Raw genomic sequence first — 115,343 nt, forward strand, 5'->3', positions numbered from 1 at the left:
GGAGAACCCGGGATTCGCAGCGAATTTCGGGTTTTCGCGTTGCCTGCTTGTCTTCGATGAACACCACAGGAGCTTCCGCCATGAGTCTTCCCGGCCAGTCCGCCGCCGGCACATCCAGCACAGGCAACTCCGCCGCGCTCCCGACGCTGGACGGACTCCGCCGCGCCCTTGAACCGGACCAGACGTTCGCCCGGGTCCAGGCCGAGGCCGCCCGTGGCTTTGCCGTCCGCGGCCAGGATTACCAGATCAGTGCGCCCGCGGGCCTGCGCCCCGTGCTGCTGGCGGAGATGGCGGACGGCCTCGCCGCGGCCGCAGCAGCACAGTCCGTGGAGCCGGGCGTCGTGCTTGCCGTCACCGCCACCGGCCGTGAGGCGGAGGATCTGTCCGCAGCCCTGCGCGCCTACCTGCCTGCCGATTCGGTGGCCGAGTTTCCCAGCTGGGAGACCCTGCCGCACGAGCGGCTTTCGCCGCGTTCGGACACGGTGGGCCGCCGGCTGTCCGTGCTGCGCCGCCTGGCACACCCGGAAAGCTCGACGGCGGCCCGGCTGCGCGTCGTCGTCGCGCCCGTCCGCGCCGTGGTCCAGCCCGTGGTGGCCGGCCTCGGCGACCTGGTCCCCGTCACCCTCAAGGTTGGCCAGGACGTTCCGTTCAGCAGCGTGGTGAAGAGCCTGGCGGACGCCGCCTACGCCAGGGTGGACATGGTGACGCACCGCGGCGAGTTCGCTGTCCGCGGCGGCATCATCGACGTCTTCCCGCCCACGGAGGACCACCCCATCCGGGTGGAGTTCTTCGGCGACGAGGTGGACCAGATGCGCTGGTTCGCGGTGGCTGACCAGCGCTCGCTGTCCGCCCCCGGCATCCACCACCCCACCGAACTGCACGCCCCGCCGTGCCGTGAAATCCTGATCACCCCCTCGGTGATGTCCCGCGCGGCTACGCTGAAATCCCAGCTTCCGGCCGCCGCCGACATGCTGGAGAAGATCGCCGGCGGCATCGCGGTGGAAGGCATGGAATCGCTGGCACCTGTCCTGGTGGACGCGATGGTTCCCTTCGTGGACCAGTTGCCGGCCGATTCCATCGCCGTGGTGATCGAACCCGAGAAGGTGCGGACCCGTGCGCACGACCTCGCTGCCACCAACGAGGAGTTCCTTGAGGCGGCGTGGTCCACCGCGTCCGACGGCGGGGCCGCACCCCTGGATCTCAGCTCACAGGCGTCGGCCGCGCTGCATTCGGCGAGCTTCCGGTCGCTGGCCGAAACCCGCGGCTCAGCCCTGGCGCACGGGGTCTCCTGGTGGTCCATCACCTCGCTGGCCCAGGATGCGGAGCTGCTGCCTGAGATCGACGTCCTGAACCTGCACGCCCGGGAACCCCGCGGCTACCAGGGCGACGTTGCGGAGATGATGGACTTCATCGGCTCCCACGTCCGCGACCAGTGGCGGATCGTGGTGGCTACCGAGGGCCCGGGGCCCGCGCAGCGCCTGGCGGAACTCTTCCACGAAAACGACATCCCCTGCGCCCGGGTGGACAGCCTGGACCACGAGCCCCAGGCCGGCATCATCGAAGTGACCACCGCCGCCGTCGGCCGCGGCTTTGTCCTGGACGGGCTCAAACTTGGCCTGCTCACCGAGGCCGACCTGCTGGGCCGTACCTCTGCCGGGTCCACCAAGGACATGCGGCGGATGCCCTCCAAGCGGCGCAACGCCGTCGACCCCCTGCAGCTGGTGGCAGGGGACCACGTGGTCCACGAACAGCACGGCATCGGCCGGTTCGTGGAACTCATCCAGCGCAAGGTGGCCGGCGGCGGCGACGGCGTCCGGGAATACCTGGTGCTCGAATACGCGCCCGCCAAGCGCGGCGCCCCCGGCGACCGCTTGTTCGTCCCCACGGACCAGCTGGACCAGGTGACCCGCTACGTTGGCGGCGACGCCCCGGTCCTGAGCAAGATGGGCGGCGCGGACTGGGCCAGCACCAAGTCCAAGGCCCGCAAGGCCGTCAAGGAGATCGCCGGTGAACTGATCCGGCTGTACTCGGCCCGCATGGCCTCCCGTGGGCACGCCTTCGCCCCCGACACCCCCTGGCAGCGCGAGCTCGAGGAAGCCTTCCCGTACGTGGAGACGCCGGACCAGCTGACCACCATCAACGAGGTCAAGGCGGACATGGAGCGGGAAATCCCCATGGACCGGCTGGTGTCCGGCGACGTGGGCTACGGAAAGACCGAAATTGCGGTGCGTGCTGCGTTCAAAGCCGTGCAGGACGGCAAGCAGGTGGCGGTGCTGGTGCCCACCACCCTGCTGGCCCAGCAGCACTACGAGACCTTCACGGAGCGGTTCTCCGGTTTCCCCCTGCGCGTCAAGCCGCTGTCCCGGTTCCAGTCCGCCAAGGAGTCCAAGGAAACCGCCGAGGGCGTCAAGAGCGGCGCCGTGGACGTGGTGATCGGCACCCACCGGCTGCTGTCCAAGGACTTCGAGTTCAAGGACCTCGGCCTGGTGATCGTTGATGAGGAACAGCGGTTCGGCGTGGAACACAAGGAAGCGCTGAAGAAGATGCGCACCAACGTGGACGTCCTGGCCATGAGCGCCACCCCGATTCCCCGCACCCTGGAAATGTCCCTCACCGGCATCCGGGAAACCTCTACCCTGGCCACCCCGCCGGAGGAGCGGCACCCGGTGCTGACCTACGTTGGCCCGTACACGGACAAGCAGACCTCTGCCGCCATCCGCCGCGAGCTGATGCGCGAAGGGCAGGTGTTCCTGGTCCACAACCGGGTGTCCACCATCGAACGGACCGCGGCGAAGATCCGTGAACTGGTCCCGGAAGCACGGGTTGAGGTGGCACACGGCAAGATGTCCGAAAGCCGCCTGGAACAGATCATCGTGGACTTCTGGGAACGGCGCTTCGACGTCCTGGTGTGCACCACCATCATCGAGACCGGCCTGGACATCTCCAATGCAAACACGCTGATCGTGGACGGGGCGGACAAGTACGGCCTGTCCCAGCTGCACCAGCTCCGCGGCCGTGTAGGCCGAGGCCGTGAACGAGCCTACGCGTACTTCCTGTACCCCTCAGAGAAACCCCTGGGCGAGGTGGCGCTGGAACGGCTCAAAGCCGTCGCCGCACACAACGAGCTCGGTGCCGGCATGCAGCTGGCCATGAAGGACCTGGAGATCCGCGGTGCCGGCAACCTGCTGGGCGGGGAACAGTCCGGCCACATCCAGGGGGTGGGTTTCGACCTGTACATCCGCCTGGTGGGTGAGGCCGTGGCGGACTTCCGCGGCGAAGCCGAAGAGAAGGCCGCGGAGATGAAGATCGAGCTGCCGGTCAACGCGCACCTGCCGCACGACTACGTTCCCGGCGAACGGCTGCGCCTGGAGGCCTACCGCAAGCTCGCCGCAGCCCTCACCAACGAGGCCATCGACGAGGTCCAGGCCGAGCTGGTGGACCGCTATGGCGAGCTGCCGCTGCCCGCGCAGAACCTGGTGGGGGTGGCGCGGTTCCGTGTCGCCGCCCGTGAGGCCGGCCTGTCCGACGTGGCGCTGCAGGGCAACTTCATCAAGTTCTCCCCGGCATCGCTCCCGGAGTCCAAGACCATGCGGCTGAACCGGATGTACCCCGGGTCGCAGTCCAAGCCGGCCCTGGACGCCATCCTCATTCCCAAGCCCAAGACGGCACGGATCGGCGGCCGGGACCTTCAGGACGCCGAGATCCTGGAATGGGCCAACGGCGTCATCCGGAACATCTTTTCCGATGCCCCACTGGCGGTGAGTTAGCACTTGATGGGAGGACACCACGCCGCGTCGGGAGCCGCGGCGTGGGTAGCTGTTGCGTCCACCGGCCCGTACACGCTGGGCTGGTACCCGCTGGATCCCACCGGCATCTTGATCGGCGGCATGGCCACCGCGGGCACCGCACTGGTGTGCGACTGGGACCACCGGTCCAGCACGGTGGCCCATTCGCTGCCGCCGCTGTCCAACGTGATTGCGCGCGGCATTGAGAATGCCAGCGGCGGCCACCGGCAGGGCACGCACTCCATCCTCGGGGCGGCGTTCTTCGTGTTCCTGGCCGGCCTGGCATCGCAGGTCCACATGGACACGGGATGGGGGCGCCTCTCCGTGGGCGCCGGGCTGTTGTGCATGTTCCTGATCAACATCGCGGCGAAGGCACTGAAACTCTTTCCCAAGAGCGGTTTCATCTCCAACTGGATCTTCGCGCTGGTCATGGCCGGCCTGGTCACGGCCTACGCGCCGGAACAGTGGACCTGGCTGCCCACGTCGATGCTGATCGGGGTGGTGGTGCACATCGTCGGAGACCTCATCACCACCGGGGGAGTGCCGCTGCTGTGGCCGCTGGTGGTCCGGCCGCCGAAAATCCTCCGCCGGCTGCCCCTGCTGCGGAACATCTGGCGCTCCAACGGCGCCCTGTCCGTGCCCCTGCTGGGCCGGGCCGGTTCCAAGCGGGAATGGCTGGTGCTGATCCCGGTGAGCGCCTACGCCATGGTGGGGATGACCATGGCCGGCTGGGCCATTGCCCAGCACCACTGGGGCCGCGTGGCGGCAGCCGCAGGCGCGTGGATCAGGCTCTGGTTCTAGCCGGGGGCACCATTATCAACAGACGAAGAAGGGACCCCGGACAATGTCCGGGGTCCCTTCTTGTGCTGCTGTTCAGGCCTTTAGTGCTCGCCGGCCGAGTCGGAGCGGCCAAAGATGGTCTGCGGAAGCCAGAACGCCAGGGCGAAGAGGCCCAGGCAGACGGCCATGGGCCACGGGTTGCCCAGGGTGAGGAAGGACAGCGAGTAGATGGCGCCCAGGAACAAGGCGAAGCAGATCACGAACAGGACCACGCTGGTGGCGAGGTTGTTTTCGTTCTGCGGGGTCCGGACGGTTTCCTTGTTGGACGCCGTGTCCCTGCTGGACGCGTTGATCTGGCTGGACATGTGTTCCTCCTCGGCCCCGCGGGGCGTGATCTGTGGCGGCTTCCGGCCAGGGTCAGTAAGCGGCTGAACCCTGTTCACCCTTGACGATGGCAATTCCGGAGCTGGCACCAATTCGTGTTGCACCTGCTGCAATCATAGCCTGCGCATCGGCAAGGGACCGTACGCCACCGGAGGCCTTGACCCCCACCTCCGGGCCCACGGTCCTGCGCATCAGGGCCACGTCCTCAACGGTGGCGCCCCCGCCGTTGAACCCCGTGGAAGTCTTCACGAAGTCGGCTCCGGCCTCCACGGCAGCCTGGCACGCCAGCACCTTCTGCTCATCCGTCAGGAGGGCTGTTTCGATGATGACTTTCAGGATGGCGCCGCCCGCGTGCACGGTCTCGGCTACCGCGGCGATGTCCTCGACGAGGGCGCCCTTGTCGTTGGCCCGGGCGGCAGCAATGTTGATCACCATATCCACCTCCGCCGCGCCGTCCAGGACCGCGCCGCGGGCTTCGAACGACTTCACGTCCGTGGGAGTGGCCCCCAGGGGGAAGCCCACCACGGAGCACGTGAGGACGCCCGAGCCCCTGAGGGCGGTGGTGACGGTCTTGACCCAGAGGGGATTGACGCAGACCGACTTGAACCGGTACTCGGCCGCCTCGGCGCAGACCTTCAGCACGTCAGCTTCCGAGGCCTCGGGCTTGAGCAGCGTGTGGTCAATGTAGGAGGCGATGTCCGCGGGGCCGGCCGGGTGGGCGGTGCCTGCGTGAACGGTGGCTTCGTTGCTCATGATGGTCCTCTCGGAGGGCCTTGTGGGCCCGGCGTTGACTCGGTTTCGGGAACCATCTTGTCACAGCGGGCCGCACCGCAGCAGGCCCCACGCGGAGGCACCGGGAGCACCGGAAGCGCCCGGGACGCCCGCAGCGGGGCACGGCCGCTCAGGCCGCCTGCAGGGCCGGCGCTTCCGCTGCCGCCGTCAGCAGCTGGGTGGCGCAGGCGCCTGCCGCCGAAGCCGCTGCCACCAGCAGCCCCAGCCGCACGCCGTCGAACGCTGCCGCGTCCCCGATGGCCCAGATCCCCGGAACAGACGTGCGGTAGTCCCGGCTGATCACGATGCCACCCCCGGCTGCGGTCTGCAGGCCCGCGCTGGCGGCCAGGCCATCGCGGGAGACCCGTTCCTCAGCCAGGACAACCAGGTCACCGGTCATGCTGCTGCCATCCTCGAAGACCACGGCGGACGCGGCCACCCGGGAGGCGGAGGCACCGGATACGACCGCAGGGATGACGGCCGCAGGGCGGGCAGTGGTGCGGATGGGCCGCACACCCTTGGCCCGCAGAACCGCTTCGGCCTGTCCCGCCGCTGCTCCGGTGCCGACCAGGATCCCCACCGGGCGCCGCCCCAGCTCCCGCGCCACCTTCTGCACGCCCTTCGCGATGCGCGGTGCGTCATCGATGGTGGCATAGCTCAGGCACTGCGCGGCCCCGTCGACCGGGTTCGCCACGGGGGCGGAGCCGGTGGCGATGACCAGCTGGTCGTAGGCGAACTCCATGCCGTCAGCCGTTGCCACCGTGCGGTTGACCGCGTCGATGTGGCTGGCAGGCTGGCCAAAGCGTACGGAAACCTGGGGGAGCAGAGCCAGCTCCAGCAGTTCGCCGGGGGTGTCATCGCGGTTGCTCAGCACGGTGATGGTGCCGGCGAACCGGGCACGGTCCAGTTGCGCCACCAGGGCCTGCGCAGCGGGGCCGGCGCCGGCAATGACGATGCGGGTTGCGGTGGAGGTGGACGGTGAGGGTGCCGGAGCGGACATGTGCTGGCCCTTTCGCTGGCGGCCGGTAAGCGGCCGGAACTTCGTGATGGAAAACAGCGTAGGCGCGCGTCTTTTCCGGGGTGTTTCCCCTCAGTTGCTGTTTAACGGGCCCGTGTTCGCCAGTATTTACCGGCCGGTAACAGAACCCGTGACGCACCTCTCATTCGTCCGTCCGCCGACACAAAAGCCGCCGCGCCGGGCGCTGGGCGCCCGGCCGCGACCACCTAGACGCGGATCCGGTATCCGCGCTTGACTACGGTTTCGATCAGCTTGCCGTCCGGCAGCGAGGACCGCAGGCGGCTCACGGTCATGTCCAGCGCGTGGACGGAGCCGCGCAGTTCCAGCAGGTCGGACAGCGATTCGCGGGACAGGACCGCTCCGCCGGCGCCGAGCAGGGCACGCAGGAGCAGCAGGGGAGCCGGTGCCAGTTCCACCTGCTGGCCGTCGATGCGCAGGCTCCGGCCCCGAAGCTCGATGCTCCCGGAGCGGGTCTCCAGCCGCCGGACGTGGTTCAGTGCCAGGTGCTCGCACACCAGCCGGATGAGGGCGCCCATCCGGAACCGCTCCGGGATGAGCGGCGTGATCCCGGCGTCGAGGAGGGGCTGGGCCGTGACGGGACCCACCACGGCCGTGGTGACGTTCAGTTTCAGGCTCTCCACCAGCTGCTTGTAGAGCCCCATCTCATGGGCCGTGCTCCACATGGCGTCCACGGCGGGGGCGCTGGTGAAGGTCAGGACGTCCAGGTTGCCGGTGCAGGCGGCGTCGATCAGCCGCGGAAGCCTGTCCTCGCCGTCGGGCTTGACCCAGCGGTAGGGCGTGACTGTCAGGACCGTGGCGCCGGACATGCGCAGGCGCTCGATTTGCCGCACATCGGTGTAGCCGTGCAGCTGCATGGCAACGGTTTTGCCGCGGACGCCCTCGGTGAGCAGCATGTCCACCAGGGTGGAGGTGGTTTCGTCGCTGCTGATGCCGACGTCGGCAAGGCCCGCCGCGCGCACCGCACCGCGGGCTTTCGGTCCCCGGACGAACATGCGGCAGCTGCCCAGCGTCTCCAGCAGCTCGTCGCCGATCCCGAAGGAATCCGCTGCCTCGCACCAGCGGCGCATGCCATACGCGGTGGTGGCGATGCAGAGATCGGGTTTGGCCGCGATGATGGCCCGGGTGTCCTCGATGAGGCGCATGTCCTCCTGGACGGGGGCGATCTTCAGTGCGGGGGCGTGCAGCACTTCGGCGCCGCGCCGTTCCAGGGCCTCGATCAGGTCGCGGGACCGCCGGTCCGAGGTGACGCCGATGCGGAATCCCTCCAGCGGCGACTCCGCGGCGTCTGTGGATTCTTCAGCCTGCGGTGATTCGGCCGGTGCAAGTGCAGTCATGGGGGTCAATCCTTTCATGATCCCAGCAGCGAGGCCGCCAGCCGGTCCAGGTCGGCGGCGGCAGCGGCGTGCTGCTGGTTGGCTTCAGCCACCCGCACCACCTCACCGATCACCAGCACGGCCGGGTTGCTGCAGCCGGCCGCGGCAGAGGTGATGGTGCCCAGATCGGCGATGGTGGTGCGCTGGCCCGGCCGGTATCCGCGTTCCACCACGGCCATGGGCATGTCCGGGCGCATCCCGGCACGGCGGAGGCCGGCGGCGAGCTGGTGGAGGGTGCCGATGCCCATGAGCACCACGATGGTGCCGCCCAGGCCGGCCAGGTGGTGGTGCTCTTTTTCGGTCAGCGGGGCGTGCCCGGAAACCACCGTGAACATATGGCTGACTTCCCGGTGGGTGACCGGGATGCCAGCAGCGGCGGGCACCGAGATGGCGCTGGTCACGCCGGACACCACCTGGACCTGGACGCCAGCGGCCACGCATGCGGCTACTTCCTCGCCTCCGCGGCCGAATACGTAGGGGTCCCCGCCCTTGAGGCGGACCACATTGTTCCCGGCCAGTGCACTTTCCACCATCAGCTTTTCGATATCCGACTGGCTGACCTTGTGGTGCCCCGGCTTCTTCCCCACATCCACGAGTTCCGCGGACGTCAGCAGCGGCAGTTCCTGGTACGGAGCGAGGCGGTCATAAAACACCACGTCCGCATCGCGCAGCGCCCTGACGGCGGCCACGGTGAGGAGGTCGCTGGTGCCCGGCCCGCCCCCTACCAGGGTGACGTGCCCGGCGGCACCGGCGGCAGGTTCGGCAGCGACCGGGATGCCTGCGTCCCGGCAGCGGTCCAGGAGGCCGGCCCAGCCGGGCTGCCCGTCCTCGACGGCGGCCACCAGGAACAGTCCTTTCGGCAGCGGGGCGCCCTGGGCGGCATGCGGGCTGGTGAGGCGGTGGACGACGGCGCCCGCGGCTTTGTACCGCCGCACCGCCTGCCGCGCGGCAGCAGGGGTGCCGGTCACCAGGACGTCCCGGCCGGTGAGGTCGATACTGAGCTGCATGGTTATGCTTCGTTTCCAGGGGTGGTCGTGGCGGTGCGGACCGGGATGGAGGACCCTATCAGGACCTTTCCCTTTTCTTCGGGAGTGGCGGGGCGCATCTGGCCGCGCTCGTCCGGGACGAAGGTGATGGAATCGTCCTTTTGGTCGGGGGCGTTGACGAAGGAGCGGAACCGGCGCAGGCGCTCGGGGTCCTTCAGGGTGTCGGCCCATTCGTCGACGTAGGTGTCCACGTGCTTGGCCATGGCAGCCTCGAGCTCCGCGGCGATGCCCAGCGTGTCCTTGACCACCACGTCCTCCACGTGCTTGATGCCGCCGTCGAGCTCTTCCTGCCACCGGGCGGTGCGCTGCAGGCGGTCGGCGGTGCGGATGTAGTACATGAAGTAGCGGTCGATGTACTTGATCAGGGTCTCGTCGTCCAGGTCCTTGGCCAGCAGCTGTGCGTGCGCCGGCGTGGCTCCGCCATTGCCGCCCACGTAGAGGTTCCAGCCGTCGGCGGTGGCGATCACGCCCACGTCCTTGCCGCGCGCCTCGGCGCATTCGCGGGCGCAGCCGGAGACGCCCATCTTGAGCTTGTGCGGGCTCCGGAGGCCGCGGTACCGCAGCTCCAGCTGGATGGCCATGGCCACGGAGTCCTGGACGCCGAACCGGCACCAGGTGGAACCGACGCAGGACTTCACCGTGCGCAGGCTCTTGCCGTACGCCTGGCCGGACTCAAAGCCGGCGTCCACCAGTTCCTTCCAGATCTCCGGGAGCTGTTCGAGCCGGGCGCCGAACATGTCGATCCGCTGGCCGCCAGTGATCTTGGTGTACAGGCCGTACTTTTCGGCGACGGCGGCGATCACTCCGAGCTTCTTCGGGGTGATCTCGCCACCGGCGATGCGGGGGACCACCGAGTAGGTGCCGTCCTTTTGCATGTTGGCCAGGGCGCGGTCGTTGGTGTCCTGCAGGGTTCCGCGGCCGGCGTCCAGCACGTAGGCGCTGTTCTGGCTGGCCAGGATGTTGGCAATGGTGGGCTTGCAGATGTCGCAGCCCGCGCCGGTGCCGTACTTGGCCATGATCTCCTCGAAGGAGGTCAGCCCCAGGACACGGATGGCGTCGAAGAGTTCCTGCCGGGACAGTTCGATGTGCTCGCACAGGGCCTTGGAGACCTCGACGCCGGACTTGGTCAGCTCAGTTTCCAGCAGCTTCTTCAACATCGGCACGCAGGAACCGCACTGGGTGCCGGCACGGGTGCAGCCCTTCAGCTCGCCCAGCTCCTGGACGGGGGCGTTGCCCTCGCAGGCGCCGCAGCCGTTGATGGTGTCCCTGATGGTTCCCGCGGTGACGTTGTTGCAGGAGCAGAGGGTGGCGTCGTCCGGCAGTTCGGTTTCCGGAGCGTCCCCGCCGCCGGCCGCGCTGAGGAACGCGCCGGGCTCGGCGGGAAGTTCGCGGCCCAGGAGCGGGCGCAGGCTCATGTACGGGGAGGCGTCGCCCACGAAGATGCCGCCCAGGAGGGTCTTCGCGTCGTCGGTGGTCACGATCTTCTGGTACACGCCGCGGGCGGGGTCGGCGTAGACGATTTCGAGGGCATGTTCGGTGCGGGCGAAGGCATCGCCGAAGCTGGCAACGTCCACGCCTGAGAGCTTGAGTTTGGTGGCGGTGTCGAAACCCGGGAAGGTGGCGTCTCCGCCGTGGAGCCGGTCGGCCACAATCTCGGCCATGGTGTTGGCGGGGGCCACCAGGCCCAGGCACATGCCGCCGAAGTTGGCCACTTCGCCGATGGCCCAGATGCCCGGTACTTCGGTGGCGCAGTAATCGTTGATGACCACCCCGCCGCGGGGGCCCAGGCTGAAGAGCTGGTCTTCGCCCTCGGCGGCGCGGAAGAGTTCGTCGCGGGGTTTGACGCCGACGGCGACAATCACCAGGTCTGCCGGGATGACGCGTTCGTCAGCCATGAGCACTCCGGTGACCTGGCCGTCGTCGTCCGCCAAAATCTCGGAAGGGAACACACCGCCGTGGACCTCGAAGCCTTTCGCCTCGATGAGCCGGCCCAGGGCCTGGCCCGCACCCTCGTCCAGCTGGGTGTTCATCAGCCAGGGAGCCCCGTTGATGACGACGGGGGTGGCGCCGAGCTGCTCGGTGCCGGCGGCCGACTCAAGGCCCAGGAGTCCGCCGCCGATGGTCACCGCGTTGATCTTGCGGCCGAGCTTTGCGGTGAGTTTGGCGATGGCCTTGTTGATGGCCCACACGTCCTCAAGCGTCCGGTACACGTGGGCGTGCTCGGCACCGGGGATGGGCAGGCGCACAGCGTCCGAGCCCGTGGCCACCACCAGCTGGTCGTACTCGTAGCTGTGGCCGGCGGCGGTTTCCACGCTCTTTGTTTCCGGGTTGATCTTCACCACGCGCTCGCCGGTCTTCAGGACCAGCGAGCCGTGGTCCCACATGGAGGCGGTGCCCAGGGTGAGGTCCACCCCGGCATCGGTGAGGGCCTTGGAAAGTGCCACCCGGTCGTAGGGGAGGTGGGCTTCCTCGGTGAGGACCGTGACATGCCAGCCGTCGAGGCCGCGGGCATGCATGGCGTCCGCAAAACGGTGGGCCGCTGGGCCGCCGCCGGCGACGACGATGCGGCGCGGAGTCTCTGTGCTTGAAGTCTGTTCGGTCACTGTGGGCCTTTCGCATGGGCCGCAGACGGTGCTCTGCAGCTTGTGCATCCAGCCTAGGAAGGGGCAGTTTCGCCTCAGTTTCCCAATTGTTTCGTCAACTTAACTTCTGCATCACGAACGCATTTCCGCCCGCGTTAGGTCTCTTTTACGCGCCGGACACATTCACCGCACCCCTTTGAAACACCCGGACCCTAGCGTGGGACACGGCCGCAAAAGCTGCCAATGCAAGGGACAACAGGCACAGGGAAAGGAGCCGGACATGACGGCAACACTTGAACTTGGGGCGCTCGCCGCCGAATCAGACACCGCCGGGTTCGGGACCGGCTGGCACCGTGTCTGCATGGTGGATGACCTCGAACCGGCATGGGGCGAGGCCGCCCTGGTGGCAGGCCGCCAGGTGGCACTGTTCCGCACCGGCCCCAGCGAAGTCTTCGCCGTGGCGCATGAGGACCCCGCCACCGGAGCCCACGTCATGGCCCGCGGCATCCTCGGCTCCAAGGGCACCCGCCCCACGATCGCCTCGCCGCTGCACAAGGAGGTCTACGATCTGGAGACCGGTGAATGCTTCACCACTCCGGGCCTGCGGCTGGCAGCGTTCAGCACCCGTGTCAGGGACGGCTTCGTCGAGGTGGAGCTCTAGGATTTTCCGCAGGGTAGGGGCGCGCCGAAGAGGCGCGCCCCTTCCGTGGTTAAAGTCCCAGCGCCTCGCTCACGTCGTGGAGGACTTCATCCAGCGAGGCGCGTGCCGCCTGGCGTGCCGCCGGCAGTTCCGCGGCGGAGCCCACCTGGTGGATGACTTCCAGGTAGCACTTGAGTTTGGGCTCGGTGCCGCTGGGCCGGATGATCACGCGGGTCAGGTTCCGGGTGATGTAGAGCAGGCCCTCCGTGGGCGGCAACTGCGCGCTGCCTTCGGCCAGGTCCGTGAATACCTCCACCGCTGACTGCCCGAACGACTCCGGCGGCGAAACCCTGAGGCGGTTCATCATGGCGTCCAGCAGTCCCAGGTCCGCAACCCTGATGCTCAGCTGGTCGCTGGCATGCAGGCCGTGCTGGAGGTACAGCTCGTCCAGGGTGTCGAAGACCGTCTTGCCTGCGGCTTTGGCGGTGGCCGCGAGTTCGGCGATCAGGACCGCGGCGGAAATGCCGTCCTTGTCCTTCACCTGATCCGGCGCGACGCAGTATCCCAGCGCCTCCTCGTACCCGTAGACCAGCCCCGGGACCCGGGAAATCCACTTGAATCCGGTCAGCGTTTCCACATGGTCGAGTCCGGCGGCCGCGGCGATGCGGGCCAGCAGGCGGGAGGACACAATCGAATTGGCGAACACACGGCGGCCGTCAGCCTCCGCAAGGGAGTCGCCGTCCGCGAGCCGGGCCACCATGTGGGCGCCCAGCAGGGACCCCACTTCGTCCCCGCGGAGCATGCGCCACGCGCCGGTGTCGGGGTCCTTGGCCGCTACGGCAGCCCTATCGGCGTCGGGGTCATTGGCGATGACCAGGTCGGCGTCCAGCCGCGCCGCTGCCTCCAGGGCAAGGTCCAGTGCGCCGGGTTCCTCCGGGTTGGGGAAACTGACGGTGGGGAAATCGGGGTCCGGATCGGCCTGCTCGGCCACCACGGTGACATCCGTGAAACCTGCCGTCTTGAGTACTTCCAGCGCCGTCCCGCCGCCGACGCCGTGCAGCGGGGTCAGGACAATCCGGAGATCGCGGGCCGGAAAGCGCTCCGGCATGGCGAGTGCCGCCGTCGCCCGCTGGTACTCGGCGGCGATGGAGCCGTCCAGGACGGTCCATCCGTCCCCTGCCAGCGCTATGGACTCCAGCGGCCCCACGGCGCTGATGCGCGCGGCGATTTCGGCATCGTACGGCGCCACGATCTGGGCGCCGTCGCCCTCTGCCGTTACCGCGTGCCGCCCCAGGTACACCTTGTACCCGTTGTCCTGCGGCGGGTTGTGGCTGGCGGTGACCATGACGCCGCCGTCGCACTCCAGGGCGCGGACAGCGTAGGCCAGCAGGGGAGTGGGGAGGGCTGCCGGCAGCAGGAAGGTCTCGATGCCGGCCGCGGTGAAGATCGCCGCCGTTTCCGCGGCGAAAATATCCGAGTTGTAGCGGGCGTCATAGCCGACGACGGCGCGCGGCCGGGTGCCGGCCGCCGCCTTGGCCACGGCCTCCACCAGGAACGCCGCGAGTCCCGCTGCAGCCCGGCGGACCACCACCCGGTTCATCCGGTTTGGGCCGGGGCCCAGCGCGGCCCGCAGTCCCGCAGTGCCGAACTGCAGTGTGCCGCGGAAGCTGTCTTCCAGTTCCTGCCGGGCCGCGGGATCGCCATCCTCCACGAGGCGGACCAGCTCGAGGAGCGACGCCTTCGTTGCGGGATCCGGGTCTTGGGCAGCCCATTCGCGGGCTTCGGTGAGCAGGCGAAGTTCGGCATCGGAAGACGTCATGGGCATAACGCTATCGTCATTGCCCGCCCACGTGGCGCACCCCGGGCGCCTGACCCGTTAGAGCCGGGCGATGATGTCAGCCAGCAGCCTGGAAATGCGCGGGCCCGCTGCCTGGCCGGACTCGATGACTTCCTGGTGGCTGAGCGGCTGGGGGCTGATGCCTGCCGCAAGGTTGGTGACCAGCGAAATGCCGAACACCTCCATGCCGGCATGACGCCCTGCGATGGCCTCAAGCGCCGTCGACATCCCGATGAGGTCCGCACCGATCCGCTTGGCATACTGCACCTCCGCCGGGGTCTCATAGTGCGGGCCGGGGAACTGTGCGTACACGCCCTCGTCCAGGGTGGGGTCCACTTCCCGGGCCAGCCCGCGGATCCGCGGCGAATACAGGTCCGTCAGGTCCACGAACGTAGCGCCTTCCAGCGGGGAGGCGGCGGTGAGGTTGATGTGGTCCCGGATCAGTACCGGGGTGCCGGGGGCCCAGTCCTCGTTGAGGCCGCCGCAGCCGTTGGTGAGGACGAGGGTGCTGCATCCGGCAGCCGCAGCGGTCCGGATGCCGTGCACCACGGCGCGGACGCCCCTGCCCTCGTAGTAGTGGGTCCGTGCTCCCAGGACCAGGGCGCGCTTGCCGGACGTGGTCAGCACGGAGCGGATGGTGCCAACGTGGCCCTCCACGGCGGGGGCGTGGAAGCCGGGAACCTCCTCGGCGGACAGCGTGGCAGTGGTCTCGCCGATCAGGTCTGCGGCCTCGCCCCACCCGGAACCGAGAACCAGGGCCGTGTCATGGCGGTCCACTCCGGTTTCTTCCGCAATGTAGTCCGCGGCGGCGCGGGCGGCGGCGAACGGGTCCGTGTTCAGGAAGTCTGTTGTACTCACCAGTACAAGTTATCCTGCCGCCCATGTTGCCCCGGTCACGGCAGGCCCGGAAAGCACCCTGATTTCTTGGTGGTCGGGCCGTAAATGGGAGAGAATGGATGACTGTGACTACGCATCCAGATTTCAGTTCCCCCCGGATCGCAATCCTGGGAGGTGGTCCCGGCGGATACGAAGCTGCCATGGTGGCCGCCTCTTTGGGGGCGACCGTTACCGTCATCGAACGTGCCGGGCTCGGTGGATCCGCGGTGCTGACCGACGTAGTCCCCTCCAAGACCCTCATTGCCACGGCCGACCTCATGACCCGCGTCGCGGAAGCCGGCGAGCTGGGAGTGAAGTTCGACGTCGACGGCGGCGACTTCGTCCCGGTCATGCGCGCCGACCTCAAGCACATCAACGACCGCCTCCTTAACCTGGCCCGCAACCAGTCCCGGGACATCCGCGACGGCCTGGAGAAACAGGGCGTGCGCATCATCGAAGGCTCCGGCCGGCTCCTGGACAGCCACCGGATCGAAGTCCTGACCGTGGACGGCACCGAAACCGTCGAAGCCGACACCATCCTGCTGGCGGTAGGCGCGCACCCCCGCGAGCTGGAAACGGCCCGCCCGGACGGCGAACGGATCCTGAACTGGACGCAGATCTACAACCTCGACGAGTTGCCCGAGGAGCTCATTGTGGTGGGGTCCGGCGTCACCGGCGCCGAATTCGCGTCCGCCTACAACGGCCTGGGCTCCAAGGTCACCCTGGTCTCCAGCCGTGACCGCGTGCTGCCCGGCTCAGACGTTGACGCCGCAGTGGTCCTGGAGGAAGTCTTTGAACGCCGCGGTGTGCGGGTCCTGTCCCGCTCCCGTGCCCAGACCGTGGAACGCACGGACGATGGCGTGGTGGTCACCCTCTCCGACGGCACCAAGGTGACCGGCAGCCACTGCCTCCTGTGCCTTGGCTCCATCCCCAACACTGCGGGGATTGGCCTTGAGGAGGCCGGCGTGGCCGTGAGCGAAAGCGGCCACATCAAGGTCGACGGCGTCTCCCGGACCACGGCCCCGAACATTTACGCCGCCGGTGACTGCACCGGCGTCCTGCCGCTGGCCTCCGTGGCCGCCATGCAGGGCCGGATCGCGGTGGCGCACTTCATGGGCGACGGCGTCACCCCGCTCAAGCTCCACCAGGTGGCCTCCAACATCTTCACCTCACCGGAAATCGCGAACGTGGGCGTCTCCGAAGCCGAGATCGAGTCCGGCAAGTACCAGGCCGACGTCATCAAGCTCTCCCTGCGCAGCAACGCCCGCGCCAAGATGCGCAACGCCAAGGACGGGTTCGTGAAGATCTTCGCCCGGAAGGGCTCCGGCACGGTGATCGGCGGCGTGGTGGTCGGACCCAATGCCTCGGAGCTGATCTTCCCCATTTCCATCGCGGTCAAGCAGAAGCTGCACGTGGACGACGTCGCCAGCACGTTTACGGTGTACCCGTCGCTCACCGGATCCATCTCCGAGGCAGCCCGCCGCCTGCACGTCCACATGTAAGGCTTTCCCCGGGCAAGCGCGGGCTGGACCCCTCCGGGGCCCCTGCTTAGACTCGAACCAGGCGCGGCCGGGAATTTCCTTGAAGTTCCCGGCCGTTCCTGTACCAGCGTCGACGCAAGGAGAAGCTTATGGAACTGCAGGACATCAAGTGGAACGAGCAGGCGCGGGAAAAGATCCTGCTGGATGCTGACAAGGCACTGCAGGAGGCGGTCCGCGAGGCGGCGTCGTCCCTGTCCGGCTCGGGGAAGGACAAGGTGTACGAGTTCCTGTTTGAGAAGCTGAAGGACCAGTTCGTGGACTTCCAGCCCGGCCCGGACCTTACCAAGTATGCCGAGGCCGTAGCCGGCGGGGAGTTTGATTCAGCGGCAACGGCGTAGAAGCCGCTGCCGGCCCTGCTTACGTTGCGGGGCCGGCAGCGTCCTGCTTTCCCACGTGCGGTGTGAAAGCCCTGGCCAGGGTCGGTTGGGTTCCTAGAACGGGTACGGGGCGATGTCCGGGCGCATCGTGAGCCACTGGATCTCGGTGAACGACTCCATGTTGGCGTGGTGGCCGCCGATCCGCGAGCCGTTGCCGGAGTTCTTCGTTCCGCCGAACGGGGAGTTCGCTTCATCGGAGACGGTCTGTTCGTTGATGTGGACCTTCCCGGAGTCGAGCCGGTCGGCGATGGTCATGGCCAGCCCGACGTCGCCCAGGATCCCGATGGACAGGCCGTACTCATTGTCGTTGGCCAGCGCCACAGCCTCATCCACGGTGGAGAACTTCATCACCGGGGCCACCGGGCCGAAGATTTCGTCCTTCCAGGCAGGACTGTCAGTGTTCAGGTCAACCAGCACGGCGGGCTGGTAGAAGCGGCCGTCGTGGGTTCCCCCGGCGGCGAGCCGGGCGCCCGCCTGGACCGCGTCCTGGACGATCCCGTCCACCCGCTGCAGCTGGCGCTCGTCGATCACTGGACCCAGCGCCACGGTGCCGCTCTTGGGATCGCCAACGGGCAGGTGGGCCGCCTTCTCCGACAAGGCGGCAACGTAGTCGTCGTAGATGTCCTCATGCACGATGTGGCGTCCGGCAGCCATGCAGATCTGGCCCTGGTGCATGAACGAGCCGAACGCCGCCGCGGAGGCCGCCTTGGCCAGGTCGGCGCCGGGGAGCACGATGAGCGCATTGTTGCCGCCGAGTTCAAGGTGGGCGCGCTTGAGCAGCCGGCCCGCCGTTTCACCGATCTTCCGGCCGGCCGCCGTCGATCCCGTGAAGGCGATCACGCGGACCTCGGGGGCTTCGACGACGGCGGCTCCGATGTCCGCGCCGCCGGGCAGCAGGGAGAGCAGGCCCTGCGGAAGCCCGGCCTCCTCGAAGATGCGCACCACGGTCACGCCGCCGCAGACCGCGGTCCGCGGGTCCGGCTTGAGCAGCACGGCGTTACCCAATGCCAGGGCAGGGGCCACGGCGCGGATGGAAAGGATCAGCGGGAAGTTGAACGGCGCGATGACGGAGACGACGCCCACAGGACGGCGCCGGGCAAAGGACCAGCGGTTTTCGTTGGACGTGAGGACGTCCCCGGCTGGGAGTGAGGGCAGCGCCGAGGCGTCGTAGCATTCGTTGGCGGCGATATGCGTTTCCAGCCCTGCCTTGGGCGGAATTCCACCTGATTCGCGCACGATCCAGTCCTGGACCTCGGCTGCGTGCTCCTCCCAGAGCTGCCCGGCGCGGCGCAGTACCGCGGCCCTGTCCTCGGGGTTGCGGGCGGCCCATTCCTTCTGTGCCTTCGCGGCGGCGGTTGCTGCTTCGCGGACGTCCGTCACGGAAGCCACGCCGTAGCTGCCCAGCTGCTCACCGGTGGCCGGTTCCATGCTGGTGCCGGTACCGCCGCCGCCCGCCCGCCAGCCGTTGAGGTAGATCTTGCCTTCCCAGAGGGCGGAGTCGAGCAGGGACATAGGGTGGTCCTTTCGTTGGTCCGGACATCAGGCGTCCGGCCCGGAAGATGGGAGCGCGGGTCAGTCCCGTCCATCACATGCTGTGCGGACGCCGCCGTCAAGGGCATGGACAGGAAAAGGCAGCGGTATCCGTGCGGAAGCTTATGTCGAGGCCGGGAGCCTATTCCGGGCGGCCGGGTCCCGCCGTGCCAGCCGCGAGGCCACCAGGTAGGTAATGCCGGTTATCAGCGGAACCGCGCTGGCGGAGGCCAAGGAGGCCGCAGGCCCCGACCGGCCAAGAACCGTGATCAGCAGCGGCAGCGTGCCAATGGCAAACAGCAGCCAGCCGGCCGCGCCTGACCGTTTAAGTCCCAGGACAGCGGCCGGGAACGCCAGGGCGACGACGCCGATGGCCACCACCGGCCCGTTCGAATCCTGGAGGCTGCGGGCCGTCGCGGGATCGAGGGCGAACCACACGCAGACCGCGACGAGTAGCACGGCCAGCGCCGCCAGGAGGGGAGATGCTCCGGCCGGCCGGAACCAGGCGAGGGCCGCAAGGACCACCATGGGAGCAAACCAGGACAAGGTCATCATCAGCCCCGTCATGCCGCCGGGCTGATCCATGGCGTAGCCGCCAATGAAGGTCACGGCCGCCGCAGTGAAGACCGTCATGACCACCGCGCCCATCTTCACCAGTGCACGGGCCCGGCGCTGCGGATCCTTCTCCCGGACAAGGAGTACTCCGGCCACGGCGGCGAGCACCACCGCGGCGAAGGCCAGTACGAGAGGGAAGGACATGGGTGCCTCCTGCGGCCAGTGGAATCCTGTGACCATTCAAGCCCTGGGGAATCCCGGTGCCAAGGGGCCAAAGCCCCGCAGCTGCTATGCGGCGGCTGCCTGGAAGTGCCGTTCGATGAGACCCTTGATGTCCTCATGGCAGCCGCCGCACCCGGTTCCGGCGCGGGTGGCCCTGGAAACCTCGGCCACCGTGGAGCAGCCGTCAGAGGCCGCCGCCGTGATGGCCGCCCCGCTGACCCCCGCACACCGGCACACGGTGCCCGCGGGGTCGGCAGCCCCGGCCCCGGGCAGCTGGTCCGGTCCATCCAGGCGCAGGAGCAGCGACCGGTCGGCGGGCAGCTCGGCCCCCCGTTCAAAAAGTCCCACGAGTTCGGCCGCGGTCCGGGGCATGCCCACCGCCACCAGGCCTTCCAGCACACCGCCCCGGGTGGTCATCTTGACGTACCGGCCGTGCTCGGGATCGGCCCACTGCGACACCTGCAGGCGCGGCCTTCCGTTGACGGCCCCGGCCGTGAGGGCTTCCTCGTCCCACGGCTCGGCAGCGTTGTCCCCGGCCACGGCCATGTTCATGCCCCGGGCTTTCAGGACCACGACGCCGGGCTGTTCCGGCGGCAGCGCGGGCAGCACTTCGGCGTCCGCTTCTGCCCCTTCAGCTAACAGGGTGAGGTAACCGGCCAGCCATTCGGCCTGCCGCCAGCCCGGACCCACCAGCCCGGACGGTCCGGAGGCGTTCCGGCACGTGGCGCAGCCCGGGTCCGGGCAGCGGACTTCGGCGCAGTCGCCAATGGCAAAGATGTGCGGCTCGTGGTGCGCCCGCAGCCGGTGGTCCACCAGGATGCCGGTGCCGGTGGAGAGGCCGCAGCCTTCGGCCAGCTCCGTCCGGGGACGCACGCCGCAGGAGATGACCAGGAGGTCGCCGTCGATCGCTGATCCGTCGTCCAGCAGCAAAGCCGAAAACCCGCCGTCGGGCGCGTTGTGCTCAACGCCGGTGGACCGGGCGTTGCCGGCCACCCGGACGCCGCAGCGGCGCAGTCCGGCAGCCAGGACCGCCCCGCCGCCGCGGTCGATGCTGCGGCCCAGCGGGTGCGGGCCGTTGTGGACCACGGTGACCGTGGCGCCTTCCTCCGCGGCCGCCAGCGCCGTCTCCAGGCCCAGGACGCCGCCGCCCAGGACCACCACGCGCTTGCCGCCGTCCACCGCCTGCCGCAGGACTTCCGCGTCGCGCAGGTCCCGCAATGCCGTGACTCCGGCAGGCAGCACGGGGGAAGACGGGTCCGGATTGATGCCGGTGAGGTTGGGAATCACCGGCCGGGATCCCGTGGCAAACACCAGCCGGTCGTAGTGCACGGACGCGCCGTCGGACAGGGCCACCTGCTGCCGCGCCCGGTCCACGCGCTTAACCCGTACGCCCAGCCGGACATCCACTCCCTCGGCAACCAGCTCGGCGCTGTCGGCGAGGGCAAGGGCGTCAGCGGTGGTCCGGCCGACGCCGAGATCGGCCACCAGGACGCGGTTGTAGGCGGCCTCGGCTTCCTGGCCCACCACTGTGAGCCTGGCGTGTCCGCTGCGCACGGCGGGCAGGAGCTCGTCCACCAGCCGGGCGGCCACGGGGCCGAATCCCACAATGACAATCTGCTCGCTCATGAGGCCTCCGTCGTTTGAAGCATGCGGGCGGATTCGGGCGCGGCCACGGGCCGGACCCAAACGGTGTTGAACTTGAACTCGGGCATCCCGGAGACCGGATCCGTCGCCGCTTCCGTCAGCCGGTTGGCGCTCTCAGCCCCGGGAAAGTGGAAGGGCAGGAACACCGTTTCCGGGCGGATGGCGGTGCTGTGCTCGGCCCGGCACACCACTTCGCCGCGCCCGTTGGACACCGATACCAGCGTTCCGGCGGCGATGCCCATGGCGTCGGCCGCCGCCGGGTGGATCTGCATCTTGGCCTCCGGCTGGGCGGCGGCGAGCTCGGCGACCCGGCGGGTCTGGGCGCCGGACTGGTAGTGCTCCAGGAGGCGGCCGGTGATGAGGGTCATGGGTGTGCCGGCGGGGCCTGTTGCGTGCCCGGCGGCTTCAGCCGCGGGAGTCCGGCGGCGGCGCGGCGCCACCGGGACCATGACCGCCTTGCCGTCGGGGTGGGCGAAGCCGTCCCGGAACAGCCGGGGCGTTCCGGTGCTGCCGGCCGGGTACGGCCAGTGGGCGGCCTCGCCGCGGTCCAGCATGGCGTAGTCGATGCCGGAGTAGTCGGCCAGGCCGCCCGCGGAAGCCAGGCGGAGTTCCTCGAAGACGGTTTCCGGATCGTCGCTGTAGGTGGACGGGGCGTCCAGGCGCTCGGCCAGGCGGGCCATAATCCAGAGTTCGCTGCGGGCGCCGGCGGGAGGGGAGATGGCACGGCGGCGGCGCAGGACGCGGCCTTCCAGGTTGGTCAGGGTGCCTTCCTCCTCCGCCCACTGGAGCACGGGAAGGATCAGGTCCGCCTCCGCAGCGGTCTCGGACAGGAAGAAGTCGCAGACCACCAGGAAGTCCAGGCTCCGCAGCCCCTCGATCACGGCGTTGGCGTCAGGTGCCGCCACCGCGATGTTGGAGGCGTGGACAAAAAGGCACCGGACGCCGTCGGGCTGTCCCAGTGACTTCAGCAGCTGGACGGCGGGCAGGCCGGGGCCGGGGATGAGTTCCTCGGGGATGCCCCAGACCGCGGCGACGTGCGCGCGGGCGGCGGGGTCGGTGATCTTGCGGTAGCCGGGCAGCTGGTCGGCCTTCTGGCCGTGCTCGCGGCCGCCCTGGCCGTTGCCTTGGCCGGTGAGGGTGCCGTAGCCGCTGCGGGCGGAGCCGGGCAGGCCCAGCATGAGGCTGAGGTTGATGGCCGCGGTGGCGGTGTCCGTGCCGTCCACGTGCTGTTCCACGCCGCGGCCGGTGAGGATGTAGCTGCCGCCCCTGCGGGCACCTGCGGCAAGCATCCTGGCGGTTTCGCGGATCAGGTCCGCGGGGACGCCGGTGATGGACTGGACGCGTTCAGGCCAGAAGGCGTTCACGCTGCGGACGACGGCGTTGTAGCCCGAGGTGCGCTCCTGGAGGTAGGCGGTGTCCACCAGGTCCTCGTGGATGACCACGTGCGAAAGGCCCAGCAGCAGGGTGAGGTCGGTGCCGGGAAGGGGCTGGAGGTGGAGGCCGGCGCCGTCGGCCGTGAAGGCCGCGGTGGCGGAGCGGCGGGGATCCACCACAACCAGCCCGCCGGCGTCGCGGGCTCCCTGCAGGTGCTGGACGAACGGCGGCATGGTCTCGGCAACGTTGGATCCGAGCATCAGGATGGTGCTGGCGGTGTCCAGGGCCTCGAGCGGGAACGGCAGCCCGCGGTCCACGCCGAAGGCGCGCATCCCCGCTGCGGCCGCGGAGGACATGCAGAACCTGCCGTTGTAGTCGATCCGGGAGGTGCCCAGCGCCAGCCGGGCAAACTTGCCCAGCTGGTAGGCCTTTTCATTGGTGAGGCCGCCGCCGCCGAAGACGCCGACGGCGTCCGCACCGTACCGGGCGCGGGCGTCCTTGACTGCCGCAGCGGCGAGGTCCAGGGCCTGGTCCCAGCCGATGGGACGGTGGATCCCGTCAGCACCTCTGAGCAGGGGCTCGGTGATCCTGCCCGCGTGGTTCAGGAGCGTGGCCGAGGTCCAGCCCTTGCGGCACAGGCCGCCGCGGTTGGTGGGGAAGTCCCGGCCGGCCACGTCCAGGACGGGGGATGCCTTGGAGCCGGCAGGTGCAGGAGCGGGGCCTGGCCCCGGCTGCGAAGCCGGGGGCAGGTCCGCCGGGGACGTGAGCGTCATGGCGCACTGCAGGGCGCAGTAAGGGCAGTGCGTGTCGGCGCTTTTGGTCATGTTAGACGTTTCCCATCGCGTTCCGGCCGGCGTTGCGGATGTAGCAGGTCCAGCAGACCACCAGCATCAGGACGTAGGCGCCGACGAATCCGTAGAAGGCCGGGGTGTAGGAGCCGCTGGCGGTGCTGGAGGCATTGAGCACCTGGGGGATCACGAAGCCGCCGTAAGCGCCGATCGCGGAGATCAGGCCGAGGGCCGAGGACGCGAGCCGCTGGGTGGCCACCGGGTTTGCACCGTTCCGGGCAGCCCGGCTGGAGGTGGCGAAGATGACCGGAATCATCCGGTACGTGGCCCCGTTGCCGAAGCCGCTGGCAGTGAACAGCATCAGGAAGAGGACCAGGAAGAGCAGGAAGTTCTTCAGCGGCAGGGTCCAGATCATGGTCAGCGTGATCACGGCCATCGCGGCGAAGGCGGACACGGTCATCCGGGCCCCGCCCATGCGGTCCGCCATGCGGCCGCCGTAGGGACGGGCCAGCGAACCCACCAGGGGGCCGAGGAAGGCCAGGGACAGGGCCACGGTTCCCACTCCAATGGAGGAGAACGCGGGGAAGTAGTCCTTGATCAGCTTGGGGAATACACCGGCGAAGCCGATGAAGGAGCCGAAGGTGCCGATGTACAGCAGCGCCATGATCCACAGGTGCGGTTCCTTCAGTGCAGCGACCGAGCCGGCCACGTCACCCTTGGCGCTGGTGAGGTTGTTCATGTACTTGAAGGCGCCGAATGCGGCCAGCAGGATGAAGGGGACCCACATCCAGCCCGCCAGGGGAAGGTTGACGGTGCCCGCGGCAAGCAGGGTGATGACGATGGGAACGGCAAGCTGTGCGACGGCGGCCCCCAGGTTTCCGCCCGCGGCGTTCAGTCCCAGCGCCCAGCCTTTTTCCCTGGCCGGGTAGAAGAACGTGATGTTGGCCATCGAGCTGGCGAAGTTGCCGCCGCCGAAGCCGGCGAGGGCAGCCACCAGGAGCATGACACCGAACGGTGTGTCCGGGTTGGAGACGCAGAGGGCCAGCCCGGTGGAGGGGATCAGGAGCAGCAGGGCGGAGACGATGGTCCAGTTGCGGCCGCCGAAGCGGGGGACCATGAAGGTGTAGGGGATGCGGAGGGTGGCACCCACCAGGCTTGGCATGGAGATGAGCCAGAAGATTTCCGAGGTGGAGAAGGTGAAGCCTGCGGCGGGAAGCTGGACCACGACGATGGACCACAGCTGCCAGACGACGAAGCCGAGGAACTCGGCGAAGATGGACCAGTTCAGGTTGCGGCGGGCGATGGCCCGGCCTGCGGCCTCCCACTGTTCCTTGTTCTCGGCATCCCAGTTGGCGATCCAGCGGCCGGGGCGGAATTCAAGGGCGGGGGCGTCAGTAGTGCGGGTAGGGCCGGGCTGTGCGCTGGCGGATACGGCATCAACGGTGCGGTCAACAGTCACGGGTTACCTCCTTCGGGGGATGTTGTTCCTCCAAGGTAGGGACGGCGCGTTTCGCGGACAGTCGATGTTTGTTAACGCGCTGTGACTTTTGCCTATCCGGGCCCGCCATGCGGCGTGAGGCGGTGCCAGGGCCCGGAATATGAGATGCACAACACAGGTCCGCATTGTGGACGTTTCGTCCATTGACTGGACGCGGCGAAGTAAGATCGAACTCTAACTATTCGCGCCGGGAGGCAGCACTGCCTGCGCCCGGCCGATCTCACGAAAGCGTTTACCCATGTCATCCACCGATACCACCAAGGTGCCTGGTTCGCACCAGCCGGTGAACTCCCGCGGCCGCGTTATCGTGGCCAGCCTGATCGGCACCACTGTGGAGTTCTACGACTTCTACGTCTATGCCACGGCCGCCGTGCTCGTGTTCCCGAAGCTCTTCTTCCCGGGCGCGAACGAAACCACCCAGCTGCTGAGCTCCTTCGCCGTCTTCGGCGTGGCCTTCGTTGCCCGCCCCCTCGGCTCGATCGTCTTCGGGCACTTCGGCGACAAGTTCGGCCGCAAGGGAACCCTTGTGGCGTCGCTGCTGACCATGGGCATCGCAACCTTCCTCATCGGCTGCCTGCCCACGGCGCTGGTTCCGGGCTGGGAGTTCTGGGCGCCGGCCATGCTGGTGGTCCTGCGGTTCGCCCAGGGCCTGGCCCTCGGCGGCGAGTGGAGCGGCGCGGCACTGCTGGCCACGGAGAATGCCCCCGCCAACAAGCGCGCCATCTACGGCACCTTCCCGCAGCTCGGTGCCCCCATCGGCTTCATCATTGCCAACGTCATCTTCCTGGTGGCCAGCTACACCCTGACCCCGGAAGCTTTCCAGGCCTGGGGCTGGCGCGTCCCGTTCCTGCTCAGCGCCGTCATGGTGATCCTGGGCCTCTACGTCCGGCTCAAGCTGATCGAAACCCCGGCCTTCACCAAGGTGGTGGAATCGAACGAGGTAGCCAAGCTTCCGCTGGGCCGGGTCTTCAAGTCCAGCTGGCGCCAGCTGATCCTGGGCACCTTCATCATGCTGGCCACGTATGTGCTGTTCTACCTGATGACCACGTTCACGCTGACCTACGGCACCAAGCCCACTTTGGAGGGCGCCAAGGCCGCAGCCGAAAAGGCCGGCAAGCCCATGTCCGAAGCCGCTGCCGCCGCGTTCGTTCCGGGCCTTGGCTACAGCCGCAACGATTTCCTCTGGATGCTGATTGCCGGCGTCGTATTCTTTGGCATTTTCACCCTGGTCTCCGGACCGCTGGCCGAGAAGTACGGCCGCCGCAAGATGCTCATGGCCGTCACCGCCGGCATTTTCGTCTTCGGCCTGCTGTTTGTCCCGCTGTTCAGCGGCGGCTTCGTGGGCACCATGGGCCTGCTGATCCTCGGGTTCTCCCTCATGGGCCTCACCTTCGGCCCCATGGGTGCGCTGCTGCCGGAACTGTTCCCCACGAACGTCCGGTACACCGGCTCAGCCATCAGCTACAACTTCTCCAGCATCCTGGGTGCCGCGGTGGCCCCGTTCATCGCCGTCGCCCTGTGGGAAGCCGCCAAGGGCAGCCCGCTGCTGGTAGGCATCTACCTGACATCCATGGCTGTGCTGACCCTGATCGCGCTGTTCCTCACCCGTGAGACCCGCGACCTGGACTACGAGAACAACGTCGCCTGACGCTTCGTTTGCCCCAATGCCCGGCGCTGCCTTTCGGCACGCCGGGCATTGCCGTTTTCACCGCGCGTAGCGGGCCACGAAGTTCTTCAGCACGGCCATGGGCTCGGTGACGGTGAACCGCCGTGCAGCAGCCATGAGCTCCTCGGCGGATTCCGGTGGAAAGTACCCGGCGTCCCGGTAGATATCGATTCGCGTCACCAGCCCGTCTGCGTCCAGTTCGGGGTGGAACTGGGTGGCGTACAGGTTGGTCCTGATCCGGAACATGTGGACCGGGCAGGTGGCGGCCCGTGCCAGGAGGACGGCGTGCGGGGGCAGCGAGCTGACGGCCTCCTTGTGTCCGGTCAGCGCCGTGAACCGTTGGGGCATTCCCTGCAGGATGGGGTCCTGCAGGCCTTCGCGGGTCAGCTCCACTTCCACCGCGCCGAGGGGCTCGCCATAGGTCCGGTCGATCACGGCGCCCTGGTGGCTCCCGAGGGTGCCCACCCCGTAACAGGCGCCAAGGAACGGGAAGTCGCGGGCCACCAGCTGGTCCAGCAGTGCGGCCAGCTCCTGCTCTACCCGGTGCTGGACCGTGCTCTTGTGCTCCGGCGGGTCGCTGGACGTGAACGGGCTGCCGCCCACGATGACACCGGAGTACCTGGAGAGGTCCAGCGGGGGCAGGGGAGCGGCTTCGAGCCGGATCCGGTGCAGCTCCCGCTCCTCCAGCCCGCCGTACCTTAGGTATGCGGCGTACTCGTCCTCAGCGGCGGCGTCTTCCGCGCGGGAGGCCAGGAGCAGGAAAGGCAGCATGTGCTAAGTCTGCATCCTGCCGGCGCCGCCTGCCAGCATTCGAGCAGCGGTCACCGTGCCGGCAACGGGCCCCCGGGCACCCGCAGGCGCCCGCGGGGCAGCCGGCTCAGGTCGGAGGCTGCGTGAGCGAGCGGCGGGACTGTGGCCGGGCGGCGGGGTCCGCGTGCCGGTGCACCAGCTTCCAGTAGCCCTCCTCGCGGCGGAAGATGCTGGTCACGCGGAGCGCGAACTCCTCCGTGGCGGCGGCGCTGTCCAGCCGTGCCCGGAAGTGTTCGGTCTCCACCAGGTATGCGGTGTCGCGGGCCGTGTAGGAGGTGACGGTGTCGAAGCCCAGCATCTCGCCGTCGCGGAACTGCCGCGCGGCCTGGTCCAGCCGCGCCTCCACATGCGCCCAGCCGCGGGCTATGCCGCCGAACGGGTTGGCCAGGGTGACGTCATCCAGCCGGGAATACAGGTCCTTGATCGGCGCCGGGTTTCCCCGGGTGATTTCAGGGACCGCCTGGTGGTAGCGGTCCACTTCTTCCTGGAAACTTGGTGCGAGCATGGCTGCGTGTGCCGCTTTCTAGTCTTCGATGGTGGCGATAATGGCGCCCGCGGACACCGTTTCGCCCGCCGTTGCCGTCAGGCCCGTGATGGTGCCGGACCGGTGCGCGGTGAGGGGCTGTTCCATCTTCATGGCCTCGAGGACCACCACCAGGTCGCCTTCGGTGACCACGTCCCCGTGCGCCACGGCCACCTTCACGATGGTGCCCTGCATGGGGGAGGTCAGCGCGTTGCCGGTGGCCGCAGCCGGACCGGCGGAGCGGGAGCGCTTCTTGGACTTGCCCGGCTTGCCTGTGGCGGCCGAGGCCGTTCCCGGGGTGCCCAGGGATGCGGGGAGGACCACCTCGAGGCGCTTGCCGCCCACTTCCACCACCACGCGCTGGCGCTCCTCGGCGGAGCCCTCGCCGTCAACGGCAGTGTCCGGGGTCCAGGCCGGCAGGTTGTTGGTGAACTCGGTTTCGATCCAGCGCGTGTGGACCGTGAAGGGCCCCTCTGCGGGTGCGAAGGCTGGGTCCGTGACCACTGCGAGGTCGAACGGGATGACGGTGGGGATGCCCTCCACCACCATTTCCTCCAGCGCGCGGCGGGCGCGCTGCAGGGCCTGCGGGCGGCTGGCGCCGGTGATGATGAGCTTGGACAGCATGGAGTCGAAGTTCCCGCTGATGACGTCGCCCTGTTCCACGCCGGAATCGACGCGGACGCCGGGACCGGTGGGGTTCTTCAGGACGCGGAGCGTGCCGGGGGCAGGCAGGAAGTTGCGGCCCGGGTCCTCGCCGGTGATGCGGAACTCGATGGAGTGTCCGCGCACCTCGGGATCGCCGTAGCCCAGTTCCTCGCCGCGGGCCAGCCGGAACTGCTCGCGGACCAGGTCGATCCCGGTGACTTCCTCGGAGACGCAGTGCTCCACCTGCAGGCGGGTGTTGACCTCGAGGAAGGAAATGGTCCCGTCCTGGCCCACCAGGAATTCGCAGGTGCCGGCGCCCAGGTAGCCGGCCTCCTTCAGGATCGCCTTGGAGGATTCGTAGAGACGGCGGTTCTGGTCTTCGGTGAGGAAGGGTGCCGGAGCCTCCTCGACGAGTTTCTGGTTGCGCCGCTGGAGGGAGCAGTCGCGGGTGGACACCACCACCACGTTGCCGTGGGCGTCGGCCAGGCACTGGGTTTCCACGTGCCGGGGAGCGTCCAGGAAGCGCTCGATGAAGCATTCGCCGCGGCCGAAGGCGGCGGTTGCTTCGCGGACGGCGGATTCGTAGAGTTCGGGGATTTCCTCGCGGGTGCGGGCTACCTTGATGCCGCGGCCGCCGCCGCCGAAGGCCGCCTTGATGGCGACCGGCAGGCCGTGCCGGTCCACGAACTCCAGGACTTCCCCGGCGGATTCGACGGGGTCGGCGGTGCCGGGGACCAGGGGAGCGCCCACCTTTTCGGCGATGTGCCGGGCGCGGACCTTGTCGCCCAGGGCGGAGATGGCCTCGGGGGAAGGGCCGATCCAGGTGATGCCCGCGGCAATCACCTTGGCGGCGAACTCGGCATTCTCGGCCAGGAAGCCGTAGCCGGGGTGGATGGCGTCGGCGCCGGACTGGCGGGCGGCGTCAATGATCTTGTCCATGACCAGGTACGACTCGGCAGCGGTGGTCCCGCCCAGGGCGTAGGCCTCGTCAGCGAGCCGGACGTGCAGCGCATCGCGGTCCGGGTCAGCGTAGACGGCCACGGAGGCGATGCCTTCATCCCGGGCCGCCCGGATGATCCGCACGGCGATTTCGCCGCGGTTGGCGATCAGCACCTTTGTGAGGCTGGGCTGCGTGGTTCCTGCGGACTGCTCCAAATTTGCTGACAAGGCGTCTCCTTCTTTCCTTCAGGGAGCCTAGCGCGGTTTTGGAGGTTCCGCCGATATTACTTGCGGAATCCGCGTGTAAACCGGCCCGCCTTTGTAGGGAAGCTACAAGTGGTGCAGAAAAGGGAGTGCTTTACCGCGGCGGCCAGAGGTCCGTGATGCGAACGTTGGCAGCCGCGAGCAGGCCGCGCAGGGTGGAGATGGAGAGGCCGACGACGGCGTGCGGGTCGCCGTCCACCTTCCGGATGAAGGCCCCGCCCAGGCCGTCGATCGTGAAGGAGCCGGCGCAGTGCAGCGGCTCGCCGGTGGCGATATAGGCGTCGATTTCCTCCGGTGCCATGTCCAGGAAGGACACCTCGGCGGAGGCGACCGCCCCGAGCGTGGCGCCCGAACCGCGGGCGGCGCCGTCGTCGTCGTCCGTGTCCCTGCAGTCCACCAGCCAGTGCCCCGTGTGCAGCACCCCCGCGCTGCCGCTCATGCGGAGCATCCGTTCCCGCGCGACGTCGGCGGTGTACGGCTTGCCGTGCGCCTCGCCGTCGAACTCGAAAACGGAGTCACAGCCAAGGACCAGCGCGCCCTCCGCTTCCGGCAGCGCGGCGACGGCTTCGGCCTTGGCACGTGCCAGCAGCAGCGCGGTGTCGTGCGGGTCCGTGACGCCGTACTGCGCCTGGACGGCCGCTTCGTCGACGTCGGAGACCAGCACGGTATGCCGGATGCCGGCCTCCGCCAGGAGCTTGGTGCGGGCGGGGGACTGGGAGGCGAGGATCAGATGGAGCACGGTTTCAGCCTAGTGGACCAGCTCGCCCGGAGCCGGTGCGGCCTGGCCGCGGTTGAGCTTGGCGCCCTCCACGTCCACGTCCGGCAGGATCCGGTCCAGCCAGCGCGGCAGCCACCAGGACTTGGCGCCCAGCAGGTACATCACAGCCGGGACGATGGTCATCCGGACCACGAACGCGTCGAACAGGACGCCGAAGGCCATCGCGAAGCCCAGCGGCCGGACCATGGTGAGGTGGCTGAAGATGAAGCCGGAGAACACGCTGACCATGATGATCGCGGCGGCGGTGACCACGGCGGCCGCGTGCCGGAAGCCCACCCGCACCGCTTCCTTGGCGGACGATCCGTGCATGTAGGCCTCGCGCATGCCGGAGGCGATGAACACCTGGTAATCCATGGCCAGGCCGAACAGCACGCCGATCAGGATGATGGGCAGGAAGCTCAGCACGGCGCCCGGATTGGCAACATCGAAGACGTTCCCCAGCCAGCCCCACTGGTAGACGGCAACCACGGCGCCGAAGGCGGCCGACAGGGACAGCAGGAATCCGCCCGTGGCCAGCAGCGGGACCACGATGGAGCGGAACACCAGCAGGAGCAGGATCAGGGAAAGTCCGACGACGATCGCCAGGTAGGGCGGCAGGGCGTCACCGAGCTTGGTGGAGACGTCCACGTTGCCGGCGGTTTGGCCGGTCAGGCCCATGGCAACGTCGTAGTCGGCCTTGATCCCGGCGTTCAGGCCCCGGAGTTCGGAGACCACCTTGACCGTGCTGGCGCTGGCCGGGCCTTCCTTGGGGATGACCTGGAAGACGGCGGTCCGGCGGTCCTCGCTGAGCGCCACCGGCACAGCGGCCACCACATTGTCCACGGCCCGGAGCTTGTCCGCGATGTCGAACTGCAGCTTCTGCGCCTGGGCCGCGTCAAGGTTCGCGGGGAACTCGCCCACGGCCACGATCGGCCCGGTGACGCCTTCGCCGAAGCTGCGGGCGGTCAGGTCGTAGGCCTGGTAGGCCTCGGACTCCACAGGCTCGGAGCCACCATCGGGCAGGGCCAGCTGGAGCTGGGTGGCGGGCAGGGCCAGGGTGCCCAGCAGGACGATGCCGGCGGTCAGGGCAACCCAGGGGTGCTTGGTGACCAGGCCGCCCCACCCGTGGGTGCTTCGTTCGCGGTCGACGGCGATATCTGCGGCTTCGTGGCCCGGCTCGGCGTTGTGCGCCTCGGACTTGGCCCAGGCCCGCCTGGAGATGATGCGGCGGCCAATCAGGGACAGCATGGCGGGGGTCAGGGTGATGGCGACCAGTACCGCCACTGCGACGGTTCCCGCGGCGGCCAGGCCCATGACGGTGAGGAACGGCAGTCCCGGGACCACCAGGGCGGCAAGGGCGATGATCACGGTCAGGCCGGCGAAGACTACCGCGTTGCCGGAGGTTCCGTTGGCCCGGGCCACGGACTCCTCAGGGTCCATTCCGGCCAGGAGCTGCGTCCGGTGCCGGTTGACGATGAACAGCGAATAGTCGATGCCGACGGCGAGGCCCAGCATGAGGGCCAGCATGGGGGAGATGGAGCTCATGTCGAACAGGCCGGAGAGGGCGAAGGTGATGCCTACGCCCACGCCGACGCCGATGATGGCCATCAGCAGCGGCAGTCCGGCCGCGATCAGCGTCCCCAGCATGAGGATCAGGACCAGCGCCGCGACGGCGATGCCGACAATTTCCGCCGTGCCGAACAGGGCCGAGATGTCCTCGGTGATTTCCTTGCTGGCAAAGGCCTGGACGCCGGCGGAGGACGTCTCGTGGGCGATCTCCTGGACCTGCTTGCGCACCGCCGGGGCGAGCCCGTTGATGGAGGTGTTGAACTGCACCTGTGCCACCGCGGCCTTGTTGTCCTCCGAGACGAAGCGGATGGCGGAGGCCGCCTGGGCCTGGCGCTTGCCAAGTTCCAGCTTCGCCTTGTTGGCCTCCAGTTCCTGGGCGCCGGCGTCGAGCTTGGCCTGGCCGGCAGCCAGCGCTGCCTTTTGCTGGCCCAGCTGGGCCTCGACCACGGCTGCGGGCGCGCCGGCGGCGGTGAGTTGCTGCTCGGCTGCCGCCAGCTGTGCCTTGCCGGCCTCCAGCTGCGCCCGGGAGGCGTCCAGCTGTGCCTGGCCGGCCGCCAGTTGCTTTTCGCCGTCGGTGATGGCCTTGCCGGCCTGGTCCACCTGGGCCTGGGTGGCGAACGGATCCACCGTGCCGCGGACCTCGGGGATGGTCTGGAGTTTCTTCAGCGCATCCGTGACGGCCGCGCGGCTCTCAGCCGTGAACCCGCCGTCGGGGGCTTCGAAGACGATCGTGGCGCTTCCGCCCGAGGCTGCCGGCAAATCCTGCTTGAGCTTGTCCGCGATCCGCTGGGTCTCGGTACCCGGGATCTGGAAGTTGTTGGACAGCGTGCCATGGAAGGCCGCGGCGGAACCGCCAACGGCCACCAGCACGGCAAGCCAGAGGGAGATGACAAGCCAGCGCCGGCGGTAGGAGAACTTGCCGAGGCGGTAGAGGAGGAGTGCCATGCGGGAGGACCGATCTGATCAGGAGGAACGGGTGGCGGATGGGAAAGCAGTGGTGGTGAAGCCGGCGCCCAGCAGGGCCATGGCATCGATCAGCAGTTGGCGGAGTTCCGCCAGGGAGGCGGGTGACAGGTCCGGGCCGCGCCGGCTGAACCAGACCTCCATGGCGGCCTTTCCGCAGGAGATGATGGAGCCGGCGAGGGCGTGGACATACAGCTCGTCCCGCTCGCCGGGGGTGCCGGCGAGGCGTTCGCGGGCCACGGTGAAGACCTGGGCCCGGCAGTGGTCCCACGCCTCCAGTTCCGTGTGGGACATCAGCGGGCTCTGCTGGGTCAGCGTGAACAGTTCAGCCAGGGGCGCGATGGCCTTGGGGTCGGCCAGGGCCACCAGGGCGGCCTGGGCCGACTCAAGCATGGGCTCGTCCGCCGGGCGGAGGCGCAGTTGCTGGATGGCGTTGTCCAGGAAGCCGTGGACGATGGACGCCAGGGCGGCGTCGGTGCTGCTGAAGTAGTTGAAGAAAGTGCGCCGCGAAATGCCTGCGGCGTCGGCGATGTCCTCCACCGTGAAGTTGCCGGGGCCCTGGGAACGAAGGAGTCCCAGGGCGGCATCGGTGATGGCCTGGCGGGTGGCGGCCTTGTTCAGCTCGCGCCGGGAAGGGGCGGCGGATCCGGCGTCCTGCGACGCGTCGGGCGGTGAAAAGGGGCTGGGCACGGCCTTACACTACGTGCAAGTTTGCACTGCATGCAAGTTATCTGCGCGGGGGCTCGGGTGCGGGGGTGTCTCCGGATTCACAGGAGAACGAAAGGTTCCCAACAGCCTTTGCTGAACCTGGTCGCGGATGCTTGGAATGTCCCGCCACCAGGCGTATCACCAGCAGCCGTCAGGCGACGGCGAATCAGGAGACAAGAAATGACACGCACGAAGAAGATGACCCTGGGCCTGTCAGCCGCGGCGCTGGCGCTCGGTGCAGGACTCGGCGTGGCCGGCATGGCCTCTGCCACCACCACAACTCCCGCTCCCACGCCGAGTGCAAGTTCCAGCGCCTCCGCTGACGGCGGCACCGGCACCGGCTACGACGGCATGGGCAGGCATGGCGGCCGCGGCGGCCACGGCATGGAGCAGGCCTCCGCGCTGGCAGCGAAACTCGGTGTGGACGAAGCCAAGGTGACTGACGCGCTGAAGGCCTTCCGCGACGCCAACAAGCCCGCCACTCCGCCCGCCGACGGCCAGAAGCCGGACCCCGCCGCGCGCGAGGCCGCGCTCGCCAAGTCCCTGGCTGAGTCGTTGGGCATCGATGAGGCGAAGGTGACGGCCGCCCTCCAGGAGATCCGCAGCGAGGAGCAGTCCGAGCACGCCGCCGCGCTCAAGACGCGCCTGGACAAGGCCGTGGCCGATGGAAAGCTGACGCAGGCGGAAGCCGACGCCGTGACCAAGGCGGTCCAGAGCGGGGTGATTGGCGGGGGCGGTCGCTGACTGATGCCGGCCGCTGACTGCTGCCGGCCGGTGAATGGCCGGAGGCACAGCCCATGAAACAAAAAAGACGTCCCCGGGAGGTTTCCCGGGGACGTCTTTCATTGCTGCTGCGCGTTATGCCTTTGCATCCTGCAGTTCGCGGGGTGCGGTGTCGGCGCTGGTGCCGTCCGTGGCGGGGCCACCGGCGGCGGCATTGCTGCCTGTTTCTTCCTCAACAAAGGGCGTGCCGTTGCGGGGGGCGTTGTACAGCGACTCGTCCAGGATGCCCTGGCGCTTGGCCACGATGGTGGGGACCAGCGCCTGGCCCGCGACGTTGACCGCGGTGCGGCCCATGTCCAGGATGGGGTCGATGGCAAGGAGGAGTCCGACGCCGGCCAGCGGCAGTCCCAGCGTGGAGAGCGTCAGCGTGAGCATCACCACGGCGCCGGTGGTGCCGGCGGTTGCAGCGGAGCCGAGGACGGAGACCAGGGCGATCAGCAGGTACTGGCTGAAGTCCAGGTGGATGCCGAAGAACTGGGCCACGAAGATCGCCGAGACGGCGGGGTAGATGGCTGCGCAGCCGTCCATCTTGGTGGTGGCGCCCAGGGGCACGGCGAAGGAGGCGTAGGCGCGGGGGACGCCCAGGCTGCGCTCGGTCACGCGCTGGGTCAGCGGCAGCGTTCCCACCGAGGAACGGGACACGAAGGCCAGCTGCACGGCGGGCCATACGCCGGAGAAGTACTGCTTGATGGACAGGCCGTGGCTGCGGATCAGGATGGGGTAGACCACGAACAGCACCAGGACCAGGCCCGCGTAGATGGCAACGGTGAACTTGCCCAGCGAGCCGATGGTGTCCCAGCCGTAGACGGCGACGGCGTTGCCGATGAGGCCGATGGTGCCCAGCGGCGCGATGCGGATGATCCACCACAGCACCTTCTGGATCACGGCAAGGGCTGATGCGTTAAGGGTGAGGAACGGCTCTGCGGCTTTGCCCACCTTCAGCGCGGCGACGCCCACCGCGATGGCGATGACCAGGATCTGCAGGACGTTGAAGCTGACCGACGTGGTGACGGCGCCGGAATCGGCGACGGTGGAGCTGGCGCCCAGGCCGAGGAAGTTCTTGGGGAAGAGGCCTACGAGGAAGGCCCACCAGTCACCGGACTTGCCGGTGTACTTGGCGTCTCCGGCGATGCCGGTGTTGGCGCCGGGCTGCAGCAGCACGCCCAGTCCCATGCCGATCAGCACGGCGATCAGGGACGTGATGGCGAACCACAGGAGCGTGTTCCACGCCAGCCGGGCGGCATTGGATACCTGCCGCAGGTTGGAGATGGAACTGACGACGGCGGTGAAGATCAGCGGAACAACGGCGGTCTGCAGCAGTGACACATAGCTTGAGCCGATGGTCTGCAGCGTGGCGCCGAGGGCGTTGGGGTTGGTCTTGGTACTGCCGGTGTACTTTGCCAGCAGGCCGAGGCCAAGACCCACGATGAGGGCGGCGATGATCTGGAAGCCGAAGGAACCCGCCCACTTGGGGAGCTGGAATCCGGTCTTCCCTGCGGGGGAGGGGGTGCTTGTCTGAGTGCTCACCAGAACAAGCTAGACCTCCGCTAAATATCACGTCGAACCAACATTGAGAAATATTACGCGGCCGGGATGCGGGCCCCAGCCGGAAATCCCCGGAGAATCAGGGATAACGACGGCATTTGTTACTTATTCCCGGCAGGGGTGTGCTTAACGTCTCGTGGTTCGTGGTGTTTCCTGACCGTCAGGTAGAGCCGGTGGGCGGTGATCACGATGGCCAGCCATGCGGCACCCAGTGCCCAGGCCGCCAGCACATCGGTGAGCCAGTGATGGCCCAGGAAGACCCTGCTCAGGCCGATCGCGACGGCGAAGAGGGCTGCCGCCGCGGCGGTGAGGATGCGGGCGCGGTTCGAGTGGAGCCGCAGGATGATGAGGTACGCCACGATGCCTGCAATCACCACCGCGTTCAGTGAGTGTCCACTGGGAAACGATGCCGAGTGTTCGTAGGGCGGTACGGCGTCGCTGAGGTCCGGCCGCGTGCGTCCCACGAGGCGCTTGCCGGCGATGGTCATCAGCAGTGAACCCAGGCCCGCGGTGACGATCAGGATGACGGGGGTCCAGGAGCGGCGCCGCAACGCGAGCACCGCCATGATGGCGACGGCGAGGACCGGCATCCCGATGGTCCCGCCAACATCGGTGAAGGCCGTGACCGCCACATCCAGGGCAGGGGTACGGAGGTCCTTGCTGGCCGCCAATACCGGATGGTCAAGTCCGGCCACCCCGTCGGCGGCCACGACCGCTTCATAGACCTCGCTGAACGCGGCGGTCAGGGCGGCGGAAATGACCGCCCCCACCAGCAGCGTCAGGATCAGTGCGCCATGCGGGCCCAGTACCTGGCTGATGCGGTGGACCACTTCCACCAGGCGCCGGCCTGTCCGGGTGTCCCATCTGGTGAGGTCCTTGCCGCCGACGGTCGTGTCCTGGCGCAGTTCCCCACGCACCCCCGTCCCGGCCGGTGTCCCTTGGAGGTTGGTCAACGTCGTCTCCCTGTCCATACGGCGGTGCGCGCCACGGCAATTTAGTAAGTAAGCTTATGGATTGCCGTGGGCGCTGTCCACCGAATGCCGGGGGCGCGGTCCGCCGGCCAGGGATCCGGCCGGGGGATGGACTGTCAGCCCAGCAGCGCCCGGCGCAGGGTATCGAGCCCAACAGAGCCGATGTTGAGGGCCCTGGTGTGGAACTCCTTCAGGTCGAACCCGGGCCGTGACTCCAGCTCCGCACGGATCTGTTCCCAGAGCCGCTGGCCAACTTTGTAGGAGGGGGCCTGGCCCGGCCAGCCAAGGTAGCGGGTAAACTCGAAGTTGAGCTGGCCTTCGCTGATGGGGAGGTTTTCCTTGAGGAATCCGTAGCCCTTGTCCGGGGTCCAGGTGCCGGTTCCCCAGCGTTCGGGCATCTCGAGTTCGAGGTGCACGCCGATGTCGAAGACTACGCGGGCTGCCCGCATGCGCTGCATGTCCAGCATTCCCATGTGGTCGCCGGGATCGTTCAGGTAGCCCAGTTCCTGCATGAGCTTCTCGGCGTAGAGGGCCCAGCCCTCGCCGTGGCCGGAGGTCCAGCAGACGTTCCGGCGCCACTTGTTAAGCAGTTCGCGCCGGTAGGTGGCGGTGGCCACCTGGAGGTGGTGGCCGGGGACGCCCTCGTGGTACACGGTGGTGGTTTCGGCCCAGGTGGTGAAGGTGTCCTCGCCTGCGGGAACGGACCACCACATGCGGCCGGGCCGGCTGAAGTCGTCGGACGGGCCGGTGTAATAGATGCCGCCCTCGTCGGTGGGGGCGATGCGGCATTCAAGGGTTTTCATGACGTCGGGAATGTCGAAGTGCACCCCGGCCAGTTCGGCCACGGCTTTGTCGGAGAGGCCCTGCATCCATTGCCGCAGCGCCTCCGTGCCTTTCAGTTGCCGTGCGGGGTCGTTGTTGAGGATTTCCTTGGCTTCGGCAATGGTGGCGCCTGGCTTGATGGCGGCCGCGACCTGTTCCTGCTCCGCGATGAGGCGGTCGAGTTCCTGGACGCCCCACGCGTACGTTTCCTCCAGGTCCACCTCTGCGCCGAGGAAGGACCGGGAGGCCAGTGCGTAGCGGGCCCTGCCCACGGCATCCTTTTCGGGAGCAGCGGGGAGCAGTTCGGTGCGCAGGAATTCCGCCAGGCCGGCGTAGGCCCGGCGGGCGGCGGCAGCACCGGCGTCGAGCTTCTCCTGCAGGGCCGTGGGAAGCGGCCCCGCATCCGTGGCGGCACCCGCGGCCAGTTTTGCGAAGAAGCCGTCCCCGGCGGCGTACTTGCTGACCTGTTCGCTGACGATGCGCACTTGGCGGGCAGCGGCGACCTTGCCTGCATCTTTGGCCATGCGCAGGGACTCGGTGTAGCCGCTGATGGCCGCCGGCACGTTGTGTGCGCGCCCGGCGATGTGCTCCCAGTCCTGTTCGGTTCCGGTGGGCATGAGGTCGAAGATGGCGCGGATGTCCTGGGCCGGGGAGGCAATGTTGTTCAGGTCCGCATACTCCCACCCGGAGGCATGGATCAGCAGTTGCAGGCCCAACCGCTCCTGCATGGCGTCCAGGGTGACGGCGTCCACGTCGTCCTCCGGCTCCAGGCCTTCCAGCGCAACGAGGGCGTCCCGTGCCGCCTCGGCGAACCCGGCGATGCCGGCAGGGGAGAAGTCCTGGTATTCCGTCTCATGTCCCGGCAGGCCAAGGGTGGTGGCAAAGGTCGGATTGAGCCTGATCAGGGTGTCGGTGTAGTTGTCCGCGACATCGTCGATCCGGGTATGCGGGCGCGTGGCGGGTGCAGCGTCGGTAGTCACATCCCGAGCCTACCGGCCGCATGGACAGGATGTGGAAGCTGTCAGCCCTGGCTGCGTTTCCAGGCTCCCGGTCCGGGCGTGGGGGCAAGCCGCAGCTGCTGCCTCCGCACCCAGTGCCGCACGCTGGCGGTCCTGGCCGGCGCCGGGCTTTCCCCGCTGAGGGAAAGGACGACGGCGGCCAGCGCGGCCAGTTCCTCGGCGTTCGGCTGCCCTTTGACCACAGAGAGCAGGGGTGCGGCGACTGCCGCGTCCGGGGCTTCGGCGGGTTCAGGCGCCCCTGGGGTGCTGATCACAGCGGGATGTTCCCGTGCTTCTTGGCGGGGAGGCTGGCCCTCTTGTCCCGCAGGGCGCGCAGTCCCTTGATGATCTGGAGACGGGTGTCCGAGGGGGCGATGACAGCGTCCACGTAGCCCAGCTCGGCGGCCTGGTAGGGGTTGAGGAGTTCTTCCTCGTACTGCTGGATCACCTGGGCGCGGCGGGCCTCGACGTCGCCGCCGTCCTCGGCAACGGCTGCGAGGTCGCGGCGGTAGAGGATGTTCACCGCACCCTGCGCACCCATCACGCCGATCTGCGCCGTGGGCCACGCCAGGTTCAGGTCGGCACCGAGCTTCTTGGAGCCCATGACGATGTAGGCGCCCCCGTAGGCCTTGCGGGTGATGACGGTGAGCTTGGGGACGGTGGCCTCGGCGTAGGCGTAGAGAAGCTTCGCGCCGCGGCGGATGATGCCCTGGAACTCCTGGTCCTTGCCGGGCAGGAAGCCGGGGACATCCACCAGGGTGATGATGGGGATGTTGAAGGCGTCGCAGTGGCGCACGAAGCGGGCCGCCTTTTCCGATGCGGCGATGTCCAGGGTGCCGGCGAACTGGAGGGGCTGGTTGGCCACGATGCCTACAGTGTGGCCCTCCACCCGGCCATAGCCGATCATCACGTTGGGCGCGTACAGGGCCTGCATCTCCAGGAAGTGCCCGTCGTCCACGATCTGCTCCACCACTGCGCGCATGTCGTAGGGCTGGTTGGCTGAATCCGGAACCAGCGTGTCCAGGGCGAGGTCGTCGTCGTCGATCTCCAACTCCTGCTGGTGCCCCAGGACGGGTGCCTCTGCCAGGTTGTTCGACGGGAGGAAGTCCAGCAGTTCGCGCACGAACTCGATGGCATCTGTCTCGTCCGAGGCCAGGTAGGTGGAGGTTCCGGTGGTGGCGTTGTGCTGCCGGGCGCCGCCGAGGGTTTCCATGTCCACGTCCTCGCCGGTGACGGTCTTGATGACGTCCGGGCCGGTAATGAACATGTGTGAGGTCTTGTCCACCATCACCACGTAGTCGGTGAGCGCGGGGGAGTAGGCCGCGCCGCCGGCGGACGGGCCCATGATGAGCGAAATCTGCGGCACCACGCCGGATGCGTGGACGTTGTTGCGGAAGATGTCCGCGAACATGGCCAGCGAGGCCACGCCTTCCTGGATGCGGGCGCCGCCGCCGTCCAGGATGCCGACGACGGGGCAGCCGTTGCGGAGCGCGAACTCCTGGACCTTGACGATCTTTTCGCCGTTGACCTGGCTCAGCGATCCGCCGTAGACGGTGAAGTCCTGGCTGTAGACCGCCACCAGGCGTCCGTCCACGGTGCCGTAGCCGGAGACCAGGCCATCGCCCAGCGGCTTCTTCTTTTCCATGCCAAAGGCGGTGGAGCGGTGCACGGCCAGGGCGTCAAACTCAACAAACGAGTCCTCGTCCAGCAGCAGCGCGATGCGCTCGCGGGCGGTGTTCTTGCCGCGGGCGTGCTGCTTTTCGATGGCTTCGGGGCCGGAAGGCTGTTCGGCGCGCGCCTGGCGGTCGCGGAAATCGGCAATCTTTCCCGCTGTCGTTGTCAGATCGTGGCTCATCAAGTGTCTCCGGCTCTGTAGCAGGTCAGTTCTGTCGGCTGGCGGCCCGTGTTGTCCGGCGCTTTAAGTAGCATCCACACAAAAGACCAACCCTGCTGGCAAGTCTAGTGACGGTTTGGGCGCCGACGGCTGTAGGGAACCTACAATTTTCTGCGGGTCGAGCAACCCCTTCGCAATGTTACTCGCCGGTAACATAGTTGGGTTACAGTGTTCCCATGACTTCAAGCGACGATGCTTTGCATGCCTCCGAAAGCCCGTACCGGGCCGCCGGCTCCCTGGCGGGCCGGACCATCCTGCTGTCCGGCGGCAGCCGCGGGATCGGCCTGGCCATCGCCCTGAGGGCGGCCCGGGACGGCGCCAATATCGTCCTCCTTGCCAAGACGGGGGAGCCGCACCCCAAGCTTGCCGGAACGGTCTACACCGCAGCCCGGGAGCTGGAGGCGGCCGGAGGCCAGGCGTTGCCCCTGGTGGGCGACGTGCGCAGGGACGAGGACGTGGCAGGCGCCGTGGCCGCTGCCGTGGACCGGTTCGGCGGCATCGACGTCGTCATCAACAATGCTTCCGCCATTGACCTCTCCACCACGGACGCCGTGGACATGAAGAAGTACGACCTCATGCAGGACATCAACGTCCGCGGCACTTTCCTGCTGTCCAAGTTGGCGCTCCCGGCGCTGCGTGCCTCCGGACAGGGGCACATCCTGACGCTCTCGCCGCCGCTGAACCTCCACCCCTCCTGGGCTGGAAAGCACCTCGCCTACACCATGGCCAAATACGGGATGAGCCTGACCACCCTGGGCCTGGCCGAGGAACTGAAGGCTGACGGGATCAGGGTCAACTCACTGTGGCCATGCACCCTGATCGACACGGCGGCCATCCGCAACATGCCCCACGGCGACACCATGGTGCTGGCCGCCCGCGGCCCGCAGATCATGGCCGACGCCGCCCACGCCGTCCTGACCGGAAGCAACCTCGCCGCGGGCGCGCCGCCGTCGGGCAACTTCTACACGGATGAGCAGGTCCTCGGCGCCGCGGGCGTGACCGACTTCCGCCCCTACAGCCTGGGGGCACCGGAAGGCCGGCTGGTTCCCGACATCTTCCTCTAGCAGGCCCCCGGCGGTGCCCGGACGGTCTGTTCCGGGACGGCAGGTGGCTGGGAGGGACCCGGCGCGGCTCGGTAGGATCTAGCTATGGATGACGCACATGCACCGGGTTCCCCCCTGAACCGAGGGGACCTGGCCGACCAGCGTTTCCTCGCCGCCACGGGGATCCCCCGGATCGACGTCGTGGACTCCACCGGCTCCACCAACGCCGACCTCCTGCGCGGTGTCACGGTGGACCCTGGGGCCTGGCCGGACCTCTCCGTCCTGACGGCCGAGTACCAGACAGCCGCACGGGGACGCCTGGACAGGCGGTGGGAGGCGCCCCCGCTGAGCTCGGTGTCTGTCTCGGTGGTGCTGCGTCCGGTCAATGCGGAGGGCAGGCCCCTCCCCACCCAGAGCTACTCCTGGCTGTCCCTCATCGCAGCCCTGGCGCTGCGTGAAACGCTGCTGGAAACGGCGGGCCTCCCGGCCGAGCTCAAATGGCCCAACGATGTCCTGGTGCGCGGCAGGAAGATCGCCGGCATCCTGGCCCAGCTGGGCCCCATGGTGGACGGCAGCGTGCCCCCCGTGATCCTGGGGACCGGGCTGAACGTCACCCTGCGCGAAAGCGAACTTCCGGTTCCCACTGCCACGTCCGTGGCCATCGAAGGTGCCCGCACCACCGACCGCACCGCGCTGCTGAAAAGCTACCTGTCCCACTTCGCGGTCCTGTACCGCAGTTTCTGCAACGCCGACGGCGACCCGACGGCCGGCATGGCGGGGGGCCCTTCGCTGCACAAAAGAGTGGAGGCCGTCATGGTCACCCTGGGAAAGCAGGTACGCGCGCAGCTGCCCGGCGACCACGAAATCATTGGGCATGCCTCCCGGCTGGATGACTACGGCTCCCTGCTGGTGGTGGACCGGGACTCGCACGAGCACGTGGTCACCGCCGGGGACGTGGTGCACCTGCGGCCCTGGACATCCCCGGACGCGCCAAACCAGGGTGGGTATGCGTAAAACCCTCGTGCCAGGGGAGCAGGTCATCGTCACTACCCGTCCGCAGCCGAGGAAGCTTGCCGGAGCCGCCGTGGCCTTTGTCCTGGCGCCGGCACTTGCCGCCTTCGCCAGCGCCTGGGTCATCCGCGGCGGGGCCGCCCGCCTGGCGCCCGCCCTGGGCCGGCAGTGGACGCCCTGGCTCGTGACCGCCTGCGTCCTCGCCGCTGCAGCCGTATGGCTGGGCTACTGCCTGCCCCGCCTGCTGCGCTGGCAAGGCACCCGCTACACCCTGACCAGCCAGCGGATGGTGGCCCGGTATGGCCTGCTGAACCGGCGGGACCAGCAGGTGAACCTGGCGTCGGTGCGCAACCTGACGGTCCATGAATCGCTGCTGCAGCGACTGGTGCGCTCAGGGAATATATCCTTGGAAACCGGGTACCAGGGCGTGGTGACCTTTCGCGACGTGCCCGAGGTTGCCCGGTTCCGCGACTTTATCCTCGACGCCATCGGGGAACTGCCGGATGACAGCGTGGCCCGGCCGGGCGGCGCGGCGCATTACCCCGCCGGGGCTTTTCCGGAGGACATGAGAGAAGGTGGACGGGATGACCGATGAGGACCAGCAGGAACGCGTGGGCAGCATCGCACCTGCAGCCACCGCCGCACTCGACCCCGCCGCCGGAAGCGGTGACGTGAACGCCGTCCCTGCGGCGACACCGGAACCCGGCCCGGCTGACGGAGCGCCGGGGACCGACCGGCACCCGCCTACCGGCGCCATGTCCGCCGAACGGCTGGCCATGAAGGCCCTCGAAGCCCGCCTCCTGGGCGGGGAACGCAAGCTCCGCCGTCGTGAAGTTGCCGCGGGTGCGGGAGTCTCGCTGCTTTCTGCCCGTAAACTCTGGCGTGCCCTCGGCTTCCCGAATTTCGGTGACGAGGATGTCGCGTTCACGGAACGCGATCAGGCGGCCCTGTCCACCATTGTGGATCTGGTCCGCGCCGGCAAGCTTACCGAGGAAGCCGCTATCTCGGTGACCCGCTCCATCGGGCAGATGACGGACCGCATGGTGGTCTGGCAGATCGAGGCCCTGGTGGAGGACATGGTCCACGAGCAGGGGGTCACGGATGCCGTGGCCCGCAAGCGCCTGGTCAACGAACTGCCCGCGCTGGTGGACGCGCTCGAAGAGGTGCTGGTGTACTCCTGGCGCCGCCAGCTCAACGCCGGGGTCCAGCGGCTGGCCGTGCGCGCCGAGGCCGGACTGCAGGCCAGCGAGGAAGGCCGGGAAGGCGACGAGGACGACGCGCCGCTGCCCCTCGCGCGCGCGGTTGGCTTCGCTGACCTGGTCTCCTACACCAGCCTGTCCCGCCGGATGAACGAAAAGACACTGGCCCGGCTGGTCCAGCGCTTCGAGAACAAGTGCGCCGAGATCATTTCGGTGGGCGGCGGCCGGCTGGTCAAGACCGTGGGCGATGAAGTCCTGTACATCGCCGAAACCCCGGCGGCCGGTGCCGAGATTTCCCTGGCGCTCGCCGAGGCCTTCACCGAGGACGAGATCCTCCCCGAAGCCCGGGTGGCCATGGTGTGGGGCAGGATCCTGTCCCGCCTGGGCGACATCTACGGTCCCACTGTCAATCTCGCAGCGCGCCTCACCACGCTTGCCGATCCCGGAACGGTGCTGGTGGATTCCATGACCGCCTCGGCGCTGGAACATGACGAGCGGTTCGTCCTGATTCCCCAGGAGCCGGAAAACGTGCGCGGCTTCGGCGAGATCAATCCCGTCCGCCTCACGCGGGGCCGGGGCAAGGGCCTGGTCCTCGACTAGGAACCAGGTTTTGGCCGCCGCCAGGCCTGCTGAAAGAATTTGTCCATTTGTTGGCGTATAGCGGTATCGTTGTGGTGCCCGGGGTCCCGTGACGCCGGCTGCAGGCAAAGGGCCTAGATCTACCGGGGGATTTTCACTCATGAAACGTCGCGGACAAACGCGCGCCCAAAGCCCTGTCTCCGGCACGCCCCGGTGGAGCCGCCTGGCGCGCTCCCGGTGGTTCTCCGGTACTGCGTTTGGTGCTGTGGTTGCTGTGGTGGTGACGGGTGCTGTGTTGTATCCGGGGTTTAAGACCACTGAGGTGGAGTTGAATGACGGTGGTGTGTGGGTTGTTTCGAAGTCCCGGAATGCTGTGGGGCGGTTGAATTATCCGTCGCGGGTGTTGGATGGTGCGGTGACGCCTGCGTCTACCACCTTTGATGTCCTTCAGCATGCGGGCGAGGTGTTCGTTGATGATGAGACTGGGTCGACGTTGAACCAGGTGTCGCCGGCGAATATGCGCTTGGGTGGGGATAAGCAGTTGCCGGGCTCGGCTGATGTGAGTTTCGGGGCGCGGACCATTTCGGTGACGGATGCTGCTTCGGGCAAGGTGTGGGCGGTGTCGCCGTCGACGGTGAATGGTTTTGACCAGGAGGCGTCGGAGCCGGTGATGGTGGGTTCTGAGGGGATTGTGTCGGCGGTTGGTTCTGATGACCGGATTTATTCGGCGGATCCGAAGACCGGGGTTGTGACGGTGACGGGTGTTGATGCCAATGGTGCGGTGACGTCGTCGGAGTCCAGTACTCGGGATGGGCTCAAGGGTGCCGGGGATCTGCAGATGACCGTGGTGGGGGACCAGCCGGTGGTGTTGGATGCTGCTGCGGGGAGCTTGTTCCTGCCTGGTGGTAAGCGGTTGGCGTTGGAGGATGCGCGGGATGCGAAGTTGCAGCAGGCCGGGCCGGGCAGTGATGTTGTGGCGGTGGCGACGCGGAAGGCGTTGTTGAAGCAGCCGTTGGATGGTGGGACGGCCAAGACCGTGGGGTTCGACGGCGAGGGGGCTCCTGCTGCGCCGGTGCAGTTGGGCGGGTGTGTGCATGCGGCGTGGTCGGGTGCGAACAAGTACGTCCGGGATTGCGTCAATGATGCTGATGATAAGAATGTTGCGGTGCCCAAGGCGAGTGCGTCGCCGTCGTATGTTTTCCGGGTAAACCGGGACCTGGTGGTCCTCAATGATGTGAACTCGGGGAACGTGTGGTTGGTCAACCAGAACATGCAGCTGGTGAACAACTGGGACGACGTCATCCCACCGCAGCAGACCTCGGACGACGCCGACAAGGACTCCGCCGACGAAGTCCAGCAGACCGTGCTGCCGGACCGCACCAAGCCCAACAGCGCGCCCGTGGCCAAACCTGACCAGTTCGGCATCCGCGCCGGAAAGACAACCATCCTGCCCGTCCTGGACAACGACTCCGACCCCGACGGCGACGTCCTCACCGTCCGTCCCCCCGAAGGCGTGAAAACCGGCGCCGTCTCGCCCATCTACGGATCCACGGGCCTCCAGGTGGCCGTGCCCGCCGACAAGACCGGCAGCGAAACCTTCAAGTACACCGTGGACGACGGCCGCGGGCTGTCAGCGTCAGCGGACATCACCCTCAACATCATTCCGCCCGGCACCAACACCCCGCCGCGGCAAAAGCCCAACCGGAACACCACGCTGGTGGTCCAGTCAGGCAAAGCGGTCACCCAGAACATCCTTCCGGACTGGATTGATCCCGACGGCGATGACCTGTTCGCCGTCTCAGTGACCAGCACCGACCCGCTGGACCAGGCCCGGATCCGCCCCGACGGCCAGCTGACCTTCCAGGACTCCGGCACCGCCCCGGGCCGGAAAGTCCTCACCGTCACAGTCTCGGACGGACAGTCCACCGCCGAAGGCAAGGTCACCGTGGACGTCAGGAGCCCCGGGGCCCTGCCGCCCATCGCCAACGCCGACCATGTGGTGGCCGTGGCCGGCACCGATACCGTCATCACCCCGCTCAAGAACGATTCGGACCCGCAGGGCGGGGCACTGCGGCTGGCGCAGGCCACGCCGGATGCCGAGTCCACAGCCACCCTGAACCCGGACCAGCAGACGTTCACGTTCAATTGCCGGACCCTTGGCGCCCACTACGTCAGCTACCTGGTGACCAACGGCCCGGCCAGCGCCCAACAGCTGGTCCGCGTCGACGTGGTGCCGGGCACCGACCAGGGTGCGCCGGTCGCCGTCCGCGACACCGCGCTGCTTCCCACCGGCGGGGATGTCCTGGTTGACGTCCTGGGCAACGACTCGGATCCCTCCGGAGGAGTGCTGGTGGTGCAGTCCGTAACCGCCGACGCCGGCCTGCCGGTCAGCGTGGCAGTGCTGGACCACTCGGTGGTGAGGATCACCGACATCCGCGCCGAAGGCCAGCTGACGGTCCGGTACACCGTCTCCAACGGACGCTCGTCCGCCACCGGCGAGATCGCCGTGCTGATGGTTCCCGCTCCCGCCAAGCTCCAGGCACCCCAGGCCAAGCCGGACGAGGCCACGGTCAGGGCGAACGACGTCGTCACCATCCCCGTCCTGGCCAACGACGCCGACCCCAACGGCTCCAAGCTCACTCTGCTGCCGGAACTCGCCCAGCAGCCTGACGCCGCCGACGGCCGCATGTTCGTGGCGGGCGACCAGCTGCGGTTCGTGGCCGGCCCCGAAGCGAAGACCGTGTACGCCATTTACAAGGTCCAAAACGAATCCGGGCAGGTGGACTCGCAACAGGTCACCATTCGCATCCGTGCCCGGGACGATGACCGCAACACGCGGCCCGAGCCCCGCAACCTGACCGCCCGCGTGGTGGCCGGGATGACCGTCAAGGTGCCCGTGCCCCTGGACGGCATCGACGCCGACGGCGACTCCGTCCAGCTCATCGGCATCGACAAGGCACCGGCCATGGGAACCGCCGTGGTACGCGACGGCTACCTCGAGTTCACGGCCGCCGGCGACGCAGCCGGCACTGACAGCTTCACCTACCGGGTCCGGGACAGGATCGGTGCCGAGAACACCGGAACCGTCATTGTGGGCATTGCCCCGCCGGAGGCCAACAACCAGAAGCCCATCGCGGTGGACGACGCCGTGGATGTCCGGCCCGGCCGCAAGGTGGCCGTGGAGGCGCTGGCCAACGATTCGGACCCGGACGGCGATCCGCTCAGCCTGGTTTCCGACGGGTTCGAGGCCAAGCCGGACCTGCAGGTCGAGGCTACGGACGGCGCCAAGATACTGTTCACTGCGCCCGGCACCGCCGGCAACGAAAGCATCAGCTACCGCATCCAGGACGACAAGAAGGCTTCCGCCAGCGCCGTGATCCGGGTGCGGATCAGCCCGGACGCCGAACTCAAGCGCCCCGTGGCCAAGGACGACCGGGTGACGGTGGCCGAAACCCTCGGCAAGACCGCTGTTGACGTCCCCGTCCTGAAAAACGACTCCGATGCCGACGGCGTGGCCTCCGAGCTGAAGATCAGCCTCCCCGACGGCAACCCGAACGCCCGGACCGGCGACTCGGGCAACGTGGTGGTGACCCTCACCCCTGAAGACCAGCTGATTCCCTACACGGTCACGGACGTCGACGGCCTCACCTCCACCGCCCTGATGTGGATTCCCGGCCAAGGCGCGCAGTATCCCACCCTCGCCAAGACCGACCCGGTTGAAGTCATGTCCGGCAAAGACGTCACCCTGGACCTGTCCGAATACGTCCGCGTCCGCAACGGCCGCACCGCGAGGATCACCGTGGCCGACTCCGTGCGCGTCCAGGGCGGATCACCGGAGGGCGTCATCCAGTCCGACGGCAAGGCCCTGCGCTACACCGCGAAACCGGACTACGTGGGCCCCGGCTCCATCACCTTCGAAGTGACGGACGGCTCCGGACCCGACGACGGCGACGGCCTGAAATCCACGCTGGTGATCATGACCAAGGTGATCCCGGACCCCAACGCCAACCATCCGCCCACCTTCAGCGGTACCTCCGTGGATGTTCCCAAGGCCGAACAGGCAACGGTGGACCTCGCCGGGCTGGCCAAGGACGTGGACGAACGGGACAAGGACAACCTCCGCTTCGAACTGGATGGGACCCTTCCCGCCGGATTCAACGCAAAGGTCGACGGCGCCACCCTCGCCATCACCGCTGACGGTTCCCTGGGCATCGGCGTCACCGGAAACATCCAGGTGAAGGTCACCGACGGCAGGTCTCCCGCCGTGAGTGCCACCATCACCGCACGCCACGTTGCCTCCAACCGGCCCCTGCCGGTGGCTAACGATGATGCGGTGGACAAGGCCAACGCCGGGAAGACCGAACAGGTCAACGTCCTGGCCAACGACTTCAACCCCTTCCCGGACACGCCCCTGCGGATCGTTGGCGCCACGGTGGAGACGGGCTCCGCAGCCGGTCAGCCGTCCGTGTCGGGAGACAGCATCACCGTTACCCCGGCTGACGGGTACAAGGGAGTCATGGTGGTCCGCTACACCGTGGCCGACAAGACAGGCGACCTGTCCCGCCAGGTGGACGGCCGCCTGCGGCTCACCGTCCGGGGCAAACCCGACGCACCGTCCGCCCCCAGCGCTACCGACGTCCGCAGCCGCACCGCCGTGCTCAAGTGGGCCCCGCCGTCGGACAATGGAGCGCCCATCACCGGGTACACCGTCCGCTCAAACAACGGCTTCGAACAGAAGTGCCCCACCACCACCTGCACATTGAGCGGGCTCACCAACAACGTAAAGTACGTTTTCACGGTGCTCGCCACCAACGAGGTGGGGGACTCGCAGGCTTCGCCGCAGTCCAACGAAATCCGCCCTGACGAAAAGCCGTCACCGCCTGAAGCCCCCACGGTGAAGGCCGGGGACAAGACGATGGCGGTCACCTGGCCCGCGGCGAAGACCGAGGGCTCACCGGTGAAGCACTACAACCTGGAAATTTCGCCGCCGCCGGCCAGCGGGGTGGCCGTGAAGAACGAGGTCGCCGGGCTGAACTACACCTGGACCGGCCTCACCAACGGCGTGAAGTACAAGGTGCGTGCGCAGGCCGTCAACGAGCTTGGCGCCTCCGACTGGGGGACGTATTCTGCGGAGGACAATCCCGCCGGTGTCCCGGCGGCACCTGCAGCACCTTCGTCCGCCGTCGCATCATCCGTGGGGACCCAGAACCAGCTTCGGGTCACGTGGGCCGAACCCAACACCAACGGCGATCCGATCAGCACCTATTACGTCACCATGAGCGGTGGCAACGCCCCCGCCCAGACGCAGACCGTCCCCGGCAACGTCCGCACGGCGAACTTCACTGCCAACAACTCCGAGGCCGCCTACACGTTCACGGTGCAGGCTGAGAACAAGGCCGGCAAAGGCGCGGTCAGCCCGCCCTCCGCGCCCCGCCGCGCCACCGGCAAGCTCGCAACGGTCTCCGGCGTCACGGCCACGCCGGCGAACACCGGCGGAGCAGGACGCGCCGTGACCGTGGACTTCCGCAAACTGACCGCGGCGGAACGCAACGGTTCTGCCGAAAACGAGGTCAGCTACAGCTACAACGCCAGCAACGGCGCCCGCGGCCCCATCACGCCCGGCCAGACCATCGGCGGCTTTACCAACGGCAGCGCGGTCAGCATCACCGTCGTCGCCAACTCCACGGTGGCGCCCAGTTCGGACGCCAGCACCCCTGCCACCACCACACCGTACGGATCCCCGGGCACCCCCTCCGCGTCCGGCCAAAACGGCGGCGTGAACCAAAAGTCCGCCACCCTGAACTGGTCATCCCCGTCCACCAGCACCAATGACGTGGCGCAAACCAGGATCAGCATCAACAACGGCGGCTGGGAAAACGTTGCCCCCTCCGGCAGCAGGACGGTCAACACGGCAAACTTCGGTGACACCGTCACCATTGCGGTCCAGACCTTTAACTCCGTCGGCACCGGCAGCGCGGTGGTCACGGCCAGCGCCACTGCCGGCAAGCAGGGACTGTGGGAAACCCGGATCAAGACCTCCGACCCCAACTTCGTCAGGAGTTGCACCTTCACCCTGGGCGGCTCGAACTACCGGCCCAGTCCCTACTTCGACTGTGACGGCGTCAACGCGGACAGCCCGCCCTGGTTCTACAAGGCGGACCAGGACCGCATCATGGTGGCGTGCTACATCGACCAGAGCGACAACTGGTCCGGCAACGGAATCGTCCGCTGGTGGCGGGTTGAATCCGGTTCCGCGCGCAACGTTGGCCGGTACGTCATCGCCGGCCACACCACGCTTGCGGATCCCGCCGGCCTGGGGGCCCCACATTGCTGACAGGCAGGGCCCGGGTGGGCGGGCAGTTGTCCCCATCGCGGGGGTTGCGGCGGTTCGGTAGGCTTGCCGCGGGGAAAGAAAGCCTGCTGCCTGTCCTGCGACCGGGCCGCCATCTGGCTACACAATCTGAGGGAAAAGTAACGCTGTGACAACTCTGCTGGGGAAGCTTGGGCTGAAAAAGCGACATAGGAAGCTCGTCACTGGTACTGCGTTTGGTGCTGTGGTTGCTGTGGTGGTGACGGGTGCTGTGTTGTATCCGGGGTTCAAGACCACTGAGGTGGAGTTGAATGACGGTGGTGTGTGGGTTGTTTCGAAGTCCCGGAATGCTGTGGGGCGGTTGAATTATCCGTCGCGGGTGTTGGATGGTGCGGTGACGCCGGCGTCGACGACGTTTGATGTGTTGCAGCATGCCGGTGAGGTGTTTGTTGATGATGAGACTGGTTCGACGTTGAACCAGGTGTCGCCGGCGAATATGCGTTTGGGTGGGGATAAGCAGTTGCCGGGGGCGGCTGATGTGAGTTTTGGGGCGCGGACGATTTCGGTGACGGATGCTGCGTCGGGGAAGGTGTGGGCGGTGTCTCCGTCCACGGTGAATGGTTTTGATAAGGAAGCGTCCGAGCCGGTGATGGTTGGTTCGGCGGGTCTTGTGTCTGTGGTGGGTTCTGATGACCGGATTTATTCGGCGGATCCGAAGACCGGGGCTGTGACGGTGACGGGTGTTGACGCTGATGGTGGTGTGACGTCGTCGGAGTCCAGTACCTGGGATGGTCTTAAGGGTGCCGGGGATCTGCAGATGACCGTGGTGGGGGACCAGCCGGTGGTGTTGGATGCTGCTGCGGGGAGCTTGTTCCTGCCTGGTGGTAAGCGGTTGGCGTTGGAGGATGCCCGGGATGCGAAGTTGCAGCAGCCTGGGCCGGGCAGTGATGTTGTGGCGGTGGCGACGCGGAAGGCGTTGTTGAAGCAGCCTGTTGATGGTGGGACGGCGAAGACGGTGGGGTTCGACGGCGAGGGCGTCCCTGCTGCGCCGGTGCAGTTGGGCGGGTGCGTGCATGCGGCGTGGTCGGGTGCGAACAAGTACGTGCGGGATTGCGTCAATGATGCTGATGATAAGAATGTTGCGGTGCCGAAGGCGAGTGCGTCGCCGTCGTATGTTTTCCGGGTGAACCGGGACCTTGTGGTCCTCAATGATGTGAACTCGGGGAACGTGTGGTTGGTCAACCAGAACATGCAGCTGGTGAACAACTGGGACGACGTCATCCCACCCAAGAACCAGTCCGACGACCAGGACCAGGAGTCGGCGGACAACAACACCATCAACATCCTGCCGGACCGCACCAAACCCAACCGTCCGCCGGAAACCAAGCCCGACGTCGTCGGAGTCCGCCCGGGCCGCACCACCATCCTCAGCGTCCTGGACAACGACTCCGACCCCGACGGCGACGTCCTCACCGCAGCGGTGGGGGACGCCGGACCCAAATCGGGAACGCTGGAAAGCATCTACGGCGGCACCGCCTTCCAGATCACCGTCCCCGCAGACGCCAAGCCGGGCACCGAGACCTTCAACTACAGTGCCTCGGACGGCCGCGGCCTGTCCGCCACGGGCCAGGTCACGCTCAGCGTGGTGGGACCCGACGAAAACAAGCCGCCCAAGTTCAAGCGCGGCGAAGACACCACCATGCTGGTGGAACAGGGCAAGACCGTCAGCCAGAACATCCTCACCGACTGGATCGATCCCGACGGCGACGACCTGGTCCTGCTGGACGCCAAGGCCGACAACGACCAGGACCAGGTGAAGGTCCGGCGCGACGGGCTGCTTACCTTCCAGGATTCCGGCGCCACCGCCGGCAAGAAGAACGTCCAGGTCACCATCTGGGACGGCCGCGCCACCGTCACGGGCAAGGTGGTGGTTAATGTCCAGCCGCCCGGAGCCCTGGCACCCGTGGTCAACGCTGACCACGTCACCGCCGTGGTGGGCCAGGACCTGGTCATTTCCCCGTTGAAGAACGACGTCGACCCCAACGGAGGTGCCCTCCGCCTGGCCCAGGTGGAAGCCAACGGCCCGGCCGAACTTGGCCCCGTCACCGACGGCGGCACCTTCACGTTCCGCAGCAGCACCCCCGGCCCCGTCTACCTGACCTACATCGCCAGCAACGGCCCCCAAAGCAGCCAGGGCCTCATCCGGGTGGATGTGGAATCCGGCAACGACGGCGGCGACCCCGTGGCAGTCCATGACGTTGCCCTGATGCCCACCGGCGGCAGCGTGCTGCTGGACCCGCTGGCCAATGACTCCGACCCCTCCGGCGGTGTCCTGGTGCTGCAGTCCGTGAAGCTCCCGGACAATGCGACGGTGTCCGTCAGCGTGATCAACCACAGCGTCCTGCGCATCACGGACATCCTGGGGACCAAGGACCCCATCCTGTTCGAATACACCATGTCCAACGGAAAGAAGTCGGCCACCGGCTCAGTCTCCGTGGTGCCGGTCCCGGCACCGGCCGTGGTGGAAGCACCCCAGCCCAAGCCGGACGAGGTGAATGTCCGCGTCAATGACGTGGTCACCATCCCCGTCCTGGACAACGACACCCACCCGCAGGGGCAGGAACTGACCGTGGACCCGGTCCTGCCGCAGGCGGTTGATCCTGCCGACGGCAAGAGCTTCGTCTCCGAGAACACGCTCCGGTTCATTGCGGGCAGCCAGCCCAAGACCGTGCGCGCCATCTACAACGCGGTGGATCCGCAGGGCCAGAAGAGCGCCGCCGCCGTGACCATCCACATCCTTCCGCTCGAAGGCGCGGAGAACTCCCGGCCGCAGCCGCGGAACCTCACCGCCCGCGTGGTGGCTGCCGGTACCGTCCGTATTCCGGTTCCCCTGGACGGCATCGATCCGGACGGCGACTCCGTGCAGCTGACCGGCATCGACAGCACCCCCGCCATGGGAACCGCCACCGTCGGCAGCAACTTCATCGACTTCACTGCTGCCGGGGACGGCGCCGGCACCGACACGTTCCGCTACAAGGTGGTGGACCGCCAGGGCGCCGTGAACACGGGAACCGTCACGGTGGGTATCGCACCCCGCGGTGACATGAACCAAAAGCCCACTCCCGTGGACGACGAGGTCAGGGTGCGCCCGGGCCGCCAGATCGCCGTCGATGCCCTCGCCAACGACACCGATCCCGACGGCGACCGCATCCGTATCCTGACCGACGGCATCGAGGCCGACCCGGCCCTGCAGGCCACCGTCAGCAAGAACAGCGGCCGCATCATCCTCCTGGCCCCCAACGAGGCCGGAACCGTCAACGTGCGCTACACCATCGCGGACGACCGGGACGCCACCGCCCAGGCCACCATCCGCCTGGTGGTCGACAATGACGTGCCGCTGAAGGCGCCGATCGCCCGTGATGACAGGGTGACGTCCGCCCAGGCCATGGGGAAGACCGCCGTGGACGTTCCGGTCCTCAAGAACGACGAGGATCCCGACGGCGTCGGCGAGAACCTGAAGATCAGCACGGACGCCACCACGGCGCGGCCTGGCGGCAACGGCAACATCCTGGTCGACCTCACCGAGCAGCCACAGCTCATCCCGTACACCGTGGAAGACGTGGACGGCCAGCAGTCCACAGCCATCATCTGGGTGCCGGGCCTGGGCCAGCAGGTTCCCACCCTGGCCAAGGACGAAGTCATCGAGGTGGTCGCCGGCCAGTCCGTCGACGTCGACCTGAAGGAATGGGTCAAGGTCCGGGAGGGACGCTCACCCCGGCTGACCCAGGCGGACCGGATCAAGCTCATCGGTGCCGACGGCGGCGATCCGGTGACGCGCGACGGCACCGGCCTGAAGTACACGGCAGGTGCGGATTACGTAGGCCCCGGTTCACTGACCTTCGAGGTGACCGACGGATCCGGACCGGACGATCCTGCCGGACTCAAGTCCACCCTCAGCATCCGCACCAAGGTCCTCCCGGACCCGAACAAGAACAACCCGCCGGAACTGCTGGGCGCCAACGTGGATGTTCCCAAGGGCGACTCGGCCACCACGGACCTCGGCAAGCTCACGTCCGATCCGGACCAGGACGACGTCGAGAAGATGAAGTACGAAGTGGTGGGGGATTCCCCGGGCGGCTTCAACGCACGCATCGAAGGCAAAACGCTGAAAGTTTCGGCGGCTGATTCCACGGCAACCGGAACCCGCGCCGCCGTGCAGGTCAAGGCAACCGACCCCCGCGGGCTCCAGGCCACGGCCACGTACCAGCTTGCCGTGACCGCCTCCAACCGGCCCAAGCCGGTGGCGAACGACGACGTGCAGGACAACGCCGCCGCCGGCAAGCCGGTGACCATCAATGTGCTGGCCAACGACGCCAATCCGTTCCCGGAAACACCGCTGAAGATCATTGCCGCGAACACCGAAACGGGCAGCGGCAATGTGGGCGTCAACGGTGACTCTGTGACCGTCACGCCGGCGCCCGGTTTCACCGGAACCATGGTGGTGGCGTACACGGTGGAAGACAAGACGCAGGACAACTCCAGGCATGCCACCGCGCGTGTCCGGCTGACCGTCAAGGACAAGCCTGCAGCCCCCACCACGCCGCAGGCGCAGAGCGTGGGCGACCAGACCGCACTGCTCACCTGGTCCGCACCGGCCGACCGGGGCTCCGCCATCACCAAGTACACCGTCTACGGTGAGGGCGGGTTCCGGCAGGAGTGCCCGGCCAACACCTGCACCCTGAACGGCCTGACCAACAACACCACCTACCACTTCCAGGTGACGGCCACCAACGAGTTCGGCGATTCCGACCGCTCGCCGGCGTCCGCGGATGTGCGCCCGGACGTCAAACCGGATACGCCGCTGGCGCCGTCGCTGAAGTTCGGCGACAAGCAGCTGACGGTGAACTGGACTGCCCCGGCGAGCAAGGGCTCGCCGGTGAAGTCCTACGACCTGGAAATCTCGCCGGCTCCGGCCGGGCAGAACGCCCAGATCCAGGGACTGACATCAGTCAGCTACGTCTGGAAGGGCCTCCAGAACGGCGTCTCCTACAAGGTCCGGGTCCTGGCCCGCAACGATGCCAAGGACCCCTCCGAGTGGAGCCCGTATTCGGCGGCCGAGGTGCCGGCCGGCGTCCCCGCCACTCCGGCGGCGCCGAGCGTCGCCCAGGCGACGCCGGTAGGTTCGCAGAGCCAGCTGAGGGTGGTTTGGACCGCGCCCAACAACAACGGTGACGCGGTCTCGGCCTACACCCTGACCACGCTCCGGGGCGGTGCCGCGGTCTCCAGCCAGCAGGTGTCCGGCACCTCGCAGAACGTCAAAGTGGATAACTCGGAAACGAACTACACCTTTACGGTCTCGGCAACCAACAAGGCCGGAACGAGCGGCACGAGCGCGCAGTCCGCCGCAATCCGGGCAGCAGGCAAACCTGGCACTGTCAACGCTGGAACCGTCAAAGAGAACGGGACCAGCGGCCAGCTCGACGTTACGTTCACGCCCCTGACGGATGCGCAGCGCAACGGCTCCACGGCATCCGAGATTGCCTACTCATACAATGCCGACGGAAAGACCGGTGCCATCAAGGCCGGGGGAGGAACCATCGGTGGCATGACCAACGGCCGGGACATCACCGTGACCATCATTGCCACGTCCACCAAGAACAATATGTCCGGTGACGCCAAGGCCATCGGCACCGGGAACCCCTACGGTCCTGCCAATGCCCCCAGCATCAACGGCGGCACCTCGGCGAAGGGCGATGGCCAGGTGCACTGGACCTGGAATGACCCGGCGACGAACGGCAGGCCCCTCAGCTACTACGAGGTGAGCATGGATGGTGGCGGCTGGCAGAACGTCGGCAAGGCGAACAAGTTCGATACGGGCGCCGGCGGGTGGAGCGCGAGCCACAAACTGCGGGTCCGCGCCTACACCGTCACCAACGGGGCAATCGGCGGACCGGTCACCTCTACCTCCGGTCCGGACAACACCCCACCCCCGCCCACGGACTGGTACGTCACGGCAAGCCCGGTGCGCAGCTGCACGGAGCCCCGCCAGGGGACGGACAGCTACATTGCCGGCAATCCGTCCCAGTGCACCGGTGCCGGCAAGTGGCTCGATGCCGGTGCCCCATCCACGGCGGACCGCTACCAGGTCTGGTACAAGACCTCCAACAACCCGAGCGGCATCTGGTACCACCTAAATTCGGGGATGGCGTCGGGCAACTGGCTCCGCTGCGACACCTCCAATGTGGGCTGCAACCCGCCGAACGGCATGCCAAACCGCTAGCAATCTCCGGAAGCACAACTGTGGGCCCGGCTACCCGGGGCTCACAGAAAATTCGATCCATCAGAAGGAAGCACATCTCATGACCATGACCATTGAGCAGGCCGAGTGGTTTGCTGGCACGTTCGAAAAGCTGGTTGCCAACGTGGGCCAGGCGGTGCTGGGCAAGGAACACGTCATCCGGCTGACCTTCACCGCCATGCTGGCCGAGGGCCACGTCCTGTTCGAGGACGCCCCGGGTACGGGCAAAACCTCCCTTGCCCGCGCCCTGGCTGCCACCGTGCAGGGCTCCAACAACCGCATCCAGTTCACCCCGGACCTGCTGCCCTCCGACGTCACCGGTGTGACCATCTACGACCAGAAGACGCAGAAGTTCGAGTTCCACAAGGGCCCGATCTTCAACAACATCGTCCTGGCCGACGAAATCAACCGTGCCTCGCCCAAGACCCAGTCGGCGCTGCTGGAGGTCATGGAGGAATCCCGCGTGACCGTGGACGGCGTCACGTACTCGGCAGGGCGGCCCTTCATGGTGATGGCCACCCAGAACCCGATCGAGCAGGCAGGTACCTACCGCCTTCCCGAGGCGCAGCTTGACCGCTTCCTGATCAAGACCTCCATCGGCTACCCGGACCACGCGTCCACGGTCCGGCTCCTGGGCGGCAGCAACCTGAAGGACCGCTCCAAGGAGCTCTCCGCCGTCATCACCACCCAGGCCGTGGCGGACATGGCCGATCTCGCCGCAACGGCGCACGTGGACACTGCCGTGCTGGAATACATCTCCAGGCTGTGCGAGGAAACCCGCAACGCCCCGGAGACGCGCCTTGGCGTGTCAGTGCGTGGCGCCCTGGCCATGGTGCGTGCCGCCAAGGTCTGGGCCGCCGCGCAGGGCCGGAACTTCGTCCTGCCGGACGACATCAAGGAACTGGCATCCGTGGTGTGGACCCACCGGTTCGTGATGGACCCCGAAGCAGAGTTCTCCGGCGCCACCGCTGAGGCCGTGCTGACCCGGATCCTGGCCGACGTCGCCGCCCCGCAGCAGCGCACCAACGCCTGATCCGCCCGGCTGCGGCCGACCGCCGCAGCCACCGTCATTCCATTCCAGCGCAACAACGAAGGCACACCCCTATGTCCGACGGCACGTCCAGCGGTACCCCGTTGACCCGGCTCGCGGAGCGTTTCCAGCAACTCTTCCACCGGAACGGCCGCCCCACCCGGCTGCACCCTGCCGCGGTGTGGTCCGAGGCCAGCAGTACCGCACTCCAGGCCCTGACGCCCGCATGGCGGTCCGTCCGGGACATCTGGCTGAAGTACGCGTGGCCGGTGCTTTCCGTGGTCAGCATCCTGGGCTGGTCCGTCCTCGCCGCCGCGATCCTGCTCTGGACCACAGGACAGGCATTCGGCTGGCAGGAAGCCACGGCGGCGGCCATAGCCGCCTTCGCCATGTTCGTCATCGCAGTGGCCTTCATCCTGGGCCGGTCCTCGTACGGGGTGGTCCTGGACCTGGCCCGCACCCGGGTGGCGGTGGGGGACAGTGCCGTCGGCAGCATCGCCGTCTCCAACACCTCCGCGCGTCCCCTCCTGCCGGCCGCGCTGGAACTCCCGGTGGGCAGCACCACCGCCGTGTTCCACCTGCCCCGGATGAAGCCCGGCCAGGTGCACGAGGACCTGTTCACCATCCCCACCGCGCGCCGCGCCGTCATCGTGGTTGGACCGGTCCGCTCCGTGCGGGCGGACCCGCTGCACCTGCTGCGCCGCCAGGTCCTCTGGACTGAGCCGGAGGACCTCTTCGTCCACCCGCGGACCGTGGCCCTGGCCGGCTCCGCCGCAGGCTTCATCCGCGACCTCGAGGGCATGCCCACCACGGACCTCTCCAGCGCCGACGTCTCCTTCCACGCCCTGCGCGACTACGTGCCGGGCGATGACCGCAGGCACATCCACTGGAAGACCACCGCCCGCACCAACAAGCTGATGGTGCGCCAGTTCGAGGAAACGCGCCGCGCCCACCTGGCCATTTCGCTGTCCATCAACACCGAGGAATACGCTTCCGAGACCGAGTTTGAGATGGCCATCTCCGTGGCCGCCTCCATCGGCCGGCAGGCCATCCGCGAACAGCGTGAACTGGATGTCCTGACCCAGAAGGGCCCCCTGCGCTGCGAAACCGGCCGCAACATGCTGGACGACATGACCCGGATCGTCGGCGCCCCCATGCGCCGCACCGCCGTCGACCTCGCCCGGACCCTGGCCGACACCGTGCCCAACGCCTCCGTCGTCTTCTTCGTGGTGGGCAGCAACGTCACGGCAACCCAGCTTCGCTCCGCCGCCGCCTCCGTGCCGCCCGGTGTGCGCAGCCTGGCCGTCAGGGTGGAAGCCGGCGCGGCCCCCACCCGGGCCAACATCGCAGACCTTACTGTCCTGACCCTCGGCGACCTGGCCGACCTTGCCATCGTGCTGAGAAAGGCGGCAGCATGAGCACCGCACCGGGCCGATCCCGACAAACCCCTGCCCCCCGACAAACCCCTGCCCCGCAGACCCGCAGCCGCCGCAAGGTGGCCAACCAGGAGTCGGCGTTCGCGGACGGCCAGCCGCTATGGCACTTCCTGCTCGACGCCGGAGCCCTGGTGGTCCTGCTGGGCCTGGGACTGCTCGGCTTCGGCCTGAGCTTCGGCGGGGACCCGTACTACCTGCTGTCGGGTTTCGGCGGCATCATCCTGGGCCTGGCCATCGGTGCGGTCAACGCCCACCTGCGCCTGGGGCTGCTCATCACCACCGCGCTGGCCCTTGCCGCGTACCTGCTCTTTGGCACCTGGCTGGCGGTCCCTGATGCTGCCATCGCCGGCTTCGTCCCCACCCTGGATTCGCTGCGGACCCTGCTCCTCGGCGTCGTCTTCGCCTGGAAGGACATGCTCACGGTGGGCGTGCCCGTGGGAACTGCCGGCGGCGTGCTCATTGTCCCCTTCCTGAGCTCCCTGATCACGGCGCTCGTCGCGGCGCTGCTGACATGGCGCACCAAAAGCCCCTACCTGCCCCTCCTGCCCGTGCTGGTCCTGTTCGTCACGGGCATCGCCTTCAGCACCAACGCGGCGTTCCTGACCCTGGAACGCGGCATCGGCCTGACCGTGCTGGGCATCGCGTGGGCAACGTTCCGCCGGGACGCGCTCCGGCGGAACAACACCCGGCGGGTGTCCGTGAACAACCCGCAGACGGATACCGCCGCCGCACGGCGTGCCCGGATCCGCCGGCTGGGCATGGCTGCGGGAGTCATTGCCGCCAGCGTGGGAGTCACCGCAGTGGCCGCACCGCTGGTCAGCGCAGGAGAGGACCGGAAAGTCCTCCGCAACGTGGTGGTGCCCCCGTTCGACCCCAAGGACTACATCACGCCCCTGGCAAGCTTCCGGACATACGTGAAGGACAAGAAGGACGACACCCTGTTCGTGGTCAAGGGCCTCCCGAGGGACGGCCGGGTCCGGCTCGGCGCCCTGGATGCCTTCAACGGGACCAACTACAACATGGACCCCAATGGCTCCGGAAACTTCAGCAAGGTGGGCGATGCGAAATCCATCAACACCCTCGCCGACTCATCCGGTGTGGTGCCCACCAACGACTACTCGATCAGCATCAAGATCGAGGACTACCAGGGCTACTTTGTCCCCGGCGGACGAAAGACCACCGGCATCAGTTTTGACCAGTCCGGCTCCGCCGCCGCTGCGGGCCTCTACTTCAACCCCGGCTCCGACACTGCGGTGACCACCAGCGGGCTGTCCCGCGGCGACTCCTACAGCGTCCAGGTTTCCGATCCCGTCAAGCTCGAGCACGGGCAGTTGACGCAGTACGACTTCGCAAAGATTTCCCTCCCGGATGCACTGGAGGTGCCGCCGGTGGTGGGCTCCCAGGCCAACGACCTGTCCGCCGATGCGCCAACCGCCATCGACCGGGTGCGCCAGATCGAAGCCCACTTCCAAAAAACCGGGGCGTTCAGCAACGGTTTGGTCAGTGAAGGCCAGCTGCCCAGCGTCTCCGGCCACGGCTCGGCCCGCATCCGCAGCCTGCTGACGGCCAAGCAGATGCTGGGTGACGATGAGCAGTACGCGGTGGCCATGTCCCTGATGCTCCGCCACCTGGGCATCCCGTCCCGGGTAGTGATGGGTTTCTACCCTGAGCCGACCAGCCCGGAGAACGGTGCAGGCGAGGTGAAGATCACCGGCAAGGACGTCCACGCCTGGGTTGAGGTCGCCTTTGAACGGGTTGGCTGGGTCAGCTTCGATCCCACCCCGCCCAAGGACAACATCCCCATCCCGCCTGACCCCGAGAACAAGTCCAAGCCCAAGCCACAGGTGCTGCAGCCGCCGCCCCCGCCGCAGGAGCCGGCAGACCTGCCGCCGGACTCCTCACCGGACGCGCTGGATGCCGACCAGAAGAAGAACAACCCGTGGCTGTTCTGGGGTGCCCTCCTGGGCGCCCTGGGCGTCGTCGCGATCCCGCTGGTGATCCTGGCCCTGCCGCTGCTGCTGATCGCCCTGTTGAAGACACGACGGCGGAAGTCGCGTTTCCGCGACGGGCACGCCGCCCAGCGCGTGGGCGGAGGATGGAACGAGGTAGTGAGCCTGGCGACAGACCTGGGCGCCGCGGTCGACACGCGCTCGACGCGGCGGGAGAGTGCTGCCGTCCTGGCCGAAGCGTTCCCAGCCACCCAGGGAACCACCACCATGCTGGCGCGCCGGGCGGACGCCTCGATCTTCGGAGCGGGGGAGCCCACCGAGGAGGAGGTCCGCGAGTACTGGACCATCGTTGACGGGTCCCTCAAGGAGATGACCTCCTCCATCGGATTCTGGCGGCGCCAGCAGGCACGGTTCTCGCCGCGGTCGCTCCTTGCCGACGCCAGGACCGCGATGAACTCCGGCCAGGGCCTCAAGCTGCGCGGCGGCCGTGTGGCGCTCCCGGCGGTGGGCGGAATCCTGGCTGCGCGCCGCCGCCGGATTGCCGGCGGGAACCCTTCCACGGGCCGGGCGGAAACGCCCAACGCACCTTCATCGCCCCGGCCGGACGCACCGGCCCGGGACACGAACGAGCCAGACCAGCAAGGACCCCACCAGCAGTGATGCCCGACGCCGAACGCTGCCCGCGCTGCCAACAGCAGATCCGCGCGGGAGCCACCTTCTGCACCGCCTGCGGCGCGCCGCTGCCCAACCGGGCAGCGCGCCGCACCCGCACCCCGGACCCGCTGGAGCACCAAGACAGGAGTGACGCCAGGGAAGCGCGCCCCACGCATGCGCCCGGGATTCCCGGTACTATCCCGGTAGTAGAAAGGCCCCCGGCAGGTCAGCCGGCGGGCACAGCACATACGGGCAACGCGCGCAGGGGCACCCTGCATACGGGCACCGGGCCGGGCACGACCGGCGGTTCCACAAGGGTGGAAGCCGCTCCAGGGGGAGGAACGGGAATGGCAGTGAACCTTCAGCTTGTTCCGGCTGCGGCGGGCAAGCGGCTTGGCGCTGCCGTCATCGACTGGCTGCCCGGGGTGGCAGTGCTGGTGGTGACGTTCGCCATCGGATTTGCCGGGATCACCCGCACCAGGAGCGGCGGGTTCATCGTGTACGACACCTCTTCCCTGGTGCTGTTCGGCGGAATCGGCCTGGGCCTCACCCTGGCCTACCTGTTCGTCGTGCTCGGTCTGGAAGCCCGCAGCGGCAAAACGCCCGGCAACCTGGCCATGGGCATCCGCAGCGCGGACCAGGACGGCTACGCACCCGGTGCGGGCGCTGTGTTCCTGCGCGGCCTCATCACCGGGGCGGGCATCCTCCTGGCCCTGCTGGCGGCAGTGCTGGTAGTGGTCTTCAAATGGTTCGACGCCGCCCTGTTCATCCTCGGCCCGCTGCTCCTGGTGGGTGCTGCCTGGGCTGTGCTGGTGGTGGTTTCCAACCGTTGGGACAAGAACGGCGGCCTCCGGGGCTGGAATGACACCGCTGCCAAGACCCTCGTGTTCGACGTCAAGGCAGGCAGGGACCCCATCACCACCGGCGGCATCCAGGGTCCCTACAGCTTCGCGCCCCTGGACCTCCCGCCTGTGCAGCAGGTGCTCTCCCCGGTGGCCGGGGCCAAAGCGCCGCAAACCGCCGCACCGCAAACCGCCGCACCCCAAGCCGGCTCCCAGCCACCTGCTCCGGTACTGCAGTCTCCGCCACCTGCTGTCCCGGCCCCGTACAACCCAGCCCCCTACAACCCGGCCCCTGCGGCTCCGGCACCGCAGGTCAACGGACCGCAGGCGTCCGCGCCCCAAGCACCTGCGCCGTCGGCCACCATGCCTTCGCAGACCATGCCGTACACCTCGCCGGCGTCCTTCGCGCCGCCCGCGGCCGGTTCCCAGGGCGTTCCCCCGGGGCACCGGGTGCCTTCGCAGCATGTGGACGACGACGTCGAACGCACCCAGGTGCGTCCCGGCGCCGGAGGACCAGCCCAGGTGGCCGTCCTCCGCATCCGCCTGGACGACGGCCGCGACTTCCAGCTGGACCGCAGCGTCCTGGTGGGCCGGAACCCGGTGGGGCAATCGGGCGAACAGCACGCCCAGCTGCTGGCTGTAGACGACCCCGGGCGCTCCATCTCCAAGACGCACCTGCACCTGCTCACTGACGGTGCGGGCATCTGGGTGACGGACCGGCAGTCGACCAACGGAAGCGCCGTCACCACCCCGGACGGCCTGCGCACCCCCCTGGTGCCGGGCGTCCCCACGTTTGTTACCCCGGGATCCAGCGTGCACTTTGGAGACCGTACCTTTTACCTAGGACAGGCATGAACCAGCACCCCGCCAGTGTTTCCTCCACCATCCAGCCGGGGCCGGGCCTCAGCCTTACCTACGGCTACGGGACGGACAGGGGACTCCGCCGGGAGCTGAACGAGGATTCCTACATCGCCGCCGACCCGATCTTCGCCGTGGCTGACGGCATGGGCGGACACGAGGCCGGCGAAATCGCCAGCGGCCTGTGCGTGCGCGCCCTGGCAGAAATGCCCCAGGTCACCACGGGGGAGCGGAACATTACCGCGTCCCTCCTCCAGGAGTACCTGGTCCGTGCCGACGCCTCCATCCGGGAAGCCACAGGCGCCCGCGCCGGCACCACCCTGACGGGCGCTGTGGTGGTGGAGCAAATGGGCGTGCCGTACTGGCTGGTCATGAACATTGGCGATTCCCGCACCTACCGGCTCAGCCAGGGCCGGTTCGAGCAGATCAGCGTGGACCATTCCGAGGTCCAGGAGCTCGTGGACGCCGGCGAGATCACCGCACAGGAAGCCACCGTCCATCCCCGCCGCCACGTGGTCACCCGGGCCCTGGGCACCGGGGACGAGACGGAGGCGGACTACTGGCTCCTCCCCGTGGAGGAAGGCGACCGGGTGCTGGTCTGTTCGGACGGCCTCACCGGGGAATTGCCGGACGAGGAGATCCTCCGGATCCTCAGCACCGTGGCTGCGCCGCAGGACGCAGTGGACGCCCTGATCCAGGCTGCCCTGCGCAGCGGCGGCCGGGACAACGTGACGGCCATCGTGGTGGACGCCAGGAACGTAGCGAACGACGACGGCACCGGCACCACGGCACCCCGCCACACCCCGGCGGACGGGGACGAAGTGACGCTGCCGCGGCCGGCTGCGTCCGAAGCCGTCACGCAGCCCCTGCCGGCGCCCGTCGAAGCCGGCACCGACCAGGACGGAGAGCCCGGACGATGACCGGCGCCAGCTACATTCCCGGCACCTGGCTGGGCATCGTCCGGTCCGGGACCGCAGTCCTCCTGGGCCCGGAGACACCCGCCGGACTCGCAGGGGCCATTTGGGAGCTCCTGGCTTCGCAGCCCGAGCCGCACGAGGTCCTGGCAGCCGTCACCAGCAGTTCCGGTGGCTCCCTGACCCGCATCCCGTCCTTCGGCATCCTGGATTTCAACGGGTCCTTGCGGGTCTTCCTGCGCGGTGACCTCGACCTCACCGTGGAGCAGCCCGGCGGCCCGGTGGAGCTCGACGGCCGAGACGTGACCACCTGGAACGAGCGCAGGTTCGTCGTGCCCGGGACATGCCGGCTGGGTATCGCCAGCGGTGCCACGGCGGGGAAGGCCGCGGGACGCCCCGGCCGGCCGCTCGGTGAACAGCTGCTGGGTGAACAGCCGCTGCCTGAACTGCCGCTGGCTGAACTGCCGCTGGGGGAGGGTGTGGTGCTGCTCCAGACGCTGACCCTGTGCGCGCCGGCCGGCCCTGCCGCCGTCGGTGGTCCTGCCGCAGTGGACCGCGAAGAATCCCCGGGGAAACCGGCCAGTGTGGATGGCCCGTTCGCCGTCAGTTCTTCCGGCGAGGTGGACGGTCCAGCCGGCTTCGACCAGGCCCTTACCCCGGAAGCGCCAGCAGGTGGGGGCGAAACAGCCGACGATTCCCCCGTGGGGACCCCTAGTGGCATCCCGGCCGCAATCGCCGGAGACCCGCAGCAACCTGACGCGCTGCCGGATCCGGTACCCTCCGCGCACCACCTTGATCCGGAAGCCACCATTGCCCCCGGCGCGATCATCGACGCCGACGGAGAGCTCCTCGAAGCAACCGGCAACGAAGACCCGACCAGCCTTGGGGACCCAGGATCGGAGCTGCCCGGTTCCGGTGCCGCCGGGGCGGACTCAACCACCGCTGCGGCAGGCCACGGTGATGCGGGTCCCGCGGTGGAGATGACCACGTCCTACGACCACCTGTGGGACCGCACCGTCATGAGGAACATCGAAGACGCAGCCGTCCGCGAGGACCCCGACGCCGACTCCGGACATGTAGTGCCGCAGCAACAGCCGGCGCTGCCCGCAGCTGAACCGCTCCCTGCCCTGGGCGCGGGGGAGGATGCGGCGCCGGGTGGCTCGTCGGCCGAATCCGGAGCAGGACCGGCCGGAGCAGCAGATGCCGGACCAGCAGATGCCCGTTCAGATGCTTCCGCCGGACACGGTGACGGCTCGAACGGCACGGCTGCCACTCCGTCCCGTCCCGCTTCCTCCGGTGTCCTCATCGATTCCGTCCCCTGGCGCACTGCAGGGACGGCACCCGCACCGACGGAACCCGGCACCGGCAGCGACGCTCCCGCCCGGGAGTTCGCGCCGTTCCAGGGACCTCCGGCTGCCTATGAGCCCGGTCCGCCTGCCTTTGGGCCTGCCCCGGTCCATGAGCTGCCTGCCGATGCACCGCAAGCCCATAATCCGCCAGTCCATAATCCACAGGTCCAGCAGCCGGACACGGGCCAGGAACCCGCTGCCGGCTTCGATCCGGACCATGATGGCCAGACGGTCATGAAGAGCAGCGTCGCCGGATCAACGGCCGGCCCTGCCGCGGACGCACCTGCGGCCCGGCAGGATGCGGGCGGCGGCCCGCTGGTGCTGGCGCGCGTCTGCGCCCAGGGCCACGCCAATCCGCCCACCCGCGCCCAGTGCAGCGTCTGCGGGGCGGCCCTGTTGCCCGATGCGGTGCAGGTAGCGCGTCCCAGGCTGGGACGGATGCGGCTGTCCACCGGCGACCTGCTGGACCTCGACCAGTCCATGGTGATCGGCCGCCAGCCGTCGGTGTCCCGGGTGCAGGGCGGCGTGATGCCGCGCCTGGTGCAGGTGGCAAGCCCGGGCGGTGACATCTCGCGGTCCCATGTGGAGGTGCGGCTTGAGGGCTGGCACGTGATGCTCTGCGACCTTAAGGCCACCAACGGCACCGTCCTGGTCCGCGAAGGCCAACCGCCGCGCCGTCTCGCCCAGAACGAGATGGCCATCCTGCTCGACGGTGATATCGCTGAACTGGGCGACAACATCTCATTGCGTTTTGAGGAGATTCCTTGAGTTCCAAACGGCCTGTTGCGCCGCCGCCCCGCATTCCGGGGTTCACCTACATCAGCCTGCTCGGTTCGGGCGGCTTTTCCGACGTCTACCTCTACGAACAGGACAGGCCGCGTCGGAAAGTCGCCGTCAAGGTGCTGCTCTCGGACCTGAAGACCGAAGGCGCCCGGCGGCGCTTCGAGTCCGAGGCCAACCTCATGGCCCAGCTGTCCTCGCACCCGTACATCGTCACCATTTTCGAGGCGGAAGTGACGGACGACGGGCATTCCTACCTGGCCATGGAGTATTGCTCCCGGCCCAGCCTGGACGTGCGGTACCGGCGGCAGCGCTTCAGCGTTGATGAAGTCCTGGCCGTCGGCATCCAGGTGGCCTCCGCCGTCGAAACCGCGCACCGTGCCGGCATCGCCCACCGCGACATCAAGCCCGCCAACATCCTGGTGACGGACTACAACCGTCCCGCGCTGACCGACTTCGGGATCTCCGGCACCCTTGCCGGGGACTCCGACGACGACTCGGGCATGTCCATTCCCTGGTCCCCGCCGGAGCAGTTCCGCGACGGCAGTGTCGACGGCGTCATGGTGGACGTGTGGGCCCTCGGTGCTACCCTGTACACCCTGCTGGCCGGCCGCTCGCCCTTCGTCATGCCGGGGGCGGACAACTCGCAGCGGGAACTGATCAACCGGATCAGCAACTTGCCGCTGCCCCGGCTGGGCCGTCCGGACGTGCCGGAATCGCTGGAACTGGCCCTGGCCACCGCCATGGCCAAGTCGCCGCAGTCACGGTATTCCTCCGCGCACGCCTTCGCCCTGGCCCTCCAGCGGATCCAGGCTGAGCTCAACCTCTCCGTGACTCCCTTCGAAGTCCTCGAGGAACCCCAGCAGGAGGAAAGCCACCCGGACGACGGCACCGAGGAAACCCGCGTCCGCAGCATCGCCGCCATCGATCCCGAGCGCACCGGCAGCGCCCCCACCTTCCCGGCCCGCACCCGCCCCGGCTCACCCGGCGCCGGAACCGACGCCACGGGACGCCGCGGTGGTGCCCTCCCGCCGTCGTCCTTCACTCCCGCCGGCCCCGGCCAATGGCGGCAAGCCCCTGCCGTGCCCTCCATCCCGGCGGGCCCCGCCGGAGCGGCTGGCCCCGGAGCAGGCGCGGCCGACGGCGGCGGCCAGGGGGAGTGGGCACAGTCCACCGTCCTGCGCGGCAGCACAGGCGCGGCGAACTATGGTGCCCCGGTAAGGGACGACGCCGGGCCGGACACCTACACCGCCGACGCCACCGTGCACCGGCCCGTGAACGTGGACCAGCCCCAGGCGGAGCCGGCGGCAGACCATGGCAAGCGCAACCTCTGGCTCGCGCTGGCCGGCGGAACCCTCCTGGCCCTGGCGGCGGTGGTGGGCATCGTGGTGGCCAACACTGCGACCGGAACGCCCAAAGCAGTGGACACCCAGCAGGTCAGCAAGCCGCCGGCGGACGCCGTGGACAGCGGCACCGTCCCCAGTGTTGAAGGCCTCACGGCATCACGAAAGCCCGAAGATCCAAACACCATCATCTTCTCCTGGACCAACCCGCAGCCCAGGGAGGGCGACTCCTACAAATACCGCACCAAATCCGCCAAGGCGGACGGTCCCTACGAAACCACGAAGGTACCGAAGACCTTTGTTTCCGGGTTCGGCCCCACTCCCATTTGCCTGGAAGTGATCCTGGTGCGGGCCGACGGCAGCGCCTCGCCGGAAGGCCAGGACTCCATCGCCTGCCTGCAGGACTAGCCAGCTGATGATGCAAACACATTGCCCACTGAGGAGGCACAGATCATGGGGGATCTAGCAATAGATTTCTGTGGCGAATGGTATGAGCCATCGGATGAGGACATCTTCAATATCGGCCGCGAAGGCGACCTTGAAGTGGACGACAACCCGTACCTGCACCGGCAGTTCCTGCAGGTGGCCCGCTACGACGGCATTTGGTGGCTGAGCAACGTGGGCAGCATGCTGTCCGCCACCGTGGCTGACGCGTCCGGCGGCATGCAGGCCTGGCTGTCGCCCGGCGCCCGGATTCCGCTGGTGTTCAGCCACACCAACGTCATCTTCACGGCCGGCCCCACCACCTACGAGTTCGCCGTGCACCTGAAGACGCCATCCTTCCGGCAGGAAGCCCGGGAAGGCGCCAGCAGCGGCGACACCACCATCGGCCCCGTGGTCTTCACCGACGCCCAGAAGGCGCTGATCGTGGCCCTCGCCGAGCCCGTGCTCCGGCGCGAAGGCACCGGGTTCAGCACCATCCCGTCCTCGGCGGCCGCCGCCAAGACCCTGGGCTGGGCGCTGACTCGTTTCAACCGCAAACTGGACAACGTCTGCGACAAGCTGGACCGCGTGGGCGTGGTGGGACTGCGCGGAGGCGGCGGGAAACTGGCCACCAACCGTCGCGCCCGCCTGGTGGAGCACGCCGTCACCACCCACCTGGTGACACCCGATGACCTGTACCTGCTCGAAAAGATGAGGGGCGTGGACGAAGGATGAGGATCCGGCTGACACTCCGCCGCGAACCCGCCGACGCCAAGGACCTGGCCGTCACGGTGGACGGCCTGGCCACCGTGGCCGATATTGCCACCGTGCTCTGGGCGGCCGACCCTGACCGGAAGGGCACCCCGGCCCCGGACAACCTGTCCCTGCGCATCGACGAAGCCTTCGTGGGTGCCGGCATCAGCGGCAACGTCCTGGCCCGCGAAGACAACCTGCTCGAATCGGGCCTGCGCCCGGGCTCCGTGGTGTCGCTGGCCCAGGTCAGCGGGCAGTTCCACGAACCCGGAGCCAGCCGTGGGCCTGCTGCGGCCACCTTGCGCGTGTTGTCCGGGCCCGACGTCGGCCGCGAATTTTCGCTGCCCATCGGCACCAGTTACATCGGCCGGGACCGGGACGTGGATATCCGCCTGACGGATCCGCTCACGTCCAAACGGCATGCCCGGATCACGGTGGGCGAAAGCATCGAGATCGTGGACACCAACTCCGCCAACGGCCTCCTGATGGACGGGCTGCCGGTCACGCGCGCCACCCTGAACTCGTCCGACACGGTGACCCTGGGGGACACCACCGTCACCGTGGTGCCCCTGGGGCATAATCACGCGGCAGCGCCGACGTCGCCCCTTGTGGACTTCAACCGCTCCCCGCGCGTGGTGCCCCGCTTCGACGTGCCAAAGCGCGTCCTTCCTGCCGGGCCCAAGCGGCCCGATGACCAGCCGTTCCCGTACATCATGCTGGTGGCACCCCTGATGATGGGCGCGGTCATCTTCGCGGTCACGCAGAACGTGCTGTCCATGGTGTTCATGCTGATGATGCCCCTGTTCATCGTGGGCCACTACGTGGACACCAGGATGCGGACGCGGAAGCAGCAGAAGGAACAGCTCAAGCAGTTCCGGGCGTCCATGGCCGCCTTCCGGCAGGACCTCACCGAGCTGCAGCAGGTGGAACGGGCGGTCCGGCTCCAGGAAGCGCCGTCGGTCAGCGACACCGTGGATGCCATCTACAAGCTCGGGCCACTGCTGTGGACGCACCGGCCCGAGCACTCCTCGTTCCTGGGCCTGCGCTTCGGGCTGGGGACCGGGCCGTCACGCATCCCGCTGGAGGAACCCTCCAACAATGACACCGAAGTCCAGTACGCCCGCGAGATCCAGGACTGCATCAAGCAGTTCAGCGAGATCGAAGGCGTCCCCGTGGTCTCCCAGCTGCGCACCTCCGGGGCCCTTGGCATCGCCGGCGCCCGCGGCCTGGTGGACGATGTTGCCCGCGGCATGGTGCTGCAGCTCGTGGGCCTGCATTCCCCGGCCGAGGTGGTCCTGACGGCCATCACGTCCGCGCAGTCCCGCGAACGGTGGAACTGGCTGCAATGGCTGCCGCACGTGGGCTCGGGGCACAGCCCGCTGGGCGGGGACCACCTGGCAGCCGGGTCTGCCGGCGGCTCCTCCCTGCTGGCCCGGCTTGAGGACTTGGTGGACGCCCGCGAAGCGGCGGCCAAACGGACTGCCCCGGAACTGCGCCCCGGCATCGACCCCGCCAAACACGAACTCGAAGAGCCCGTCCTTCCCTCGGTGCTGGTCATCGTGGAGGACGACGCTCCGGTGGACCGCGGCCGGCTCACCCGGCTGGCGGAACGCGGGCCCGACGCCGGCGTCCACGTCCTGTGGGTGGCCACCGACATCCAGGCCCTGCCCGCCGCCTGCCGCGACTTCATGGTGGTGGACGGCGACCACGGCACCACCACCGGCCAGGTGCGCCTGGGCCGCCACACCTATCCCGTCAGCTGCGAGAGCGTGGACGCGGAACTCGCCGCCCAGCTCGCCCGAATGCTGGCCCCCGTGGTAGACGTGGGCAAGCCCGTCAACGACGACTCCGACCTGCCGCGCGCCGTGTCCTACGCGACCCTGATCGGCAAGGACTTCCTGGACAACCCGCAGTCCGTGGCCGAGCGCTGGACGGAAAACAACTCCGTGCACGCCACCGCGGTGGCGAACCGCAAGGACAACGGCACGCTCCGGGCCCTGGTGGGGTCCAAGGGCATCGAGCCGCTGTACCTGGACCTGAAGAACGAGGGGCCGCACGCATTGGTCGGCGGCACCACCGGCGCGGGCAAATCCGAGTTCCTGCAGTCCTGGGTCATGGGCATGGCCGCGGCGTACAGCCCGGACCGCGTCAGCTTCCTGTTCGTGGATTACAAGGGCGGCGCCGCATTCGCGGACTGCATCAACCTGCCGCACACCGTCGGGCTGGTCACCGACCTGTCCCCGCACCTGGTACGCCGCGCCCTGACGTCCCTGCGCGCGGAGCTGCATTACCGTGAGCAGCTGCTGAACCGGAAGAAGGCCAAGGACCTGCTGGCCCTGCAGCGCGAGGCAGACCCGGAAGCCCCGCCGTACCTGATCATCATCGTGGACGAGTTCGCCGCCCTGGCCAACGATGTTCCCGAGTTCGTGGACGGGGTGGTGGATGTGGCCGCCCGTGGCCGCTCCCTGGGCCTGCACCTGATCCTGGCCACCCAGCGGCCCGCCGGCGTCATCAAGGACAACCTCCGCGCCAACACCAACCTCCGGGTTGCGTTGCGCATGGCCGATGAGGACGATGCCACGGACATTCTGGGAGTCCCGGACGCCGCCTACTTCGACCCCGCCATTCCGGGGCGCGGTGCCGCCAAGACGGGGCCCGGCCGCATCCAGGGGTTCCAGACCGGCTACGCCGGCGGCTGGACCACCGACAAGCCACAGCGGCCCCAGATCGACATCGTGGAAATGGCTTTCGGTTCCGGTCCCAGCTGGGAAGCGCCCGCCCCTGACAAGCCCGTCGCCCAGGAACCGGCCGGCCCCAACGACATTGCCCGGATGACTTCCACCATCGTGCACGCCGCGGACACCCTGGCCATCCAGCCGCCGCGCAAGCCATGGCTGGATGAACTGGCCAAGACCTACGATTTCTCGAAGCTGCCCAACCCCCGCACCGACGAACAGCTGCTCCTGGGCGTTGCCGACGATCCCGTGCACCAGGACCAGCCCACCGTGTTCTACGAACCGGACCGTGACGGCAACATGGCCATTTACGGAACGGGCGGCTCCGGCAAGTCCGCAGCCCTGCGCGGCATTGCCATTGCCGCCGCGGTTACCCCGCGCGGCGGCCCGGTCCACGTGTACGGCATCGATTGCGGTTCTTCGGGGCTGCGGATGCTGGAGGAGCTTCCGCACGTGGGCGAGATCATCAACGGCGACGACGTGGAACGCGTTGGGCGCCTGCTGCGCCTCCTGCGGGACATCGCCGAGCTGCGGTCCGCACAGTTCGCAGAGGTGCGGGCGTCCACCATCGTGGAGTACCGGAAGCTGGCCAACCGGCCGGACGAGAAGCGTATCTTCGTGCTGGTGGACGGCATGTCCGCGTTCCGGGAAGCATACGAGCACAGCAAGCTTTCCGGGCTCTGGGACATCTTCCTGCAACTGGCCACCGATGGCCGCACCCTGGGCATCCACCTGGTGGTGACGGGGGACCGGCCCAACGCCGTCCCCGCGTCGCTGCTCGCCTCCATCCAGCGCCGGCTGGTGCTGCGGCTCTCCAACGAAGACGACTACATCTCGATGGACGTCCCCAGGGATGTGCTCACCGCCACGTCGCCCCCGGGCCGCGGGCTGCTGGACGGACTTGAGGTGCAGCTCGCCGTCCTGGGCGGCAACTCCAACCTGGCCCTGCAGGCCCGGGAAGTCCATAAGCTCAGCGAAGCCATGCTGCGCCAGGGCCTGGACACCGCGCCGGGCATCGAACGGCTGCCCGAGCAGGTGGACCTGGATGTCCTGCCCGCCGGCAGCCCGGACCTGCCGGTGATCGGCGTGGACGACGAGTCCCTGCAGCCCGCAGAGATCATGGCGCGCGGCCCGCTGCTGCTGGCAGGCCCGCCGGGTGCCGGACGGACCGTGGCCCTGGTAACCCTGGCCTACGCACTGCGCCGGTCCAACCCCGCCACGGAGCTGATCTACCTCGGGTCGCGCCGGTCCGCCGTCGCCTCCCTTCCCATCTGGAACCGCTCGGTGGTGGGACCGGACGACCTCGCCGAGGTGGTGGAGGACCTGGTGGAGCACTCCACCGGGAATCCGGGAGTGGTGGCCTTCTTCATCGAGGGCCTGACGGAATTCACCGACACCATCGCCGAATCCGGCATGGCGCAGCTGGTGACCGCGTCGCTGAAGGCGGACCAATGGGTGGTGGGCGAGTCCGAATCCTCCACCTGGTCCAGTGCCTGGCAGCTTGCCCAGCCGTTCAAATCCGGGCGGCGGGGCCTGCTCCTCAACCCGGGGGACATCGAAGGCGACAGCCTGCTCAATACCTCGCTGGGCCGGGTGAGTCCGGACTTCATCCCGGGCCGCGGGTACGTGGTGGGACGCGGCAAAGCGCGGAAAATCCAGGTGGCGCTTCCACCGGAAAACCGGGACTGAGCAGGCCCGAAAAAGGCGGGGCCGCTGCTGCGGCGGATTTGCGGCCCCGCCCGGCGCTGTAGAAGACTACCGGGGACACCAGAAAGCCGTGGTGGGGGGGCTGCGCGCATCGAAAGGTAGCAATGACCCCGTCCGCCCCGGTCCGCCATGCTGTTACGACGACGGCTTCCGCAGCTGTCCTGGCCCTGGCCTTTGGCTTCTTCCCAACCGGCCCGGCACTTGCTGCCACTGCCGACCCCACGCCCGTTCCGGCGTCGGACACCCAGGCGCCAGCCGACTGCGGATTGGTGTGCATTCCCATCCTTGCCAGCAGCCCCGACGCCGGCCCAACCGGGCGCCCACGCAAATCAAAGGATCCCGTGCCGCCGCCGGCCCAGCCGGCACCCCCGGCGGAGCCGGCCGCCCCGACTGTCCAGCCCCAGCCGGCGCAGCCTGACGTCCCGCCCCCGGACCCGGCCCGGCTTCCGGCAACGGTGGCACCGGTCCCCGACGATTCCGCCCCCGAAACCCCATCAGCGACTGCCGGCTACCGCCCGCCCACCGGCCCCTCCAGTGGACAGGACTGGAACAGTCCCGTGAGCCGGACCACTGCCCCCACCAAGTTGGCCGCCGTTGCTCCCGCCCGGGGCGGGGGCCCGGACGGGCCGGCACTGGGGCCCATCGCGATCGGAACACTGCTGGTGGGCACTTCCGCCGGTGCCTTCGCCGTGTGGAACCGGAACCGCAACCGGCTCCGGTCGCACTGAGCCTGGGTGCCTGCCACGCCGCCGTGCCCGGTGGCTGTCGGAGGTGTAAGGCAAGATAGGTCTGTGAGCACAGGACCAGGACCCGCAGAACAGACCGCCGCCCGGACCACGGCACCGCACGAGCCCGAAGCGATCCCCACCGAGGCCATCCGCGAGGAATATGACAACCTCGCGGACCTGGTCCGGAAGTACCGGTTTGCGTACTACCAGGAGGACGCGCCGCTGGTATCGGACGCCGAGTTCGATTCCCTCTTCCGCCGCCTCGAGGAGATCGAGGCGCTGCACCCGGAACTGGTGGCCAACGATTCACCCACCCAGGAAGTGGGCGGCGAGGTGTCCGCCGCGTTTGCTCCGGTGGAACACCTGCAGCGGATGTACAGCCTCGAGGATGTCTTCTCCCTGCAGGAGCTTGAGGCATGGCTGAACCGGGCCGAGGCCGGCATCGAAAAGATCGGGGACGGTGGCGCAAAGGCGGCGTGGCTGACCGAACTGAAAATCGATGGCCTGGCGGTCAACCTCCTGTACCGCGACGGCAAACTGGTGCGGGCTGCCACCCGCGGCGACGGCACCACAGGTGAGGACATTACCCACAACCTGCTCACCATCAAGGAAATCCCGCAGGAACTGCGCGGCGGCGGTTTCCCCGCAGAGATGGAAGTGCGCGGCGAGGTCTTCATCCCGTCCAAGGCGTTCGCCGAGTTCAATGAGGCCCTGATCGAAGCCGGGAAGGCGCCGCTGGCCAATCCCCGCAACGCCGCCGCCGGCTCGCTGCGGCAAAAGGATCCGGCGGAGACGGCCAAGCGGCCACTGAAAATGTTTGTCCACGGCATCGGCGCCCGGGAGGGCCTTGCCGCCGGCAGCCAGTCGGAGACCTACGGCCTGCTGAAGGAGTGGGGCCTGCCGGTGAGCCCGTACTTCGAGGTGCTGGAAGCCCGGGACGACGTCCTCGGATTCATCAAGCGGTACGGGGACCAGCGCCACAAGCTGCTTCACGAAATCGACGGCATCGTCATCAAAGTCGATGATTTCGCCACCCAGCGCGCCCTGGGCAACACCACCCGTGTTCCCCGCTGGGCCGTGGCGTACAAGTACCCACCGGAGGAAGTCCACACCAAGCTGCTGGATATCCAGGTCAACGTGGGCCGCACCGGCCGCGTCACGCCCTACGGTGTGATGGAGCCGGTCAAGGTTGCCGGATCCACCGTGGAAATGGCCACCCTGCACAACCAGGACGTGGTCAAGGCCAAGGGCGTCAAGATCGGCGACATCGTCATCCTGCGGAAGGCGGGGGACGTCATCCCCGAAATCGTGGGCCCGGTCCTGAACCTCCGGGACCAGCAGGACCCGCCCGTACGCGACTTCGTGATGCCCACCGAGTGCCCTTCCTGCGGTACCCCGCTGGCACCTGCGAAGGAGGGGGACGTGGATGTCCGGTGCCCCAACGCGAGGTCCTGCCCGTCCCAGCTCCGGGAGCGCGTGTTCCACGTTGCCGGCCGGGGTGCCTTCGATATCGAGGCCCTGGGCTGGGAGGCGGCCATCGCGCTGACCCAGCCTGCCGAACCGGACACCCCTCCGCTGACCTCCGAAGCCCGCTTGTTCGACCTCACCCCCGAGGACCTGGCCGGTGTCCGGATCCGGCGTGAAAAGAAGAGTAAAGGCGTTCCCACCGGCGAATACGAGCTGGTGCCGTACTTCTTCAGCAAGGGCACGGCCAAGTCGCCGTCCAAGCCCACCGCCACCACCCAGAAACTGTTCAAGGAACTTGAAAAGGCCAAGACCCAGCCGCTGTGGCGCGTCCTGGTGGCCCTGTCCATCCGCCACGTCGGTCCCCGCGCATCCCGGGCCCTGGCGCAGGCGTTCGGCAGCATGGACCGCATCCGCGCCGCGTCCGAAGAGGAACTTGCGCATGTGGACGGCGTTGGCCCCACCATCGCCGCCGCGCTGAAGGAATGGTTCGCCGAGGACTGGCACGTCGAGATCATCGACCGCTGGGCCGCCGCCGGGGTCCGCATGGAGGACGAACGCGACGAGTCCATGCCGCGCACCCTTGAGGGACTGACCGTGGTGGTCACGGGTTCCCTGCCCAACTTCAGCCGCGACGAGGCCAAGGAAGCCATCCTGCTCCGCGGCGGCAAGGCAGCCGGCTCCGTTTCCAAGAACACCAGTTACGTGGTGGCCGGCGAAAGTGCCGGCAGCAAGCTGGACAAGGCAGAGCAGCTGGGCGTCCGCGTCCTGGACGAGGACGGGTTCCGGCAACTGCTCGACGGCGGCCCGGCAGCCGTGGGGGATGCCCCGGCAGCAGATGCCGTGGAACCGGGCGGGGATGACGGGGGCAACGAAGAGGCGACGGTACCCGCCTCTGCAGGGGAGAACACTGCCGGGGAGAGCACCGTGGAGGAGAACGCATGACGTCCGCAACGGAACTGCTGGAGGTCGCCAAACAGGCCGCCGCCGCAGGCGCAAAAGTCCTGTCCGGCCGCGACGGCAACGCCCTGGACGCAAGCAACAAGGGAGCCGCCGGGGACTGGGTGACGGCCTTTGACCTGGCGGCGGAAAACGCCGTACGCCGCGTCATCACCGCTGCCCGCCCGGGCGACAGCATCACCGGCGAGGAACAGGGAACCACCCGTGCCGCCGACCCCACGGGTTACCGCTGGTCCATCGACCCCCTGGACGGCACCACCAACTTCATCCGCAACATCGTCTACTACGCCACCTCCGTGGCTGTTGCCGATGCCGACGGCGTCTGGCTGGCCGGCGTCGTCAACGCCCCTGCCCTGGGGCGGGTGTACTACGCTGCCCGCGGCCAGGGAGCGTGGCTGGAGGAACGCGGCACCGTCACCAGGCTGGACGGGCCGGTTCCGGGCCGCGCCGGGCAGATCCTGGCCACCGGGTTCAGCTACGAGCCGGATGTCCGCGCCCAGCAGGCGGCCGCCTTCGGCACGTTGATGGACGGCTTTGCCGATGTCCGCCGGCTTGGTTCCGCCGCCCTGGACCTGTGCATGGTGGCGGACGGAACCCACGATGCCTACGGCGAGCGGGGTCTGAACGAGCATGACTTTTCAGCCGGCGCCCTGATCGCGGAGGAGGCCGGCTGCTGGGTGCGCAGGCCGCGCCTGACGAGCCCCCTCGACGGCGGCCCCACCGATGGGGAACGCCTGGACGCCTGGACCTGTGCCGCCAGCCTGGAGCTGTCCGGGAAGTTTCCGCTCTGAGTGGGCATGGGAACCGGCCTCATCGAAAGAGCGGGGCCACCCGTTCTGATAGTTCTGTCACGGAAAGTGCCTTCCTGCCGTAGAGCGCCCCGGCCCGCCACTAGCATTGACGGGTGCAGCCGCAGATAACCATCCGTCCCGCCGTCGAGGCCGACTTCGCCGCCATTGCCCGCATCACCGGAGCTTCGTATCTTTCGGCAGGCTACTTCGACGACGCCGCGCACCCCTACATGGTGAAGATCATGGATGTGGCAGAGCGCGCGGAGCAGGCCACCATCTGGGTGGCGGAGCGCGAGGGAGCTGTCATCGGTTCCGTCACGCTGGCGCTGGCGGGGGAGCCGTACGCGGATATCGCCCTGCAGGATGAGCTGGAATTCCGGATGCTGGTGGTGGACCCTGCCGTGCAGCGCAGCGGGGCCGGCAAAGCCATGGTGGAGGCCATCATCGGCCATGCCAGGACCCTTCCCGGCATCCGTGCGGTGGCCCTCACCACCGGCCAAACCTGGGAGAGCGCGCACGGGCTGTACCGCAAGACCGGCTTCCAGCGGGTGCCTGAGCGGGACTGGCTGGTCCCGGGAACCGACATAAAACTGCTGGTTTACCGGCGCGACCTGTAGCAGCCCTACAGTGGTGGCGACCCATCCCAGCTTTGAAAGGCCCACCCATGCGCAAAACCTTCGGCAGCGGATCCGTCTGGGAACAGACCCTCGGCTATTCCCGCGCCGTCCAGGTGGACAACACCCTCTACATCTCTGCCACCGCGGCCAGCGGCGACGAAGGAGTGGTGGGGGATGACTTCTACACCCAGACCCAGTACATCCTGCAGAAACTCGGCAAGGTCCTGGCTGAGGCCGGCTTCGGCTATGGGGACGTGGTGCAGTCCAAGCTGTACCTGACGGACATCAGCAAGTGGGAAGAGGCCGGCCGGGCCCACGGCGAGGTGTTCGGCGAGATCCGTCCCACCCTCTCCCTGGTCCACGTGCTCCCGTTCCTGGACCCGAAGATGCTCGTCGAGATCGAACTGGTCGCGCAGAAGAGCGAGTAAGTTTCCGGCCCTACCGTGCCGGCAGGCCGTAGCGGTGCTCGGGCCTGCCGGTGGTGCCGTAGCGGAGCTGGATGTCCACTGCGCCGTCGTCCGCCAGCGAGGACAGGTACCGCTGGGCGGTGGCGCGGGAAACGCCCACCCGGGCGGCCACCTCGGCGGCAGAGTACTGCTCGCCGGGGTCCAGCGATTCCAGTACCGCGGCCTCCGTCGCGGAGCGTGGTTTCGACGACGGCGTGACGTCCCCCGGAATCAGCGCGCGTTTGGCGCGCTCCACGGCGTCCTGGTCCAGTGCCCCGGGCTGGCCCAGGAGGCGCCGGTACCGGGCATAGGAACGCAGCTGCTGGGACAGTGACTCCGCCGTGAAGGGCTTGAGCAGGTATCCCAGTGCGCCGCGGCGGAACGCGACCCGGACCGACGCGGGATCAGACGCGGCGCTGAGGATGATCGTGTCCACATCCAGCTGCTGCAGCAGGTCCAGGCCGGAGGCGTCCGGAAGGTACACGTCCAGCAGCACCAGGTCCGGCCGCAGGCTGTGGATCGCCTGCAGGGCCAGCGACGCCGTTCCGACGGGGGCCAGCGCCAGGAACCCCGCCACCGAATCCACGTAGGCGGCGTGCAGCTTGGCCACGTGGAAGTCGTCGTCCACGATCAGGACCCGAAAATCGTCAGCCATTCGTTTCCTTTCCGGCTTCCCCCGTGGTCTTCGCGGCAGGGCTCCCTGCCGTCGTGTGCGGAAGGGTGGCCATGAACACGGCGCCCGGCCCACCCCTGGCGCCGCGGTCCAGCACCTTCACATCGCCGCCCCGGCGCCGTGCCAGCTGGCGGGCCAGCGCCAGCCCGAAGCCCTGGCCGCCGCCGGCGCGGACCGGGCCGGAAGCGGTGGTGAAACCTTCGGCAAACACGGCCTCCGTGTCGGTGCCTTCTGCCAGCCCGTCACCGGAGTCCGCCACCACGACGTGCAGCGTGCCGCCGTCGTCGCCCGGCTCATCCAGTACCTCCAGCTCAACCCAGCGGTCCGTAGACGAGCCCGCCACGGCGGCGTTGACGGCGTTGTCGAGCAGGTTCCCCAGCACCGTGGTCACGTCCTGGGCCTCCGTCACCTGCCCGCGGACCAGGGTCTCCGGCCCGATGCGCAGTGCGACGCCCCGTTCGTCGGCCTCCACGCCCTTGGCGCCCACGAAGGCCTGCAGGTACGGGTCCTGCAGCAGCTCGGCCTGGTCCACCGGGAACTTCAGCGGGCCGGTGGCGGCGAGCCCGGCCAGGTAGTCACGCGCTTCCTGGTGCTGCCCGATGCCCAGGAAGCCGGCAAGGGTGTGCAGCTGGTTGGCGAACTCGTGCCGCTGGGCGCGCAGGGCGGTGGACATGGTCCCCACGGCGTCAAGTTGCCGCGTAAGCTCCTGCAGTTCCGTCCGGTCACGCAGCATGACCACCCAGCCCAGGTCCTCCCGGCGGTGCAGGGCTTTGCGCGCATTCACCACCAGCACCCGGCCGCCGGCCACCAGCTCGAGAGCATCCTGGTTTGATCCGCCGGTGGCAACCGCCGGGCCCGCAACCCCGGTCCCGGGGCGCGTGAGGGACTTCAGCTGTTCCGGGACGGGCGCGTCCTCCCAGCGGGATCCCGACAGGTCCGGCAGTCCCAGCAGCCGCTGCGCGGCGGCGTTGAAGACGCTGATCCGGCCGTCGGCACTGACGCCGATGACGCCGTCGTCCACGCCCTGCAGTACCGCCACCTGGTCATGGACCAGCGTGCTGATCTCTTCCGGTTCCAGGCCCAGGGTGAGGCGCTGCAGGCGCCGGCGCAGCAGGAAGGAGCCCAGGACGCCGGCCAGGAGGGCGCCCGCGGCGGTCAGTGCCACGGGCCCGATGTCCCGGGCCACGCTCTGGGCCACGGTTTCCATGGAGTAACCCACGCTCACCTCGCCCACCACCGCGCCGGTGCCGGGTGCGTAGACCGGAACTTTCGCGCCGGCGGACGGGCCGAGTGTTCCGGTGTTCCGGGTGGTGACCTCCTGCCCGGACAACGCCTCGGAGGGGTCCGTGCTGACCTTCTCACCGAGCCGTTGCGGATCCGGGTGGGCCAGCCGGATGCCCGTTTCGTCCGTGATGACCACGAACAAGGCGCCGGTCCTGGTCCGCGCCGCCTCGGCGGATGCCTGCAGTGGCCCGGCCAGGAGCTCTGCTGCCGGGGGAGTGCCGGGCTGTCCGCTGATGGCCAGCACATCGGCACGGACCTCCGGGTCGGAGGCAACGGTCCGGGCCAGCGTCAGGGCCTGGTTCTCCGCATCGCTGCCCACCCGGTCATACGTCAGCCACGCGTGCACGGAGGTGCTCAGCAGCACCACCAGCAGCACCACGGCCAGCTGCAGCAACAGCGTCTGGGTGGAAAACCGCAGCGGCTGCAGGGGCGCGGAACGCTGCATTCATCCTCCTTGACGGGTGGCGGCGGGCCATGGTTTCGGCGCCTAAGCGCTGTGAGCACAATGAGCAAAATGCTCCCAATAAGCAGTATGCCAATCAATTGAGCCAAAGGCACTGCCGTGACGGCCGCCACCCTACAGTCTGTAGCACGCGTCACACCGCTGTGCCGCTGTTCACAAGAAGGAGCCGGCTGTGCTGGTAATACTTGGATTCGCCATGATCGCGGTATTCATGGTGCTGATCATGACGAAGAAGTTGACGCCAGTGCTGGCGTTGATCATTGTCCCTACTGTTTTCGGCCTGTTCGCCGGTGCCGGCCTGGGCATCGGCGACATGGTGATGGACTCCATGAAGTCCATGACCTCCACCGCGGCCCTGCTGATGTTCGCCATCATCTACTTCGGCCTGATGATCGACGTCGGGCTCTTTGACCCGCTGGTGAAGTTCATCCTCCGCAAGCTGGGCAACGACCCCGCCAAGGTGGTCCTGGGCACCGCCATCCTGGCCGCCGCCGTGTCCCTGGACGGCGACGGGTCCACCACCTTCATCCTCACCACCGCCGCGATGCTGCCGGTCTACCTGCGCCTCAAGATGAGCCCCGTGGTCCTCACCTGCGTGGCCGGCCTGGCCAACGGCACCATGAACATCCTGCCCTGGGGCGGCCCCACGGCCCGCGCCGCCACCGCCCTGAAGATCGACGTCAACGACGTCTTCGTCCCCATGATCCCGTCCCTCGTGGCCGGCCTGGTGGTCGTCTTCGCCTTCTCCTGGCTGCTCGGCCTGCAGGAACGCAACCGCCTCCGCGCCACGGCCCCCGAGATCTGGGGCGTGCCGGACACTGCGGAAGAGTTCGACGGCGGCACCTCCACAGGTGCCTCAGGCACCGGCGCTTCCCGAACCGGCGCTTTTGGAAGTGGCCGCCGCAAGGGCGGCAACCCCGGCGGAGCAGCCCCCGCCGGTGGTTCGGTGGCGGTCCTGGACCGCACCGAAACCCTGGTGGACGAGCACGACTCCGCCATGGCGGACACCGCGCTCGACCCCAACCGCAGCACCCTGCGCCCCAAGCTGTTCTGGTTCAACCTGGCCCTGACCGTCGCCGTCATGGTGGTGCTCGTCGCCAACATCATCCCGCTGCCGTTCGTGTTCATGGTGGGCGCCGCAATCGCCCTGCTGGTCAACTTCCCCAAGGTCAAGGACCAGGGCGCCCAGCTGATTGCGCACGCACCGTCCATCGTCGCCGTGGTCAGCATGGTCATGGCCGCCGCCGTCCTCACCGGCGTCCTCAAGGGCACCGGCATGGTGGAAGCCATGTCCGCGTGGCTGGTCCAGATCATCCCCACCTCCATGGGCCCGTTCATGGCGGTCATCACCGGTGTGCTCAGCATTCCCATGACGTTCTTCATGAGCAACGACGCATTCTACTTCGGCGTCCTGCCCGTCCTCAGCGAAACCGCTGCCCACTACGGTGTCGGCGCCGCTGACATGGCCCGTGCCTCCATCACCGGCCAGCCGTTCCACCTGCAGAGCCCGCTGGTTCCGGCCATCCTGCTGCTGGTCTCGCTGGCCAAGGTGGACCTGGGCGACCACCACAAAAAGGTCCTGTGGCGCACCGCCGTCATCTCCCTGGTAATGCTCGGAGTCGGCATGCTTACCGGAGCCATTGGAATCGGCTAGTCTATAGCTGCCCGTGCTCCTGTCCCCGAGGCAGGCCGGGTATCGAAGGTGCCCGTCTGACGCCCGCTGGGGGATGTCAGACGGGCATCTGCGTTTCCGCACTAGACTGGATCGGAAAACAATTCGAACTTTGCAGGGGAGATCCATGGCTGCGATCAACCGTGACGACGTCGCGCACCTCGCGCGGCTCGCTCACATCGAGATGAGTGCCGAAGAGCTGGACAGGATGGCCGGCGAACTCGCCGTCATCGTGGATTCGGTCAAGTCCGTCAGCGAGGCCGCAGGGGACGACGTGCCGGCCACCTCGCACCCCATTCCGCTGACCAACGTGTTCCGCGACGACGTCGTAGGCCACACCTTCACGGCGGAACAGGCACTCTCCGGCGCCCCGGACTCCGACGACAACCGTTTCAAGGTTCCGGCCATCCTGGATGAGGCATAGACATGACTGACAAGAACACCAGCGCCGGCACCCTGATCCGGCTGTCCGCCGCACAGCTTGCCGAGAAACTGCGCGCCGGCGAAGTCACCGCCGTCGAAGCCACCCAGGCCCACCTGGACCGCATTGCCGCCGTCGACGGGAAAGTCAACGCCTTCCTGCACGTCAACGCGGAAGAAGCGCTCGCCGTCGCCGCCGAGGTGGACGCCATCCGCGCCGCCGGCGGAGCGGAAGCAGAAGCACTGCACTACCTGGCCGGCGTCCCCATCGCCGTCAAGGACCTGATCGTCACCATCGGCCAGCCCACCACCGCCGGCTCGAAGATCCTCGAAGGCTGGCACAGCCCGTACGACGCCACCGTCGTCGAACGCCTTCGCGCCGCAAAGATGCCCATCCTGGGCAAGACCAACCTGGACGAGTTCGCCATGGGCTCCTCCACGGAGCACTCCGCCTACGGCCCCACCCGCAACCCCTGGGACCTGGACCGGATCCCCGGCGGCTCGGGTGGTGGCTCCGCTGCCGCCGTCGCCGCCTTCGAGGCGCCCCTGGCCCTGGGCACGGACACCGGCGGCTCCATCCGCCAGCCCGGCGCCGTCACCGGAACCGTTGGTGTGAAGCCCACCTACGGCAGCGTCTCCCGCTACGGCGCCATCGCCATGGCGTCCTCCCTGGACCAGATCGGCCCCGTCACCCGCACCGTGCTGGACTCCGCGCTCCTGCACCAGGTCATCGGCGGCCACGATCCCCGCGACTCCACCTCGCTGCCCGAACCCCTGGCGGACCTCGTTGCCGCCGCGAAGACCGGCAACGTCGAGGGCCTGCGGATCGGCATCATCAAGGAACTGCACGGCGAGGGCTACCAGGCCGGCGTCGAAAACCGTTTCAACGACGCCCTGGAGCTGCTCAAGGAAGCCGGCGCGGAGATCGTTGAGGTCTCCTGCCCCAACTTCCAGTACGCCCTGGGCGCCTACTACCTGATCATGCCGTCCGAGGCCTCATCCAACCTGGCCAAGTTCGACGGCGTCCGGTACGGCCTGCGCGTCCTCCCCGAAGAGGGCCCCATGACCATCGAACGCGTGATGGGTGCCACCCGCGCCGCCGGCTTCGGCGACGAAGTCAAGCGCCGCATCATCCTGGGCACCTACGCCCTGTCCGCCGGGTACTACGACGCCTACTACGGCTCCGCGCAGAAGGTCCGCACGCTGGTGCAGCGGGACTTCGAGGCCGCCTTTGCGCAGGCTGACGTCCTGATCTCGCCCACCGCCCCCACCACGGCGTTCCCGCTCGGCGAAAAACTGGACGATCCGCTGGCCATGTACCTCAACGACGTCGCCACCATCCCGGCCAACCTTGCCGGCGTCCCCGGCCTGTCGCTGCCTGGCGGCCTGGCGGACGAGGACGGGCTGCCTGTCGGTATCCAGTTGCTGGCCCCGGCCCGCGAGGACGCCCGCCTGTACCGGGTGGGTGCGGTCCTTGAATCGCTGCTCGAAGCCAAGTGGGGCGGCCCGCTGCTGGCCCAGGCTCCCGACCTTGCCGTTGCCGGAACCCTCGAAACCCAGGAGGCAAAATAATGAGCACTGATGACATCCTGAGCTTCGAAGAGGCCATGGAGAAGTACGATCCCGTCCTGGGGTTCGAGGTCCACGTGGAGCTGAACACCAAGACCAAGATGTTCTCCTCCGCCCCCAACGTCTTCGGCGACGAGCCCAACACCAACGTCAACGAGGTGGACCTGGGTATGCCCGGCGTCCTGCCCGTGGTGAACAAGACGGCCATCGAGTCCTCCATCAAGATCGGCCTGGCGCTGAACTGCAAGATCGCCGAATCCTGCCGCTTCGCCCGGAAGCAGTACTTCTACCCGGACACCCCCAAGAACTTCCAGACGTCCCAGTACGACGAGCCCATCGCCTACGACGGCTACCTGGACGTTGAGCTCGAGGACGGCACCGTGTTCCGCGTGGAGATCGAGCGCGCGCACATGGAGGAGGACGCCGGGAAGCTGACCCACATGGGCGGTGCCACCGGCCGGATCCAGGGCGCCGACTTCTCGCTGGTGGACTACAACCGTGCCGGTGTTCCGCTGGTGGAAATCGTCACCAAGCCCATCGAGGGCGCCGGGTCCCGTGCACCGGAACTGGCCAAGGCCTACGTGGCGGCCGTCCGGGAGATCGTGAAGAACCTGGGCGTGTCCGACGCGAAGATGGAACGCGGCAACGTCCGCTGCGACGCGAACGTTTCGCTCCGCCCGCACGGCCGCGAACGGTTCGGCATCCGTTCCGAGACCAAGAACGTGAACTCGCTGCGCGCCGTGGAACACGCCGTCCGCTACGAGATCCAGCGCCACGCCGCTGTCCTGGACTCGGGTGAACCGGTGATCCAGGAAACCCGCCACTGGCACGAGGACACCCGGACCACCACCTCCGGCCGCGCCAAGTCCGACGCTGACGACTACCGCTACTTCCCGGAACCGGACCTGGTTCCCGTGGTGGCCTCCCGGGAATGGGTGGAGGAACTGCGCGCCACCCTGCCCGAGCCGCCGGCCGAGCGCCGCAAGCGCCTCAAGGCCGACTGGGGCTACTCCGACCTCGAATTCCGCGACGTGGTCAACGCCGGCGTCCTGGACGAGATAGAGGAAACCATCGCCGCCGGCGCCACCGCATCCGTGGCCCGCAAGTGGTGGATGGGTGAGATCGTGGGCCGCGCCAAGGCTGCCGACGTCGATCCCGGCCAGCTGGGCGTCGAGGCTGCCACGGTGGTGGAGCTGAGCCGCATGGTTGAGGCGGGCAAGATCAACAACAAGATGGCCTCCCAGGTGCTGGACGCCGTACTCGCCGGTGAGGGCACCCCGGAGGAGATCGTGGAGAAGCGCGGCCTCGCCGTCGTATCCGACGATGGGCCCCTCCTGGAAGCCATCGACGCCGCACTCGCCGCGCAGCCCGGCGTCGCGGACAAGATCCGTGGCGGCAAGGTCCAGGCCATCGGCGCGATCGTGGGCGGGGTCATGAAGGCTACCCGTGGACAGGCCGACGCCGGCCGCGTGAAGGAACTGATCCTGGAGAAGCTGGGCGTCACCGTCTAGTACACCCCTGCAGGACCCAACTGGGTAGCGCCAGGTGTCGTTTTGAACCCTCATAACGACACCTGGTGCTACCCAGTTCCGCGTTAAGTACTCAGGCGGCGCTCAGTGAAACTACCCGTGGTTGGGCGCCTGCGGCGGACTTACACTGGAGCCCACAGGGCGCCGGTGCCCTGGCTGCGTGCGGGAGGAACAACCATGGTGGTCCGGGAACCTATGAGGATGCGCAAGGCGGTGCTGGCCGGTGCCGTGGCCGTGGCACTTACCGGGACAGGGGCCGCCCTCGCCTGGCCGGCAACCGGGACGCCCGCACCCACGCCGTCGCCCTCACCATCATCACAAACAGCGCCCGGCAACTCAGGCAGCGCCCCGGGGCCACATAAGCCTGGCAAGGCCGAGCGCGGGCAACTCCTGCACGGCGAAGGCGTCGCCAGGAAGCCCGACGGCACCTACCAGACGGTCCTGGAACAGAACGGGACCGTGGAGTCGGTCAGCGATACCGGCATCACCGTCAAGAGCGGGGACGGCTTCTCCCAGACCTACACCGTCAATGGCGACACGAAGGTGACCACGATTCCTCCGGCCGCCAATCCAGGTGCAACGCCAAGCCCGGGAGGAGCGCCCAGCCCCGGTGGAAAGTCCGACGACGGCAAGCGGCTTAAGCCGACGGACGGGACCATCGCGGACATCGCCGCCGGGGACACCGTGCGCATCGCCGGCGTCAAGGACGGGGACAAAGCCACGGCCACGCGGATCGTGAAGGGCGCCGGTGACGGGCCCGGACTGGGGCTGGGGCGTGGGTTGGGACGCGGGCCGGGCCATGTGCCGGGTAACGGCCAAGGACTTGGACACAAGATGGGCAAGGGCAACCACCAGGACGGCCAGGACTCGTAGCCTCCAGTACGCCGGCCGGCTCAGCCCTGTTTCACCAGCCCCGCCATGATGTCCTCCAGCGCCTCGCAGACCATCACCACGGAGCGGCGCTTGAGGTTCTCCGGCCGGGCCAGCAGGTCGATCCTGCGGCGGGTGCTGATCCCCTCCAGGGGTCGCAGCACGATGTCCGGGTTCAGGACCGGGCCCGCCGTGTATCTGGGGAGCAGCCCCACCACACCGCCGGCGGCCACGAGTGCCGCCACGGTGGAATAGTCGTTGATGCGGTGCACGATATTAGGCTCGCGGCTGGAGACGGCGGCGACGGCGGACAGGACATCGGCGGGGGAGTAGCCGGGGTGGCTGGTCACCCAGGCCTCTGTGCCGACGTCGTCCGCCGTGACCGTCTCCTGTTGGGCCAGGGGATGGCCGGCGGGGAGCGCCACGTCCAGCGGCTCATGCGCCAGCGGGATCACCGCGACCCGCTCCGCCGGCCAGCGGGGACTGTGGTCCATGCGGTGCGCCAGCACCAGGTCGTACCGGGCGGTGAGGGCCGGGAAGTCCTGTTGCGCGACGTCCTCGTCGGACAGCTCGATCCGCGGGTGCTCCGGCCGGTCCAGCATGCGGGCCAGGGGCGCGAACAGGGCCTGCCCGGCGCTGTGGAACCCGCTGACGGTCACCCTCCCGGCGGGCGAGCCGTGGTAAGTGCCCAGCGCGCCCCGGGCGTCGGCCATGGCACTGACGACGGCGGCGCCCGCGTCAGCGAGAACCTGGCCGGCTTCCGTGAGCACCAGGTTCCGGCCTTCCTTGCGCGTCAGCGGCACCTCCACGGTGCGCTGCAGGTGCGCCAGTTGCTGCGATACTGCCGACGGGGTGACCATGAGCGTATCGGCCACGGCCTTCACACTGCCCAGGGCGCCCAGTTCCCGCAGGATTTCAAGCTGATGAACCTCCATACGTCCACTCTAATCATTAGGACTGCTACATCGTCGATTGAGAAAATCCCTGTTGTGCTAAAGCATTGGCAGGGCTTCAATGGGGACGTACCCCGCAGATTGAATGCCAAGCAGTAAGGATGCCAATGAAGGCCCTGTATAAAGCCGGCCCCCACGCCGGATTCGAGCTCGTCGAACGGCCCGAACCCGCAGCAGGCCCGGCTGACGTGAAGATCCGGGTCATGACCACCGGAATCTGCGGCACGGATCTGCACATCCAGTCCTGGGACGCCTGGGCGCAGGGGATCATCGAAGCCCCCCTGATTGCCGGCCACGAGTTCTACGGCGAAGTGGTTGAAGTGGGCGAGGACGTCCGGGAGGTCAAGGTCGGGGACAGGGTCTCCGGCGAAGGCCACGTGGTCTGCGGCATCTGCCGGAACTGCCGTGCCGGACGCCGCCAGATGTGCATCCACACGGTCAGCGTGGGAGTCCAGCGCGATGGCGCCTTTGCCGAATACGTCGTGATCCCCGAAACCAATGTCTGGGTCCACCATGATCCCTCCGTCACGCCCGAACTCGGTGCCATCTTCGACCCCTTCGGAAATGCCGTCCACACAGCACTCAGCTTCCCGCTGGTGGGCGAGGACGTGCTCATCACCGGCGCAGGCCCCATCGGCCTCATGGCCATCGCCGTGGCCCGCCACGCCGGAGCGCGGAAGATCGTCATCACGGACGTGTCCCGGCCGCGGCTGGACCTGGCACGGCAGCTCGGAGCCGATCTCGCCATCGACGTCTCCACCACCCGGGTGCGCGACGCCCAACGCGAGCTGGGCATGCGCGAAGGCTTCGACGTCGGAATGGAAATGTCCGGCCACCCCTCGGCCCTGCCTGAGATGATCGACAACATGAACCACGGCGCCCGGATCGCCATGCTGGGCCTGCCCAGCCAGGAGATCACCATCGACTGGGGCAAAGTGGTCACCCACATGCTCACGCTCAAGGGCATCTACGGCCGCGAAATGTACGAAACCTGGTACGCCATGAGCGCCATGCTGTCCTCCAATCCGGTGCTGCACGCCGGGATCTCCGCCGTGGTGACGGACACGCTGCCCGCCACGGAATGGGAAAAAGGCTTCGAGATCGCCCGCAGCGGCGTGGGCGGCAAAGTTGTCCTCGACTGGACCCGACTGTAAGGAACCCCATGTACACCTCCATCAAGGACCAGCTGCGCGAAGAACTGGACGGGATCCGCACCGCGGGACTGTACAAGACCGAACGCAGCATCAGCTCGCCCCAGTCCAGCCACATCACCGCCGGGCAGATTGGCGGCCCGGGAGCTGACGTGCTCAATTTCTGCGCCAACAACTACCTGGGCCTGGCTGACCACCCGGACATCATCAGCACCGCCAAGGCCGCCATGGATGAACGCGGCTTCGGCATGGCCAGCGTCCGGTTCATCTGCGGCACCCAGGACCTCCATCTGGAACTGGAAGCCAAGGTCTCCGCGTTCCTGGGCACCGAGGACACCATCCTGTTCTCCAGCTGCTTCGACGCCAACGGCGGCGTGTTCGAGTCCCTGCTGGGCCCGGACGACGCCGTGATCTCCGACGCGCTCAACCACGCCTCCATCATCGACGGCATCCGCCTCTGCAAGGCCCGCCGCTACCGCTACGCCAACCAGGACATGGCCGAACTCGAGGCGCGCCTGCAGGAGGCTCAGGACGCCCGCCGGACACTGATCGTCACCGACGGCGTCTTCTCCATGGACGGCTACCTGGCCCCGCTTGAGGCCATCTGCGACCTCGCCGAAAAGTATGGCGCCATGGTCATGGTGGACGATTCCCACGCGGTGGGCTTCATGGGCGCCACCGGTGCGGGCACTCCCGAGCACGCCGGCGTCTCCGACCGGGTGGACATCTACACCGGCACCTTCGGCAAGGCCCTGGGCGGAGCGTCCGGCGGGTACGTCTCCGGACGCGGGGAGATCGTGGCCATGCTGCGCCAGAAGGCGCGGCCCTACCTGTTCTCCAATTCCCTGGCTCCCGCCATTGTTGCCGCGACCCTCAAGGCGCTTGACCTGGTGCAGAACTCGGCCGACCTTCGCCGCCGCCTGTTCGAAAACGCCGGGCTGTTCCGCCGCCGGATGACCGAAGAGGGCTTCGACCTGCTTCCCGGCGAGCACGCCATTGTCCCGGTCATGTTTGGCGACGCCGTCATGGCGGCCAAGGTGGCGGACCGGATGCTGCAGCACGGCGTCTTCGTCACTGCCTTCAGTTTTCCGGTGGTTCCGCGCGGTGCCGCCAGGATCCGGGTGCAGCTCTCCGCTGCGCACTCAGCGGACGACGTCGAAGCGTGCGTAGGTGCCTTCGTCGCCAGCCGGGCCGAGGCAGCAGCCTGACGGGACTCCCCGACGGCGGGGTTTCAGTTCGCAGGAACTCTGTCAGGATGGACGAATGGCAGCACACTACGATGTCCTGATTGTGGGCGGCGGCATCGCCGGCCTGTCCCTGGCGTCCGCCCTCGCCGGCCGCTGCAGCGTTGCGCTGGTGGAGGCGGAGCAGGAACTGGCGTACCACACGTCCTCCCGCTCCGCCCGCCAGCTGATCCCAAGCTACGGGCCTCCCGTGGTGCAGGAGCTTACCGTCCGGACCCTTGAGCTGCTCGCAGCCCGCGACGCAGAATCGCCCGAACCCGTCCTGACGCAGCGCAGTTTCATGCTGGTGGGCTCTGCGGAGGATGTCGCCGCGGAGGCCAGCGGGCACATGCAGTCCATTGCCGTGGACCGTGCCCTTGAGCTGTGCCCTGCGCTGGTCCCGGGAACCTTTGAAGCCGCCGGACTGGATACCGGCTCCTTTGGCTGCAATGCGCCCCTGCTGCTGGAGGACCACCGCAAGCGGGCGCTCGCCGCCGGAGCCGACATCATCACCGGTGCCCGCGTGCATTCGGCACAACGGCTGGGTTCCGGGTGGCAGGTGGGTGCCGGTGCAGAGGGTTTTGAGGCCTCCGTGCTGGTCAATGCGGCAGGCGCCTGGGCGGACGAACTGGCGGTGCTTAGCGGCGTCGAGAAGCTGGGACTCCAGCCGTACCGGCGCACTGCGGCGATTGCCGCCGTCGACCATCCCTTGCCCGCCGCCACCCCCATGGTGGCAGCGGCGGACAACACGTTCTATTTCCGGCCGGACGGGCAGGACGTGCTGATTTCTCCCTCGGAGACTGTGCCCAGCGGGCCCGAAGATGCGCGGCCGAGTCCCGGCGATGTGGAACGCCTGGTGGAAAAGCTCAATGCGTTCACCAGCCTGGGGATCAGCGGCATCCGACGGGCATGGACGGGCCTGCGCACGGAAGCCGCGGACGGGGTGCCGGTGGCCGGGTTCGACGCCGAGGCTGCCGGGTTCTACTGGCTGGCAGGGCAGGGCGGCTATGGCTTCCAGACCTCTGCCGCGATGGCCGAGTTGGCAGCGGGGCAGATTCTTGCCGCGCTGTACTCTTCCGGCGGTGCCGCCCCCGCCGATGGGGCTGCCGACGGTCCGGAATCCCGGACAGCACAGGCCCTGGCAGCCACACGCTGGTCCATCCGACGCTGAAGAATGATTCCATGAGCACCTTGATCACCAACATCGCCGAGCTGATGACGCAGGACCTGGAACACCGGGTTTTGAAGGACGCGGCGGTGGTGGTCGAGGGCGAACGGATCTCCTGGATTGGGGCAGCGGCCGATGCTCCCGCCGCGGATGACAGGGTCGATGCCGGCGGCCGTGCCATGCTGCCGGGGTGGGTGGACTCGCACAGCCACCTGCTGTTCGCCGGGGACCGCACCGCAGAATTCGAGGCACGGATGGCGGGGGAGGCCTACGCCGCCGGCGGCATCGCCGTCACCATGAACGCGACGCGTGCCACGTCCGATTTCGACCTCACCCGCCTGGCCATGGGGCGGGTGGCCGAGGCCGTATCCCAGGGCACCACTTACCTGGAAACCAAGACCGGCTATGGACTGGACGTTGAGCATGAGGCCCGGAGCGCGCGCATTGCCTCCACCATCGCGGACCAGGTGACCTACCTCGGCGCGCACCTGGTGCCTGCCGGGCAGGATCCGGAGGCTTATACGGACCTGGTCTGCGGGCCGATGCTCGCCGCGGTCCGCCCGTACGTCCAGTGGGCTGACGTCTTCTGCGAGGAGGGCGCGTTCAACGCGGAGCAGTCACGCCGTGTGCTGGTGGCCTGCCGTGACGCCGGGCTGGGGCTGCGCGTGCACGGCAACCAGCTCGGTGAAGGCCCCGGTGTGCAGCTCGCCGTGGAGCTGGGCGCGGCCAGCGTGGACCACGTCAACTACCTTGCAGCGCAGGATGTGAAAGCGCTGGCTGCGTCCTGGTCGGGCTGGGACCCTGCCGTGGGGACGGGGGAGCGGGGCACTGTTGCCACCTGCCTTCCTGCCTGCGACCTGTCCACCCGCCAGCCGTTGGCCCCCGCCCGCGAACTCCTCGACGCCGGTGTGCAGGTGGCCTTGGCATCCAATTGCAACCCGGGCACGTCGTACACCAGTTCCATGGCTTTCTGCGTGACGACGGCCGTGCTCCAGATGCGCCTCAGCGTGCACGAGGCTGTCCGTGCCGCCACCTACGGCGGCGCGCTGGCGTTGCACAAGGAAGCCGGGCGGGATGCCGACGGCGAACGCGCCGTGGGGTCCATCGCCGTCGGACACCGGGCCGACCTGCACTTACTGAACGCACCGTCCGCGACGCACCTCGCTTACCGGCCGGGGATGCCGCTGACGTACGCTGTGTGGCGGGCCGGAACCCGGGAACGGTAATCATAGGCGCCACTTTGATTGTTCCTGATTGTTTCCCTAGGGTTATAATCAGGAAACGTCATCAGGAGTGGTGGCTGATGTATCGAAAGGCCCGCTTGTATGACGCGTACCGACCGGCTGACAGCGATTCTTGACCTGCTGGCCAGGACCGGGCAGGTGGAGGTTGACGAGATCGTCAGCACCCTCAACGTTTCCCCTGCCACAGCCCGGCGCGACCTGGACAGCCTTGCCAAGCGACGCCTGTTGACGCGGACCCGCGGCGGCGCCACCACGGGCGCCCTCGCATACGACCTGCCCGGACGTTACAACCGCGACGACCATGCCGAAGCCAAGGAACAGATCGCGCAGTGCGCCTCTGCCTTGATTCGGCCGGGTGCGGTGATCGGTCTCTGCGGTGGCACCACCAGCACCGCCCTTGCGCAGATCCTGGCCACCCGCGAGGACCTGAACGCACCCTCCAACCAGCCGACGCTGACAGTGGTGACCAATGCCATCAACATCGCCGGCCAGCTGGCGGTGCGGCCCAACATCAAGGTGATGGTGACCGGCGGCATCCTGAACCCACGCTCGTATGAACTCGTGGGCCCTTACACGGACATCATCATGCAGAAGGTGGTGCTGGACATCGCCTTCATCGGTGTCAACGGCATCGATCCGGAGGTGGGACCCACCAACACGGGGGAGGGGGAAGCCTCTGTCAACGCCTTGCTGGCTTCCCGCGCAAGGGTGTCCTACGTCCTGGCTGATTCCTCCAAAGTTGGCGTGCGGGCTTTTGCCACCATGGATGGCTATGACTTCACCCGGCTGATCACCGATTCCGGCATTTCTGCGCGCGACAAGGCAGCGTTCGAAGCCAACGGCACGGAAGTGATCGTCGCACCCGCCTAAACCCCTTGGGCGGTGCGCGGCCCGCGTGCCGTGCTGTCCAACATCTGCCGCTCCATCAGGCCGGATCCAGAAACTGAAGGCAAGATGGGAACATGCTGGTTCCCTCCCGCCGTCGACTGCGGCTCGAAGTCTGGATCGTCCTGGGCCTGTCCCTGGGCCAGTCCGCTGTCTACTCCGTGGTGCAGCTGCTCGACAAGATGACCCGCGCCCCGCTGGCCGAGGGCACCTCCACCCTGAACCGGTCGCAGAGCACCCGCGAGTACTTCGACCTCACCTACCAGCTGCTGGATATCATCTTTGCGCTGGTTCCAGTACTGCTGGTTCTCTACTTCCTCACCGACCAGCGGCAGGCTTCGCCCGGCAACGCACGCAACTCCGGTTCGGCATTCCAAAAGCTCGGATTCAACTTCGCCCGGCCCGGGAGGGACCTCCTGCAGGGCGTCGGGCTCGCCGCGCTGATTGGCATACCGTCCCTGGGGCTTTACGCGGCCGGCCGGGCCCTCGGCATCACCACCGCCATCATTCCCAGCGCACTGGACTCGTATTGGTGGACTGTTCCGGTCCTGATCCTGTCGGCGATGCGCCACGCGGTGCTCGAGGAAGTCATTGTGGTGGGCTACCTCCTGGACCGCTTCGGCAAGTTCGGCTGGAGCACGCCCCTCGCCATCGCCGTCAGCTCGCTGCTGCGTGGCAGCTACCACCTCTACCAGGGCTTCGGTCCCTTCATTGGAAACGCGGTGATGGGGGTGGTCTTCGCCTGGCTCTACACCCGTACCAAGCGCGTCATGCCATTGGTCATCGCCCACGCGCTGCTGGACATTGTGGCATTCGTCGGCTTCAGCCTCTTCGGTAAGGCCGTGGGGCTGGGATAGCGCCGCCGAGGCCTGGCAGTGGGACTTAGGGGCTACCTGAGCGGCACAAGTGCTGTGTCCCCGCAATGCCCAACACCACCCACATTCACATGCCCAGCAGCAGCTGCCAGTCCGCCTGCGGGTCAGCGGGCAGCTCGAAAAACTTTGCATGGAACTCATCCCACAAGGGATCAGTGGGGCAAAGCTCGCTGGGGTCCACCATGTTCTCACCTGGCGGTTCTTCGACAGGCGGATCAGGCCACACCGGCATCCCCGCAAGGAACTCTTGCCACAACGGATCCTCCGATAGGTGCGGCCCGCGCCATGGTGGCGCCGTAGTCAGCGGAACGGTGTCACTAAGCCGGGCAGTGTCATCAAGTCCAGCCATGGATCCGGGCCGAGCTGATGCTTCGACGGGCGCCGCAACAGCATCGACCGGCAAGCTTCCCGATGGCCACTGGGCCGGTTCGGGGTCGGGGTGTTCTGGGTTGTAGTGCCTGCCTGTGGGTGAGGTCCAGCCGGGTGGTTCATTCTTGTTGGCCGGATCTGGCGTCCATCTGGTGTGGTGTTTGAGCCGGTGGTGTTTGGGGCAGAGTTGGGCCAGGTTGCTGACGTTGGTGGTGCCGCCGTGTTGCCACGCTTGTAGGTGGTCGGTTTCGTTGTCGGGGGTGCGGTTGGTGCAGCCGGGGAATGTGCATTTGGTGTCGCGCATCCTGATCCAGCGTTTGATGGCCTCGGTGAGCCGGTAGTTTTTCCGGCCGATCTCCAGTGGTGCCCCGTCGCGGGGGTCGATCAGGACCCGGTAGAACGATTCCGCCCCGTCGGCGACAAGTTTCCGTGCCATGGACGCCGGGATTGGTCCGAAGCCGTCCAGTAAGGCGGGTTCGTCGGTGGCTCCGAGGAGGGCGAACACGGGCACGGTGACCAGGACATCGGCCCGCGGCGCAGGGACCTTCCCGACCCCGGTGACACCCTCCGTGCCCTGAATGCCGAGGCCGGGACCGTCTTCCTCGGCGTGGCCGGCGCCGAGGAGCAGCGATGCTGCGATGTCGGGGCGGAGTTGGGTAAGGGTGCGGGGTTCGTCTGGTCCCTGGAGGCCGCGGGCGGTCGCGGTGGTCCGGTTCCAGATAGCGCACGCGGTGTCCCCGGGCAAGTAGAGGGAGATCCAGGCCATACCGTCCTTGTCCGGGGTGTATTCCATCCGCCGGTCAGCCACACCCTTTACATGGCGCTTCTCGATCGAGTCGGGGTGGTGGCGTTCCCGCCAACCACGCACCTTCGCCCGGAACCGGGACGGAACAAGCTCGCCGGGGGCCGCGCCGCGGGCGGGCTGGGGTGCAGCCGGGTCGAAGAAGTGCGCCACCAACGCCAGGGCGCCCTCGGTGGTGAGGCCTTCAGTCTCATCGGCGACAATCCGGGCGTGCTGCCAGGACATGTCCCCGGCGGACAGTGCATCGAACACCAGCGGCAGGGAGCAGATCCGGCGTGAGTGCTCCACCAAAGCGCCCGCGGCCGCCGAGCTGATGGTCAGCACCCCGGCGATCTCCTCCACCACCGACATGTCCGCGTAAGTGCGGTCCTGGACAGTGGCGTCCGGCGGCGTCATCGCCTGCTGGAAGGCAACGGCTTCGGCAGTATCCAGCGCCTTCATCGCGGCGAGCTGCGCCTCCAGCCGGGCCGCAACCTCCAGCCGTTCCAGCCGGATCTCATACCGCCGTTGAAGCACGTCAACACGGGAACCAATGCCGGCGCCGGCAGCCAGGGAAGTATCTTCGAAATCCAGCGCATCGATGGCAGCAACAGAGGCACGAACACCCTCCAAAACCACCTCAACACCACCGCTGATTCCCATGCCCACATCATCCAACGAGGCACTGACATCCAAAGTGTGCACGGTTCATGCTGGCGTCCTTCATAGCGGCGCAGGGGGCAGCTTCTTAAATTAATTCGGCCGCCATTGGGTGGTGACGCCGTTGTCACCACCCAATGGCGGCCGAAGTTTGCCCGGGCACAACCCGGGGACCTCCCCGAAGTGATCCGGGGAGGAACGGGGGAGGGTCAGATGGTGACGGCTCCGTTGGCGGTTTCAAAGGTGACCGAGAGGATGCCCGGGGTTCCGTGCGGGGCGACCCACTCCACCGCAACGTCCTCGAGCGGCTTCTCCACCGGCTCACCCAGCCACTCGGTGACGCGCGAGGCGGAACCGGCGATGGTCAGGCAGCTCATCTTGAGGTTGCTCTCGTACGCGTGGGACGGGTGGAGCGAGGGATCGCCCTCCCACTTGAGCATGTACGGCACCTGGGGATCGGCGATGAGGCCCAGGATGCCAATCTGCTTCCAGACCAGTTCGCGGCCGTCCGGGAACTTGCGGTTGCCGTTCACGGCGGCGCGGCCCAGGCGTTCCTCGAAGGGGGCGAGGTCGTCCACTTCGACGCACCAGCCCATCCAGCCGCCACCAGCAGCGGAGCGGGCACGTACTGCCTGTCCGAACGGTGCCTTGTCCGATGCCGGGTGGTCCAGGACCTCAACGACTTCGAGGTACTTGTGGCCGGCGAGCGGGATGATCATATTCCGGGTTCCGAAGCGGGGGTGTACGCCACCCTTCACTGCCTCAACGCCGAGGGCAGTTGCAATACGTTCGGTAGTGGCCGCGAGGCCATCGTGTTCACAGGCGTAAGAGACGTGATCCATGCGCATGCGAACATCTTGGCACTTTGTGATCAGGCTCTCAGCTAAGGGCACCCTTACTAGTATTTGTGGCGCCCGGCGCCCCCGTTATTCGGCCGAGACAGTGGCCGGAAGACCATGTTCGTCACAATGCTGTCCACGGCAACCGTCCGGTTCCTAGACTGGGCCCAGGTCATGAGTGCCAGCGCCAAGCCCCGGCTCGCTGGCCGGCAACCCTCCATCCGCGGTGGGGTGCCCCGGGTGAAGACCTGGCTCCCCGGCAACAGCCGGGAGCAAGCGCGGCCCGTACTGCCGGTGAGCATGCCGGGCCCATGTCAAAGGAGATTTGGATGTCCAACGGATGGTCCTTCGAAACCCGCCAGATCCACGCAGGCCAGGCGGCGGACAGCGCCACGGGGGCCCGCGCCCTGCCTATCTACCAGACCACGTCATTCGTGTTTCCCAGCGCTGAAAGCGCCGCCAACCGTTTTGCCCTGGCTGAACTTGCGCCCATCTATACCCGCATCGGCAATCCCACCCAGGATGCCGTCGAGCAACGGATTGCCAGCCTCGAAGGAGGCCTGGCCGCGCTGCTGCTGAGCTCCGGGCAGGCCGCCGAAACCTTCGCTGTCCTGAACATCGCCGAGGCAGGCGACCACATCGTGGCCAGCCCCAGCCTTTACGGCGGAACCTACAACCTGTTTGCGCACACGCTGAAGAAGTTCGGCATCTCGGTGACCTTCGTGGCCGATCCGGACAACCTGGACCAGTGGCGCGATGCCGTGCAGCCCAACACCAAGCTCTTCTTCGGTGAAGTGGTGTCCAACCCGCGCCAGGACGTCCTGGATATTGAAGGCATCTCCGAGGTGGCCCACCAGGCCGGGGTTCCGCTCATTGTGGACAACACCTTGTCCACGCCGTACCTGATCCGCCCGCTGGAGTGGGGTGCGGATATTGTCCTGCACTCGGCCACCAAGTACCTGGGCGGCCACGGCTCGGCCATCGCCGGTGTCATCGTCGATTCCGGCAAGTTCGATTTCGGCAAGGATCCGGAGCGGTTCCCCGGCTTCAACACCCCGGACCCCACGTACAACGGCCTGGTCTACGCCCGCGATCTCGGTGAAGGCGGCGCACTCGGCGCCAACCTCTCCTACATCCTCAAGGCCCGTGTGCAGTTGCTGCGCGACCTCGGCTCAGCCGTCTCGCCCTTCAACGCGTTCCTGATTTCCCAGGGCCTGGAGACGTTGAGCCTGCGGGTGGAGCGCCACGTTGCGAACGCCACGGAAGTGGCGCGCTGGCTGGAGGCAAGGGACGACGTCGAATCCGTCGCCTACGCGGGGCTGCCCTCCAGCCCCTGGTACGAGCGTGGCCGCAAGTACGGACCCAAGGGGACGGGCGCCGTCGTGGCCTTCAACCTGGCCGGCGGGGCAGAGGCGGGCAAGCGCTTCGTCGACGCCCTGGAGCTGCATTCCCACGTGGCCAACATCGGCGACGTCCGCTCCCTGGTCATCCACCCCGCGTCCACCACGCACAGCCAGCTCTCGCCGGAGCAGCAGGTTGTGGCCGGCGTGCACCCGGGCCTGGTCCGGCTTTCCGTTGGCCTGGAGCACATCGACGACATCCTGGCCGACCTGGAGGCAGGCTTCCGGGCAGCCAAGGGCGCCGACGCGTAGCCCCAAACGCGAGCGTCGCAGCATGTGCCGGCCGGCGAACCGGGAAGTCACAACCAGTCATACTCTTGGCCTGGAGTGGGGGGTGTTTCGTACACTCGAACCAGGTCATGAGTGCCAGTGACAGCCCCGGCTTGCTGGCCGGCAACCCTCCATCCGCGGTGGGGTGCCCCGGGTGAGGACCTGGCCTGCCGGTCAGACGACGGCAGGCAAGCGCGTAGAAGAGGTCTTGCCATGACGGTTACCGTCGCCCGAACCACCATCCCCCAACACGGAATCGTCCGTTACGCCTCCATCGGGGGACTGGAACTCGAAGCCGGGGGATACCTCCCGGACGTCACCCTGGCCTACGAAACCTGGGGGACGCTCAACGCGGACGCCAGCAACGCCATCCTGATCGAGCATGCGCTGACCGGCAGCACCCACGTGACCCGCGGCGACACCGACGAAGAAGGCTGGTGGGAACAGCTGGCCGGCCCCGGCGCTCCCGTGGACACGGACCGCTTCTTCGTGGTGTCCATCAATATCGTTGGCGGCTGCTACGGATCTACGGGCCCGTCATCGCCCGCGCCGGACGGAAAGCCCTGGGGCTCCAGGTTTCCCCTCGTCACGCTGCGCGACAGCACCGTTGCCGAGGCAAGGCTCGCGGACCAGCTGGGCATCAAGAGCTGGTTCGCCGTCCTCGGCGGATCCATGGGCGGCGCCCGCGCCCTGGAATGGGCGGTGACGTACCCGGAAAGGGTGCAGCGCTGCGCGGTGATCTCCGTGGGAGCCGCCAGTACTGCCGAACAGATTGCCTTCGCGCAGGCCCAAACGCTGGCCATCCGGCAGGACCCCAATTTCAACGGCGGGGACTACTACGGCGGTCCGTGCCCGGAAGACGGGCTGGCGCTCGCCCGGCGCATCGCCCACATCACCTACCGGTCGGCTGCCGAACTGGAAGGCCGCTTCGGCCGGGCACCCCAGGCGCCCGAGTCGCCCCTGCAGGGGGAAGTTCTTGCCTCCCGCGGCCGCTACCAGGTGGAAAGCTACCTGGACCACCAGGGCAACAAGCTGGTGAAGCGCTTCGATGCCAACAGCTATATCGCCCTGACCGAGGCACTGATGAGCCACGATGTGTGCCGGGGACGGGGAACCTTGACCGAAACCCTCGCCGCCTCCACGGCACGGTTCTTCGTGGCCGCCGTCGACTCGGACCGGCTCTATTTTCCGTCGCAGTCCCACGAACTGGCCCAGGCGCTGCCCGGGGACGTGGACGTCCATGTCATCCAGGCACCGATCGGGCACGACGGGTTCCTCACCGAGATCGGGCAGTTGGGCGGCCGGCTGCGGAACAGCTTCCTGGTCTAGGCGCCGCCTGGCGCACAGCCCTTAATGTGCATTCCTGCAGATGCGTTCTGCACTAATCGGCGTTGAGGTTGCGCCGCAGGCAGACCATACTCATCGAATCCGGCTTTCGTGGTGTGCATCACACCCGTCTGCCATTGACTGGTCCCCGTGGTGTCGACGACGACGCCGAAGGAGTTCGCATGAGTACGGAAAGCTCCGCCGCAAGGCGTACAGAGGAAACCGACGTCAAGGCCTCAGGCCTGAAGAAAGTGGTGACGGCCTCCATGGCCGGCACGGTCGTGGAATGGTACGAGTTCTTCCTCTACGCATCGGCCGCCACCCTGGTGTTCGGGAAGGCCTTCTTCCCCAACGCCGGCACGGAACTGGACGGCATCATCGCTGCCTTCCTCACCTATGCCGTCGGTTTCGTCGCACGCCCTATCGGCGGCATTGTCTTTGGCCACTTCGGCGATAAGTTCGGCCGCAAGCAGCTGCTGCAGCTGAGCATCATCCTGGTGGGGGTCTCCACCTTCCTCATGGGCTGCCTGCCCACCTTCGGACAGATCGGCTACTGGGCGCCCGCGCTGCTGGTCTTCCTGCGGTTCGCCCAGGGCTTCGCCGTGGGCGGGGAATGGGGCGGCGCCGTGCTCCTCGTGGCAGAGCACAGCCCCAGCAAGTCCCGCGGCTTCTGGGCCAGCTGGCCGCAATCGGCAGTGCCGCTGGGCAACCTGCTGGCCACGGCCGTGCTGTTCGTCCTCTCCTCCACGCTGACGCAGGACGCGTTCCTGGGCTGGGGCTGGCGCGTGGCGTTCTGGCTCTCCGCCGTGATCGTCATCATCGGTTACTACATCCGCACCAAGGTCAACGACGCCCCCATCTTCCTGGAGGCCCGCAAAGAGGTGGACGCCGGCCATAAGGGCTACGGCGTGGCCGAGGTGTTCCGGCGCTACCCGCGCGGCGTCTTCACCGCCATGGGCCTGCGCTTCGCGGAAAACATCCTCTACTACCTGGTGGTCACGTTCTCCATCACCTACCTGAAGACGGTGGTGCAGGCTGACACCACGCGGATCCTGTTGCTGCTGCTCCTTGCGCACGCCGTCCACTTCGCCGTCGTGCCCATGGTGGGCAAGCTGTCGGACCGCTTCGGCCGCAAGCCCGTCTACATGGCCGGCGCCATCATGGGTGCCACCTGGGGCTTCTTTGCCTTCCCCATGATGGACACCAAGAACGATGTCATCATCCTGGCGGCCATCATGATCGGCCTGGTGTTCCACGCCTTCATGTATGCCGGGCAGCCCGCCATCATGGCGGAAATGTTCCCCACCCGGATGCGGTATTCCGGCGTCTCCCTGGGATACCAAGTGACGTCCATCGTGGCGGGCTCACTGGCGCCGATCATCGCCGCGTCCCTGCTGGGTACCTACAAGTCCTCCGTCCCGGTGGCGGTGTACCTGCTCATCGCGTGTGCCATCACCGCCGTCGCGGTCTTCTTCCTGAAGGAAACCCGGGGCATCTCGCTGCACGACGTTGACGCGGCCGACGCCAAGGGCACGGCAGACCTGCTCGCTGCCAGCAAGAAGTAGGCACATGAAAGCCGCCGTCCTCTATTCCACCGTTCCCGCCCCGGCCAGCGCCGAGGGAAAACAGAGCTACGCCGAGTCCCGGCCCCTGCTGGTGCAGGAGCTGGAGCAGCCGGAGCCGCGCGCCGGTGAGCTCGGAGTCTCCATCACCTACTCAAGCCTGTGCCATTCGGACCTGTCCGTCGTGGACGGTTCACGCGTCCGGCCCCTTCCCATGGCCCTGGGACACGAGGCCGTGGGGCGGGTGGTGTCCGTGGGCGACGGCGTCTCCGACGTATCCGTGGGGGACCATGTGGTTCTGGTGTTCGTGCCCAGCTGCGGCCAGTGCCGGGCCTGCCTTTCCGGCAGGCCCGCGCTCTGCCACCGGGCAGCTGAGGTGAATGGATCCGGAGACCTGCTCCATGGTCCGGCACTGTTGCGTACGCCGGCGGGGGAGCGGATCAACCACCACCTGGGCGTTTCCGCCTTCGCTGACTACGCGGTGGTTGCGCGGGAATCAGTGGTGGTGATTGACGACGACGTCCCGGACACCGTGGCGGCGATGTTTGGTTGCGCCGTGCTCACCGGAATGGGAGCGGTGTTCAACACCGCCGCAGTCGGCCCCGGCCAGTCCGTGGCAGTGTTCGGCCTGGGGGCGGTGGGCCTGTCCGCCGTGATGGCGGCCCGCCTGGCAGGGGCCACAAGCGTCATCGCCATCGACCCCAACCAGGGGAAGCACCAGCTGGCCCGCAACGCCGGGGCCACCGCGGTAGGGACGCCGGAGGACGCAGGGCGGCTGATTGAGGAAGCAGCCGGCGACGGCGTCGACGTCGCCATTGAAGCGGTGGGCTCAGCCGGTGTCATCGCATCCTGCCTGCAGCGGGTCACCAGGGGTGGCGCGGTGGTCTCCGTGGGCCTGCCCCACCCCTCCGCAGAGTTGACGGTGCCGGCCCTGCAGTTCGCCGGGGCCGGCAAGCGGCTGCTGGGCTCCTACATGGGCGACGCCGTTCCAGCGCGGGACATCCCCAGGTACCTCGGGTACTGGCGGGACGGCAAACTGCCGGTTGAGCTGCTGCACACCGACACCCGGCCACTCAGCGAGATCAACGAGGGCCTTGATGCGCTCGCAGCGGGACAGGTAGTGCGGCGGCTCTTCCGGGCCTGAACTGTCAGGCCCGGTTCTTCACCCGGCCCGGCTCCTCACCCGGCGAGCAGCAACGAGCGCTCCTTCACCTCGTCCTTCAGGGCCGCGATCACGGCCTGCACCCGCGCTGACCGGAGCGACTCCGGCCGTGCAACGGCCCAGATGGGCAGCTGGCGCTCAAAATCACCTGGCAGGACGGGGACGAAATCTTCACGGTCTCCCACCATGAAGTTCGGCAGCAGCCCAATGCCGGCGCCCTGGCGCACCGCCTCCACCTGGGCGAACACGCTCGTGGCCTGGAAGCTTGTCCTGGGCGTCGGAAGCTGTGATGACCAGCGGGGCCCAAGCTCCGCCACTTGGAGCGCAGACTCCACGTAAGAGACAAACGCGTGCTGCCCCACGTCGTCGAGCGTTTCCGGCAGGCCGTGCTGCGCGGCATAGCCGGGGCTGGCGTAGAGGCGCAGGTAGTAGTTGCTCAGGAAGATGGTCTGCGCGGTGCTGACGTCGGCCCGGCCCACCACGATCTCCAGGTCCACCCCTGACCGGTTCTGGCTGACTTTCCGGGTGGCACTCAGCATCTCGATGTTCAGCTGCGGGTTTTGCTGCTGGAGCCGCACCAGCGACGGGGTGACGAACACGGCTCCCACTCCGTCCGTGGTGGCGACCCGGACCAGGCCGGCAAGGGCACTCTGGTCCTGGCTGATCAGGCCCGACAACGAGCCAAGGGTGCTTTCGATCGCCTCCGCCGCCTCTACCGCGGCCGCACCAAGCTTCGTCAATTCCCAGCCGTGCGGGCTGCGCTCCAGGGTACGCCCGCCCAACTGTTTGTCCAGGGCCAGGATCCGGCGGGAAATAGTGGTGTGTGTGGTGCCCAGGGTCTCGGCCACCGCATTGAACCGGCCCAGGCGCGCCACGGTCAGCAGGATGAGCAGGTCGTCGGGGCTGGGCAACCGTCTCGAATCCACGGGCGGCCTTCCTCTTGTGTGCATCAATGCACAGAGCGTCTGTAATTTTTCCCCTTGATTGCACTCTAGCAGGGTGTGATCGTAGACACAGACATGCCGGCAGTAACGCCGGAATGGAAGCAAAGGAGCTTACGCATGGCAGTTATCGGATGGATCGGCCTGGGCAACATGGGCGGCCACATGTCGGTGAACCTGGTGAAGGCCGGGCACGATGTGCGCGGCTTCGACCTTAACCCCGCGGCACTGGCAGCCGCCCAGGCAGGCGGCGTCAAGCGTGCAGCCAGCATCGCCGAAGCGGTGGACGGCGCGGACGCCGTGTTCACCATGCTGCCCAAGGGTGAACACGCCCGCGCCGTCTACCTCGGGGAGGACGGTGTTCTGAAGCATGCGGATACCCGCACGCTGCTCATCGACTCCTCCACCATCGACATCGCCTCCGCGCAGGAACTGCACGACGCCGCTGCTGCCGCCGGCTTACGCTTCGTGGACGCCCCGGTGTCCGGCGGAATGAGCGGTGCCGAGGCCGGAACCCTGACGTTCATGGTGGGCGGTGAAGAGGGTGCCGTCAAAGACGCGTCGGGCTACATCGGGCCCATGTCCGGAAACATCATTCCCACCGGTGGTCCCACCACGGGCCAGGCAGCCAAGATCTGCAACAACCTGATGCTTTTCATCAACCTCGCCTCCACCGCGGAGGGTGCGGTCCTGGCTGACCGGCTGGGCCTGGACAAGCAGGTCTTCTGGAACATCGCCTCGGTCTCGTCGGGGGACTCCTGGGCGCTGCGGACCTGGTACCCGGTCCCCGGAGTGGTTCCCACCGCGGCCTCCAACAACGACTTCGCACCCACATTCACCACCGAGCTCGCGAACAAGGACATCGGCCTGGCCATCAGCGCCGCCGAGGACACCGGCACGCCCCTGGAAATCGGCAAGCACGTCCAGCAGCTGTTCCAGCGACTCATCGATGCCGGTGATGCGGGCAAGGACTGCTCCATGATCATCAAGCTCGTGGACGGCTCGCTCCAGCCCGCCGACGGGACGCCGTCCAACTAACCGCGCCGTCCAACGTAGACACGCAGTCCAACCAACCACGCCGCAAGAACCGCAGGAAAAGAGACACCCTTGGAAACGATTCCGCACTACATCAACGGCGCCCGCGTCACCGATGCCGACCGCTTCGGTCCGGTCTTCAACCCCGCCACCGGCCAGCAGGAGAAGCAGGTGGCGCTCGCCTCGGCGGCACGGACAGAGGAAGCCATCGCCGCAGCCCGCGCCGCGCTGCCGGCCTGGCGGGCCACCAGCCTGACCAAGCGCACCACCATCTTCTTCAAGGTCCGCGAGATCCTCACCCAGCGAAAGTCAGAGCTCGCGGCGATCCTCACCAGCGAGCACGGCAAGGTCCTCTCCGACGCCGAAGGTGAAATTGCCCGCGGCCTGGAGAACATCGACTTCGCCACAGGCCTGTCCCACATGCTCAAAGGCGAACGCTCGGAGCAGGTCTCCAGCGGCATCGACGTGCACTCCGTCCGCCAGCCGGTGGGCGTGGTGGCGTGCATTACCCCGTTCAACTTCCCGGCCATGGTGCCGCTGTGGATGATCGGCAGCGCCCTGGCGTGCGGCAACACGGTGCTGCTGAAGCCCAGCGAGAAGGATCCGTCGGCGGCCGTCTTCATCGCAGAGGCCTTCGCCGAGGCGGGCCTGCCGGCCGGGGTCCTGAACGTGGTCCAGGGGGACAAGGAAGCGGTCGACGTCCTGCTCGAGCACCCTGAGGTGAAGGCAGTCAGCTTCGTCGGCTCCACCCCCGTGGCCCAGTCCATCTACAAGCGGGCAGCTGAGCACGGCAAGCGGGTGCAGGCCCTGGGCGGCGCGAAGAACCACATGGTGGTGCTTCCCGACGCCGACCTGGACATGGCTGCCGACGCGGCGGTTTCCGCCGCCTACGGTTCCGCCGGTGAACGCTGCATGGCCGTCAGCGTCCTGGTGGCCGTGGGCAACATCGCCGACGACCTGGTGAAGGCGATATCCAGCCGCATGGCAGACCTGAAGATCGGTGCGGGAACCGACCCGGCCTCCCAGATGGGCCCCTTGATCACCGCGGAGCACCGCGACCGGGTGGCATCCTACGTTTCCGGAGCCGAAGGCGAAGGCGCCACCGTGGTGGTGGACGGCCGCTCCCAGCAGTTCGACTCCGACGGGTTCTTCATTGGGGTCAGCCTGGTGGACCACGTCAAGCCGGGCATGAAGGTGTACGACGACGAGATTTTCGGCCCGGTCCTGTCCGTGGTCCGCGTGGACACCTACAGCGACGCGGTGCAGTTGGTCAATGACAACCAGTTCGGCAACGGCACGGCCATCTTCACCCGCGACGGCGGGGCGGCGCGGCAGTTCGAGTTCGACGTTGAGGCAGGCATGGTGGGCGTCAACGTCCCCATCCCGGTCCCGGTGGGCACGTTCTCGTTCGGCGGCTGGAAGAACTCGCTGTTCGGCGACACCCACATGTACGGGCCCGACAGCATCCGGTTCTACACCCGCGGCAAAGTGGTGACCACCCGCTGGCCGGACCCGTTCACCTCCGTGATCGACCTGGGCTTCCCGCAAGTGGACTAGGCAAGTGGATTAAGCACCACCACCTGGCACGCGGATTAAACAACACCAGACCGGGTTAAGAAACAACAGGCCGGGGACCGTCATTCGGTCCCCGGCCTGTTGTGTGGAGGGGCTGCTAAGCACCAGGGCGGCTAGCCGTTCATGATGTCGCCGCGGCGCTTCATGTACTCCTCCATGGACAGCTCACCGTTGCTGTACTGCTGGTCCAGCTCCGCGAGTTTCCGCGCCCGGTATCCTTGCGGGCCTGAGGGTGGCGGGGGAGTGGCGGGTCCGGAAGACTGCTCCGGTCCCTGCTGCTGGTACCCCTGGCCAGGCTGCTGGTACCCGAGCTGCTGGAAGGGCGGTTCCTGCCCGAAGCCCTGCGACCCAGCGCCGTAACGGGGGTCCGTCATGGGCGGCTGCCCGTACTGGTACGGCACGGGCGGCTGGCCCTGCTGCCCGGGCCGGCCGAAGCCGCCGGAGAAGTAGTCCTGCTGGGTGTACCCGTCCCGCGGCTGGTTGCTCTGCGGCCCGGCGGAACCGGGGAACTGGCCATAGCCCGGGAACTGGTTGGAACCAGGGAACTGGTTCGGACCCGGAAACGGGCCGGGCAAGCCCTGGCCCCGGTCCCGCCGTGCCATGGATCGCCGGTACGCCCGCATGGCCATGGGGACAACGAAGGACAGGATAATGATCCAGAAAAACAAGCTGCTCACGGTGCCGCGCCTCTCGAGTGTTGTCCTTCCAGCCTAACCCCGGAAGCGTTACCGGCGGCTGGGTTCCGAGGTTCCCAACGGACCCTCGCCGGAACCCAACGGGACGCCCGGGCCAAAGATGGGACCCGGCGTCGGCCGCTTTGCCATGACCCCGTCACCCGAGGACTGGCGCCGCAGCCGGCGCAGCACCCACGGCACGAAATATTCGCGTGCCCACACGAAGTCCCCGCTCCGGGCCTCCCGCCACGTGCGCGGCGGCAGAGGCTTGGGCTGCAGCGGTTCCAGCGAATGCTGAACGTTCAGCGCGTCCAGCACCATGGCGGCAATCGTGTGGTGCCCCAAGGGGGAGAAGTGCAGGCGGTCCTGGTCCCACATCTGCGGGTCGCTCAGCTGCCGCAGCGACCACATGTCCGCGATGACCGCGTCATGCCGGGCTGCCACCGTCCGCAGGTTCTCGTTGTAGATGGCCACCTTGCTGCGGATCCTGCCCAGCACGGAGGAACCCGTGTCCGGCCCGTTGAACAGCACCACCGTGGCGCCGCCCATGGACAGGATCTGGACCACGGAGTCGAGTTTCTCGGCCAGGGCATCAGGGTCGCCTCCGGGGCGGATGAGATCGTTCCCGCCGGCGGAGAGGGTGACCAGGTCCGGCTTCAGCTCCAGGGCCGGGGCCAGCTGCTGGTCCACGATCTGCTGCAGCAGCCTGCCGCGGACGGCAAGGTTGGCGTATGCGAAATCCGGCTGGGTGCGGCCCAGCTCTTCGGCAACGCGGTCGGCCCAGCCGCGGTGGCCGCCGGGGCTTGAGGGTTCGGGGTCGCCGATGCCCTCGGTAAAGGAGTCGCCCATCGCCACATACCGGGTCCAGGGGTGGGAACCGGGGTGCGCGGACGGGGTCTGGATGGCACTTGCGTCAGTCACGGTCCTATCCTGCCTTCCGTCTTGCTGCCTACGCGAACGTAGGTTGTTACTTTCCGGTAACTGTAAGAATGGAAACCATGACTGACGCCGAAGTATTTCCTGCCCCCGTTGTCCTGTGGTCCCATCCGGAAGACCAGCGCGCCGGCAAGCCGCTGCTGGTGCTGCTCCACGGCTACGGCGCCAATGAGCAGGACCTGCTCAGCCTGGCCGACCTGCTGCCCGGGGACTTCGCCGTAGCGTCGCTGCGGGCGCCGATCGCCATGGGCCCCGGCTTCACCTGGTTCCCGCTGACGGCCTCGATCGAGTACTCGCTGGAACGGGTCAAGAAGGCTTCGGCCTACGTGCTGGAGTGGATCGACACCATCCGGGTGGGGCATCCGTCCGTCACCCTGCTGGGTTTCTCCATGGGCATGGCGATGGCCACCACGCTCCTGCGCCAGCGGCCCACGGACTTCGCCGCCGTCGTCGGACTGTCAGGCTTCGTGGTGGACGCCGCCGATGACCCCACGTTCAAGGACGCCGAGCTGGACGGAACCGTGCCCATGTTCTGGGGCCGGGACCAGCAGGACCCCGTGATCACCCAGGACAAAATCGAGTTCACCATGGGCTGGGTGCGCAAGCACGTCAAGCTCACCAAGGTGCTCTACACCGGCATGTGGCACGGCATCAACCAGCAGGAGATCGGGCACGTGGGGGAGTTCCTCACCCACGAAGTGCTCAACAAATAGGACGTACGACGGCGCGCGGCGGCTTGGGCGTCCCGGGCGCCCCGCCGGCGCCGTCAGTCAGCGTTGGGCGCGACCACCCGGACGCTCTGGCCGTTGACCGTGACGGTGTCTCCGTTGTGCAGCTGGCGGCCACGGCGGTCATCGATCTCGCCGTTGACCTTGACCAGGCCGTTCTTGATGAGCTCAGCGGCCTCCACCCCGTCCTCAACGAGGTTGGCGAGCTTCAGCAGCTGGCCAAGCCGGATCATGCTGTCGCGGATGGGGACGTCCTCAATGGGGTTGCTCATAGAGCAATAATGCCTGAACTAAGGTGGATTCAATGACCTCCCCTTCGCGCCTGCCGGCACTTGCAGGCCTGCCCCTGGCCGTGGGTTCCGGCCTGGCCATCCCCGTCCAGGGCCGCATCAACGGGGCGCTGGGCGCCCGCCTCAATGACGGAATCGCCGCGGCGGCCGTGAGCTTCAGCACAGGCCTGCTGGTCATGATCGTCATTTCCCTGGTCCTGCCGCGGGGACGGGCAGGCCTGGCCGCCATCATCCCGGCCGTCCGCAACCGTGCCTTTCCCCGCATCTACGTGGTGGCCGGTGCCATCGGTGCGTTGTTCGTCTTTGCCCAGTCCTTCACCGTGGGCATCCTCGGTGTGGCACTGTTCACCGTGGCCACCGTCACCGGACAGACTGTCAGCGGCCTGCTGGTGGACCGGCTGGGCATCGGGCCGGCTGGAAAGAAATCCGTCACCGGCATCCGCATCATTGGCTGCATCCTGACCATCGCCGCCGTCGCGTGGGCGGTGTCGCCCCGGTTCAGCAGTGGAGGCTCAGGGGACGGGGCCGCCGGGTTGCTGCTTCCCATCCTGCTGCCCGTGGCGGCGGGGTTCCTCATGAGCTTCCAGCAGGCCATGAACGGCACCGCCACCCTCCACTACGGCACTCCCATTGCCGCCACGCTGGTCAACTTCGTGGCCGGCTGCACCGTGCTCTGGGTCGCGTTGGCCGTGAAGCTCGCGGTGGCCGGCCCCGCCAACCCGCTGCCGGGGGAGTGGTGGTACTACCTGGGCGGCCCCATGGGCTGCGTGTTCATTGGGCTGGGCGCCCTCCTGGTCCGCAGCCTGGGCGTACTGGTCACCGGGCTGGGCATGATCGCGGGCCAACTGCTCGGCTCGCTGGCCCTGGACCTGGCGCTGCCCGCCCCGGGCACCGTCGTGGCCCCGGCCACCGTGCTGGGAACCCTGCTCACGCTCGGCGCCATTGTCCTGGCCACCCTGCCGTGGCCCCGGGGCGCGCTGCGCAGGCAGCGGCCGGTACGCTAGGACACAAGCTTTTCCACGATCTTCCTTCATCCGCCCCCGACCCGCTGCCCTGCGCCCCAGGTGCAAGGCAGCGCCGGGCCTGACAACCCGCGGACCGCACCCAGCGGCCCTGTAGAAATTGGAGTTACCCCATGGCAGCAAAATCCGTCCTCGACCAGGTCATTTCCCTCTCCAAGCGGAGGGGCTTCGTGTTCCAGGCCGGTGAGATCTACGGAGGCTCGCGCTCTGCCTGGGACTACGGCCCCCTCGGCGCGGAACTGAAGGAAAACATCAAGCGCCAGTGGTGGCAGTCCATGGTCCGCGGCCGCGAGGACGTGGTGGGCCTGGACTCCTCGGTGATCCTGCCCCGCCAGGTATGGGAAGCATCCGGCCACGTTGAGGTCTTCTCCGACCCCTTGGTGGAGTGCCTGTCCTGCCACAAGCGCTACCGGGCCGACCACCTCGAGGAAGAATACGAGGAAAAGAAGGGCCGCCCCGCCGAGAACGGCCTGAAGGACATCGCCTGCGCCAACTGCGGCACCCGCGGGCAGTGGACCGAGCCGCAGGAGTTCTCCGGCCTGCTCAAGACCTACCTTGGCCCGGTGGCCAGCGAAGAGGGCCTGCACTACCTGCGGCCCGAAACGGCGCAGGGCATCTTCGTGAACTTCAACAACGTGCTCACCACCTCCCGGAAGAAGCCGCCGTTCGGCATCGGCCAGATCGGCAAGTCGTTCCGCAACGAGATCACCCCCGGCAACTTCATCTTCCGCACCCGCGAGTTCGAGCAGATGGAGATGGAGTTCTTCGTCGAGCCCGGCACGGACGAAGAGTGGCACAAGTACTGGATGAACGAGCGCATGGCCTGGTACACCGGCCTGGGCATCCGCGAGGAGAACCTGCGCTTCTTCGAACACCCCAAGGAAAAGCTCAGCCACTACTCCAAGGGCACCACGGACATCGAGTACCGCTTCGGTTTCCAGGGCTCGGAGTGGGGCGAGCTGGAAGGCATCGCCAACCGCACCGACTTCGACCTCTCCACCCACGCCAAGGCCTCCGGCACGGACCTGAGCTACTTCAACCAGGCCACCAACGAGCGCTACACCCCGTACGTCATCGAGCCCGCGGCCGGCCTGACCCGTTCCTTCATGGCGTTCCTGGTGGACGCCTACACCGAGGACGAGGCCCCCAACGCCAAGGGTGGCGTCGACGTGCGCACGGTACTTAAGCTGGACCCGCGCCTGGCGCCGGTCAAGGCCGCCGTGCTGCCGCTGAGCCGCAACGAGGACCTGTCCCCGAAGGCCAAGGCCCTGGGTGCGCAGCTGCGGAAGAACTGGAACATCGACTTCGATGACGCCGGCGCAATCGGCCGCCGCTACCGCCGCCAGGACGAGATCGGCACCCCGTTCTGCATCACCGTGGACTTCGATACCCTCGAGGACCAGGCCGTCACCATCCGCGAGCGGGACACCATGAGCCAGGAACGCGTCTCCCTGGACAAGGTGGAAGGCTACCTGGCGGCACGGCTGATCGGCGCCTGAGCATGGCCATCGAATACCGCGAATGGCGGGACGGCGACGACCTTGCCCTGCTGGAAATCTGGGGCGGTCCGGAGACCGCGCAGGCCCGCCAGTTCCGCGGCGCCCTCGCCGTGTCCTCCAATGGAGGGAACGGCACCCCGTGGCGCCGCTGCATCGTGGCCGAGGACGTTGTTGACGGCGTCGGTATCCCCGTCGCCGCCGGGGTCGTTTATGAAGCCTCCCTGCACCCGGAACGCCTGTGGACGTACGTTGAAGTCGCGCGGGACCACCGCCGCAACGGCATCGGTGCCACCCTCCTGGCCATGCTGCGCCGCGAGGCCGGGAACGCGCCGTCGGGGGTTTCCAAGCTCCGCGCCAAGGTAGAGCCGGGCAGCCCCGGCGCCGCTTTCGCCGAAGCCGCCGGGCTGGCACCCATCCAGCGTTCCCGGCTGGTCATCGTGGAGCCGGGAGCCCTCCGGCTGCCCGTGTTCCCGGACAAGGACCACGGCGGCCGCCCCATCGACGGTGAGAACGCCGGTTCGGACATCGTCATGGACCTGGCCACCGGCTCAGTGGAGCTGACTGACGTGGTGGGCCGCTACTACACCTCCATCCACGGCTGGGACTCCCCGGGGGTCCTCTCCGTGGGCCAGGTGCAGAAGCTCTTCCTGGACGAGCTCACCGGTGCGCACGGTGCCATCGTGCTCCGCGCCCAGCCGGAATCCGCGTTCGGCCAGGGTGTGGCACCCAGCAAGAAGGGCCGCATCCGGGCGTTCGCGGTCAGCTACGCCGCCCCCGCCGGGCCTGACGACGCACCCAACGCGGAGGTGGGCCCGGGCGTGGACACGCCCACGGACGTTTTCGTTGGCCACGAGCCCTCGCTCGATGCTGACGATGCCGCCGAGGCGGTACGGGACATGCTCGCCCTGATCGCCTACCAGCACCCGGTCATGCTTGAACTGGACGATTCCATGACGGCCCTGCGCGCCGCCGTCGAGCCCCTCCTGGAGAGCGGCAAAGCCCGGCTGGCGGGCGCGGAGACCCTGGTGGTCTCCGACTAACCAGCCCCGCCCCAACTGGGTAGCGCCAAGTGTCGTTTTGACCCCTCAAAACGACACTTGGCGCTACCTACTTGGACTGGTACTTTCCGCGGGGAGCACGACGGCGGCCCGTGGCTGCGTCGGCTGCGTCCAGCAGCTGCCGTTCGGCGTCAGTTGGTGCACCGCCGCCCAGCCGTGCCGGCATCCACCATGCCCCGGGTTCCGGCCGGAGCGGAAAGCCGGCAATGCAGCGGTCGATTCCGGCCTGCAGCGTGCCGCGCAAAGCTTCCGTTGCCGCCTCAACGTCGACGCCGGCCGGAAATACCACTGGCTCGTCCACATGGACCCGGATTGGCGCCCGCCAGCTGCGGCGGAAGGAGAAGCCGTGACCCCGGGTCAGGATGCGGTGGGCGCCCCAGATGGATACCGGAATGACCGGAACCCCCGCCTCCGCCGCCATCCGGACAGCCCCCGTGCGGCATTCGCGGACGGTGAAGCTCCTGCTGACCCCAGCCTCGGGGAACACTGCCAGGTATTCGCCTTCCCGCAGCCTGGCCACGGCAGCGGCATAAGCGTCTGCGCGGCCGGTATATCCCACCACTACATGGCCGCTGGCGCTGATGGCGGGCCCCGCCAGCCAGTGGTCCGCCGCGCCCTGGTGGACCAGGAACCGCAACTGGGCCCGGGTGCGGCGCCACAGGAGCAGTTCGACCACCGCAAAATCCACGTAGCCGAAGTGCGTCACGGCGAACACCGCGCCGTGCCCGCGGACGGCCTTCCGGGAGGGACCGCGGGCCGGTCCCTGTGCAGGCAGGTGCTCCAGCCCGGAGGCCTGAATGTCCAGTTGCAGGGCCCAGCGCAGGAACTGGCCCGTGCGGACGATCAGGCGGTAGAAGCGGTCGTTGGCCGGGGGACGCCAGGGCACGGGACGGCCTACAGGGTGACGTGGACGGAGGACTCGGGCAGCAGTTCCGTGAAGGCGCGGGACGGCTGGACGCCGGCGCCCGTGCTCTCGGCAAAGGATTTGATGACGAACCCGGTGGCCAACGTCTGCCACACGCGGACCTTCCGCAGCATGAAGTGCCCCACGCCCTTGAGTGAGACGTACTGCATGCTCGCGGCGTCAGCGGAAGCCCGGCGCGCGAAGGCCAGCGACTGTGAGGGGCTGGTCATGTGGTCGGTGGTGCCGTGGATGATGAGGACTTTCCTGCCGTTGACCCTCTCCACCGGAGTTTCCGGGCCCAGCCAGGGCGCCAGCGCCACCACGGCCTCCACCTGCGGATGGTCTGCCGCGCACACGGCGGTCAACCCGCCCATGGAGTGGCCCAGCAGGAAAACGGGAACGTCGGGGTGGCGTTCCGCGATCTGCTGCAGGGCCCACCGGGCGTCCTGCAGCGGGGACATGTCCGGGCCGTTCCAGCCGCGGACGCTGTTGCGCAGGGACCAGACGGCCAGTCCGTGTTTCCGGCCGGCACGGTGCAGGTGCCTGGCGAAAGGAATCATCCTGGCCGGGCTCAGGTGCCGCGCCTCCACCGGTTCGCGGCTGTGGGCCTTGCCGCCGTGCAGGACCAGGACCACGCCCCTGGTGCTGCCGGATGCTTCCAGGACGCTCAGCACTGGCCGGTGGGCGGGAAGAAGGGGCGCCTGCCCGGCCCGCACTGCGCCGCTGTCCGGTGTCCCATTGGTACCCGTCCCAGCCCCACTAGTACCGGTTTCCCTGCTGCCGGCCCCCTGTGCACCACGGTTGTCCATGACTGGTTCCTCCCCATCCCGATGGTCCATTTATAAACCCTAAGGCGCCGCACGTAGAGTTCAACCATGAGGTTGTACTGCTGATGGGCGCCGGTCACTCCCACGCTTCCTTGGATCATTCGGAGCCGATGCCCCAGGCGATGGCTGCCCGCAGCAAGGCGAACCGCATCCTGGCTGCGGTGCTCATACCGTTGGCGCTGCTGACCCTGGCAGGGATGGCCGCGCTGTGGCCGTCCGGCAGCAAGGAGGGGGTCTCGCTCGCCAACCCGTACTCCACCGCCCCCGGGGTCACCTTCGATACCGGCACCATCCAGAACGTGGTCACCGGGAGCTGCATGGACACCAGCCAACAACCAACAGGCCAGCAGCAACCCGCCCAGCAGGCCCCGCAGCAGGCGCCGGGCAAGGGCTCGGACTGCACCTTCGCCTTCACCGAACCGGACAAGGGCGGCAGCCCGGTAAAGGTGGTCATCAACCCAGACGTGGCCGCATCCCACGGGGTCAAACCCGGCGACCAGATCCGGTACCTGAACCTTTCAAACGCCCAGGGCGCCACCGGGTCGCAGGGGTCCCCGGCCTACATCTTCGTGGACTTCGTCCGGACCATGCCCATTGTCCTGCTCGCCGTCCTCTACGCCGTGGTGGTCATCGCCGTCGCCAGGTGGCGGGGGCTCCGGGCCCTGATCGGCCTGGTGGGCGCATACTTCGTACTGGCGAACTTCCTGCTCCCGGGCCTGGTGGAAGGGAAACCGCCCCTGCTGCTGGCACTGGTGGGATCCACCGTGATCATGATCGGGGTCCTGTAC

General features: G+C 67.9%; 84 protein-coding genes, 1 pseudogene and 2 riboswitches (1 of these 87 running past the window's edge). Of the genes and pseudogenes, 50 read left to right on the top strand and 35 right to left on the bottom strand.

What is annotated here, in order from left to right; all coding sequences use genetic code 11:
* Nucleotides 1-80 precede the first annotated feature (80 nt).
* The gene (gene mfd / locus LDO22_RS20400; RefSeq protein WP_224025483.1) at nt 81-3,767 is read left to right on the top strand and encodes a transcription-repair coupling factor; all 3,687 of its coding nucleotides are present in this window, start codon (nt 81-83) and stop codon (nt 3,765-3,767) included.
* Nucleotides 3,768-3,773: 6 nt separating this feature from the next.
* A complete protein-coding gene (locus LDO22_RS20405) occupies nt 3,774-4,586 on the top strand; it encodes a metal-dependent hydrolase (RefSeq protein WP_224025484.1) in 813 nt (270 codons plus the stop codon).
* 80 nt (nt 4,587-4,666) lie between these two features.
* Here LDO22_RS20405 and LDO22_RS20410 read toward each other — a convergent pair whose 3' ends face one another.
* From LDO22_RS20410 to nirB, 6 genes are all read right to left on the bottom strand, one after another.
* Nucleotides 4,667-4,930 carry a hypothetical protein gene (locus LDO22_RS20410; protein WP_159632483.1) on the bottom strand — a complete coding sequence of 88 codons (264 nt, stop codon included), beginning with the start codon at nt 4,928-4,930 and terminating at the stop codon, nt 4,667-4,669.
* Nucleotides 4,931-4,982: 52 nt separating this feature from the next.
* Nucleotides 4,983-5,702, bottom strand: a complete 720-nt coding sequence (gene deoC, locus LDO22_RS20415) for a deoxyribose-phosphate aldolase (protein WP_224025485.1) — start codon at nt 5,700-5,702, stop codon at nt 4,983-4,985.
* Between the two features lie 148 nt (nt 5,703-5,850).
* The gene (locus LDO22_RS20420) at nt 5,851-6,720 is read right to left on the bottom strand and encodes an FAD-dependent oxidoreductase (protein WP_224025486.1); all 870 of its coding nucleotides are present in this window, start codon (nt 6,718-6,720) and stop codon (nt 5,851-5,853) included.
* A gap of 224 nt (nt 6,721-6,944) precedes the next feature.
* A complete protein-coding gene (locus LDO22_RS20425) occupies nt 6,945-8,093 on the bottom strand; it encodes a uroporphyrinogen-III synthase (RefSeq protein WP_159632480.1) in 1,149 nt (382 codons plus the stop codon).
* A gap of 14 nt (nt 8,094-8,107) precedes the next feature.
* Complete coding sequence (cobA, locus tag LDO22_RS20430; protein WP_224025487.1) at nt 8,108-9,139, bottom strand: uroporphyrinogen-III C-methyltransferase; 1,032 nt, start codon at nt 9,137-9,139, stop codon at nt 8,108-8,110.
* A 2-nt stretch (nt 9,140-9,141) separates the two neighbouring features.
* On the bottom strand, nt 9,142-11,781 hold the full coding sequence (nirB, locus tag LDO22_RS20435; RefSeq protein WP_224025488.1) for a nitrite reductase large subunit NirB: 2,640 nt from the start codon (nt 11,779-11,781) through the stop codon (nt 9,142-9,144).
* A gap of 259 nt (nt 11,782-12,040) precedes the next feature.
* On the opposite strand from nirB, the gene nirD reads away from it, so the two are divergent.
* Nucleotides 12,041-12,421, top strand: a complete 381-nt coding sequence (gene nirD, locus LDO22_RS20440) for a nitrite reductase small subunit NirD (protein WP_159632477.1) — start codon at nt 12,041-12,043, stop codon at nt 12,419-12,421.
* A 49-nt stretch (nt 12,422-12,470) separates the two neighbouring features.
* Here nirD and LDO22_RS20445 read toward each other — a convergent pair whose 3' ends face one another.
* On the bottom strand, nt 12,471-14,219 hold the full coding sequence (locus tag LDO22_RS20445; RefSeq protein ID WP_224025489.1) for a phospho-sugar mutase: 1,749 nt from the start codon (nt 14,217-14,219) through the stop codon (nt 12,471-12,473).
* Nucleotides 14,220-14,276: 57 nt separating this feature from the next.
* Nucleotides 14,277-15,095, bottom strand: a complete 819-nt coding sequence (locus tag LDO22_RS20450; protein ID WP_224025490.1) for a purine-nucleoside phosphorylase — start codon at nt 15,093-15,095, stop codon at nt 14,277-14,279.
* Between the two features lie 104 nt (nt 15,096-15,199).
* On the opposite strand from LDO22_RS20450, the gene LDO22_RS20455 reads away from it, so the two are divergent.
* Together LDO22_RS20455 and LDO22_RS20460 are read left to right on the top strand one after the other, a co-directional pair.
* Nucleotides 15,200-16,615, top strand: a complete 1,416-nt coding sequence (locus LDO22_RS20455) for an NAD(P)H-quinone dehydrogenase (protein WP_224025491.1) — start codon at nt 15,200-15,202, stop codon at nt 16,613-16,615.
* Between the two features lie 128 nt (nt 16,616-16,743).
* Nucleotides 16,744-16,992 carry a hypothetical protein gene (locus LDO22_RS20460; protein WP_224025492.1) on the top strand — a complete coding sequence of 83 codons (249 nt, stop codon included), beginning with the start codon at nt 16,744-16,746 and terminating at the stop codon, nt 16,990-16,992.
* 93 nt (nt 16,993-17,085) lie between these two features.
* Here the strand turns inward: LDO22_RS20460 and LDO22_RS20465 are convergent, their stop codons facing one another.
* The 5 genes from LDO22_RS20465 to LDO22_RS20485 all read right to left on the bottom strand — a co-directional run bounded on the left by LDO22_RS20465 (nt 17,086) and on the right by LDO22_RS20485 (nt 24,603).
* The gene (locus LDO22_RS20465; RefSeq protein WP_224025493.1) at nt 17,086-18,543 is read right to left on the bottom strand and encodes a benzaldehyde dehydrogenase; all 1,458 of its coding nucleotides are present in this window, start codon (nt 18,541-18,543) and stop codon (nt 17,086-17,088) included.
* A gap of 141 nt (nt 18,544-18,684) precedes the next feature.
* On the bottom strand, nt 18,685-19,320 hold the full coding sequence (locus tag LDO22_RS20470) for a hypothetical protein (protein WP_224025494.1): 636 nt from the start codon (nt 19,318-19,320) through the stop codon (nt 18,685-18,687).
* An 84-nt stretch (nt 19,321-19,404) separates the two neighbouring features.
* Nucleotides 19,405-20,964, bottom strand: a complete 1,560-nt coding sequence (locus LDO22_RS20475) for an FAD-dependent oxidoreductase (protein ID WP_224025495.1) — start codon at nt 20,962-20,964, stop codon at nt 19,405-19,407.
* Nucleotides 20,961-23,180: a molybdopterin oxidoreductase family protein gene (locus LDO22_RS20480; RefSeq protein WP_224025496.1), complete on the bottom strand. Its 2,220-nt coding sequence runs from the start codon at nt 23,178-23,180 to the stop codon at nt 20,961-20,963. Before LDO22_RS20480 ends, LDO22_RS20475 begins: the two co-directional genes overlap by 4 nt.
* A 1-nt stretch (nt 23,181) precedes the next feature.
* Complete coding sequence (locus tag LDO22_RS20485; protein WP_224025497.1) at nt 23,182-24,603, bottom strand: MFS transporter; 1,422 nt, start codon at nt 24,601-24,603, stop codon at nt 23,182-23,184.
* Nucleotides 24,604-24,880: 277 nt separating this feature from the next.
* On the opposite strand from LDO22_RS20485, the gene LDO22_RS20490 reads away from it, so the two are divergent.
* On the top strand, nt 24,881-26,290 hold the full coding sequence (locus LDO22_RS20490; protein ID WP_159632465.1) for an MFS transporter: 1,410 nt from the start codon (nt 24,881-24,883) through the stop codon (nt 26,288-26,290).
* 57 nt (nt 26,291-26,347) lie between these two features.
* On the opposite strand, the gene LDO22_RS20495 is transcribed toward LDO22_RS20490, so the two are convergent.
* The 6 genes from LDO22_RS20495 to LDO22_RS20520 all read right to left on the bottom strand — a co-directional run bounded on the left by LDO22_RS20495 (nt 26,348) and on the right by LDO22_RS20520 (nt 33,468).
* Nucleotides 26,348-27,079, bottom strand: coding sequence for a glutamine amidotransferase (locus LDO22_RS20495; RefSeq protein ID WP_224025498.1), 732 nt, complete (start codon nt 27,077-27,079; stop codon nt 26,348-26,350).
* 106 nt (nt 27,080-27,185) lie between these two features.
* Nucleotides 27,186-27,623 (bottom strand): nuclear transport factor 2 family protein, encoded by a 438-nt coding sequence (locus tag LDO22_RS20500; RefSeq protein WP_224025499.1) that lies wholly within the window; start codon nt 27,621-27,623, stop codon nt 27,186-27,188.
* Between the two features lie 18 nt (nt 27,624-27,641).
* Complete coding sequence (locus LDO22_RS20505) at nt 27,642-29,441, bottom strand: biotin carboxylase N-terminal domain-containing protein (protein WP_224027292.1); 1,800 nt, start codon at nt 29,439-29,441, stop codon at nt 27,642-27,644.
* Between the two features lie 142 nt (nt 29,442-29,583).
* Entirely contained in the window at nt 29,584-30,228 is a 645-nt protein-coding gene (locus tag LDO22_RS20510) for a nucleoside triphosphate pyrophosphatase (protein ID WP_224025500.1), read from the bottom strand.
* A gap of 9 nt (nt 30,229-30,237) precedes the next feature.
* Complete coding sequence (locus LDO22_RS20515) at nt 30,238-32,760, bottom strand: MMPL family transporter (RefSeq protein ID WP_224025501.1); 2,523 nt, start codon at nt 32,758-32,760, stop codon at nt 30,238-30,240.
* A gap of 18 nt (nt 32,761-32,778) precedes the next feature.
* The gene (locus LDO22_RS20520; RefSeq protein WP_224025502.1) at nt 32,779-33,468 is read right to left on the bottom strand and encodes a TetR/AcrR family transcriptional regulator; all 690 of its coding nucleotides are present in this window, start codon (nt 33,466-33,468) and stop codon (nt 32,779-32,781) included.
* 198 nt (nt 33,469-33,666) lie between these two features.
* On the opposite strand from LDO22_RS20520, the gene LDO22_RS20525 reads away from it, so the two are divergent.
* Nucleotides 33,667-34,230, top strand: a complete 564-nt coding sequence (locus tag LDO22_RS20525) for a hypothetical protein (RefSeq protein ID WP_224025503.1) — start codon at nt 33,667-33,669, stop codon at nt 34,228-34,230.
* A 114-nt stretch (nt 34,231-34,344) separates the two neighbouring features.
* On the opposite strand, the gene LDO22_RS20530 is transcribed toward LDO22_RS20525, so the two are convergent.
* The 5 genes from LDO22_RS20530 to LDO22_RS20550 all read right to left on the bottom strand — a co-directional run bounded on the left by LDO22_RS20530 (nt 34,345) and on the right by LDO22_RS20550 (nt 40,460).
* On the bottom strand, nt 34,345-35,796 hold the full coding sequence (locus tag LDO22_RS20530; protein ID WP_224025504.1) for a dicarboxylate/amino acid:cation symporter: 1,452 nt from the start codon (nt 35,794-35,796) through the stop codon (nt 34,345-34,347).
* A gap of 119 nt (nt 35,797-35,915) precedes the next feature.
* Complete coding sequence (locus LDO22_RS20535) at nt 35,916-36,767, bottom strand: phosphatase PAP2 family protein (protein ID WP_224025505.1); 852 nt, start codon at nt 36,765-36,767, stop codon at nt 35,916-35,918.
* Nucleotides 36,768-36,901: 134 nt separating this feature from the next.
* A complete protein-coding gene (locus LDO22_RS20540) occupies nt 36,902-38,587 on the bottom strand; it encodes a DUF885 domain-containing protein (protein ID WP_224025506.1) in 1,686 nt (561 codons plus the stop codon).
* A gap of 41 nt (nt 38,588-38,628) precedes the next feature.
* Nucleotides 38,629-38,877, bottom strand: coding sequence for an acyl-CoA carboxylase epsilon subunit (locus LDO22_RS20545; protein WP_159635648.1), 249 nt, complete (start codon nt 38,875-38,877; stop codon nt 38,629-38,631).
* The gene (locus tag LDO22_RS20550; RefSeq protein ID WP_159632455.1) at nt 38,877-40,460 is read right to left on the bottom strand and encodes an acyl-CoA carboxylase subunit beta; all 1,584 of its coding nucleotides are present in this window, start codon (nt 40,458-40,460) and stop codon (nt 38,877-38,879) included. Before LDO22_RS20550 ends, LDO22_RS20545 begins: the two co-directional genes overlap by 1 nt.
* Nucleotides 40,461-40,675: 215 nt before the next feature.
* Here LDO22_RS20550 and LDO22_RS20555 point away from each other — a divergent pair, with 215 nt between their 5' ends.
* The 21 genes and pseudogenes from LDO22_RS20555 to LDO22_RS20650 all read left to right on the top strand — a co-directional run bounded on the left by LDO22_RS20555 (nt 40,676) and on the right by LDO22_RS20650 (nt 78,700).
* Nucleotides 40,676-41,563, top strand: coding sequence for an NAD(P)-dependent oxidoreductase (locus LDO22_RS20555; RefSeq protein WP_224025507.1), 888 nt, complete (start codon nt 40,676-40,678; stop codon nt 41,561-41,563).
* Nucleotides 41,564-41,647: 84 nt separating this feature from the next.
* Nucleotides 41,648-42,556, top strand: coding sequence for a biotin--[acetyl-CoA-carboxylase] ligase (locus LDO22_RS20560; RefSeq protein ID WP_224025508.1), 909 nt, complete (start codon nt 41,648-41,650; stop codon nt 42,554-42,556).
* The gene (locus LDO22_RS20565) at nt 42,549-43,148 is read left to right on the top strand and encodes a PH domain-containing protein (protein ID WP_224025509.1); all 600 of its coding nucleotides are present in this window, start codon (nt 42,549-42,551) and stop codon (nt 43,146-43,148) included. The genes LDO22_RS20560 and LDO22_RS20565 overlap by 8 nt, the downstream gene beginning before the upstream one ends.
* Nucleotides 43,138-44,352 carry an adenylate/guanylate cyclase domain-containing protein gene (locus tag LDO22_RS20570; RefSeq protein WP_224025510.1) on the top strand — a complete coding sequence of 405 codons (1,215 nt, stop codon included), beginning with the start codon at nt 43,138-43,140 and terminating at the stop codon, nt 44,350-44,352. Before LDO22_RS20565 ends, LDO22_RS20570 begins: the two co-directional genes overlap by 11 nt.
* Nucleotides 44,353-44,491: 139 nt before the next feature.
* Entirely contained in the window at nt 44,492-50,665 is a 6,174-nt protein-coding gene (locus tag LDO22_RS20575) for an Ig-like domain-containing protein (protein WP_224025511.1), read from the top strand.
* A 145-nt stretch (nt 50,666-50,810) separates the two neighbouring features.
* Nucleotides 50,811-56,921 carry an Ig-like domain-containing protein gene (locus LDO22_RS20580; RefSeq protein WP_224025512.1) on the top strand — a complete coding sequence of 2,037 codons (6,111 nt, stop codon included), beginning with the start codon at nt 50,811-50,813 and terminating at the stop codon, nt 56,919-56,921.
* A 79-nt stretch (nt 56,922-57,000) separates the two neighbouring features.
* Entirely contained in the window at nt 57,001-57,972 is a 972-nt protein-coding gene (locus tag LDO22_RS20585; RefSeq protein WP_159632448.1) for a MoxR family ATPase, read from the top strand.
* A 71-nt stretch (nt 57,973-58,043) separates the two neighbouring features.
* Nucleotides 58,044-59,387 carry a DUF58 domain-containing protein gene (locus LDO22_RS20590; RefSeq protein WP_224025513.1) on the top strand — a complete coding sequence of 448 codons (1,344 nt, stop codon included), beginning with the start codon at nt 58,044-58,046 and terminating at the stop codon, nt 59,385-59,387.
* Nucleotides 59,384-62,014: a transglutaminase-like domain-containing protein gene (locus LDO22_RS20595; protein WP_224025514.1), complete on the top strand. Its 2,631-nt coding sequence runs from the start codon at nt 59,384-59,386 to the stop codon at nt 62,012-62,014. The genes LDO22_RS20590 and LDO22_RS20595 overlap by 4 nt, the downstream gene beginning before the upstream one ends.
* A pseudogene (locus LDO22_RS21810) lies at nt 62,014-62,091 on the top strand (zinc-ribbon domain-containing protein); the annotation flags it as partial. The gene LDO22_RS20595 and the pseudogene LDO22_RS21810, both read left to right, overlap by 1 nt.
* Before the next feature lie 264 nt (nt 62,092-62,355).
* On the top strand, nt 62,356-63,705 hold the full coding sequence (locus tag LDO22_RS20600; protein ID WP_263422206.1) for an RDD family protein: 1,350 nt from the start codon (nt 62,356-62,358) through the stop codon (nt 63,703-63,705).
* Nucleotides 63,702-64,628 carry a protein phosphatase 2C domain-containing protein gene (locus LDO22_RS20605; RefSeq protein WP_224025516.1) on the top strand — a complete coding sequence of 309 codons (927 nt, stop codon included), beginning with the start codon at nt 63,702-63,704 and terminating at the stop codon, nt 64,626-64,628. Before LDO22_RS20600 ends, LDO22_RS20605 begins: the two co-directional genes overlap by 4 nt.
* Nucleotides 64,625-66,739 (top strand): FHA domain-containing protein, encoded by a 2,115-nt coding sequence (locus LDO22_RS20610; protein WP_224025517.1) that lies wholly within the window; start codon nt 64,625-64,627, stop codon nt 66,737-66,739. The genes LDO22_RS20605 and LDO22_RS20610 overlap by 4 nt, the downstream gene beginning before the upstream one ends.
* Nucleotides 66,736-68,502 carry a serine/threonine-protein kinase gene (locus tag LDO22_RS20615; protein WP_224025518.1) on the top strand — a complete coding sequence of 589 codons (1,767 nt, stop codon included), beginning with the start codon at nt 66,736-66,738 and terminating at the stop codon, nt 68,500-68,502. The genes LDO22_RS20610 and LDO22_RS20615 overlap by 4 nt, the downstream gene beginning before the upstream one ends.
* Before the next feature lie 45 nt (nt 68,503-68,547).
* Nucleotides 68,548-69,252, top strand: a complete 705-nt coding sequence (locus LDO22_RS20620; RefSeq protein ID WP_224025519.1) for a hypothetical protein — start codon at nt 68,548-68,550, stop codon at nt 69,250-69,252.
* Complete coding sequence (locus tag LDO22_RS20625; RefSeq protein WP_224025520.1) at nt 69,249-73,694, top strand: FtsK/SpoIIIE domain-containing protein; 4,446 nt, start codon at nt 69,249-69,251, stop codon at nt 73,692-73,694. The genes LDO22_RS20620 and LDO22_RS20625 overlap by 4 nt, the downstream gene beginning before the upstream one ends.
* Before the next feature lie 122 nt (nt 73,695-73,816).
* Nucleotides 73,817-74,440, top strand: a complete 624-nt coding sequence (locus LDO22_RS20630; protein WP_224025521.1) for a hypothetical protein — start codon at nt 73,817-73,819, stop codon at nt 74,438-74,440.
* Nucleotides 74,441-74,572: 132 nt separating this feature from the next.
* Nucleotides 74,573-76,849, top strand: a complete 2,277-nt coding sequence (ligA, locus tag LDO22_RS20635) for an NAD-dependent DNA ligase LigA (protein ID WP_224027293.1) — start codon at nt 74,573-74,575, stop codon at nt 76,847-76,849.
* Nucleotides 76,846-77,655, top strand: a complete 810-nt coding sequence (locus tag LDO22_RS20640; protein ID WP_224025522.1) for an inositol monophosphatase family protein — start codon at nt 76,846-76,848, stop codon at nt 77,653-77,655. The genes ligA and LDO22_RS20640 overlap by 4 nt, the downstream gene beginning before the upstream one ends.
* A 113-nt stretch (nt 77,656-77,768) precedes the next feature.
* Entirely contained in the window at nt 77,769-78,272 is a 504-nt protein-coding gene (locus LDO22_RS20645) for a GNAT family N-acetyltransferase (RefSeq protein ID WP_224025523.1), read from the top strand.
* Between the two features lie 47 nt (nt 78,273-78,319).
* On the top strand, nt 78,320-78,700 hold the full coding sequence (locus LDO22_RS20650; protein ID WP_224025524.1) for a RidA family protein: 381 nt from the start codon (nt 78,320-78,322) through the stop codon (nt 78,698-78,700).
* 10 nt (nt 78,701-78,710) lie between these two features.
* On the opposite strand, the gene LDO22_RS20655 is transcribed toward LDO22_RS20650, so the two are convergent.
* Nucleotides 78,711-79,373, bottom strand: a complete 663-nt coding sequence (locus LDO22_RS20655) for a response regulator (RefSeq protein WP_224025525.1) — start codon at nt 79,371-79,373, stop codon at nt 78,711-78,713.
* On the bottom strand, nt 79,366-81,120 hold the full coding sequence (locus LDO22_RS20660; protein WP_224025526.1) for a sensor histidine kinase: 1,755 nt from the start codon (nt 81,118-81,120) through the stop codon (nt 79,366-79,368). Before LDO22_RS20660 ends, LDO22_RS20655 begins: the two co-directional genes overlap by 8 nt.
* A gap of 190 nt (nt 81,121-81,310) precedes the next feature.
* Between LDO22_RS20660 and LDO22_RS20665 the strand changes: the two genes are divergently transcribed.
* The 5 genes from LDO22_RS20665 to LDO22_RS20685 all read left to right on the top strand — a co-directional run bounded on the left by LDO22_RS20665 (nt 81,311) and on the right by LDO22_RS20685 (nt 87,201).
* Complete coding sequence (locus LDO22_RS20665) at nt 81,311-82,792, top strand: CitMHS family transporter (RefSeq protein WP_224025527.1); 1,482 nt, start codon at nt 81,311-81,313, stop codon at nt 82,790-82,792.
* A 145-nt stretch (nt 82,793-82,937) separates the two neighbouring features.
* Nucleotides 82,938-83,234 carry an Asp-tRNA(Asn)/Glu-tRNA(Gln) amidotransferase subunit GatC gene (gene gatC / locus LDO22_RS20670; RefSeq protein WP_018763018.1) on the top strand — a complete coding sequence of 99 codons (297 nt, stop codon included), beginning with the start codon at nt 82,938-82,940 and terminating at the stop codon, nt 83,232-83,234.
* Nucleotides 83,235-83,236: 2 nt separating this feature from the next.
* On the top strand, nt 83,237-84,802 hold the full coding sequence (gene gatA / locus LDO22_RS20675) for an Asp-tRNA(Asn)/Glu-tRNA(Gln) amidotransferase subunit GatA (RefSeq protein ID WP_224025528.1): 1,566 nt from the start codon (nt 83,237-83,239) through the stop codon (nt 84,800-84,802).
* Nucleotides 84,802-86,310, top strand: coding sequence for an Asp-tRNA(Asn)/Glu-tRNA(Gln) amidotransferase subunit GatB (gatB, locus tag LDO22_RS20680; protein ID WP_159632431.1), 1,509 nt, complete (start codon nt 84,802-84,804; stop codon nt 86,308-86,310). The genes gatA and gatB overlap by 1 nt, the downstream gene beginning before the upstream one ends.
* 195 nt (nt 86,311-86,505) lie before the next feature.
* Nucleotides 86,506-87,201, top strand: coding sequence for a hypothetical protein (locus LDO22_RS20685; protein ID WP_224025529.1), 696 nt, complete (start codon nt 86,506-86,508; stop codon nt 87,199-87,201).
* Nucleotides 87,202-87,221: 20 nt separating this feature from the next.
* Here LDO22_RS20685 and LDO22_RS20690 read toward each other — a convergent pair whose 3' ends face one another.
* Complete coding sequence (locus tag LDO22_RS20690; RefSeq protein ID WP_159632429.1) at nt 87,222-88,133, bottom strand: LysR family transcriptional regulator; 912 nt, start codon at nt 88,131-88,133, stop codon at nt 87,222-87,224.
* Nucleotides 88,134-88,258: 125 nt separating this feature from the next.
* On the opposite strand from LDO22_RS20690, the gene tdh reads away from it, so the two are divergent.
* The 6 genes from tdh to LDO22_RS20720 all read left to right on the top strand — a co-directional run bounded on the left by tdh (nt 88,259) and on the right by LDO22_RS20720 (nt 94,679).
* Complete coding sequence (tdh, locus tag LDO22_RS20695; protein WP_224025530.1) at nt 88,259-89,305, top strand: L-threonine 3-dehydrogenase; 1,047 nt, start codon at nt 88,259-88,261, stop codon at nt 89,303-89,305.
* Between the two features lie 8 nt (nt 89,306-89,313).
* Nucleotides 89,314-90,510 carry a glycine C-acetyltransferase gene (locus LDO22_RS20700; RefSeq protein ID WP_224025531.1) on the top strand — a complete coding sequence of 399 codons (1,197 nt, stop codon included), beginning with the start codon at nt 89,314-89,316 and terminating at the stop codon, nt 90,508-90,510.
* Between the two features lie 55 nt (nt 90,511-90,565).
* On the top strand, nt 90,566-91,696 hold the full coding sequence (locus LDO22_RS20705) for an FAD-dependent oxidoreductase (RefSeq protein ID WP_224025532.1): 1,131 nt from the start codon (nt 90,566-90,568) through the stop codon (nt 91,694-91,696).
* A gap of 11 nt (nt 91,697-91,707) precedes the next feature.
* Nucleotides 91,708-92,919, top strand: a complete 1,212-nt coding sequence (gene hutI, locus LDO22_RS20710) for an imidazolonepropionase (protein WP_224025533.1) — start codon at nt 91,708-91,710, stop codon at nt 92,917-92,919.
* A 99-nt stretch (nt 92,920-93,018) separates the two neighbouring features.
* Nucleotides 93,019-93,807: a DeoR/GlpR family DNA-binding transcription regulator gene (locus LDO22_RS20715; RefSeq protein WP_224025534.1), complete on the top strand. Its 789-nt coding sequence runs from the start codon at nt 93,019-93,021 to the stop codon at nt 93,805-93,807.
* A gap of 92 nt (nt 93,808-93,899) precedes the next feature.
* Nucleotides 93,900-94,679 (top strand): CPBP family intramembrane glutamic endopeptidase, encoded by a 780-nt coding sequence (locus LDO22_RS20720; RefSeq protein WP_224025535.1) that lies wholly within the window; start codon nt 93,900-93,902, stop codon nt 94,677-94,679.
* Nucleotides 94,680-94,764: 85 nt separating this feature from the next.
* Here the strand turns inward: LDO22_RS20720 and LDO22_RS20725 are convergent, their stop codons facing one another.
* Together LDO22_RS20725 and LDO22_RS20730 are read right to left on the bottom strand one after the other, a co-directional pair.
* Complete coding sequence (locus tag LDO22_RS20725) at nt 94,765-96,510, bottom strand: HNH endonuclease signature motif containing protein (RefSeq protein ID WP_224025536.1); 1,746 nt, start codon at nt 96,508-96,510, stop codon at nt 94,765-94,767.
* A gap of 206 nt (nt 96,511-96,716) precedes the next feature.
* The gene (locus LDO22_RS20730) at nt 96,717-97,355 is read right to left on the bottom strand and encodes a VOC family protein (RefSeq protein WP_141161063.1); all 639 of its coding nucleotides are present in this window, start codon (nt 97,353-97,355) and stop codon (nt 96,717-96,719) included.
* 161 nt (nt 97,356-97,516) lie between these two features.
* Nucleotides 97,517-97,631, top strand: a riboswitch (SAM riboswitch).
* A 44-nt stretch (nt 97,632-97,675) separates the two neighbouring features.
* On the opposite strand from LDO22_RS20730, the gene LDO22_RS20735 reads away from it, so the two are divergent.
* The 4 genes from LDO22_RS20735 (at nt 97,676) to LDO22_RS20750 (ending at nt 103,048) form a co-directional block, all read left to right on the top strand.
* Complete coding sequence (locus tag LDO22_RS20735; protein ID WP_159632421.1) at nt 97,676-98,998, top strand: bifunctional o-acetylhomoserine/o-acetylserine sulfhydrylase; 1,323 nt, start codon at nt 97,676-97,678, stop codon at nt 98,996-98,998.
* Nucleotides 98,999-99,101: 103 nt separating this feature from the next.
* Nucleotides 99,102-99,217: riboswitch (SAM riboswitch) on the top strand.
* A 12-nt stretch (nt 99,218-99,229) separates the two neighbouring features.
* Complete coding sequence (locus LDO22_RS20740) at nt 99,230-100,345, top strand: homoserine O-acetyltransferase (RefSeq protein WP_224025537.1); 1,116 nt, start codon at nt 99,230-99,232, stop codon at nt 100,343-100,345.
* Nucleotides 100,346-100,524: 179 nt separating this feature from the next.
* Nucleotides 100,525-101,907 carry an MFS transporter gene (locus LDO22_RS20745; protein ID WP_224025538.1) on the top strand — a complete coding sequence of 461 codons (1,383 nt, stop codon included), beginning with the start codon at nt 100,525-100,527 and terminating at the stop codon, nt 101,905-101,907.
* A gap of 4 nt (nt 101,908-101,911) precedes the next feature.
* Nucleotides 101,912-103,048: a zinc-binding dehydrogenase gene (locus LDO22_RS20750; protein WP_224025539.1), complete on the top strand. Its 1,137-nt coding sequence runs from the start codon at nt 101,912-101,914 to the stop codon at nt 103,046-103,048.
* Between the two features lie 35 nt (nt 103,049-103,083).
* On the opposite strand, the gene LDO22_RS20755 is transcribed toward LDO22_RS20750, so the two are convergent.
* Nucleotides 103,084-104,016 (bottom strand): LysR family transcriptional regulator, encoded by a 933-nt coding sequence (locus tag LDO22_RS20755; protein WP_159632417.1) that lies wholly within the window; start codon nt 104,014-104,016, stop codon nt 103,084-103,086.
* 111 nt (nt 104,017-104,127) lie between these two features.
* Between LDO22_RS20755 and mmsB the strand changes: the two genes are divergently transcribed.
* Nucleotides 104,128-105,045 (top strand): 3-hydroxyisobutyrate dehydrogenase, encoded by a 918-nt coding sequence (gene mmsB / locus LDO22_RS20760; RefSeq protein WP_224025540.1) that lies wholly within the window; start codon nt 104,128-104,130, stop codon nt 105,043-105,045.
* 69 nt (nt 105,046-105,114) lie between these two features.
* The gene (locus tag LDO22_RS20765; protein ID WP_224025541.1) at nt 105,115-106,599 is read left to right on the top strand and encodes a CoA-acylating methylmalonate-semialdehyde dehydrogenase; all 1,485 of its coding nucleotides are present in this window, start codon (nt 105,115-105,117) and stop codon (nt 106,597-106,599) included.
* 131 nt (nt 106,600-106,730) lie between these two features.
* On the opposite strand, the gene LDO22_RS20770 is transcribed toward LDO22_RS20765, so the two are convergent.
* Nucleotides 106,731-107,294, bottom strand: coding sequence for a hypothetical protein (locus LDO22_RS20770; RefSeq protein ID WP_224025542.1), 564 nt, complete (start codon nt 107,292-107,294; stop codon nt 106,731-106,733).
* A gap of 48 nt (nt 107,295-107,342) precedes the next feature.
* Complete coding sequence (locus LDO22_RS20775) at nt 107,343-108,212, bottom strand: SGNH/GDSL hydrolase family protein (protein WP_159632413.1); 870 nt, start codon at nt 108,210-108,212, stop codon at nt 107,343-107,345.
* A gap of 77 nt (nt 108,213-108,289) precedes the next feature.
* Here LDO22_RS20775 and LDO22_RS20780 point away from each other — a divergent pair, with 77 nt between their 5' ends.
* On the top strand, nt 108,290-108,940 hold the full coding sequence (locus LDO22_RS20780) for an alpha/beta fold hydrolase (RefSeq protein ID WP_224025543.1): 651 nt from the start codon (nt 108,290-108,292) through the stop codon (nt 108,938-108,940).
* A 53-nt stretch (nt 108,941-108,993) separates the two neighbouring features.
* Here the strand turns inward: LDO22_RS20780 and LDO22_RS20785 are convergent, their stop codons facing one another.
* Entirely contained in the window at nt 108,994-109,227 is a 234-nt protein-coding gene (locus LDO22_RS20785) for an RNA-binding S4 domain-containing protein (protein ID WP_159632411.1), read from the bottom strand.
* A gap of 32 nt (nt 109,228-109,259) precedes the next feature.
* Between LDO22_RS20785 and LDO22_RS20790 the strand changes: the two genes are divergently transcribed.
* From LDO22_RS20790 to LDO22_RS20800, 3 genes are all read left to right on the top strand, one after another.
* Complete coding sequence (locus tag LDO22_RS20790) at nt 109,260-110,249, top strand: DMT family transporter (RefSeq protein WP_159632410.1); 990 nt, start codon at nt 109,260-109,262, stop codon at nt 110,247-110,249.
* A 131-nt stretch (nt 110,250-110,380) separates the two neighbouring features.
* Complete coding sequence (locus LDO22_RS20795; protein WP_224025544.1) at nt 110,381-111,766, top strand: glycine--tRNA ligase; 1,386 nt, start codon at nt 110,381-110,383, stop codon at nt 111,764-111,766.
* A gap of 2 nt (nt 111,767-111,768) precedes the next feature.
* On the top strand, nt 111,769-112,806 hold the full coding sequence (locus LDO22_RS20800; protein ID WP_159632408.1) for a GNAT family N-acetyltransferase: 1,038 nt from the start codon (nt 111,769-111,771) through the stop codon (nt 112,804-112,806).
* A gap of 67 nt (nt 112,807-112,873) precedes the next feature.
* On the opposite strand, the gene LDO22_RS20805 is transcribed toward LDO22_RS20800, so the two are convergent.
* Together LDO22_RS20805 and LDO22_RS20810 are read right to left on the bottom strand one after the other, a co-directional pair.
* The gene (locus LDO22_RS20805) at nt 112,874-113,710 is read right to left on the bottom strand and encodes a lysophospholipid acyltransferase family protein (RefSeq protein WP_224025545.1); all 837 of its coding nucleotides are present in this window, start codon (nt 113,708-113,710) and stop codon (nt 112,874-112,876) included.
* An 8-nt stretch (nt 113,711-113,718) separates the two neighbouring features.
* Nucleotides 113,719-114,444, bottom strand: a complete 726-nt coding sequence (locus LDO22_RS20810; protein ID WP_224025546.1) for an alpha/beta fold hydrolase — start codon at nt 114,442-114,444, stop codon at nt 113,719-113,721.
* Nucleotides 114,445-114,677: 233 nt separating this feature from the next.
* On the opposite strand from LDO22_RS20810, the gene LDO22_RS20815 reads away from it, so the two are divergent.
* Nucleotides 114,678-115,343 carry the 5' portion of a YibE/F family protein gene (locus tag LDO22_RS20815; RefSeq protein WP_224027294.1) on the top strand. 744 nt of this gene lie beyond the right edge of the window, so the window shows 666 of its 1,410 coding nt (coding positions 1-666); it begins with the start codon at nt 114,678-114,680; the stop codon falls past the right edge of the window.

Source organism: Arthrobacter sp. NicSoilC5 (genome assembly GCF_019977395.1).
Lineage (GTDB): Bacteria > Actinomycetota > Actinomycetes > Actinomycetales > Micrococcaceae > Arthrobacter.

Excerpts from the sequence above, each read along its gene's own strand:
- LDO22_RS20790 (WP_159632410.1), top strand. The coding sequence starts at position 109,260 with ATGACCTCCCCTTCGCGCCTGCCGGCACTTGCAGGCCTGCCCCTGGCC.
- LDO22_RS20610 (WP_224025517.1), top strand. The coding sequence starts at position 64,625 with ATGACCGGCGCCAGCTACATTCCCGGCACCTGGCTGGGCATCGTCCGG.
- LDO22_RS20725 (WP_224025536.1), bottom strand. The coding sequence starts at position 96,510 with ATGGGAATCAGCGGTGGTGTTGAGGTGGTTTTGGAGGGTGTTCGTGCC.
- LDO22_RS20550 (WP_159632455.1), bottom strand. The coding sequence starts at position 40,460 with ATGAGCCACGATCTGACAACGACAGCGGGAAAGATTGCCGATTTCCGC.
- LDO22_RS20425 (WP_159632480.1), bottom strand. The coding sequence starts at position 8,093 with ATGACTGCACTTGCACCGGCCGAATCACCGCAGGCTGAAGAATCCACA.
- LDO22_RS20640 (WP_224025522.1), top strand. The coding sequence starts at position 76,846 with ATGACGTCCGCAACGGAACTGCTGGAGGTCGCCAAACAGGCCGCCGCC.
- LDO22_RS20700 (WP_224025531.1), top strand. The coding sequence starts at position 89,314 with ATGTACACCTCCATCAAGGACCAGCTGCGCGAAGAACTGGACGGGATC.
- LDO22_RS20755 (WP_159632417.1), bottom strand. The coding sequence starts at position 104,016 with ATGCACACAAGAGGAAGGCCGCCCGTGGATTCGAGACGGTTGCCCAGC.
- LDO22_RS20685 (WP_224025529.1), top strand. The coding sequence starts at position 86,506 with ATGGTGGTCCGGGAACCTATGAGGATGCGCAAGGCGGTGCTGGCCGGT.
- mfd (WP_224025483.1), top strand. The coding sequence starts at position 81 with ATGAGTCTTCCCGGCCAGTCCGCCGCCGGCACATCCAGCACAGGCAAC.
- LDO22_RS20480 (WP_224025496.1), bottom strand. The coding sequence starts at position 23,180 with ATGACCAAAAGCGCCGACACGCACTGCCCTTACTGCGCCCTGCAGTGC.
- LDO22_RS20575 (WP_224025511.1), top strand. The coding sequence starts at position 44,492 with ATGAAACGTCGCGGACAAACGCGCGCCCAAAGCCCTGTCTCCGGCACG.
- LDO22_RS20595 (WP_224025514.1), top strand. The coding sequence starts at position 59,384 with ATGAGCACCGCACCGGGCCGATCCCGACAAACCCCTGCCCCCCGACAA.
- LDO22_RS20515 (WP_224025501.1), bottom strand. The coding sequence starts at position 32,760 with ATGGCACTCCTCCTCTACCGCCTCGGCAAGTTCTCCTACCGCCGGCGC.
- LDO22_RS20470 (WP_224025494.1), bottom strand. The coding sequence starts at position 19,320 with ATGTCCTTCCCTCTCGTACTGGCCTTCGCCGCGGTGGTGCTCGCCGCC.
- LDO22_RS20655 (WP_224025525.1), bottom strand. The coding sequence starts at position 79,373 with ATGGCTGACGATTTTCGGGTCCTGATCGTGGACGACGACTTCCACGTG.
- mmsB (WP_224025540.1), top strand. The coding sequence starts at position 104,128 with ATGGCAGTTATCGGATGGATCGGCCTGGGCAACATGGGCGGCCACATG.
- LDO22_RS20620 (WP_224025519.1), top strand. The coding sequence starts at position 68,548 with ATGGGGGATCTAGCAATAGATTTCTGTGGCGAATGGTATGAGCCATCG.
- LDO22_RS20780 (WP_224025543.1), top strand. The coding sequence starts at position 108,290 with ATGACTGACGCCGAAGTATTTCCTGCCCCCGTTGTCCTGTGGTCCCAT.
- LDO22_RS20460 (WP_224025492.1), top strand. The coding sequence starts at position 16,744 with ATGGAACTGCAGGACATCAAGTGGAACGAGCAGGCGCGGGAAAAGATC.
- LDO22_RS20585 (WP_159632448.1), top strand. The coding sequence starts at position 57,001 with ATGACCATGACCATTGAGCAGGCCGAGTGGTTTGCTGGCACGTTCGAA.
- LDO22_RS20630 (WP_224025521.1), top strand. The coding sequence starts at position 73,817 with ATGACCCCGTCCGCCCCGGTCCGCCATGCTGTTACGACGACGGCTTCC.
- LDO22_RS20730 (WP_141161063.1), bottom strand. The coding sequence starts at position 97,355 with ATGCGCATGGATCACGTCTCTTACGCCTGTGAACACGATGGCCTCGCG.
- LDO22_RS20465 (WP_224025493.1), bottom strand. The coding sequence starts at position 18,543 with ATGTCCCTGCTCGACTCCGCCCTCTGGGAAGGCAAGATCTACCTCAAC.
- LDO22_RS20715 (WP_224025534.1), top strand. The coding sequence starts at position 93,019 with ATGACGCGTACCGACCGGCTGACAGCGATTCTTGACCTGCTGGCCAGG.
- LDO22_RS20475 (WP_224025495.1), bottom strand. The coding sequence starts at position 20,964 with ATGAGCGAGCAGATTGTCATTGTGGGATTCGGCCCCGTGGCCGCCCGG.
- hutI (WP_224025533.1), top strand. The coding sequence starts at position 91,708 with ATGAGCACCTTGATCACCAACATCGCCGAGCTGATGACGCAGGACCTG.
- tdh (WP_224025530.1), top strand. The coding sequence starts at position 88,259 with ATGAAGGCCCTGTATAAAGCCGGCCCCCACGCCGGATTCGAGCTCGTC.
- LDO22_RS20690 (WP_159632429.1), bottom strand. The coding sequence starts at position 88,133 with ATGGAGGTTCATCAGCTTGAAATCCTGCGGGAACTGGGCGCCCTGGGC.
- LDO22_RS20405 (WP_224025484.1), top strand. The coding sequence starts at position 3,774 with ATGGGAGGACACCACGCCGCGTCGGGAGCCGCGGCGTGGGTAGCTGTT.
- LDO22_RS20795 (WP_224025544.1), top strand. The coding sequence starts at position 110,381 with ATGGCAGCAAAATCCGTCCTCGACCAGGTCATTTCCCTCTCCAAGCGG.
- LDO22_RS20500 (WP_224025499.1), bottom strand. The coding sequence starts at position 27,623 with ATGCTCGCACCAAGTTTCCAGGAAGAAGTGGACCGCTACCACCAGGCG.
- LDO22_RS20600 (WP_263422206.1), top strand. The coding sequence starts at position 62,356 with ATGGCAGTGAACCTTCAGCTTGTTCCGGCTGCGGCGGGCAAGCGGCTT.
- LDO22_RS20650 (WP_224025524.1), top strand. The coding sequence starts at position 78,320 with ATGCGCAAAACCTTCGGCAGCGGATCCGTCTGGGAACAGACCCTCGGC.
- gatC (WP_018763018.1), top strand. The coding sequence starts at position 82,938 with ATGGCTGCGATCAACCGTGACGACGTCGCGCACCTCGCGCGGCTCGCT.
- LDO22_RS20720 (WP_224025535.1), top strand. The coding sequence starts at position 93,900 with ATGCTGGTTCCCTCCCGCCGTCGACTGCGGCTCGAAGTCTGGATCGTC.
- LDO22_RS20660 (WP_224025526.1), bottom strand. The coding sequence starts at position 81,120 with ATGCAGCGTTCCGCGCCCCTGCAGCCGCTGCGGTTTTCCACCCAGACG.
- LDO22_RS20555 (WP_224025507.1), top strand. The coding sequence starts at position 40,676 with ATGACTTCAAGCGACGATGCTTTGCATGCCTCCGAAAGCCCGTACCGG.
- LDO22_RS20495 (WP_224025498.1), bottom strand. The coding sequence starts at position 27,079 with ATGCTGCCTTTCCTGCTCCTGGCCTCCCGCGCGGAAGACGCCGCCGCT.
- LDO22_RS20410 (WP_159632483.1), bottom strand. The coding sequence starts at position 4,930 with ATGTCCAGCCAGATCAACGCGTCCAGCAGGGACACGGCGTCCAACAAG.
- LDO22_RS20590 (WP_224025513.1), top strand. The coding sequence starts at position 58,044 with ATGTCCGACGGCACGTCCAGCGGTACCCCGTTGACCCGGCTCGCGGAG.
- LDO22_RS20445 (WP_224025489.1), bottom strand. The coding sequence starts at position 14,219 with ATGACGTCTTCCGATGCCGAACTTCGCCTGCTCACCGAAGCCCGCGAA.
- gatB (WP_159632431.1), top strand. The coding sequence starts at position 84,802 with ATGAGCACTGATGACATCCTGAGCTTCGAAGAGGCCATGGAGAAGTAC.
- LDO22_RS20560 (WP_224025508.1), top strand. The coding sequence starts at position 41,648 with ATGGATGACGCACATGCACCGGGTTCCCCCCTGAACCGAGGGGACCTG.
- cobA (WP_224025487.1), bottom strand. The coding sequence starts at position 9,139 with ATGCAGCTCAGTATCGACCTCACCGGCCGGGACGTCCTGGTGACCGGC.
- LDO22_RS20705 (WP_224025532.1), top strand. The coding sequence starts at position 90,566 with ATGGCAGCACACTACGATGTCCTGATTGTGGGCGGCGGCATCGCCGGC.
- LDO22_RS20565 (WP_224025509.1), top strand. The coding sequence starts at position 42,549 with ATGCGTAAAACCCTCGTGCCAGGGGAGCAGGTCATCGTCACTACCCGT.
- LDO22_RS20745 (WP_224025538.1), top strand. The coding sequence starts at position 100,525 with ATGAGTACGGAAAGCTCCGCCGCAAGGCGTACAGAGGAAACCGACGTC.
- LDO22_RS20605 (WP_224025516.1), top strand. The coding sequence starts at position 63,702 with ATGAACCAGCACCCCGCCAGTGTTTCCTCCACCATCCAGCCGGGGCCG.
- LDO22_RS20800 (WP_159632408.1), top strand. The coding sequence starts at position 111,769 with ATGGCCATCGAATACCGCGAATGGCGGGACGGCGACGACCTTGCCCTG.
- LDO22_RS20625 (WP_224025520.1), top strand. The coding sequence starts at position 69,249 with ATGAGGATCCGGCTGACACTCCGCCGCGAACCCGCCGACGCCAAGGAC.
- nirD (WP_159632477.1), top strand. The coding sequence starts at position 12,041 with ATGACGGCAACACTTGAACTTGGGGCGCTCGCCGCCGAATCAGACACC.
- gatA (WP_224025528.1), top strand. The coding sequence starts at position 83,237 with ATGACTGACAAGAACACCAGCGCCGGCACCCTGATCCGGCTGTCCGCC.
- LDO22_RS20735 (WP_159632421.1), top strand. The coding sequence starts at position 97,676 with ATGTCCAACGGATGGTCCTTCGAAACCCGCCAGATCCACGCAGGCCAG.
- LDO22_RS20740 (WP_224025537.1), top strand. The coding sequence starts at position 99,230 with ATGACGGTTACCGTCGCCCGAACCACCATCCCCCAACACGGAATCGTC.
- deoC (WP_224025485.1), bottom strand. The coding sequence starts at position 5,702 with ATGAGCAACGAAGCCACCGTTCACGCAGGCACCGCCCACCCGGCCGGC.
- LDO22_RS20570 (WP_224025510.1), top strand. The coding sequence starts at position 43,138 with ATGACCGATGAGGACCAGCAGGAACGCGTGGGCAGCATCGCACCTGCA.
- LDO22_RS20525 (WP_224025503.1), top strand. The coding sequence starts at position 33,667 with ATGACACGCACGAAGAAGATGACCCTGGGCCTGTCAGCCGCGGCGCTG.
- LDO22_RS20490 (WP_159632465.1), top strand. The coding sequence starts at position 24,881 with ATGTCATCCACCGATACCACCAAGGTGCCTGGTTCGCACCAGCCGGTG.
- LDO22_RS20785 (WP_159632411.1), bottom strand. The coding sequence starts at position 109,227 with ATGAGCAACCCCATTGAGGACGTCCCCATCCGCGACAGCATGATCCGG.
- LDO22_RS20420 (WP_224025486.1), bottom strand. The coding sequence starts at position 6,720 with ATGTCCGCTCCGGCACCCTCACCGTCCACCTCCACCGCAACCCGCATC.
- LDO22_RS20750 (WP_224025539.1), top strand. The coding sequence starts at position 101,912 with ATGAAAGCCGCCGTCCTCTATTCCACCGTTCCCGCCCCGGCCAGCGCC.